Origin of the sequence: Halobellus salinus, from assembly GCF_014646875.1 — an archaeon.
Lineage (GTDB): Archaea > Halobacteriota > Halobacteria > Halobacteriales > Haloferacaceae > Haloquadratum > Haloquadratum salinum.
On sequence record NZ_BMOC01000004.1, the window covers coordinates 1 to 115,343 of the forward strand.

Sequence of the window (115,343 nt, forward strand, 5' to 3'; positions counted from 1 at the left end):
TCCGTGGGCGGGTAAGCGATACCCCCAGCGTGAGGAAACCCCGGCGTTCACGCTGGGGAGGATGTCATAGCGACTCTACGTCCTCACTCGTCACCGCTCGGTCGTCCGGCAGCCGGCCAATGCAGCCGTGACACAGGAAGTACTCCCCGCCGTCGTCGAGTTCCAGCGTCATCCCGCCGGAGGAGCCGGACTCGAACGACCAGAAGTCGCCGATCCCGCCGGCGATCCGGACCGACTCGCCGCAGCCCTCACAGGATTGACTCGTCATGCCTGTGGTAGGCGGTCGACCGACAAACGTCCTGCGGCGGTCGGCACCGAACGGCCCCGGCTCTCCCGGGAGAACGAGCCACAGACCTATTGCCCCCAACAGGACGTGCCCGTATGACAGCGGCCGAGGGAGAGCCGTCGGACGCCGGCGAAAATCGCGCGGGCGAGGCGCCGACGACCGTGGCGCCGCCGACCGCGACTGAGGAGACGACCACCACCGACGCCGGGAGCGAACTCGAACGCACCATCGGGCTCTCCGGCGGGATCACCATCGGCGTGGGCACGATGATCGGGGCGGGGATCTTCGTCTTTCCCGGACTCGCGGCCGGTCGGGCCGGCCCCGCCGCCGCGGGGTCGTTCGCGCTCGGTGCGGTGATCGCGCTCCTCGTTGCTCTACCGGCCTCCGAACTTGCGACCGCCATGCCGAAATCCGGCGGCGGCTACTACTTCATCTCCCGGGGGTTGGGAGCGCTCCCGGGCGCGATCGTCGGGATCAGCATCTGGCTGGGGCTGGTGTTCGCGACCGCGTTTTACCTCACGCTGCTCATCCTGTGGGACCTGTGTTACCGGATCGGGACGTCGTGGTGGGCCGCGGTCGTCGCGCTGTGGCGGTCGTGGCGCTACCCGTTCGACGCCGAGACCGTCCGGCACCTCCGGCGGCTCTACCTCCTGATACTGTCGGCTATAGTCGCGTGACGTATTTCGACACCCCGGGGTGTCGAAAATCTTCACGTAGTTATAGCCGACAGTATGAATCTGGGGTTCGGACTGCTCCTGTTCGCGATGGTACCGTTTCTGCTCGATCGCCCCGTGCTGCTCGTCGCGGTCGGGGGCCACATCGTCGCGGTCGCGGTCGCGGTCGTGTCGCTGGCGGCGATGGCGACGCTCCGCGTTCGGGAGGCGTCGCCGGAGGGCTCCCTCGGGCGGGACGCCACCGAACGGAACCGGTGAGCCCGAGCGGCCGACAACGCGTCGGCCGCGGGAGAGGGCTGGCGCATTCGAGGCTGAAGATCCGTCCGGTCGCGAGCGGCAGGACCGATCCGACCTACAGGATCAGCGCCGCCCCGTACGCCACCGACGACCCGATCATCAGCACGACGAGGATAATCGCGAGTATCTGCTGTCGGTCCATACGGCGCGCTATACGCCCGAGCGGTTCAATTCTTTCGACCGGCGGTCACTCGCGCGCGTCGGTGTCCGTTCGGCCGACGGCACCGCCCGGCAGGATTGACAGCCCAGCCCGACTCGACAACACCGGCACGGAGTCGGCGTCGGGGTCGACGTACGACGGCCGGGCGACCGTCTTCGACTCGTATGTGTCGGGGTCGAGCACCTGGATCGCGTACTCGTCTTCGACCGCGACGACGGTGGTGTCGACGGCGTCGTCGGCGGTCCCGAGCCGGCGGGCGTCGGGCGCCTCGCCCTCCTCGAAGGCGGCCTCGTAGGCGTCGCCGGTGGTCAGTCGGACCCCCTTGAGATTTCCCTGGACGCTCCGGACCAGCACCGGACCGTCGCCGTCGTCGGGATCGATCACGTCGCCGGGGCTGAACGCCGGGAGCCGGACTGCGTACGTCACCCGGTAGACCTCGTTGCCGTCGCCGTCCTCGGTCACCAGGGTGGGATACTCCTCGACCGCCCCCCCGAGTTCGCTCACGATCCGCTTTGCGACGCCGGCGCCCATCTGGTTGGTGGAGATCTTGATGTCCACGCCGTCGTCGGTGTCGAGGGTCTCGGTGATGAACGCGTTCCGGTCGCCGGTGGCCTCCCGGTCGGCGATGTACGACTCCGCGATCTCGACCGCGCGGGCCTCCTCCTCCGAGGTCGGGAGCCGCTCGCTCGCCCGGAGTTGGACGATACTGGAGTAGTAGCCGCCCGCGATCCGCCCGCACCGCTGGCAGGTCTGCTTGGCGATGTGGACCGGCACCGTCACGGCCTCTTCCCGGTGTGTGCCGCGGACGATCCCGCTGAACGTGCAGTGCATCCGGATGGTGTTTTCGTCGACCTGCTCGGGGTCGACCCCCCACCGGACGTCTTCGGCCTTGAGGTGGACGCCGAGCGATTCGGTCACCCGGTCGATTGCGACGTCGGTGTAGTCCTCGGCGTCGATATCGACCCACCGGTTGCCCTTGTGGACTGCGCCACACCGCGAACACACCCGGACTTCGATTCGCTCCGGGGCATCGACCAGATCGAAATCCTCGAAGTAACACTCATCACACAGCACGGCGTCCCGTTCGCGGGGCTCGCCCGGGCGCGGCTCCGCGCGGGCAGGGATCGGGTCGCCGCACCGCGGACAGAACGTTCCGGAGCTCATTGACGACTGTAGGCGGCAGGGGCGGTTAAGCGCGACGAAGCGCCGCACGCCAGCCGTGCCGCGCCGACGCCAACACCGTTTATACGTCGCGACCCGTAACTCCGAGTATGGAGTGGAAATCCGACTGGGGACTCAGAGGCCGGATGGTCCTCACAATGTTCCTGCTTTTCGCCCTCTATCTCGTCTTCGTGGGGGTGCTCGTACAGACCAACTCGGCGGTGTTCCTGCCGCTTATGGGCGTGTTCGTACTGGTACAGTTCTTTTTCAGTGACCGGATCGCGCTCTACAGTATGGGCGCGAAGGAGGTCTCAGCCGAGGAGCGCCCCGAGCTTCACGCGACGGTGTCGCGGCTCAGCCAGCAGGCCGACCTCCCGAAGCCCGCGGTTGCGGTCGCGGACTCTCGCGTCCCGAACGCGTTCGCAGCCGGGCGGTCGCAGAAGAGCGCCACGGTGTGTGTGACCACCGAACTCCTCCGCACGCTTGACCGCGACGAACTGGAGGGCGTGATCGCGCACGAACTCGCCCACGTCAAGAACCGCGACGTGATGGTGATGACCATCGCGTCGTTCCTCTCGACGGTGGCGTTTATGATCGTTCGCATGGGATTTTGGTTCGGCGGCGGCCGGGACCGGCAGGGCGGCGGCGTCATCGCCGCGATCGTGGCGTCGCTGGTCGTGTGGATCGTGTCGTTCTTCCTGATCCGGGCACTCTCGCGGTACCGGGAGTTCGCTGCGGATCGTGGCGGGGCGCTCATTACGGGCCGGCCCTCCGCGCTCGCGTCGGCGCTTTTGAAGATCGACGGCCGGATGGACCGGGTCCCACAGGATGATCTTCGGGAGCAATCGGAGATGAACGCGTTCTTTATTCTCCCGGCGAAGGGCGGCACCCTCACCAAGCTGTTCAGCACTCACCCCTCGACCGAGAACCGCGTCGACCGGCTGCGGGAGCTGGAACGCGACATGGAGACGCGGTGAGGGAGCCGATGGGCCTGTTCGACACGATCCGCGCGGCTTTGGGCACCAGCGCCGAGGCGGACGCGACCCGCGACGCCGACCCCGAGGATCTCTTCGGGATGAGCACCGCATACGTCACAATGGAGGCCGACCTCGACTACGAGTCGGTCGACACCGCGGCGCTGTGCTTCTCGGGGGTCGACAGCACTGATTTCGCGGAGACCGTCGACGATGTTGCGGCTATCTTGGGCGCCGGTGAGGAGGAGACCGGAACCGAGTTTCAGGTGCGAGAGGACAGCCACGGGTGGGAGTGGGTGGTGCTCCGCGACGACGACCCCGAAGACCTCGTCACCTCGATCCACTTCGCGGCCGACGAGTTCGGCGAACGGGGGTACGGCTCCCGGCTCTTGGTTGCGGTGTTCGGGTTCGAGTCCGGCGGCAACCGCGCCTACTGGATCTACTCGTTCCGCCGCGGGGCGTACTACCCCTTCGCGCCCCGGCGCGGGAACGAGCGGGCAAACGACGTGGAGTTCAAACTCCAGTCGGTGCTTGACGGCGAACTCGACGTCGAGGACGACGAGTCCTACTGGTACCCGATGTGGCCCGACACCGCCGGCGGCCACCCCTGGGAGTGAGTGCGGGGGCGCGAGCGGCCTCTCGCGGGCGGAGCGAACGGTCGTGTTCCGCTGCGGGTGGAACGTGGGACCCGGGAGTTCTCCGGTAGCCTCTGCCAGCGATCGCCCGCTTCGCCTGGGAACTGTGGAGCAACAGCGGACACCGAAATATTCAGCTCTCTCGTATACTTGTCATAGTTACCTACTGATCGTATTCATTATATATTCGGTGTCGAACGGATGTGACCCACCGCTCACAACCGAGTTCACAAGCCTGGTCTACACCCGGACGCGGGCCGAAGCACGGACCGCCGTCCGGTTGATGAGACCGTGATGCAACTCACCAACGAGCGGCACCAACTGTAGCCGTGGCGACCGAAAACGAACGAACTGTCCCACACAACTGCTTGTGACAACAGGACGACCGTCACTGCCAACTCGTTCTTCGGCGAACCACGCGGGGGCGATGACAGTGTGTCTCTCGCCGGTGGCGCGAAACCACTACGTACCGCCTGCCGTCACCGACTCCGGCTTCAGATGCGAACGCTATCGTCGCCGGAACGGATTAAATATGCTTGTTATTACATACCACCGGAATAGTTTGTTTTCTGATTGCTTTTGTACGTCGACGCGGGCAGTACAAACGAGCGTTCGAACTCTTCGCTTTCGCACGGCATCACCCCACCGCAACAGCACTCCGGGATCCGACGCCCCGAGTGTCAGACACCGTTCCCACGATCTAGAACCGAACCACCTCTCAGTTCATACCCACAGATGCAGTACGCGAAGTTGGGTCACACGAAAAGACCGAATCCACTCAGTAGTCGTGGATCGGATCGCTGTCGTCGGTAACCGCTTCGATATAGCCGATCTTGTCGTAGGCGATCCACTCTTCGACATATTTCCATTCGCCGTCGACCCGCTGAATGAGGCAGTTCGCGATACCCAAGTTGTCTTCCATCGTTTTGCCCGTCGGCGGGCCGTGCTCTGTCGGTCCGGTGTTCTCTGCAGTGATGGTACGCACCATCGAGGTGTAGTACCCGTCTTCGGGGGTGCCCTCCCAGAGGATCTTCTCAATGTTCATCTCTGTCTCGGGAAACGCGTTCAACCGAGCCAGCGTGTCCTCGACGAGCCCGTACTCCGGGAATCAGGTGGTGACACCGACGGCGACGATGAGCCGGACCGCTAAGTCGACGAGTGGCGCCACAGTCTCGTTGCCGACCCCGAGACCCCGGCGTCGGCGTCGGCGTTGACCGCGGACGTCGACGGCGTCGATCTCGGCGGTCCGTGACGACGTCGACGCGCTCGAGACCCGGTGGTCGCCCCCCGGTGAGGATCCGGCTCGCGCGGCGGTCGTCCACCGGGAGATCGAACGCGGACCGCGCGGAACTCCTGACCGACGCGCTCCTCACCGGGGTCGCCGGCACCATCGGGTGGATCGACGACCGATTCGACCGGGGTTCCGGAAGCGTCCGTATCGACTCGGGCGAAGCCGACGCGACGCGGTACGTCACCGTCGCATCGCTCCGCCGTGCGCTTCCGGACACGGCCGCCGAGGCGAACGGAGTGCTCCGGTCGTCGGAGTGACGCCCCGCAGCAGCGGGTGGATCCGGGCCGTCGTGTCTGTTCGTGTTTGAACCCTCGTCGGCCCGTTGCTGATCCGCTGCTGCCGTCCCGCGGTTTCACTTTCACCCTGCTGTTAACGAGGGTTTATGTACGGATGGGACCCAAGGTTGCATACGATGCCACAAGACGACCTAGAGAGCCTTCCCGGCGTCGGCCCAGCAACAGCGGACAAACTCACCGGCGCGGGGTTCGAGAGCTACCAGTCGATTGCGGTCGCGAGCCCGGGCGAGATGTCGAACACCGCCGACGTGGGTGAGTCGACCGCTGCGGACATCATCAACGCCGCCCGCGACGCCGCCGACATCGGTGGATTCGAAACCGGGTCCACGGTCTTAGAACGCCGCGAGGAGATCGGCAAACTCTCGTGGCTGATCCCCGAGGTCGACGACCTGTTGGGCGGCGGAATCGAGACGCAGTCGATCACCGAGGTCTACGGCGAGTTCGGGGCGGGAAAGTCACAGGTCACCCACCAGATGGCGGTCAACGTCCAGCTCCCGCCGGAGTACGGCGGCCTCGGCGGCGGCTGCATCTTCATTGACTCCGAAGACACGTTCCGTCCCGAACGGATCGACGACATGATCCGCGGGCTCGATGACGAGATCATCGAGGAGATGCTCCAGCGCCGCGAGATCGAGGGCACACCTGGCGACGACGAAACGATGGGCGCGCTGCTCGACAGCTTCCTCGAACACATCCACGTCGCGAAGGCGTTCAACTCCAACCACCAGATCCTGCTGGCCGAGAAGGCCAAAGAACTCGCCCAGGAAAACGAGGACGCGGAGTATCCGATTCGGCTGCTCTGCGTGGACTCGCTCACCGCTCACTTCCGCGCGGAGTACGTCGGTCGTGGGGAACTCGCCGAGCGCCAGCAGAAACTCAACAAACACCTCCACGACCTGATGCGGATTGGTGACCTCTACAACACCTCGGTTCTGGTGACCAACCAAGTTGCCTCTAACCCCGACTCGTATTTCGGCGACCCCACCCAGCCGATCGGCGGCAACATCCTCGGTCACACCTCCACGTTCCGGATGTACCTCCGGAAATCGAAGGGCAACAAGCGGATCGTCCGGCTGGTCGACGCCCCCAACCTCGCGGACGGCGAGGCCGTGATGCGAGTGCAGGACGAGGGACTGAAGCCGGAGTAACCCACGTTTTTTATTTCGTCGGGTGCGCCTGCGGCGCACCACCCCTTGCAAAAAGCCGGATCAACAACCGCCGCCGACGAACGGCCGGAGGCCGTGGGTCGGCGTGACCCGATCGCTCCGCTCGCGGACGCTCGGTCGTGTTAAGTTAAGCACGATTCCACCAGGCGGCGTGGGCTTGCAGCCACGTTTCCGCGGTCGGTGGATCAACGTGGCTGAAACAGTTTGAAAACAAAAAGGTCCGTCGTTCTACTTCTCTAAAGATATGTTCAACAAATTTCTGAAGCCGTGTTGTTCGACGCGGTAGCTGTAGTTTTCGCGGCGGAGACCACCGATCAGATCGTCTGCGTCATCGATAAGAAACAAAGCGTCCTCGACATCGTGTTTCTCAGCCAGTTCAGTGAGAAATTCTCGTGCGATCGGAATCGTATACGTCGGAAACAGCCGCGAGTGACGGATTCTGTTCGTCTGCGAATCGACGGCAGCGTACAGCTAGTGCTGCTCGTCGTCGATCCGGATCGATTTTTGATCGACTGCAACGCGATCCGGGTTCTCACCGTCGGTTGGCTGTAGATCGGCTTTCTGTGCCCAATTGTGAACAGCCACACGACTTCGATTGACACCAAAATTCCCAAGAAGAGTAACTGTATTCAAAAGTGATAGTTCAGCAAGATGGTGGCGAATACTCTTTCCAATGACCTCGCGGGGTGTCCGCTCTCGCTCCACAAAGTCCAAGTCAATCCACTCAGTAGACTCGGTGAGGTGGGCGATTTCTGGCATAGACACTAGAACATCGCTCTGTCTCATTCTTAATTTAATACCGCGCGGCGGCCCGTCCGTACATTTATATAATAGTTATTGGGTGGTACTATTGTGTCACCCGAAATCACTCGCATTGAGAGTAGAGAATTCACATATCAATTGTCAGATGTTGGAACGGACCACAACGGGTTCAATTTGGTGTACGCCCCCGGCGAGACAACAACACGGAAACTGTTCGGTGTACAGGTCTTCACCGATACAGGTATTACAGGAGAGTATGTAGGCGGGAACTCCCCCGGCGCTGCACAAATCAATATGTTCGCGGACTACCTGCTCGGAAAGGATCCGCTAGCGAGAGAGAAGCACTGGTCGGAGATCAAACGCGCACTCCGGAAGTACGACCGGATGGGGATCGGGCCGATCGACATCGCGCTGTGGGACTTCGCCGGCAAATATTACGACGCGCCCATCCACGAACTCCTCGGCACCTACCGAACGCGGCTGCCCGCTTACGCATCGACCTACCACGGGGACGACGCTGGGGGACTGGATTCCCCCGCGGCGTTCGCCGAGTTCGCCGAGACGTGTCGTGATCTCGGCTACGGCGGTTTCAAAATACACGGCTGGGGCGGCGACGATAGTGCCCGGGACTTGGACCGCGAGATCGAAGCAGTTCACGCGGTTGGGGAGGCCGTCGGTGACGAGATGGACCTAATGCACGATCCGGCGTGCGAACTGGAAACCTTCGCCGATGCGCTGACCCTCGGACGGGCGCTCGACGAGGAGGACTTCCTTTGGTACGAGGACCCCTACCGGGATGCGGGGACATCCCAGCACGCCCACCGGAAGTTGGGACAGCACCTCGACACCCCGCTGTTGCAGACGGAGCACGTCCGGGGGCTGGAAATGACAAGCGACTTTATCGCGAACGAGGCGACGGACTTCGTGCGCGCTGATCCGGAGTACGATGCCGGAATCACGGGCGCTATGAAGATTGCGCGGATGGCCGAGGGGTTCGGGCTAGACGTCGAGTACCACGCTCCAGGCCCGGCGCAGCGCCATTGTATCGCGGCGACGCGCAACACGAACTACTACGAGATGGCGCTCGTCCATCCGGACTGCGGGAACACCACACCGCCGATCTACGACGGCGATTACGACGACCAACTCGAGAGCGTCGACGAGGACGGGATGCTCCACGTTCCGGACGGCCCCGGACTCGGCGTCGAGTACGACTGGGACTACATCGAGGCGAACCAGACGGGGAGTATCCACGTGTACGAGTAGCAACGGACTCGTCTGGCACGGGACCCGACCACTCCATCGAATGGAACCGACCGTCCGGTGAATGGAAAGGGTTGAGTGGGAGCCGCCGCGATGAGAGGTATGCCATCGATTCAGAACTATATCGACGGCGAGTGGACGGACTCGGAGTCAGGCGACACGTTCGAGACTGTCAATCCGGCAGCCCCGAGTGAGGTCGTCGCCGCCTATCAAGAGTCGACGGCGAGTGACGCGGACGCTGCGGTCGCGGCCGCAGCCGACGCGGAAACGGGATGGGCGTCGGTTCCGGCACCGGAACGCGGTGCGATATTAAAAGCCGCGGGCGACGTTCTCGCCGAGCGGAAATCGGAGTTGACATCCCAGCTGACCCGAGAGGAGGGAAAGACGCACGCCGAAGCCGGCGGTGAAGTTCAGCGCGCGGTCGACATCTTCCACTACTACGCACAGAAGGCCCGTGACCTCGGTGGCACGGTGAAGTCCTCCTCCGGTCGCCGGACCAATCTTTATACACGAGAGGAGCCCGTCGGTGTGACGGCGCTCATCACACCGTGGAACTACCCGATCGCCATCCCGGCGTGGAAGATCGCGCCCGCGCTCGCTGCCGGAAACGTGGTTACGATCAAGCCAGCCAGTCTCGCCCCTGGTCCTGCCGTGTCCATCGTCGAGGCTCTCGACGAAGCCGGCATTCCCGACGGTGCGATCAATCTCGTAACCGGTCCGGGGAAGACCGTCGGGAACGCTGTGATCGGGCACGGCCGCGTCGACGCCGTCTCGTTCACCGGAAGCAGTGCTGTAGGGCACCAGGTGTATGATCTGGCGACGGACGACAGCAAACGGGTTCAGACGGAGATGGGCGGAAAGAATCCGACCATCGTCGCTGACTCCGCAGATGTTGAGGAGGCTGCGGACATCGTCGCTAGCGGGGCGTTCGGTGTGACCGGGCAGGCGTGCACCGCGGGATCGCGAGCGATCGTCTACGAGGACGTGTACGACGAGTTCGTCGATGCAATCGTCGACCGAGCAACGGCGATTGAGGTCGGTCCGGGCGACGAGTACGATATGGGACCGCAAGTGAGCGAAGACGAACTCGAAAGCACGCTCGGGTACATCGACGTCGCCAAGGAGGAAGGCGCGACGCTCGCGGCCGGGGGGTCGGCGCCCGACGGCGGCCGGTTCGGCGACGGCTACTTCGTCGAACCGACGGTCTTCAGCGACGTCAGTGTGGATCACCGCCTCGCTCAGGAGGAGGTTTTCGGTCCCGTCCTCGCGGTGCTCGAAGTCGACGGGTTCGAGGACGCCATCGACGTCGCGAACAACGTCAATTACGGCCTCTCCGCCAGCATTCTTACCCACGATCACACCGAGGCAAACTGCTTCGTTGAGGAGACCGAGGCCGGCGTGGCCAAGATCAACGAGAAGACGACCGGGCTTGAATTGCACGTTCCCTTCGGCGGGTTCAAAAGCTCCTCCTCGGAGACGTGGCGTGAACAGGGCGACGCCGGGTTGGACTTCTACACGATCGAAAAGACGGTTTATGAGAACTTCTGACGAACTCAGAGGAACGCGAACGCCCGGACCGACGAGCCGCTGGTGTCCTGGAAGTTCAGCGGGGGATAAAAGAAGTAAGCCCGTCGCGTCGCGGCGTCGCCGCGCACCGCATCGAGATTTCGCAGTTCCTCGATCGGAATGACGTCGTTCTCGAGCAGCGGGAGATGCGAGTCCGCTGGGTGAACGTCCGTGCTCGGGCCGTGTCCCGGGACCTCGCCGTACCACCCGCCGACACTCGGCGTGTCGATCCCGATTGCCTTGGCGCCACGGTCAGCAAGATACTCGGACGCCTCGCCCGAAAGGTGCGGGAACTCGAACATCCACTCGTCGGTGGTTCCGTAGTACTGATCCCAGCCGGTGTTGAGCATCACGACGTCACCCGACTGAATGTCGTCTCCGTACCTATCGATGTCGTCGACATCGATTGCAGCGGAGTTCCCGACGTCTGTCATATCTAGGACGATGCCCTCACCCATAAATTTCGAGATAGGGAACTCGTCTAGCGTCCGCCCCTCGGGGATGAAGTGCCGCGGCGAATCGATGTGAGTCGCCGTGTGCGTCCGCATAGTCACTTTTTCCATCGTGAAACCGTCCCGCGCCGCCAACGATTCGTGTTTCAGGTCGATCGGCGGGAAGGATGGCCACACCGGAATGTCATTGTCGATCGGGTTGCACAGGTCGATAATCTCGTCGGGACTGTCGAACATACGATCGGATGTCAATGCGTGATTATATTAATTTTTGCTCTCAGATTTGTATACGTCGGCCTGAAGTGTGGACACGCAGCGTGAGTCGTGGCGAGATACTCAGTCCTTACGCAGTCCGAATGCATCGAGCGTCGCCTGTTCGGTCTCGATGAACTCAGAGGATTCGTAACCCTCTCTGAGACTCGAAAGGCGCTCGTAGCCCGATGCCTGTTCGTCGGCCCACTCGTCGGCGAACTCGCCCGAGTCGATCGCCGCCAAACGTTCGCGCATAAACTCGCGGATCGGCTCGCGGTCGAATTCGCTCAGTCCGAGGAGCTGACCGTACTGGCTGGTTTGAGAGTGGAGATCCATCTGGGAGACGATCCCCTGAGTTGCACACTTCTCGAAGATGTGTGCCATCTCCCGGGAGAGGTACGACTCGAGCAGCGTCACCGCCGGGGGTACCCCGGCTTCGGTCTCGACCTCGAACCGGGCCAGCAGTGCGGAGGCGAAGACTGGAAAGAGACCCTGTTCGCTCATAAGGTCTGTGCGGGTTTCAGTCTCGAACTCGGTCTCAACGACGCCGGACCGAGTGGCTCCGACAGCGTGTGCGACCGCAAGCGCGCGGGACTGTGCCGCTCCTGACGCATCCTGCTCGACGGCAAGCAGCGCCGGTGCTCCCCGACCGTCCTCGTAGAGTTCGCGCACCACCGTACCGATCATCCGCGGTGCGACGAGCACCACGTCGATGCCGTCGGCGGGATCGATCCGCTCGTACGTCACGTTGTACCCCGATGCGAAGACGAGTGTGTCGCCGGCCTCCAAATTGGGACCGATGTCACGCTGGTAGATCTCAGGTTGTACTTCGTCGGGGATCAGTAGGAGCACCACGTCGGCTCGTGCCGTCGCGTCAGCGATCGAATACACCTCGAACCCGTCCGCAGTTGCCTGTTCGTGGGACCCGTCCTCGCGGTTGCCCACGATGACATCGACGCCGGAATCGCACATATTCCTGGCCTGTGCTCGCCCTTGGTTCCCGTATCCGACGACGGCGACGATCTTCTCGTCGAGGGGACCCAGGGTGGCGTCGGTCTCGTGATAGATTAGCGTCTCGATGGCGTCAGGTGCGGGCATATCAACTGCAACGGCAGGGGTTATTATAATATCCAGGGGTGGCTGGTCCCGCTGGACCGGTCACCGGTATCGATCCGTCACTCCGAGATCCCGTACACGTCGCGACCCCAGCCGTGCGCTGCCTGATCGTACACCGGTTCGTCCCGGTTGAGATCGTTGATGACGGAGAGATCCTCTTCGGGGAGGTCCCAGTTCCAGGCTGTGAGATTCGTCTCGATGTGTGCGGGGGAGGTGGACTTGGGCAGCACCACCGTATCACGAGCGATGGCCCACCGAAGGATCACCTCCGTCGACGAGCGTCCGTGAGCGTCTGCGATCTCCCGAATCGTGGGATTCTCGAAGATGTCCGTCCGACCGAGCGGTGCGGCGGCCTCAACGACAGTATCGGACTGGCGACAGTACTCCCGCACCTCGGGTTGCTGATACAACGGGTGGAGTTCGATCTGGTTGACAGCGATCGGAACCTCGCTGATGTACTTTGTGCAGGACAACTGATAGGCCGAGAAATTCGAGACACCAGCGTTGTCCACGAGTCCACGGTCGCATAGTGTCTTCATCGCAGTCAGGATTTCCCGCAGCGAAATCGCCGGATTCGGCCAATGGGTCAGGTATAGGTCGAGGTAGTCGGTATCGAGTCGACCCAGCGACCGCTCGCAGGCTCGGACCACACTCTTGTAATCGAGGTTCTTCGGCAACACCTTCGACGTGAGGAAAATATTCGAGCGGTCGTACTCGGCGAGGACGTCACCGATCTCAGTTTCATTTTTATTGCTCTATTGAAAATGGAAGACAGCGGGAGGATTATTCCGTAACGGTTTGAGGAAATGAGGTCGAGAAGGCGATTATGTGAGTCGCTTTGCTTGACCTCGTTGAGACAGCACTACGCTACGTGTAGCCAAACAAGCGTTGGGGAAGCGAGCGGGCAAGCCCGACTCGGGCGGGCTTGCCCGCGAGGCTCACATCGTCGCGCACTGTATTCGTAAGGGAGGAGGGTACAGCTACGCCGAACTCGTCGATCGGATCAGCCTTATGCCGGAAGTCTGCGACCGCCTCGGAGTCCACCCGGACGCACCGCCTGATCCATCTACGTTCTACCACTCGTTCGACCGTTACGCGATGTACATCTGGCGGGCGTTGCTGCGCATTTCCGCGCAGCAACACCCGCAATCAGGCTGCGTTGCCCTCGACAGCACGTTTTTCGAACGCGAGCAAGCGTCACAACACTACCTCCAGCGATGTGGGCGAAGCGTCAAAAGGGTCAAAGTGACGACGCTGACCGATACAGAGTCGTTAGCGGTACTTGACGTACACTGCTGTATCGAGCGTGAGCACGATACGAAGGCTGGCCCGCGGGTCGTCCGCCGGAACGCGGACGACCTGCGGGCCGTGGCTGCTGACAACGGGTTCCAGGACTGGAACAGCGAGTACGAGATTGCTGCATTAGGAATCGAGTACCTCGTTCATTACCGCGGCTCGTCGATGATGGCAACCGCGAATAACGCTCTCATCCGGTCGAAGGGCTACACACAGCGGTGTATGTCAGAAACGTCCTACTCGACGGTCAAGCGAACCCAGGACTCCGCCCTGCGTTCGCGGTTCTGGTACCGCCAGTTCCGCGAGATCGTTCTCCTGTTCGCGCTCAACAACATCAGTACCTCACAAAGCATCGTCAGCTAACCTGACTTGAGTCACCTGTTCTGTCGAAATGAACCGTCAGTAGCGATTGATCGACGCTGTTCGAAGCCGGAGCTGTCGCTGTCGGCGGCGCTCAGCCGCCGACGCGACAGCGTTGCCACTCACGAGAGGGCGTACTCGGCCAGTGACTACCGGTGGAACCGGTCGTCTGGTGGTCGATTTGCGGGGACGGCCCGACGCACCGCGAGGGCCGTCCACGCAGCCTGTCGGACCATATTGACGAATTCCTTGTACGGCCACCACCAGAGGCGACGCCCGCCACGGCGGGGCGTCGCCACATATTCGTAGTGGAGATACCGCCACGCGTTCTGTAACAACAAACTCACCACAACGAACAGCAGTCTCACCGTCGCATCTCGTGTCGTTGTCGTCGCTATCGCTTGCTCGGACAAGCGATAGCTCGACTCGATACCGAACCGTTTCGCGTAGTGGTATCGAGCGTCGCGTGGTCTCTCGATGAACGGCGCGTCAGCGGCGTAGCCGTGACGCACCACACCGTGGTCGTCATACTTCCCGTTCAGGTACGTACAATCGATGTAGACGGGAAACTCGACGGTCCAGCTGTGACCGTCGAGTTTCCCTGTCAGATCATGCTGAATGACACGACTCCACCCTTCCGAGAGCTCTTGCTGAATCGTCTTCCCCCACCGGATGATCGGGATTACGTACGCGTAGTTATGCGCTTGAAGCAGCGCGAGGCACTTGCTGTCGTAGAATCCACGATCAAGATAGACGGCCTTGACCTCGGTGTCAAGGCCGTCAAGGACACCGAAGAACTCAGCGAGGACGCTGCTGGTGGTGTCGCCGTCTTCGAGACGGCGCACCGCCAGCGTGTAGCGTTTGTTCTTCACACGCGCGTAGAGTGTGGCGTAGGCGTGGAACGCGGTGGTTCCACGCTTGGCTTCCGAGTGATAGAGGCTCTGTATGTCGTCTTCATCACCGTGGTAGGGCCGCAGGTGGAGGTCTGGATTGACGAGGAAATTAAGAAGTTGGTCTTCGTGGAGTTCACTGTCTGCTTGCTGCTTGTGTTTGGTCACATTCACAGCAAGCAGACGTTCTAACTAACCGGCTTTGTGAGGTACTGAACATCAAGAAGCTCTCCAAGACACTATGATCCGACTCCCGTACCGCATTTTCAATAGAGCAATTTTTATATCCTTCTGCCGTGTCGATGTGGGAGTATCCCGACTCAAGTGCCGCCCGAACTGATGATTTGACCGTCTCACCGGAGAGGTTCCACGTCCCAAAATCGATCATCGGAATATCGTCACCGCCCGGTAGGGTTCTTATTAGGGCTGAGCCCATAGATCAATGGATCGCCTCAATGTAATAAATTACTTGGGTGTGTCGTGTGGGCTTCCCGCGCAACGGATTATATTATTTTGTTGTCTGGGAGCTAATATGGCTGACATCAGAGTGCTGTTTATCGGGGTAGTCGTGGCAAACAATATGATTTCACGTGAGGGGGTTCGATATGTTCTCCAATGCGGAGTACACAGAAGCCGGAGATTATCTCCAAGCGGCTTTAGAGACCGACGGTATCGAAACAACATATCAACTATGCCACGTTGCGGCCTCGGAGTTCCCGGAGTCGCGCGAGGCGTTGGAATCCTACGATGTCGTAATACTCAGTGACATCGGATACAACACGATCGTGATCCCGCCGGAGACATTCAGCGAAGGGACCCGCCGAGCGAACAGGCTCCAGATACTGGACGAATTCGTACGCGAGGGTGGCTGATCCCTAATGGTGGGCGGGTATCTCTCGTTCCAGGGCATCAACGGCCGCGCGAACTACGCCGGAACGGCCGTTGAGGGGATACTCCCGAATACGATGGAAAGAGGGGACGACCGGGTTGAGCGACCCGACGGGGCCTACCCGGAGGTTGTCGTCGCAGACCACCCCGTCGTCTCGGAGATCGACGACGGCTGGCCGGACTTCCTCGGGTACAACCGGTTCGAGGTGGACGGCGACGCGGAGGAAGTTGTCCGGATCGACGAGGACCCCCTGTTGGCCGTCGGAACGCACGGCGACGGGCGGTCGGCAGCGTTCGCCAGCGACTGTGCGCCGCACTGGGGACCGATGGAGTTCGTCGAGTGGGACGGTTATCGGCGGCTGTGGGCGGACACGGTCACGTGGCTGGCCGGCGACCGCTGACGACCTGACTCGCTTTTCGTAAGCTGCGGGCCCTCCACGTCTTTGTCGGCCTCAGACGCCGGTAACGGGGTTGCGCAGGGTCCCAATGTTCTCGATATCAATGACGGCCGTGTCATCCGGCTGGAGCGAGAACTCATCGTCAGGGACAATCGAGGTGCCGGTGAGCAGCACCGTCAGTTCCGGAACCGCGTTGTGACGGGTGAGGTAGGAGACTAGTTCCTCACAGCTTCGCACCATTTCCGCCGTCGTGGTCCGTCCCTCGAACACGACCGTCTCGTCGCGGTAGATGGTGAGCGACATATCAAGATTATGAGGATCGTCGATGTCGGTCGTGACACACGGACCCAGCGAACAGCATCGATCGTAGATTTTTGCTTGCGGGAGGTACAACGGATTGGCACCCTCGATAGATCGGCTGGAGACGTCGTTTCCGATCGTGTAGCCGATGATATCCCCCCGGTAGAGGACGACCCCGAGTTCCGGTTCTGGGACGTTCCACTCGGAGTCGCCTCGGACGCCGATGGCCTGTCCGGGGCCGATGGTCCTGTCCGGAGTCGACTTGAGAAAGAGCTCCGGTCGGTCGGCGTCGTAGACGTCGACGTAGATCTCGGGCATCCCACTCTCTTCGGTTCGGGCTTCCTCGCTGATCTGATACGTGACACCCGCAGCCCACACCTCCTCGGCGACGAGGGGGACGATAGCCTCGCTTTCGACTTGTTGCAACGGGAGCGTCTCGGCCGTTTCGAGGAGCGGTTGCGCAACCTCGTCGAGCGTCCGGTCCATTACGTGTGCGGCCTCGGCCAACGCCCCGAACGAATCCACACCCGGCTTTGCAAACGTGAGATCGTACGCCGAGCCGTCCGCCACCGCGAGGAGTCGCGTGCCGCCGTCCAATCGCCGCTGGTAATACCGCATACCATCTGTGAACGTGAGACCGGATATGAAACTTGCTGTTGTCAGATCGACTAACCACTCTTCGGGAGCATACAGACACGGAGATATCCTATGCAAAAGAGAGCGACGAGCTGGGTATAGCTCCCCTTCACGTGGACGAAAACATTAGGTACGAATCCTGGGAACAATAGTGTATGCCAGTCAATCGCCCGTTCTCTGGGCCTCGTCCGTTGGACGGCTCACGACCGACTAGTGGGGGTTCGCGTTGATCGATTCAACCGTCGCCTCGACGAACAGGAGTCGGACGTAAAATGCCGGCGCTCGGGATCATCGCCGACGACCTCACTGGAGCGATGGACACAGCCAACGAGGTCGCAGGGTATGGCTACGAAACACTTGTGCTTGCGGTGCCCGACGCGTCGCCGCCAGACGCGTCGGTCGTCGCAGTCAACACCGAAAGCCGATACGCGACGCCGGCTGAAGCGGCGGAAGCGGTCCGGCGTGGCGTCGGCGCGGTCGCCGCCTCGATGGTGTACAAGAAGATCGACTCGACGCTCCGGGGCAACGTCGGCTCTGAGGTTGCAGCCGCGTTGCGAGCCGCGGAAGCCGAACTCGCCGTCGTCGCGCCGGCGTTCCCCGCCACCGACCGGGAAACGTGGGACGGGGTCCACACGGTCGACGGGACGCCCGTAGCCGAGACGGAGTTTGGTGCGGATCAGAACGGGCCAGCTTCGTCTGCAGTGGACGACCTCTTCGCAGCGCAGGAGTTCCCGGTCGAGCGACTCGACGGAGCGGACGTCTCCGGCGGCGTAGACCGGGTAGCAGCGTGCTTCAGCGCCGCCGTCGAGCGGCACGACCAGCCGCCGATCGTCGTCTGCGACGCGCGGACCGGAACACACCTGGATACCATCGCTACGGCCGGGGCCCGGTTCGACACCCTGTTCGTCGGCAGCGGTGGGCTTGCCGCCCACATTCGTGTGAACGCGCCTGCGAACTCCGCTGGAGAAGTCCCACAGCCGGGGCCCGGAACGCCACTCGCCGCCGTCGGGAGCGTCAGCGACACCACGTTAGCGCAGCTTGGCCGCGTCCCGGACGCACACCTGTTCCACCTCGATCCACTGGAGCTGTTGGAGGGGACGCCCGACGCCGGGGCCGACGTGGCCGGCCGATTGGATCGTAGCGTTCCGACAGTGCTCACCGCGGCTTCGGACCGCGCCACCGTTGAGGATACCATCGCGGCCGGCTGTGATCGTGGGCTCTCGGATACGGAGGTCGGCGGCCGAATTTCGACGGGACTGGCCGACGTCGCAGCCGAGGCCTGCCGGATCACGCGGCCGTCCGGACTCCTCTTGAGTGGTGGAGACGTGGCTGTGGCGGGGCTCCGCGCACTCGACGCGACGACAGTCTCGCTGACCGGGGCGACGGTCGCTACCGGGGTCCCTGTGGGCCGGCTAGTCGATGGCGTCGTGGCCGACACGATGGTGATCACCAAGGCCGGTGGATTCGGCGAAGAAACAACTATAATTAATTGTCTCGACATACTGGATGGTGAACGATGACTGACTCACAGCCGATCATCGGCGTGACGATGGGTGATCCTGCGGGTATCGGCCCCGAAGTGATCGTGAAAGCGTACCGACGGTTCCTTGACTCCGGCCGACCAATCGTGATCGGCGACGGGGACGTACTCGCCGCCGCGACCGAAGTCTGTGAGTCAGACCTCAGGGTGAAGCGGGTGGAAACCGTGACCGATGCACGGTTCGGTTCCGGCGCGATTCCCGTCGTCGACCTCGACAATGTCGGGAGGCTCGTCCGTGGAGAAGTCCGCGAGGAGTACGGGAACGCGAGCCTGGAGTACATCGAGCGGGCGATCGAGCTGGCACAGGCAGGAGAGATTAACGGGATCACGACCGCCCCGATCAACAAGCAAGCCACGAAACTCGCAGGGAGCACCTACGCCGGTCACACCGGGATGCTTGCCGACAGAACCGATACGAGCGAGTACGCGATGATGCTCATCGAGTCCGAGCTGCGCGTGACACACGTGAGTACACACGTCCCGCTGGTCGAGGCGTGTCAGCAGGTCACGACATCGAGCGTCCTGAGCACGATCCGACTGACTGCTGATGCGCTTGCGGATCTCGGTGACCAGGATCCGACCGTGGGGGTTGCCGGACTGAATCCCCACGCTAGCGACGGTGGGCTGTTAGGAGACACGGAAGCGACCGAAATCGAGCCGGCTGTTGAACAGGCGCGAGAGGCGGGGATCGATGCGGTCGGTCCGGAGTCACCGGACACGGTGTACGTCCGCGCGGCCCAGGGCGAGTTCGACTGCGTGGTGTCGATGTACCACGATCAGGGACACATTCCGATCAAGATGCTGGGATTCAATAGCGGGCAGGCCGTCTCCGGTGTCAACGTAACTATCGGACTGCCGATCATCCGCACCAGCGTCGACCACGGGACCGCCTTCGACATCGCGGGAGAGGGACTCGCTTCCGAACAGAGCCTCCTCGACGCGTTCGACGTGGCTGTAGAGATGGCTCACGCCAGGACTACCTGAGTAGCGACGCCGTTATATAATAAAGAACACTGCCGAAGCGAGTCACATAGACAACGAGCGGCCGATGTACTCGTAGTAGCGGGGTCAGTGCTCGTCTCGGGCTACCGTTCCGGTCCTGGCTGTCTCGTGCGTGGTCGGGTGTAAGTGGGTCCTGACAGGTGGCCTCCCCGATACTTTGCCGGTCCTGATATAACAAGCGTACACGTGGTATTTTAGCTCGGACTTGAGGCCGGTGGGGTTACCGCGTCGTGGCTGCGGGCCGATGTGTGTACTTGTTCTGTGTGAACGAACTTGCTCAGGAGTGGACGCTGTTCAGTTCAATCACGTTCGCGGCGCTGACGACCTTGTCCGGGACCGTCTGTTCCAGCCGGTCGCCCTTCAACCGGTTCGTTGGCGCGGAGACGCTGATCGCTCCCAGCACCTCCCCGTCCTGTCTGATCGGGGCCGACACACACCGAAGCCCCTCCAGCCGTTCCTCATCGTCGATGGCGTAGCCTCGTTCACGCGTCGCTGCCAGTTCCTCCCGCAGTGCCTCGGAGTCGGCGTACGAGTGTTCAGTTGCGGCCGGTAACGGCCCATCTTCGATGATCCGGTTGACTCGGTCGTCGTGCATATACGCTAGCATCGACTTCCCCAGGGCGGTGGTGTTCATCGCCGCGCGCTCACCGGCGTGGATGTCCAAGTGGACCGACTGCGCACCCCTGGAGCGGTAGAGATAGACGCACTGGCCGTGTTCCTCGGCAGCGATGTTGACCAGTTCTCCGGTTTCTTCGGCCAACGCGTCGACCTCGGGTTTCCCCATCCGGTAGAGTGTCATCTTGTTGCGACGATACCCGCCCATCTCGAGGAACCGAAGCCCGATGGAGTAGCCCTCCTCGCCCTTGACAACGTAATCGTGCTCTTCGAGCGTACTCAAATGATTGTGGACGACGCTTTTCGAGGTGTCGAGCCGTTCGGCCAACTCCGTGACGCCCGCCCAATTGAGCTGCTTGAGCGCCGCGATGATCTCAAGCGTGCGGGCGGTGGCTTTCACCGGATGTTTGGCTTCGTCTCCCATACCTATTGTGTATGATTGTACGTGTAAATAATTTTCTATCATATAGAACAAAATTGTGTGGCTTACGATACGTGATCCAACGGCTGAAGAGACGTATTTCGGGATTTAAATTCGTTATTTTATGTTTAGCCACAAAGAACACTATCGCAGACGTTGGGAGCGCAACACCCAAACGGAATCTCACTCGTTGGATCGTATCGGACCGATACTCATATTCCGACTGGCTCTGAGGTGCGTGTATGACCGAGGCCGACAGGAAAACGGTCAGCAGAATCGGCAAACAGCTGCTCAAGGAAGGACTGACGCGGGCGACTGGCGGCAATGTCAGTACCCGCACCGCCGACGAAACAGTCGCCATCAGTCCGTCCGGTATCCCGTATCCGGAGATCGAGCGCCAAGACGTTCCGGTGGTAACGATGGAGGGAGAGCAGGTGTCCGGGTCGGATCCGCCGTCGAGCGAAACCCCGATGCACACAGCGATTTACGAGAACCGGCCCGAGGTTGGTGGCATCGTACACAGCCACTCCCCGTACGCGAGCACCTTCGCCGTACTCGACGAACCAATAGAAGGAACACACTATTTGATTGCACAGGCCGGCACGGAGATTCCTGTCGCCGGCTACGCCCCGCCCGGGTCGGAGGATTTAGGACGCCTCGCGGCTGAGACACTCGGAACCGACTACGATGCGTGTCTGTTACGCAATCACGGCGTTGTCGCGGTCGGTGAGACGCTCCCGGCGGCACTCGAAGTCGCGATCGTCGTCGAATATGTGGCCCGGATTCACTACCAGGCGCTGAACATCGGGAATCCCGAACCGATGGCCGAGTCGGATCTGACGGAGCTTCGGGACATATTCGACGAGTACGGCCGGCATTGAGCCGCCGCGGTGGCGGGTGAGTCCGTCAGTTCAGCCGTTCCGCCTCTTCGTTGACCCCGTCGAACAGGTGGAGGTTGTCGGGGTCGAACACCAGATGACCTTCCATTCCCTCGGTGAGTGCCCCCGAGTCGACTTCTGCCGTCACGTCCTGGCCCTCGGGGGTTGTACACCGGACAATGTCTTCGGTCCCGATCTTCTCCACGACGTTGACCCTGGCGGGAACGGAGAATCCGTCCTCGGGTTCGGTCTCCGCCCAACTCAGCCGCTGTGGACGAATGCAGACCGCCAGCCGCGTTTCGGTCGCTCGCCGCAGCGGTTCGGCCACCTCCCCCAAGAGCTCGAAGACGAGTTCCCCCGAGTTGAGGACGGCTGTGTCACCGTTCCACGAGAGACCACAGTCGAAGCGGTTGATCTGTGGCGACCCGATGAACATCGCGACGAAAAGCGTCCGCGGTCGGCTGAACACCTCGTCGGGATTCCCGAACTGGACCACGTCCCCCTGGTTCATCACCACGAGATCGTCGCCCATCGTCATCGCCTCCTCCTGATCGTGCGTGACGTGGATCATCGTCACCCCGAACTCCTGTTGGAGCTGAACCACTTCTGCGCGGAGTTGGCGTTTGAGGAGTTCGTCGAGGTCGCTGAACGGCTCGTCCATCAGGAACACTTCGGGGCGGCGGACGAGCGCACGAGCCAGGGCAACGCGCTGCTGTTGGCCGCCAGAGAGGTCGGTGATTTTCTTGTCGATGAATCTGTCGCAGTCCGTGACTTCCGCCGCCTCTTGGACCGCCTCCTCGATCTCCGCCTCGCTGTACCCCTTTTCAGCCCGGAGCGGGAACGCCACGTTCTCCCGGCCGGTCATGTGAGGATACAGCGCCAGGTCCTGAAACACCATCGAGATGTCCCGTTCCTGTGGCGGTCGGTCCGTGATGTCCACGCCGTCGAAGGAGATCGACCCCTCGGTCGGGGTTTCGAGACCCGCGACCGAGCGTAACGTCGTCGTCTTCCCGCACCCCGACGGGCCGACGAGAACAGTCAGGTTCCCGTCCTCGATGTCCAGAGAGATGTCGTTCGTCGCGACGATCGAGCCGTATCGTTTGGTCAGGTTGTCGATTTCTACTCTCGCCATCGTTAGATGTCCGTCATGCCGAGGGTCATTCCTTCAATGATGTTGTCCCGGAACGCGATCAGGATCAGCGTCGGTGGCGTCGCCACCACCGCCGCCATCGCCATAATGTTGTTCCACTGGATCTGGTTCGATTCGATGAGCGTCGGAATGATCGTCGTGTACGTTGAGGTGTTGTTCCCGGTGATGATCCACGCGAAGAGGAACTCGTTCCACGCGAACACCCAGGCGAGCATCATCGTCGCCACCAGTCCCGGTCGGACCAGCGGGAAGATCACTTTCCGGAACGCCTGGAACCGGGAGTAGCCGTCGACGAACGCTGCCTCCTCGAACGAAATCGGGATCTTGTCGAAGAAGTCCCGCATCAGCCACGTCGTCAGCGGGAGGTTAAACGTCAGATACAGCAGTATCAGTCCGATCAGGGTGTCCTGCAGCCCGAGTTGACCGTAAATAAAGAAGATTGGCAGAACCACGGCCACCGGTGGGAACATCCGGGTCGAGAGCAGCCAGAACGACACGTGGCCGCCGGGGTCGACCCAGCTGAACCGGGAGAAGGCGTACCCGGCGAGCGCCCCTAGGATTACCGAGAGGATGGTCGTGCCGCTGGCGATAATGAGGCTGTTGAGGATCGCGTCGATCGCTCGGGAATTCGAGAGCACCCAAACGAACGCGTCGAGCTGGAACCCTTTGGGGTACAGCGTCGGTGGGAACGTCCCGATCTGACTCAGCGGTTTGAACGCCGTGTTCAGCGTCCAGTAGATGGGGAACGCCACGAATAGCGTGTACACGACGAGAAGCCCCCGCCCCGCCCATTTGAACCGGTTCGTTCGTGCGGTGCTCATACGGATCCCTCCGTGTTCATGAACCGCCAGAACAGTAACATCGTGAGGATCGAGCCGAGCCCGATTACCCAGGTGAGTGCCGCCGCGCGGCCGATGTTGAACTCGCTGAATCCGACGATGTACGTATAGAAGGTCGGCAGCTCGGTCTGTGTCCCCGGGCCGCCACGGGTTATAATGAACAGCTTGTCGAAGAATTTGTACGCGTCCATGAACCGGAGAATGAACGCAATCGCGATCAGGGTCTGCAACTGCGGCAACGTGATCCGTCGGAACTGCATCCACCGCGAGGCGCCGTTGACCTGAGCAGCTTCGTACATCGAATCGGGGATGCTTGCACGGCCACCGTAGATGATCAACAGGGGGAGTCCGACCCACTGCCACGTGTCGGCGATCATCAGCGCTGTCAACCCCAGCCACCGCGACTGGAGCCACGGAAGGCCACTGTTGCCGACCATTCCGAGGATGCCGTTGACAGCCCCGCCGCCTGGGAGGAGTAGGAGCTGCCAGATGCGACCCGCGACGAGCGGCGCGATCATCATCGGCACCGCAAACAGCGTGAGCAACCCGATCCGGACGCTCCGTCGTTCGACGTAATTGTACAGGGCAAGCGCCAGGGCTGTCCCGAGCAGCACCTGGACTGTGACGCCGACGCCGCCGTAGTACACGAAGTTAATCGCCGAATCCCAGAACCGGCCCTCGGTGAACAGCCACGCGAAGTTCCCAATCCCGTTGAATGTCGGTTCCTGATAGGTGATCGAAGAGGGGGTCCACCGGTTGAAGCTCAGCCACAGCGACCACAGCATCGGGCCGATGGTGACCAGAAACACCGTCACCAAGGCCGGGCCGACCAGCAGCAACGGCGTGAGCTTCTCCCGACGGATCGGAATATTAACCGCGATACGTTCTTGCAGCGAGTCTCGAGTTGTGCTCATATGAATCAGCTTGTTTGCTACCAATAAACACATCGAATAAGAAGTTTGCGCTGTGACGCGCGTCCCTCAGACGTAGTCGAGATCGCGGGCCGTCTCGAGGAAGTTCAGATACTGCTCGCGCTGCGACTCCCGGCCGAGCTCTTCGACCGTCGTCCGCCACTCCTCCGCCGCGTTATCCAGGGCTTCCTGCGGCGACTCCTCACCGGTGAGGGCCCGCTGGATGTGGATCGAGAGGGCGTTGGTGTACTGGGTCGCACCCGGCCACTGCGGCTGTGGGAATCCGTTTTCCATATTCGTCTGCCCAGCTTGGATGTGCTGCAGCGCCTGTTCCTGTGCGCTGATCCCGCCGACGTAGTCGGTGTCGGGTGAGAAGATCGGCGGATTGTCCGGGAACCCTTCGCCAGTCCCCCGGAGCGGATTGGACTGGGTGTAGAACTGCGCGGCCTCCTCAGTGTAGTGGTTCTCGTTCGACGGGTCGAGCCCGGTGAACGGGTCGGCAGTCGCCTGGCTCAATACAGGGTCGCGGGCCAACCGGAGGATTGCGTAGAAGGCGGCGTCCTTCCGTTCCTGCGGGAGACTCGCCGGGATCGAATATAACCGGTTGTACAGCATCATCGCGTTCCGGCGAATGCTCCCGTCGTCCTGCTCCCACCCGGGGACGGCCGCCGACCGCTGATCTCCCACGACCGGGAAGTCGCCACGGGCGGTGAACTCCGAGAGGTCGATCCACCACACCGACATCACGACGTTGCCCTGCTGCCACTGATTGACCGTTTCGGCGATGCCGAACTGGGCCGACCCTTCCGGGGCGTAGTCGATCGTTTCGACCATATTCTCGAGGGCTTCGACGGCCCCGTCGGAGTTGATCTGTGGCTCCATCTCCTCGTCAAAGTAGATAACGCCCTTCGACGCCGCACGGTCCATCCACCACCCGAAATTGAACGGTCGAGCACCGTACACCTGCGTCCCATAGACGCCGTCCTCGGTGTTCTCGGTGAAGTACTCGGCCACCTGGTTGAACTCGGGCCACGTCTGCGGCACCCGGAGTTCCTGTCCGTACTGGGCCTCGTACTCCTCTTGATGGGTCTCGTCTTGGAAGTACGAGGGCCGGTAGAACAGGTTGTGGATGTCGCCGTCGATCGGCAGCGCGACGGTGTCGCCGTCGAACTCCATATAGAACCGCTTGTAGGGTTCGATGATGCTGTCGAGGTACTCCTGCGTTCCTTCGTACTGTGCCAGATAATCGTCAAGTGGCTCGAAGAGCCCGCGGGCTTGGAAGTCACCCAGGTACAGCGGGATGTTCAGAACGATGTCGTAGGGAACGTCGCCGGAGATCAGATCGGAATTCAGCGACGAATAGTAGTTGTCTGCCGGGAGCGTCTGCCCGCTGTTGAACGTGATATTCGTCTCCTCCTCGATGAGCGGCCCGAACATCGCATACAGCGGACCGGCCGAGTTGTCCGTCGTCCACCGGAGTTCGACCTCCTCGAACGTCTCGGGGTCCTCAATTGGGAACGGCCGTGTCTCCGTATCGCCGCCGCCACCATCCCCACCGTCGTCACCACCGTCGCCGCTGTCGTCACCACCGCCGCCGCTGTCGCCGGTGTTACACCCCGCCAATCCGGCCATCCCGGCGCCTAACCCGCCGCCGAAATACTTCATCACCTGGCGCCGGTTCATACCGAACGGTAACTCCCCTTCAAGAGTATTGCCATCAAAGTCTGGCATAGGCTGGTAGTGCAGACCACAATATAAAAATATTGTGGGAATCTCGATGATCTTTCGGGCACAATGCCGGCCAGTGAATCGGGTGACACAGTCTCGGCTGGAACCGAAGTGTGTTTAGAGCCGTCCAGGGAGTCGGGCGGATAAATACGGACGAGCAGGTCAACCGGTTCTCTGTGCTGGGGGTCAGTCGTCGCCGATTGTCCGATCGCACAGGCCGCGCATCCGGTCACGCGCGGCCTCCGCCGACACGTCAGTAGGCGGTTTGTACTCCCTCAGCGGCAAGCCCTCGGCAACTAATCGACGACCCGCGGTAAGGTTGGAGACCGTCCCGGCTGCGACGGCTTGTAGCAGGATGTTCCCGACCGCAGTTGCGTCCGCCGCCCCGGCGTAGACCGGCAGGTCGACGGCAGCCGCGAGGTGGTGGCAGAACAGGTCGTTGCGGACGCCGCCACCGCCGAGATAGAGTCGGTCGATCGACGTCCCCGCGGCCGTGGTGAGGTCCGCAAGTTGGAGTGCCGCCTTCGTTGCGAGGCTGCGGACGATCACCCGGACGACGGCCCCGCGGGTTTCTGGAGCCGGTTGGTCGGTTTGGCGGCAGTACCGTCGGATGCGGTCCGGCATCGCGCCCTCGATCCCGAACAGCGGGTCGTCGGGGTTCACCACCGCGTCGGTCGTCGCCTCGGCCGCCGCCGCGAGCAACGTATCGTAATCGGGTCGGTCCCCGTCGGCAGCCCAGTGTTCGCGGCACTCTTCGAGCAGAAAGAAGCCGTTGATGTTCGAGAGGAACCGAACCGTGTCGTTGGCGCCGAGTTCGTTCGAGGCCCCGATTTCGAAGGCTTCCCGGGTCAGGACGGGGGAATCCAGTTCGAGTCCGACGATGAACCACGTTCCTGTCGAGAGGAACGCCGAACCGTCGTCGAGCGGTAAGCCGGCGACCGCGGAGGCCGTGTCGTGGCTGGCAGGCAGGACGATGTCGACGTCCGCGGTGGCCAAGGTTCCGATGGTCGTTCCGGCGGGTTTGAGGTCGGGCAGCGGCTCAGTCGGCAGTCCGAGCCGATCGAGGAGCTGTCGATCCCACTCTCGGGTTTGTGGGTCCAGCATCTGCGTGGTCGACGCGATCGTGGGCTCACCGGTCAACCGGGCGCCCAGTTGGGTGGCGATCAGTTGCGGCATCATCACGAGTCGGTCCGCTTGTGCGAGGAGGTCGGGCTGTTCGGTCGCGAGATGGTGATACTGCCAGAGCGTGTTCGGGAGATTCCAGTGGTTGATCCCGGTTCGGCGGAACAACTCGAACCGGCTCACCGCTTCGGTGATCTCGCCGATCGTCGCGTCGAGCTTCGGGTCGCGGTACGAGTACGGATCTGCGAGCGGCTCACCGTCGGCGAGGAGCCCGAAGTCAACGCCCCAAGTGTCGACTGCGATGGTGTCGACATCACGGGAGTCAAGAACGGTGTCGATCTCCTGACGGAGGTTTTCGAGCAACCGATCGAGATCCCACACGTAGCGGCCGCCCCGCTCAACGGGACGGTTCTCGAACCGACCGACTGGGTCGATAGTGATCCCGCCGTCGTTGACGGTCCCGATGTACACTTTGCCTCCGCTGGCCCCCAGGTCGACGGCAAGGTGCGACATACCGGGTGGATGCCGCGCCAACTGATCAAAGTTCGCCCCTATCGGCCAAGATTTATATTCTTCGTCCGGGATATGCCGCTATGGCGCCCGAGATAACGAAGATCGAGAGCACTGAGTTTTCGTTTCCGATCGAGGATGTCGGATACAGCCCGAACGGTTTCTGTCTCGTCTACGAACCCGGGACGACGACGTGTCGGAAACTGTTCGCGATCAAGATCCACACGGACACCGGCATCGCCGGTGAGTACGTGGGCGGGAACTCGCCGGGGGCGGCCCAAATCAATATGTTTGCGAACTACCTCGTTGGCAAGAACCCCCTGCACCGGGAGAAGCACTGGTCGGAGATCAAGCGTGCACTCCGGAAGTACGATCGAATGGGGATGGGCCCCATCGACATCGCGCTGTGGGACTTCGCCGGCAAATACCACGACGCCCCCATCCACGAACTGCTGGGCACCTACCGAAAACGCTTGCCTGCGTACGCGTCCACGTACGAAGCCGATCTGAACGGGGGGCTAGACTCGCCGGAGGCGTTCGCAGACTTTGCAGAGGAATGTTACGAACGTGGCTACGACGGGTTCAAACTCCACGTCTGGGAGAGCGACGAGTGGGGCGACATTGACCGGGAGGTCGAAACCGTCCACGCCGTCGGCGACCGCGTCGGCGACGAAATGGATCTGATGCTGGACCCGGCCTGCCAGTACGAGACGTGGGCCGACGCACTGCGCGTCGGCAAAGCGTGTGACGCGCACGACTTCTTCTGGTACGAGGATCCCTACCGCGACGCCGGAACATCACAGCATGGTCACCGCCGCCTGAAGGACAATATGGACACGCCGATCCTCCAGACCGAACACGTCCGGGGGCTGGAACTCCACACGGACTTCATCGCGAACGAGGCGACGGATTTCGTCCGTGCCGACCCCGAGTATGACGCGGGGATCACGGGCGCGACGAAGCTCGCGCACGTCGCAGAGGGGTTCGGTCTCGACGTCGAATACCACGCACCCGGTCCCGCACAGCGGCATCTGATGGCGGCGACCCGGAACTCCAACTACTACGAACTCGCGTTAGTGCACCCGAACGCACGCAACCCGATCCCGCCGGTGTACAAGGGCGACTACAACGATCAGATCGACGCTATCGACGACGAGGGAACAGTACCCGTCCCCGACGATCCGGGGCTCGGTGTCGACTACGACTGGGAGTTCATCGAGGAGAATGCAACTGGAAGCGTCCACGTCTACGAGTGAGGACCGACGTTCCGAACGCTGGGTCCGTCAGCTGTCGATCAGAACACCTGCCAGCCGCCGTCCACGAAGAGCAGTTCCCCGGTGACGTAGCTGGCTTGTTCGCTCGCTAGATAGAGGTACGCAGGCCCGACATCTTCGGGCGTACCGGCCCGCCCAAGCGGGACTCGCTTGACGAGTTCGTCGTTCGCTGCTTTCTGTGTCGCTTCCTCGGACCACCCTTCGTCTAGTTCGGTCGCTATCTGACCCGGTGCGACGGCGTTGACACGGATACCCGTCTCGGCAAGTTCCAGCGCCGCCCCGCGAGTGATCATCCTGACTGCTCCTTTCGTGGAGTCGTACTGGACCTGCTCGAACTGAGCGTAGTGTGAACTGATCGACGCGGTGTTGATGATCGCTCCTGGGTCCTCGCGCTTGAGCATATCGTTGGCGGCGACCTGAGTCCCGAAATAGATCCCCTTGGCGTTGACGCTGTGGATTCGCTCAAACTCCTCGGGCTCCAGATCGAGAATCGACCCGCCGATGAACATCCCGGCGTTGTTCACCATCACGTCGAGGCCGCCGTAATCGTGGGCTGCTTCGACGAGCGCGGCGATATCGTCGCGGTCGCTCACGTCCGTCTCGACGAACTCGGCCGTGCCGCCGTCTTCTTCGATAGCTTCGTGTGTCGGAGTGCCCCCGTTCTTCGGCTCCTCGCGAAGGTCGGCGACTAATACCGTCGCGCCCGCGCCGCCAAACTGCTGTGCTACCTCGCGGCCGATTCCCGAGGCACCCCCGGTTACGATGACAGTGTCGTCGGTGAACTGTGGGTTCAGTTGGCCCATAGCACAGAATACTAGCAGTCCGGTTTATAATTTGTTCCACAAGCGGCGGTATCGACGCCGGCGTAGCCATCACCTCCCCCAAAAGTTTATACTGAATACTGAAGTGTCGGAGCGTATGAGTTGGGAGTCCGAGGACTGGCAGTACGACCCGGAATCGATGTTCGATCTGTCTGGGCGGCGGGCTATCGTCACCGGGGCTGGTTCCGGGCTCGGGCGGGCGATCGCACTCGGCCTTGATGCACGTGGAGCGACGGTTGTCGTCGCGGACATCGACGGTGACGCTGCCTGGGAGGTTGCGGACGTCTGTACGAATGGCGTCGCGATGGAAGTTGACGTCACCGACGAATCGTCGCTGCGTTCCCTCCGTGACCGGGTGCGTCGCGACCACAGGGAGTATCAGATCCTCTGTAACGTACCCGGCATAAACACCCGCAAGCCCGTGTTCGACCTCTCGTTCGAGGAGTGGCGGGAGATCATCCAGTTGAATCTGAACGGGATGTTCAAAGCGGTCAAAATACTTGCCGAACCGATCGTCGACGCCGGCGACGGATCGGTGATCAATATGGCCTCCGTCCGCGGGATCGACGGCGGCGCCAACCAGTCAGCCTACTCCGCGAGCAAAAGCGGCGTGATCCAACTCACCAAAGTGCTGGCTGCGGAGTGGGCACCGGATGTCCGCGTCAACGCTCTTGCGCCAGGGTACATCAAAACGCCGCTGGTCCGCGAGGCGATGAGCGACCAGGAGTGGTACGAGCGAATGCGTGAGGGGCATCTCCTCAATCGGTTCGGAGAACCCGAAGAGGTCGCCGGCGCGGCCGTCTTCTTGGCCTCCGATGCCGCGTCGTTCGTCACAGGATCGATTCTCACCGTGGACGGCGGGTGGACTGCCCACTGATTACCTGTCGAGGATCCGGACCCGCTCCCGGAGCGCCGCCCACGTCGACTCGTTTTGTGGTTCGTACGTCGTGAGAGAGAACCGATCCGTGACCAGTTGTCGCCCCGTCTCGAAGTCGGGTATCTCACCGCCCGAACGGAGCTGATACAGGATGTTGCCGAGCGCAGTCGCCTCCGTCGGACCGGCTTTCACTGGCTTACCGACCGCCGACGCGAACATCGAACAGAACAGTTCGTTCCGCACGCCGCCGCCGCCTAGGTGGACCCGGTCGACCGTCTCGTTTGCGAGATCCGTGAGCTGATCGATCACGATCGCAGATCCGACTGCGAGGCTGACTAGCAAACACCGCGTCATTTCAAACTCGTCTTCAGGTGGCTCCTGATCGGTCCGTTTACAGTAGTCTCGGACTCGTTCCGCGACGTCGCCCTCGAACTGTGCTTCCACGAATATGTCGTCGCGGATGTCGACGATCGGGCCGTCAACCGGAAGTTCGGCGACCCGCTTCAAGAGCAGCTCGTACTCGTGGGGCGCGTCGGTCTCCCGCCACCGGTCGCGGCAGTGCTCCAGCAGGCTGAACCCGGGCAGGTTCCGCATAAACCGGACTGTCCCCTCAACGCCGACTTCGTTCGAGCCGCCGGCGTCGAACGCCTCATCGGTCACGGTCGGTTCCGGAAGCTCCAAGCCGGGGATGAACCACGACCCCGTACAGAGGAAGACGTTGTTTTCTGCCGTGAGCGGGAGTGCACCCACCGCGGAGGCGGTGTCGTGGCTCGCTGGCAGCACAATGTCCGGCTCCCCCGCGACGCCGGTGACCGATCCTACGGTAGTCCCCGGCGCTACTGGGTCTTGCAGGAGGTCCCGCGGAAACTCAATGGCCTTGATCAGATCATCCGCCCAGTCTCGCGTACGGATGTCGAGCAGGCGCAGGGTCATCGCGTACGAGGTTTCCGTTGCGGCTTCGCCCCCGAGCTGGTGGCTGAGTAACCCCGGAAGTGGCACGAGGGTATCGGCATCCACAAAGGTGTCGGGGGCCTCCTGGAGTTGATAGTACAGCGGCCCCGGCGGACCATTGTACCCGGTCAAGTGGAACGATTCCCGCGCCGAACACCGGTCAGTGACTGCATCCGTCGCGGTCCACAGCGACGGGTCGCGGTAGAAATACGGGTTTCGGAGGAGTTCGCCGTCGGCGAGCAGCCCGAAATCGAGGGCGGTCGCGTCGATCCCGACGGAGGCGACGGTGTCATACCCGTCGGCGGCACGCTCGATCTCTTCGCGCAACTGGTCGGTCAGCGTCTCGACGTCCCAGACGTGCCGGCCGTCCTGCCACCTGGTGCCGTTGTCCATCCGAGCGATCTGCTCGAAGTGTAGTTCGGCGTCGGCCAAACCCCCAGCGTACACCTTGACACCACTACTACCTACGTCGATCGCCAGCCGATGCGCCATACAGTCACGTAGTACGAGCCACATAAAAAATCTTCAGGGCTACGGGTCGCCAGATTCTCTGTAATGAGACCTCCTCGGTACAGATTATGATCGTTGATCGGCTGCGGCGACCGCGACCACAACCTCTCCCGTCAGAGGGATCCAATCTGTTCCGACCCCGACGCCTCAGAGGTCCTCGAACGCCTCGGCGATCGACCGGAGTCTGGCCTCCGGGTCGCCGGCGAGGGAGATGGCCGACGCCGCGCCGGCCGCGTCGGCGCCCTGTTCGAAGGCTCGACGAACATCGTCCACCGTCGAGATGCCGCCCCCAACTAATACCGCCGTCCGGGAGTTGACGTCGTTGATAGTCCGAACAAACTCCCGGACTCGGTCCGGATGCGTCTGCGTAATCGCCCTGTCGGTCGAGATATCTGATGGTTTCTCGAACACAAGGGAATCGGGATCGAACGCCGCTACTGCGCGCCCCATCTCGACGCTGTCGACGCAGACGATCGAGTCCATCCCGACCTGCTTACATCGTTCAATTTTCCGTTCGATCGATGAAAGCGTATCGCGTGCTTCCGCGTGATTGATGACAGCACCGAGGGCTCCTGCCGCTTCGATCGTCTCCGGCAGGATCTTTCCGATTCCCCGCCCCGCCTCGACCCCATCGACTATCGGGGTCGTCACGGCGAGGTCGGTTTCAGTCGCGATCCGCCGGAGGTCCGGGAGTTGCGGAGTGAACACGAACGTCGCGTCAGCCTCGTCCTGCACGCGTTCGACGATCCGAGCGAACCTGAGGCCCTCGTCGCCGCCAGTCCCTGGGTAGATCTTGCAGTTCACCTGGAAATGTGGGTACGGGACTGCGTGATCGTCCGTCATACACCCTCCAACGCAGCAGCCGCCTCATCGACGCTGGCCCCATCGTGGATAATTCGTCGGAACGCAGTGACCACGGCTTCGGGGTCTTCTCGCTGCCATACGTTACGACCGAACATCACGCCTAGGCCTCCAGCGTCGCGGGCACCTGCCACCATCTCCAGAACCTCCCAGTCGCTCTCGACGGCGGGCCCGCCAGCGATGTACACCGGGACTGGTGCGTTCTCGACCATCTGGGTGAACTCCTCCGCCCCCGGATACGGGGTCTTGAGAACGTCAGCCCCCAGTTCGAAAGCGATGCGGGCGGCGTCGGCGAGCATCTCGCCGTTAAATTCGTCATCGATCTCCTGGCCCCACAACATCGGTTCCACGACGAGCGGCAAGTTGACTTTGTTACAGACTTCGGCGGCGTCAGCAACAAAATCTAGATTGTCTGAGAGCACTGCTGGATCCGACCGCCCGTAGACGAGTGCCATCTTCGCTGCGTCGGCGCCAACCCCGACGGCGGTCTCCGGCGAGAACACTTGTGTGTGGATTTCGTTGCCGTCGTCTCCGCCAGGGATCGTCGAGTTGTGGAGCAGATCGAGCGTCGCGATCCGATGGACGTCGTAGTCGTCGACCAGCGACTGGAACCGTTGGAGGAACGGCACCCCAGCGAGCAATCCGTCGACGTTCGCTTCAAGGAGTGTTCGGAGGGTCGCTTCGCGGTCGGCGAAATCGTCGTAGCTTCCCCAGTGAAGTCCGTGGTCGATCGCGACGACGACGGCATCCTCATTCATCACTAGATGCCTCCGTTGGGAAGAGAGCGGATTGGGGGTCAATCGAGAACAACGACATCCACCTCCCGAGTGCGTGGACCGCACAGTTCGAAGAACATAATCTCCTCCCAGGTGCCGAGATCGAGTTCCCCGTCCTGCAAGAGAGTGAGAACTGGCCGCTTGATCATCGCCGACAGTAGATGTGCGTGGGCGTTGGGTTGTTCGCCGCGGTTGATGTGGTCGGTGTCGTGGTAGTACCCATCGTCCGGCGGAGCGAGTTCCATAAATCGACGTTTCATATCGAACAGGAGCTTCTCCTCGAACTCATTGGTCGATAGTGCCGCTGACGTGTGCGGTGTCGATACCCACGCGAGGCCGTCGTCGACTTCCATCTCCTCGATCGCGGCGGTGACCTCTGGCGAGACGTTCTGGATATCAAACCGGTCGGCCGTCTCGATCGAGAACGTTTTTTGACGGATGCGCATACGAGTGGATGCTTGATTCGATACTTATAGTTATTGTAAAATTTGAAACAAATCTCGGAATGTTTTTTATTTTGGATCGCCAGACGCTTCGTATGTCCGAGGGAGAACAGCCCTATCCGCGGACGATGGGGCACATCGGGTTGGCGGTCAGCGATATCGACGAGGCCTTCGAGTGGTATCAAGAAATCTTGGGGCTCACCCCCGTGATGGAGCCGGATACTGTCGAGGCGGGGGTTGGGCACTTTGGCAAGCTGGCTCAGGACGCCGTCGGCCAGGATTTCGGCGAAATGAAGATCGCACATATGGCGACGGGTAACCACGTCGGCCTCGAGTTGTTTGAGTTCGAGGGCGTCGGGCAGAATGATCCTGATCCGACGAGCCCGGGGCTCTCGCATCTGTGCTTGCAGGATCCGAACGTCCAAGCGACGGCCGATCGTATCGTAGAGCACGGTGGAGAGCAGCTCAGCTCGAAGGTGTGGAACATCTTCCCCGATACGCCCGACTACCAGATGTGTTACTGTGCGGACCCGTGGGGAAACATTGTCGAGTTGCACTCCCGCGGCTACGAGCATATGCACTGCAATATGGAGTACTGATCTTCAGCTCGAAGGAGAAACAATAATCACGCACCCACGAATTTGTCTGGTATGCGGCTAGGACGATTTCAGGCAGCAGGCGAGCAGCGCATCGGAGTCTTCGAAGACGGCAAAGTAAGGGACATCAGCGGTGGGGTGGAGGGGTTCACCGATGCCTTATGTCGGCCAGACGCCGTCGACGATGTCGGCGGGCGGAGCTTTGATATCGAGGAAATCAGACATTTCCCGCCTACAACGGACCGAAATACGATATTCTGTGCCGGGCTGAACTACGAGGCCCACGCCGAGGAAAGCGATATCGACGTGCCGGAGTGGCCGCTGATCTTTATGAAACCGCCGCGGGCAGTGGTGGGCCACGAAGCACCGATTTCGTATCACACAGAGGTCACGGAGGCAATCGATTATGAGGCGGAACTCGCGGCCGTTATCGGAACTCCAGGGCGTCATCTCGCGGCCGATGAGGCACTCGATTATGTTGCCGGGTATACAATCTTCAACGACACGACGGCGCGGGATCTCCAGTTCGGGCTACGGGTCGGCGACGATGAGATGCTCGATTGGTTCTCCGGGAAGACAATGCAGGCGACCACCCCGATGGGGCCGTACGTGGTGGTGGACGAGATTGACGATCCTCAGGATTTGGCGATTAAATCCCGCGTTGATGGGGAAACAATGCAGGACGATACTACTGAAATGATGGTTCGGTCGGTTGCTGAGCTCGTTTCTTTTGTCTCATCTCGGGTACGGTTGGAGCCGGGAGACGTGATCGCAACGGGAACGCCGGAAGGTGTTGGTGCATTTCAGGACATCATATTAGATGAGGGCCAAACGGTTGAGGTCGACATCGAGGGAATCGGGACGCTCCGGAACCGGGTGGAGGCGGTTTCGAAATAGCGTCACTTTTTTACGGGTGGTTCTCGCAGGCGGTGTTCAGATAAGGACGAAGAGTGAGGCGGTTCGTTTTTTGAGTGATCTATGACCGAAAACGACCGCCTCAACGGCTGTTTGAACGAGATTGAGTTAGAGTTTGTGGAGCGAGAGGCGACACCGAGATTACTGATGAAACTCGGTATTCAGCTCCATCTTGCTAGCCTATCACTTTCAAATACTATTTTTGTTCTTGAAATATTTGGTGTCAGTCGAGCTCGATCCACCGTTCACAATTGGGTTCACAAGGCAGATCTACAGCCCGAATCTGGTCGGAATCCGGATCACGTTGCGGTGGATGAGACTGTGATCCAACTGAATAGTAAGCAGTACTGGCTGTATATTGCTGTCGATCCTGAGACAAACGAATTACTACATAGAACACTTGAACCGACGACAAACAAGGTAATTGCTCACAGATTCTTTGCTGAACTCCGCGAGAAACACGATGTTGACGGCGCGATGTTGCTCATCGATGGCTCGCACTCACTGAAAAACGCCTGTCGCCGCCACAGCCTCGATTTCAGATATGAACGCTATGGAAATCGGAACAGCGTCGAACGTATCTTTCGAGAAATAAAACGAAGAACTACCAGTTCTTCAAACTGTTTCAGCAACGCCGAAGCAGACACCGCCGACGATTGGCTTCGATCCTCCGCCTTCGCATGGAATCAGCTTATCTGAACACTACCGCGCTTGGCTGTTGAGTACGACGTTTCGGCTATCCAGCGCTGTGAGTAGCTCTTTGCCCGGTTGAGTGTATTATTCAGAGCTGCCTTCGGTGATGATCCACGATAGTGAACGAGGTACTCAACGTCATATGCGGCAATCTCGTGCTCAGTATCGGTACTTCCCAACCGAGGAATCGGAAGCCGAGCTGAGTCGGTGTGAGTCGTTCGAACTCGGAGCGGCAGGTTACTGAACTGAAGCATCAGTCTCGGAGAAGCGGAAACTGTGACAAGAGCGGCTCGTTCAGATGGCCCCCGTGGAGTGCTGTTGCTGACGAGTCGCTGGCCCGAGGCGTGCGCGTCAGGCACGCCAACGCCGTTCATCTCGATCTCCCACTGTCGGGCTAACTCTGCTTCTAGTTCGTGACGAATCCAGTCACAACACATTGAGAACGTGAACTGCTCGGGCAGGTCGCGCCCGCCCCGTCGTGGGCGGGCGACGACCGTCCATCGCAGCACCAACCACAGATTCTCCAGCAAGAAGCTGACGATCACGAACGCAAACCTGACGAGTGGATCCTGTGTTGTCGTTGTTGCTCGCACTTGGCGAAACAGCCGGTAACTCGTCTCTATTGCCGAGCGTTTCCGATAACGGCGTTCGATCTGTGTGGGCGTGCGATCTCCGAGATCGCACGCCACGTACCCCCGGACGACCTCACCGTGCTTTCCTCAATCACCATCCTGATACGAGACAGAGACCGCGAGCGGGAATTGGAGTTCCCGCTCGCTGTCCTTGTACATACGGTAGGTGCTCATATACGAGCAGTGCGTATCGAGTTTGTCCTTCATTCGCTCACCCTTCTCCGTGACAGGGATCACTGTTGTCGCTAGGTCGCGTGCGCGACGAATTACCCGTTCGTTGTAGAAGCCGCGGTCAGCGAGCAAGAGGTCAACGTCGAAGGGATAGGTGCCGACGCGGTCGAGGACGCGCTCAACCGCGTCGGCTTCCTTCTCGTCGCTGCGGACGTAGGTGAGCGCCAGCGTCACCGGCTTTCCGTTTGACACGACGTACGCGGTACAGTAGCGGTGGCAAGTCGTGGTCCCGTCGGTTGGGTTGGTTGTGCAGAGTTCACTAGCATCCTCATCAGGAGAGCCGTGGTAGGGGTTATCGACGAAGTCGATGGAGACGATTCTCGACCCTGACCGGTCGAGAATCGTCAGAGCGAGGTGACGAAAGAGAATGCTGGCAGCCATTTCGAGGTGGTCACGCTGAAGAGTATGCAACCAGTTGAGAACAGTGTCGTCGCAGGGTGTGTCGTCCGTCTGGGAAGTCACGTCCCAGACGGACGACTGATTGACGCTGGCCAGTGTAACGATAGGCCAAATGTCATCGGAATCGAGGGGCGAGCCCTCGATTCCTTCCAGTGGGAGCTGTCCAATTATGTCAGCCGCTACTTCTTTGACATCCGCCGCCGAAAGAGCACCGTCTGGTTCGGGTAGTTCAAGCACACTTACCGAATCAGACATCTTCCTCAATCAGACCGACGCTTTAGCTCCGTCTCTCACGTCAGTTGGGAAGTACCGGATATGCGCGACCACAGGGAACGCGCCAAGGATTTGAGCGTCACGTTATAACCTCCGACAATGGTTCAACGGCGGGCGGGCAACGAGATCACGCTGCTGGATTCGTCGATCCGGACCGCGGGAGGAGCCGTGGTTTCAACACCGCTGTACGTTCTCAGTGGCGTTGTTTACGCGGTCGTGACGTCGCCGGCCGCTACGGGAACGTTCTTTTTTATTTCAATCGTGGCAGCGCTCGTGCTCCGGCCGGTGCGGGGGATCAGCCAGACGCTTCAGAAGGTCGGGAGCGAGCCCGACGAGCGTGTCGGCGTTTACCTTGGGTTGGCCATCCTGTTCGCGGTGGGCTATCTCGGTGCCGGCGGCGCGGTGGCAACCCTCCTAACCGGGAGCCTCACGCGCCGAACCGTCTTTACTGCGGATCTGCTCGCCCCCGCAGGGGTGTACGCTGCGTCGCTCTCGCTCTCGATGGTCGTCCTGAGCCTACTTGGCGCAATCGGGTATCCGAGCGCTCAGACCTGGCTCGGCGGTACACAAACCGGTGTGCGGCTGGCGGCGATTCTGCTGCTGGACTCGTTTGTGACCTCGGCGACCGAACTCCTCTTGATAAGTGCCGGGGTCCGGGTCGCGCTGTTCTTGCCGGTCGCCGTGTACCTCGGTGTGGTTCCGCGGCTCCCCGGCCGTCGTGAGCTCGAACGGGCTTGGGAGTTCGCCAGATGGAGCATTCCGGACCAGGTGCTCGACCGCTTCTCGTACAATATGCCCGTGTTGGTGCTCGGCGTCGTCGCCACGCCAACGGCAGTCGGTGTCTACGAGGCTGCGGATCGCTTTGCGGACTTCGGGGCGACCGTCTCCTGGCGGCTCTCGTCGCCGCTTCTCACGAAGGTCAGCGGCGACGCCGCGGCAGGGAACAACTACGCTGCCTACCTCGATGGGGCGATCACAGGTGGAACGGGAGTAACGTTCGTCGTGTTCGGGTACCTCATCGGTGCACACGACGTTGTGGCCCAGATTGCCTTCGCCAACGCACAGACAGCGTTCTCGACGACGGTGCTCGTCGTCGGCGGGGTCAACGTTCTTCGGGGGTTCTGGACGCTCACCTCTCACGCGATGGAGGGACTCGGCAAGCCGAGCGTGAGCTTCCGGACGAAGTTGTACGGCCTCGTATTCAGTGTGCCCGTACCAACGCTCCTCGGTGCGGAGTACGGTGCGATCGCGGGGGCAGCCGGCTACGGCGTTATGAACCTCGTGATCTTCGGGTACGTCTGTTACTACGCCCGCGACATATTCGGATACATCCCCGTTGATACGGTCACCGCAGCACACCTGACCGCCGGTGGTGTGGTTGCATCCCTCCTCGCTATCGGTGTCGTCTCTGTCGGAACTCCAACGTCACTGTCACCGTCCGCGGTGGCTGCCCTCGCCGCCATCGTCTGTCTCTTCGGATTCGCGGGGACACTCCTGTTACTGTCGTCGCCAACCCGTGTGGTCGCACGCCGGGTGGTAGAGTTGTCCCGCGGGACGCTGCGCGGGGTGGCCTGACTAACCCATCGGGTAGTGACGGACACGCCACGTTTCCGCTGAAAAACTGTCACGAATTCCATTCGAAGACTATGGTGCCGAAGCAACGAGCAGACCCTGACGGGGATACGGGGGACACACCGTGTTTCCGGTGCATCGAGAACAACCCTGCTCCGGAAGCGAAATAGAAATCAACACACCTCGTTTCCGGTGAACTAGTCCCGGTCAGTCCGACAGCGTCGCCGGTTCGACGTCAGCCTCCAAGACATTCTGAATCACCTCAGGATCCTCAAGCAGTTTGTGTTTCGTGTATGGGCCTTCTGCGCTCCCACCACTATACCGGGTTTATTCGATGACGTCGAGAAACGCGTGTTCTTTCAGCAGGTCACGAACACGGCGCAGCGACAGTGAGTCTGTAGCTTCCTGCCGACAGATCTGCTCGTGAATATCGTATATCGGTGTCGTGCGGAACCCATCGTCGGCAACTGTGGTGTCGTTTAGCGAAAGGAGCGTCAGCGCTTGGAGCACGTACCGGGGGTGTGGTGTCGAACCACGAATGAGCTCACGGAAGCGATCCGTTTCAGGTCGTTCCCGTGCTTGAATCAGCCGCGAGCGAGGCCGCAGGCCGAGCGGGTTCTTTTCGCTCCAGCTCTTTGCGGGGAGGCGGTCGCGCGAAGCGCGACCCGACGAAGTAACAAGATGGGTGTTCAGCCCTCGGTCGTCGTCCGGTCGATCGCTTCGCCCTGATGCATCGCAGCACCGTCCTGTGTGACCTGTCGGGCCAAGACGGCGCACTTGATCCGCATCGGGGAGATGTCGACGCCGAGCATTTCGGTGATGTCGTCGGTGTCCATCGCTTCGAGTTCCGGCAGCGTCGTTCCCGGCAATCGCTCGGAGAGCATACTCGCCGACGCCTGGCTGATCGCACACCCGTCGCCAGTAAAGCTGACGTACTCGATGGTCTCGCCGTCGTCCTCGAGGCTGACGTTCACGGTAATCGTATCGCCACACGAGGGGTTTTCGCCGCTGTGTGAGAAGTCCGGATCCGACATCTTCCCCTTGTTCCGCGGGTTCTTGTAGTGATCCAGGATCTGCTGCCGATACATATCCGAGCCCATTCCCATAGTTAGCTAAACTACGGTACTCCGTTGCAAAAGCGTTCCGCCGCGGGTGGGCGTAACCGCGTCGCCAGCGGCGCCGACCCGCGGCCGGCGTGGCTTGAGCTGTCACGGCCGACGACGACCACGCTGAGCGTCTGCGCGACTGTCTCGGTCAGGACTCGGACGGCTCTGATACTCTCCCCCGACTGACACGCGAGGCCCTCACCTCGGAAGTTCCGTAAGATACCAGCAAAATTATAGTTGGCGGCTGCGTGATGTTGTGTATGGGGTACACAACCGGAGAACGTGCCGCAGAGCTGATCAACGGGGTACTACAGGAAACGGACGACGACGAGCAGCGGTTCAAACTCCGGACAGCCCTCCAGTTGCTCGACATGATCCAGGAACAGCACGAGGTGGCCGGCCAGGCGCTCGCGGACAGCGAGTTGGACGAAGGCACGCGGGAGAACCTTCGAGGACTGGGTTACCTGGAGTGACCGCCTCGGGGGGTTGTCCGACCGCTGTCCGACCAGACAGGCTGTCGTCGGAGGAACGAATCGTTTTTGTGCGCGCTGGCGGATATTCCAGTATGGCGATCAAACCCAAATACGTCAAGCAGCTCGGAAAGGTGCTGCTCGAAACGTATCCGGAGGCGTTCAACACGGACTTTGAGACCAACAAAGAGAGTGTCGCGACGCTCACGAACGTGGACTCGAAGGGCGTGCGCAACCGGATTGCGGGCTACATCACCCGGAAGAACAGCGGCGGCGGCGAGCCCGCCGCGTAGTCGGAGGTTCTTGTACCCGGTGTCGACACCGCCCCGGTGAGCGGTAGCTGTCGGGTCCGACTCAGAACCGGTCTACGCGCCCCGCGGCCGTCCACTTGTCCGTCGGCGCGCCGGTGGGCACCCGGCGGATCCGTCGGGCGCCGGCCGACGCCACCCGCCCGGCGAATCCCCACTTCTCGCCGTCCCACGTCGGCTCCGACCTCCGAGCCGCTGCGGCGGCCGCGACGGCCCGCTCGGTGTCGCTCACGTGTGCCGCAATCGCCGCCGCGATCGCCGCGGCCTCCCCGTCGTCGGCGTTGTCGGGGATCGACAGCCGGTCCGTGAACTCCTCCGGCATGGCTCAGATCGGGAGGTTCCCGTGTTTCTTCTCGGGAAGCGACTGGCGCTTCGACCGGAGCATCTCCAGGTCGGAGACCAGCCGTGCCCGGGTCTCCGTCGGCTCGATCACGGCGTCGATAAACCCCCTGTCAGCGGCAGTGTAGGGGTTTGCGAACTCCTCGCGGTACTCCGCGATGAGCTCCTCGCGGCGGGCCTCGGGGTCCTCGGCGGCCGCGAGCTCCTCATCGTAGAGGATGTTGACCGCGCCTTTCGGCCCCATCACCGCGATCTCGGCGGTGGGCCACGCGTAGTTGACGTCGGCGCCGAGGTGTTTCGACGCCATCACGTCGTAGGCGCCCCCGTACGCTTTCCGCGTGATAACCGTCAAAAGCGGTACTGTGGCTTCGGAGTAGGCGTACAGCAGCTTCGCGCCGTGGCGGATGATCCCGCCGTGCTCCTGATCGGTGCCGGGGAGAAAGCCGGGCACGTCGACGAAGGTCACGATCGGGACGTTGAACGCGTCGCAGACGCGGACGAACCGCGAGGACTTTTCGGCGGCCTCGATGTCGAGCGTGCCGGCGTTGACCCGGGGTTGGTTGGCGACCACCCCGACGGAGTGGCCGTCGAGCCGGGCGAACCCCACGAGGACGTTCTTCGCGAACTCCGCGTGCACCTCGAAGAACGAGTCGGAGTCCAAGACCCCCTCGAAGACGTCGCGCATGTCGTACGGTTTCCGGGGTTGGTCGGGGACGACAGTGTTCAGCGACTCGTCGGCGCGGTCGGGGTCGTCCCACGGTTCGACGCGCGGGGGATCCTCGACGTTGTTCGGCGGGAGGTACGACAGCAGCCGTCGGATGTCGTCCAAGGCCGCCTCCTCGGAGTCGCACGCGAACTGTGCGGCGCCGGAGGTGGCGGCGTGGGTGATCGCGCCGCCGAGTTCCTCGAAGCTCACCTCCTCGCCCGTGACGGTCTCGATCACGTCGGGCCCGGTGATGAACATGTGGCTCGAATCCTTCACCATGAAGGTGAAATCCGTCAGCGCGGGCGAGTAGACCGCGCCGCCGGCACACGGCCCCATGATCGCCGATATCTGCGGGATCACGCCCGACGCCTCGGTGTTGCGCCGGAAGATCTCGCCGAACCCGCCGAGCGACTGGACGCCCTCCTGGATCCGGGCGCCCGCGGAGTCGTTGAGTCCGACGATCGGCGCGCCGACCTCCACCGCAGTGTCCATCACCTTCGCGATCTTCTCGGCGAACACCTCCCCGAGCGACCCGCCGAAGACGGTGAAGTCGTGGGCGAACACAAACGTCTTCCGCCCGTCGACCTCGCCGTAGCCCGCAACGACGCCGTCACCCGGAAGCTGTTTTTCCTCCATCCCGAAGTTGTGGTTGCGGTGGGTCCGGAGCTGGTCGAACTCGTAGAACGTCCCGTCGTCGAGGAAGTAGTCGATGCGCTCGCGGGCGGTCATCTTGTCCCTGTCGTGTTGGGCGTCGATGCGCTCTTGCCCACCGCCCTTGAGCGCGCGCTCCCGTTTCTCCCACAACTCCTCGATCCGGTCCTCCATCGTCACGTCGGACCACCTCCACTCATTGTCGTGGACGTGCCGACGGGGGGACAAAGCGTTTCCGCAATCCGACGAACTCGAGTTCGTCGAACGTCGATATCCGGTCGGTCTCGTGTGTCCGGAGCCCGGTGACGACGCCGAGGGTGCCGCTTGGGTTCGGTGCCTTCGCCTCCGGTTCGGTCCCGCCGCGGACGCCGACCAACAGTACGGTCCGGGGCACACCGACCGACAGTACGGTCCGGGGCACACCGACCAACAGTACGGTCCGGGGGACACTGAGAGAACGCGGTGCCGTCGTTGGCCGCGGGACCCCCCGGGCCCGCCGGATGGTCTGCTCCCGAGACCGACCGCAGACCCGCGGCCGTGAGGCCGGCCCCCGCCCGCGTCGGCTCTGTCTCCCGGTGTCTCACGCCGGGTCGACCGGCCCATCAGTTCGAGGTCGCTCGACGACGCTACGGCGTCAGCACCAACTTCCCGAGGAAGCTGTCTTCTAGCACCGCGCGCTGGGCCTCGTCAGCCTGGTCAAGCCCATAGGTCTCGTGGACGACCGGCTCGACCTCGCCGCGGGCAGCGAGGTCCGCGACGCCGCCGAGGACTGCGCCGAGGTCCCCGGCGTTGAACAGCGACATAAACTGGTACTGCACTTCCTTGCCCTTCGTGACGCCGATGTTTTCGAACCCGCCCTCAGCGGTGTCGTTGCCGATGCCGATCACACGCCCGCCCGTGTTCACCACGTCCGCGTTCAGTTGGAGGTACTGGTCCATGTGGAGGTCGACGACGACATCCGGCGGGGCGGTCTCAGCGATGGCGTCCGCGAGGTCGTCGCGGGCGTAGTCGAACGTCCGCTCGACGCCGAGGTCGGCGAGTGCGTCGGCGTCGTCGGGGGAGGCGGTGGCGGAGACGTGGGCGCCCATCGTCTCCGCGAGTTGGACGGCGACGTGGCCCACGCCGCCGGCACCGCCGTGAACCAGGACGTTCTCGGCGGGGTCGACGTCGGCGTGGTGAACCAGCGCCTGCCACGCGGTGCCGCCGACGGTGCCGAGCGCCGCGCCCGCCTCGAAGGAGACCGACTCGGGGAGGTGTGCGAGGGTGTCGGCGGGCGCGGCGACGGCCTCGGCGTAGGTTCCGGGGCGCCCGTTCCCGAGGCCGGTGCCAAGGACGCGGTCGCCGACCAGGAAGTCCTCGACACCCTCGCCGGTGTCGGCGATGACGCCCGCGAGGTCGCCGCCCCCGATGAACGGCAAGTGTGGGACGGGGTAGGCACCCTCCCGGAAGTAGGTGTCGACGGGGTTCACGCCCACGGCCTCGATGTCGACAATGACCTCGCCGTGGTCGGGGTCGGGCCGCTCGACCTCGTCGACTTGCAGTACCTCGGGACCGCCGTGCTCGTGGAATCTGACTGCGCGCATCGGCCGACGGTTCGGGCCAGTGTCGTATAAAAGACGGCGACAGCAGCACGAGGTGTGGAGAACAATCATCATTAAATATCTGGTATCGGTAGTACGCGACGTATGGTAACACCCAGCGAACTGAAGCAGATGTACCTCGACATGGCGACCGCACGCCACTACGAGGAGCGGTTACAGGAGGAGTATCTGGAGGGCAAACAGCCGGCGTTCGACATCTCCGCCGGGCCGATCCCGGGCGAGCTCCACCTCGCGGCGGGCCACGAAGCCGCGGGGGCCGGCGTGTGTCAGCACCTCCGCGACGACGACACCGTGACCGCGCCGCACCGCCCGCACCACGTCGCGATCGCGAAAGGCGTCGACCTCAAGCGCATGACCGCCGAGATCTTCGGTCGGGAGACCGGACTCGGAAAGGGGAAGGGCGGCCACATGCACCTGTTCGACCCCGAGGTCAGCTTCGCGTGCAGCGGGATCATCGCTGAGGGGTGTCCGCCGGCGGTGGGCGCCGGCCTCGCCGCGAAAAAGCGCAACACCGACAGCGTCGCGGTGGCGTACCTCGGGGAGGGCGCCATCGACCAGGGCGCGTTCCTCGAGTCGCTCAACTTCGCCGCGGTCCAGGATCTCCCCGTCGTGTTCGTGATCGAGGACAACGACTGGGCGATCAGTATGCCCAAAGACCGGGTGACAGACGTCGAGAACGGTTCGGACCGCGCCGGCGGGTTCGACATGCCCGGCCGTCGGGTCGACGTCGACGACGCGGTCGCAGTCTACGACGCCGCCCGCGAGGCCGTCGGCCGCGCCCGCGACCGCAACGGGCCGACGCTGCTCGAGATCCAGGTTCACCGCCGGATGGGCCACTTCATGGGCGACCCCGAGACCTACCGCCCAGAGGAGGACCAAGACGCCGCAGCGGGTCGGGATTCGATCGAGCGGCTCGTAGAGGACCTCCGCGCCGCCGGCGTCGACGACGCCGAGGTCGACGACCTCCGGGCGCAGGCCGAAGCCCGCGTCGAGGAGGCCATCCAGTGGGCCAAAGACCAACCGGAGCCGGATCCGGCGGCCGCCCACGACGACATGTGGATCAACCCGGGGAGCGGCGTGACCGACACGGAACCCGACTTCGACCTCGCGGGGGGTGACGACTGATGGCCGAGCAGATCGACCGCGAGCTGACGATGAGTCGGGCGATGGTCGAAGCCATCGCGACGGAGATGCGCGAGAACGACGAGGTGTTCTACATGGGCGAAGACGTCGCCGACTACGGCGGCATCTTCGACTCCACGGAGGGGCTCCGCGAGGAGTTCGGCTACGATCGCGTCATGGACGTGCCGATCAGCGAGACGGCGTACTTGGGCGCGGCGGTCGGCGCGGCCCAGGAGGGGATGCGGCCCATCGCGGAACTGATGTTCGTCGACTTCTTCGGCGTCGCGATGGACCAGATCTACAACCAGATGGCCAAGAACACGTACATGAGCGGGGCGAACGTGTCGGTGCCGATGGTCCTGACCGCCGCGGTCGGCGGCACCTACAACGACGCCGCCCAGCACTCCCAGACCCTCTACGGCACGTTCGCCCACGTGCCGGGCATGAAGGTCGTTGTCCCCTCGACCGCCTACGAGGCCAAGGGGCTGATGCACAACGCCATCCGTGACGACGACCCCGTGGCGTACATGTTCCACAAGCGGCTGATGGGGATCGGGTGGCTCCCCGCGCCCGACGGGCCGAAAACGCCCGTCCCGGAGGAGGAGTACACCATCCCGTTCGGCAGCGCCGACGTGAAGCGGGAGGGCGACGACGCCACGATCGTCACCCTCGGCCTCCACGTCCACCGGGCGCTCGACGCCGCGGAGTCGCTGGCCGACGACGGGATCGACGCCGAGGTGGTCGACCTCCGGTCGCTCGTCCCGCTGGACACCGACACCATCGTCGCGTCCATCGAGAAGACCGGCAACCTCGTGGTCGTCGACGAGGACTACCGCTCGTACGGTGTCACCGGCGAGATCGTCGCGAGCGTCGCCGACGAGGCGCTCGGCGCGCTCGAATCCGTCGAGCGGGTTGCGCTCCCGGACGTGCCGATCCCGTACGCCCGCCCGCTGGAGAACGAGGTCATCCCCGACGCGGGCGACATCGAGAACGCCGTGAAGCGGACCCAGTGAGATGCGCGGGGACACCGAGTGCGGGAGCCGGGTGCGATGACGGACGGGACCGACCGCGCCGCGGTGACGCTCGCGGAGTGGCCCGACGACGCCGACGCCGACGAGGGCGTGGTGGTGAACTGGTTCGCCCGCGAGGGCGCCCACGTCGACGCCGACGCCAGCCTGTGTGAGGTACAGATCGAGAAGGTCAGCGTCGACGTGCTCGCGCCCGTCGCCGGGACGCTCACGGAGGTCGTCGCGGCCGAGGACGCCGAGTTCGCCCGCGGGGACACCCTCGCGTGGATCTCCCCCGATGCCGGGTGACGACCCCGCCGAACGGACGGTCGCAAGCGAGCGGTCGCTGAGCCCGATGCGGCGGACGATCGCCTCGCGGCTCCAGGAGAGCTACCGGGAGGCGGTCCACGTCACCGTGAGCCGCGAGGTCTCGGCGACGGCCGCACTCGCCGCGTCGGACGTCGAGCTGGACGGCGACGGCTCCGTCTCGCCCTCGGTGACCGACGTCCTCCTCCGTGCGCTGTCGGATTCGCTGGCCGACCACCCGTCGTTCAACGCGACCTTCGAGGACGGAACGCATCGAATCTACGAGCAGCACAACATCGGTGTCGCGGTCGACATCGACGAGGGGCTGGTGACGCCGGTGCTCGAAGACGTCGGCTCGAAGTCGCTCGCCGAGATCACGCGGGAGCGCCGCCGACTGACCGACCGGGTGCGGGCGGGCGAGTACTCCATGAGCACGTTCGAGAACGGGACGTTCACCGTCTCGAACCTGGGGCCGCTTGGGAGCGACTTCTTCACGCCCGTTATCAACCCGCCGGAGGTGGCGATCCTGGGCGTCAACCGAATCAGGGAGGCGGTCGTGCCCGCGACGGCGGCCGAGGGGCGCGACGCCGGAAACGGTGCGAGCGGCGACGGAGGCCCCGCAGGCGACGCCGGAAACGGTGCGGGCGGCGACGGAGACCCCGCAGGCGACGCCGGAAACGGTGCGGGCGGCGACGGAGGCCCCGCAGGCGACGCCGGAAACGGTGCGAGCGGCGACGGAGGCCCCGCAGGCGACGCCGGAAACGGTGCGGGCGGCGACGGAGGCCCCGCCGACGGACGCTTCACGACCGACAAGCGCATGACGCTCGACCTGAGCTTCGACCACCGGGTGGTTGACGGCGCCGACGCGGCCCGGTTCTTGGGGACGCTTGCGGACCACCTGAACGACGCCGACGCGTACGTGGGGTGATCCGTGGCGGGCGATACGCACGCACGGCTCCTCGAGCGCGCGTCGACGGGGACGCCCGCGCTGGCGGTGTGGCGGCCGGGTCGGCAGCTCCGGTTCGGCTACCGCGACACCCGGCAGTCGGGGTACCGGGCCGCACGAACCCGGGCGCGGGAGGCGGGGTTCAAGCCCGTCGAGCGGCGCGTGGGCGGGCGCGCGGTCGCCACGACCGCGACGACGGCGCTCTTCGCGGTCGCGGAGCCCGTCGACGCCGACGACGCCCGGTCGGGGATCGGCGCGCGGTACGATCGGGCGGTGGCGGCGGTGCAGCGGGCGCTCGACGATCTCGGTATCGATGCCACCCGGGGCGAACCCGAGGCGGCGTACTGTCCCGGTGACCACAGCCTCCGGGCCGACGCCAAGCTCGCGGGGCTCGCACAGCGGGTGACCGCCTCCGGCGCGCTGGTCTCCGGCGTACTCCCCGTCGCCGACCGCGACGAACTCGCCGACGTGCTCGCGGCCGTGTACGACCGTCTCGACTACCCGTTCGATCCGGCGAGCGTCGGGACGGTCGCCGACGCCGGCGGCGACGACCGGTTCGATCGGGTCGCGGGGGCGCTCACGGACCGGCTCTCCGGGGTGCCGGAGACGTCCGACGAGTCGGTCGAGGTGCTTTGGCCGGAGTAAACGGAGGGGTGATGAGGGAGCACTCGACCGTCCCCAAAAGCAACGTATTGCCGGACGAATCTCCGAATATGTGGAAGCCGACACGGATCTCCGAGCATGGACGAGTCACTATTCCGAAAGAATTCCGCGATACGTACGACATCTCGGCCGGTGACGAAATCGTCTGGATGGACACCGACGACGGTATCCTTGCGACGAAGCGCACTCACACCGGCGGGCGCGGGATGCTCGTTCCGGACGATGCGACAGAGACAGAGCGTGAAGCGGTCGCGGCTGAACTGAAGCAGCGGCTCGATCGTCGACGCGATTCCAACTACAAAGACGGGTAATCCATCGGCGGCCGAGACCGATACCGGCGGGATTTATGCGGCCACCCGACCCTGGCTCGGACGATGCGCTTACACGAGTATCAGGCGAAGGAGGTCTTCGCCGACGCCGGGGTGCCGGTGCCCGACTCCCGACTCGCGACCACCGTCGAGGAGGTCCTCGATGCGGTCGGGGAGATCGGTTTCCCGGCGGCGATCAAGGCACAGGTGCACGTCGGCGGCCGCGGGAAGGCCGGCGGGATCAAGATCGCGACCGACGAGGCCGAGGCCCGGCAGTACGCCGAGGAGATCCTCGGAATGGACCTGAAAGGGTACGAGGTCGGGAAGGTCTTGGTCGAGGCCGGCGTCGACTTCGAGAACGAACTCTACGTGGGGATCACGATGGACCGCGGCGAGGGCGAACCCGTCGCGATGGTCTCGACCGAAGGTGGCGTCGACATCGAGTCGGTCGCCGAGGAGACGCCCGAGCGGATCGCCCGCGAACACATCGACCCCGCGTTCGGCCTCCACCCGTATCAGGCCCGGAAAGCCGTCTACGGCGCGGGCATCCCCCGCGACGTGGCGGGCGACGTGGCGTCGATCCTCTCGACGCTGTACGACCTCTACGAGTCGAAGGATGCGTCGGAGATCGAGATCAACCCCGTCATGATCACCGCGGATCGGGCGGTCGTCGCCGCGGACGGCGTGATGAACACCGACGAGGACGCGCTGTTCCGCCAGCCCGACCTCGCGGAGATGGAAGACGAGGCCGCAGGCGACGAGTTGGAGGCGAAAGCCAACGAGTACGGCTTCGACTACGTCCGACTCGACGGCAACGTCGGCATCATCGGCAACGGCGCGGGACTGGTGATGACGACGCTCGACCTCGTGGACCATTACGGAGGAGCGCCCGCGAACTTCCTCGACATCGGCGGTGGCGCGAAGGCCGAACGCGTCGCGAACGCCCTCGACATGGTGTTTGCCGACGAGAACGTCGACAGCGTGGTGTTCAACATCTTCGGCGGAATCACCCGGGGCGACGAGGTCGCGAAGGGGATCAACGAGGCCTTAGCACAGTTCGACGAGATCCCCAAGCGGGTGGTGGTCCGGCTCGCGGGCACCAACGCCGAGGCGGGGATGGAGATCCTGAACACCGACCTGGTCGACGTCGAGGCGACGCTCGGCGACGCGGTCCAGCGGGCGGTTGCGAACGCGGAGGACGCACAATGAGCATTTTCGTCGACAGCGACACGCGCGTAGTGGTACAGGGCATCACCGGTGGCGAGGGCAACTTCCACACCGAACAGATGATCGACTACGGCACCAACGTTGTCGCGGGCGCGGTGCCCGGGAAGGGCGGCCAGGAAGTGTCGGGCGTTCCGGTGTACGACACCGTCGACGGGGCCGTGGAGGCGGAGGACGCCGACGCCTCGGTGGTCTTCGTGCCGCCGGCGTTCGCGGGCGATGCGGTCTTCGAGGCGCTGGATACGGGTCTGGATCTCGTCGTCGCGATCACGGAGGGCATCCCAACCCAGGACATGGCGAAGGTAGACAAGCGGCTTTCCGAGGTCGATACGAGGCTGATCGGCCCGAACTGCCCCGGGATCATCACGCCCGGCGAGGCGAAACTCGGGATCCTCCCGGGCAACATCTTCGAGTCCGGAAACGTCGGGTTGGTTTCGCGATCCGGGACGCTGACCTACCAGGTCGTCTCGAATCTCACTGAGAAGGGGATCGGCCAGACCACCGCGATCGGGATCGGCGGCGACCCCATCATCGGGACTTCGTTCGTCGACGCGCTGGCGGCGTTCGAGGCCGACGTCGACACCCACGCCGTGGTGATGTGCGGCGAGATCGGCGGCGAGGACGAGGAACGCGCCGCGCGGTACATCGCGGCGAACATGGACACGCCCGTCGCGGGGTTTATCGCGGGGCGGACCGCGCCGCCGGGCAAGCGCATGGGCCACGCGGGCGCCATCGTGTCGGGGTCGGGCACCGGAACCGCGGAGTCGAAGATCACCGCGCTCAACGACGCGGGCGTCCCCGTCGGCGACACGCCGGGTGAGGTCGCCGACCACGTCGCGGAGTTCCTCTGAGTCGCCGCCCCGACCGACGCCGCGGTCCGACACCGGTCGGAACCGTCATCACCGTCGAACCCGAATTTCGTGCCGATGACTCCGCCGTCGACCACCAGACGCGCGTTCCTCGGGAGCGTCGCAGCCGGCGGTATCGCGGGGACTGCGGGGTGTCTGGGCACCCTCGGGTTCAGCCGGCAGTCCGCGTGGCGCGACCCGCCGCTGGTCGAGGACCGCCCGAACGCGGTGTACGTGCCCGCCGTGACCGAGGGGATGGGGATGTACGGCCGGACGACCGCGGGTCGGTACGGCGTGGCGCTCACGTACTCGTATCCCCACCGCTTCTGGACGCTGTCGGGGCGCGAGACCGCGAAGACGGTGGTCGAGGCCGACGACGACGTCCACCTGATGGTGTCGCTGTGGGACACCGAGACCGAGCGGGTGCTCCCGCTGGACTCCGGGGTGACGATCGAAATCCGGAACAGTGGGGGAGTCGTCACCCAGGAGGTGGCGTACCCGATGCTTTCGCAGACCATGGGGCTGCACTACGGGTCGAACTACGTCCTCGACGGCGAAGGCGAGTACGAGGCCCGGGTGCAGGTCGGCGGCGTGTCGCTCCGGCGGACCGGCGCGTACGCGGGGGCGTTCGAGTCGCCCGCGACCGCAACCTTGGCGTTCGCGTTCGACACCGACGACCTCCACGCGGTGTCGATCTCGCGTCCGGAGAGCGCGGGCGAGCGCGGCGCGGTCGCGCCGATGGAGATGGACGGCGTGCCGGTCGGCCGGGCGCTCGCTGTGGAGTCGCTGCCGGGGCGCCATCTCGGAAGTGAGAACGCGGGCGACGCGGTCTTCGAGGTGTTCGTCGTCGATTCCGGGGACGGGCGCTTCGGCGACGACCCCTACCTCTACGCCTCCGCGCGGACGCCCCACAATGGGATCATTATTCCGATGATGGGCCTGGAGGGGGTGGTGCGCCGCGACGGCGAGGTCGCGTGGGAATCGACGTTGCAGAGCGGGTTGGATCCCGACCTGGGGTATCATTACGGCGCGTCGGTGCCGGGCGTGCGCGAGGGCGACGAGGTGACGATCACGACGACGGTGCCACCGCAGGTGGCGCGCCACGACGGCTACGAGACGGCGTTCTTGGAGATAGGCGACGTATCTGTTCGGGTGTGAGTGGTCGTCCAGGAGACGGGTTTGAGTTACGAGTTGCTGTCGGTCGTGACCAGATCGGACACCCCGAATAGGAGCACGTCATTTTGTCCTGCTTTCCGGGGCAACTGCCCCAACCGCTCGGTCGGTCGCGTCTTCGACGCTGAAATCGCGGTCGAACTCGGCCGCGTCGTCCGCGAACTCGGTCAGCGAGTGCCCGCCGACGAGTCGTTCGAGCGCTTCCCCGAGCGTCTCGTCCGGCTTTTTCTCCGACTCTATGTGAGCGTACAGGTCCTCGCTCACGCGGATCTGTTTGGTTCCCAGACACGTTCGCCGACAGCGTTGACAGACAAGAATGGTGCCGCCGGCTGAGCCGCTACCGATTCGCTACGCCGCGCGCGCCGCGTCGCCGGCGACCGCCGGCTCACGCAGCGACTGCGTCTCGCTACCCGAGCCGTCCGCACTCGTCGAGTCGCCCGACCCGCCGTCGGTCGACCCGTCGCCGCCGGACCCGCCGCCGATCGTCAGCTCCTCCTCGTTGCGGTCGAGTTCGACGCCGATCTCGCCGTCCCCGTCGCCGTTGACCTCGCCTTCGGGCACCGAGAGGTTCGCCCGGTAGGAGACGATCGACCCGTTGTTTCCGAGCGTCGCGGGCGTCGACACCGTGTACGGGCCGGTCGCGCGAACGCTCACGTTCGTGTACCCGTTGTCGGGGCCGTAGTCGTCGTAGCCGGTGGTCGCGTACGGCAGCGTCATCTCGAAGTTGCCGTTGGCGTCGGTGTCGGCGCGCTGGGTGTAGGTGAACGTGGAGTTGGTGTTCGGGATCCGGAGTTCGGTGCTCGCGGTGACTGTCGTATTAGCGGGGGCGCCGCTGCCCTCGACGGTCGCGCCGGGCACCCGCTCGAAGGTCTTCACCCACGCGGGATCGGCGGGCACCGTCGCCTGCGGGTTCGCGCCCGCGATCTGTGCCTCACGCCCGACCGTCCGGAGAATCCGGTTGCTGGCGGAAGTGTCGCTCACCTGGACCAGCCGGTAGTGTTCCAGCGCCTCGACGCGCTCGCTCGGGAAGGAGCCGAGCCCGCCGACCTGGGCCGTCCCATCCTCCTCGACGTACTCGCGGGCTGCACTCATATTGTTGAACGTCCGGACGAAGGCCTCGCCGCGGGGATTCGAGTCGATCGTGACGGCCTCTCCGGATCCCGTCTCGACCTGGCGGGGCTCCCAGTCGACCACGATGGGCGAGGGCGACCGGGCGCTGCCGTGGTAGTAGTAGAGTTTCGTCATCGTGCTGTTGTAGAACCGCTGCGTGCGGAGCGTCGTGCCCACGAAGCGACCCTGATTCTGGTAGTCGAAGCGGTACAGCGTCCGGAGGAAGTCGGAGCGGGAGACGTTCTCCTCGGCGTCGTAGAACACCGTGGGCGCGCCGAACTTCGAGCCCGGCGTGGCCATCTGCCAGTCGACCATCACGTAGCGCGTCTGGTTGCCCTCGGTGCTCTGGGAAGTGAGCACGTCTTCGGATTGGGTCTCGTTGGGCGCGAGCAGGAAGTTCGCGGCCGTGTCGGCGCCCTGCTGGAACGGGTTGGCGTTGGGGATCCGCTCGCCGCGGAGGGTGATCCAGTGGCCGTAGTCCCACCACGACATCACGCCGTAGGCTCCGTCCGGGTACTCGAAGTCGTCGGTGTACTCGTACGTCCCGTAGTAGTCCATCTGATCGGCGTTGCCCGCGCCGCCGAGGTTCCCCTCTTCGGGGGTGTTCTCCTGCATCCATCCGAGTGGTCCGTCCCAGACCGTGACCGACCCGGGGCCGGTTTGTTCGGCGGCGTCCCACGCCGTCTGCGTAGTCGTGTTGCCGACGGAGATCGGGACGAAAAGCACCGGACCCAAAATCAGGAGGATGGCCGCGACGACAGCCAGCGCTTGGTAGCCGTCGATGTCCGAGACGGCCTCGATGTCGGGGATGCCGAGGTACTTCGAGTTGACGAGCTGGCCGACCAGGTAGGCGTTCATTACGGCGACACCGGGCGCGAGGTAGTAGTTGAACCGCACCTGGGTGAACGCCGCAGAGGTGATGAACGCGATCCAGACGAGCACGAAGAGTTTCTCGGGGTCGTAATCGGCCTGCAAGATCCCGCCGAGGATGAGTGCGGTGACGATCGTGAGGCTGACGAGCGACGATTCAGCGCCGAGTGCGCTTCCGAGGCCGTCCGGGATTGCGGGGACGAGGAAGATCAGCGCGACGACGCCGAGCGCGCCGACGAAGTACCCGAATTTTCGGGTATCACCGCTCTTGATCAGCGGCTTCGCCGCGAGCCAGATGGACGCGAGGAGCCCCGAAAAGAACGTGAACCCGTATTCGCTGACAATGCGTCCGGAAGCGGTAAGTCCCCGCTGTTGGAGGATCCCTGGATCCAGGAACGGCTGGGCTTCGCCGATGGTTCGGGTGCCCGCAGTGGCGCTGAATCCGACAGTATTGAGAAAGTTGGATATGATTCCGCCGAACACACCGGGGAGGGCGATCGAGAAGAGCCCCAGCGAGACCGCGACGAGACCGGCCACGGCGACGGGGTAGCCGTTCCGTTCAAGATCCTGTGACTCCCAAACCCGGGCGAGCCACGCGAGGAGGACGGCACCGCCACCGACGGCGAGCGGAAGCAACACTTGGAGAAGCGTGAATCCGGTGACTCCGAACCCAGGTTCGGAGATCCGGGCGGCCATCAGCACCGCGGCGATCGGCATCGACACCGCAGCGACGAACGCGATGTGTTCGGGGGAGTCGTCCCGCACGAAGGACGCCACCATCTGGACGAGGAAGTACACCCCCGTGATCCCGACGAGGAGGATTCCCGGTGGCCACACCCACATATAGAGCGCGATCGCCGCCCCCGCCAGCGCGGACCACTTCAGCGGGTCGCGGAGGGCGTCGATATCACGATCAGCGACCAACTCCCAGACTGGGCGTTCCCGGTCGGCCACGGTGAGCGCGATCATCGTCGCGAGAACGGCGATCAGCATGAACAGCGGTTCGGCGACGTTGTGGTCGGCGAATCCGACGAGTCCGCGTCGGAGGAACGTGCCGGGGAGAAGCATCAGGACGACCGCAGCAAAGATTCCGCCGAGGCGGCCGCCGAGACGCTTGCCGACGGCGTAGGTAGGCAGGGCGACCAAGGCGCCGAACACCGCTGGGGCGACGAGGAGGGTTTTCGCGATCAGTTCCTGGGAGGGGTCGCCTAGGCCGACGACGAGCGCCGCGGTGGCGATCAGTTGGTCGTAGAGCGTCCCGAACTGACCCGCAAGGTTCCCGTATGGGAATCCGGTCCACGGATCGTACGGCATCGTTCCCGGCCAGTTTTGGATGGTGTAATTTACCTGTCTGAGATGGTACCACGCGTCGTTACCCGATAGGTACACCTCGCCGTCACGAAGGAATGTGTCGTACGCCTGGAGGCGGATCCAGAGCATTGCCACGACGACTGCAGGGAGGGCGGCTTTCGGGTAGTGGGTACGGAGGATGTCCACGACGGAAGGCGAACGCTCTTCCTGCGACTCACTCATTGTCACGAACGACTGGGATTACTTTCATAAGCCTTGTGATGCGCTATTTCGGGGACTACGGAGTAATCACCGTCCTTCGAGTGTGTGATAGGCGCTCGTTCGTAACATCGCTCGTTAGATTGTTACGAAGTCTGACCCAGCGATTCCAGGCAGTCGGTAGTTTGGACATCGACTACGAAAAACAAAATACGATCCAACCACGGGACTGAAAGTGATCTTCTGCCTCTACCTACTTGATTCTGTGTCACCTTCGGAGTCTCACCCTTCCCCACTCCGCTTGTTCGGTCACACTACTCTGCCAGCCGCTCCGCAGCCCGGTCTCGGTCTTCAGGGTATCCGACATCAATCCGCCACCCATCGAGACGGATCGCATCGACAGTGCGCCCCGATTTGATCAGCAGGTCGATGGCGTCGGGTAGTTCGTACTCACCTCTGTCAGAGGGTTGAACAAGGTGACAGGCGTGGAATATTGCGGGGCTGAACGTGTAAAATCCGGTCATCACGAGGTTACTCGGTGGATCATCGGGCTTCTCGATAACCTCGACGACCTCGCCGTAGTCGTTCGTGTCCAAGACGCCGTACCGCGACGCCTCGCCGTAGGGGACTTCTTCGACGAGGAACGCGGCGTCCGTTCGCTCTTCCCGCTGACGGCGCGTAACGGCGTCTAGGTTCCCGCAAAAGACGTTGTCGCCCAGCATAAGCATAAAATCGTCGTCGACGTGCGGTTCAGCTTGGAGGATCGCGTGGGCGAGACCCAGTTGCTCACGCTGGTGTGTGTACGTTATCGGCACGTCTCGATAGGCGTCACCGTACCGCTCGATGATCTGTTCCTTCAGATATCCAACGACGACAACCAACTCCTCGGCACCGATGTCGACGAGCGAATCGAACGCGTACTCGATCAACGGTTTGTCGTCTACCTCGACGAGCACCTTCGGCTTGTCGTCGGTGAGTGGACGAAGCCGCGTTCCTTTCCCAGCAGCGAGGATGACTGCCTTCATACTCGGGAGGGACACCAGCGTGTCAAATAGTTTCCGTCCTACTGAGCACCGTTCGGTACTGGACAAGAGCATAAGCAGACAATAGCGATGATCGAGTCCTTCGAGTAGTGTATTATAAATGCGAGACCGATCATCGCTCACACAATGACCGATCCGGACCGTGACGTGGTACTACTCGGTGACTACGATTACGACTATCCACGGGAGAAGTTACTCAGGCGGGGGTTCGAGACAGCGGGAGCAACAGTTCACGAGTGCCGGTTCAGCGAAACTTCACGGTTCATCGGAGTCTGGAAACTGCTCCTGCTCCCACTGTTCTACGTCCGCATCGTCCGCCGGATGAACGAGATCGATGGATCGGGTGTGGAAATCGACGCCATCGTCCTGACGAAATTCAATCCGCTGCTTATTCCGATTGCGACGTACTACGCCCGGCGCTTCGAGTGTCCGCTCGTCTACGATCTGTTCGTCTCGTTGTATCGAACCGCCGAAATGCGGGATATCAACCCGGTTATCATCCGAGCGGTCGCTGCCCTCGAGCGGATGGTACTTCGGTTACCCGACTACCACCTCGTCGGTACCAACCAGTTCATCGATCTCTACAGCGATATGTACGGGATCCCGAGCGACCGGTTCGTGCGGTTGCCTCCCGGTGCGGACGGCGACTGGTTCTATCCGCGGGAAGGGATCGAGAAGCGGGAGCCGTTCACTATGTTGTACTGGGGAAACTTCCTTCCACACCACGGTGTCGGGACCATACTCGGCGCAGCAACCGAGCTCCGAGACAAGCCCTACGAGTTCGTCTTCCTCGGGAGCGGTCCCGAAACGGAGCGGTACCAGCGGATGGCCGACGAACTCGCGCTGCCGAACGTCCGGTTCGAGGGGTTCGTCCCGCGTGAGGAACAGCAGGAGTGGATCGCGTCGTCGCACGTCTGTCTGGGGATCTTTGCCGACGACCCTCGGTCACTTGCAAGTGTCACAAACAAAGTGAGTGAAGCCGTCGCGTCGAAGAAGGCGGTCATCACCGAGGAGTCGCCGGCGATCGACGAGTGGTTCGAACACGGTGAGAGCATCTACACCGTGCCGCCGGAGGATCCGGTGGGACTAGCGGACGCGATCGAGACCCTCGCAACGGAGCGAGAGCTGATCGAACGGCTCGAACCGGGCGGGTACGAGGTGTATCAACGGGAATTCGACGTGGATACGATCGGCGAGATCCTGTCCAGTCGGCTGTTCACCGACGAGTAACCCGTTCGCGAGTCGGAGAATATATTACACGTAGCCGACGAGTCACTGTATGGAACTTGCGGATTCAACCGTGCTGGTCACTGGCGGTGCCGGCTTCATCGGCAGCCACCTCGTCGACCGTCTCGTCGAGGAGGGATGTGATGTGGTTGTCGCGGACGACTTCTCTAGGGGCAGTCTCGAACACCTCGAACACGTGGCCGACGAGATCGATCTGGTCCCGGCAGATCTCACGACCCGGGAAGGGTGTATCCGTGCGACCGAGGGCGTCGATTATGTCTTCCACCTCGCCGCGAGAGTCGGTGGGATCCACTACATCCAGCGGGAGAACGTCGGCGGGCTGACGCCGAGCGTGCTGATGAACCAGCATATGCTCGAAGCCTCCCGGATCAACGGCGTCGACCGCTTCCTCTTCGCTTCCAGTGCCTGTATCTACCGGCAGCAACACGATGACCTCAACCGGTTTACCGAGGACCAGGCCATCCCCGCCGACCCGCACAGCACGTACGGGTGGGCCAAGGTACTCGGTGAGGTGGCCTGTCAGGCATACCACCAGGACTGTGACCTCGACTGTGCGATGGTTCGGATCTTCAACGCGTACGGGCCACGCGAGAACCTGGACCTCGAAAGTGCCCACGTCATCCCGTCGTTCATCCGAAAGGCGATCGAGTATCCGGAGCGGGAGTTCGAGATGTTCGGCGACGGGTCACAAGAACGGGGGTTTATTTACGTGACCGACCTCGTCGAAGGGATGATCCGCGCACTCGAACGGAAGGCGGACGGTGAGCCGATCAACCTCGGGAACGGCGAAGAGGTCGTGAGCATCAAGGAGCTGGCGGAGTTGGTGACCGAGATCAGCGGCAAGGACATCGAGATCCAGCACGATATGGACGCACCCGAAGGGACGTACAAGTACGCCGCGGACACGACAAAGATGGAAGCCGCGTTGGACTGGGCGCCTGAAGTGAGCCTCACCGAAGGATTGGCCGAGACGTACGCGTGGGCCGCCGAGGAACTCGGTGCCGAGGACGAACTCGACGCCGACGTAGTCAGGGCTGACGGGGGTGCACGATGAGCGCCGGCTTCGAGGGCGACACGGTTCTCGTCACCGGCGGTGCCTCTTTTATTGGAAGTCACCTCGCCGAGCAACTGGTGGCTCGCGGTGCCGACGTACGCGTCGCCGACGACCTCTCCAGCGGTGAGACGAACAATCTCGCGGCGGTCGAAGACGATGTCGAAGTCTACGAAGGGAACCTCAAACACTGGGATTTCGCGGACGAGGCGACCGAGGGTATCGATCGGCTGTTCCACCTCGCGGCCGACCACGGCGGGCGGGGCTACATCTCGAACTACCCCGCCAACTGCGCGACCAATATGGCCTTGGACAACATCGTCTTCGAGACAGCTGTCCAGAACGGTGTCGAGAAGATCACCTTCGCCTCCAGCGCCTGCACGTACCCGACCGACATCCAGCAGGAACGGCAGCGTCTCCAGGAGGATATGGTCAGCTTCGAGGAGCGTGGTGGCGCCTACGCCGACGAGTCCTACGGGTGGGCGAAGCTGATGGGGGAGTTGTCCCTGCAGTCGTTCCACGAACAGTACGGCGTCGACGCGAGTTCGGTTCGGATATTCACTGCGTACGGCCCCCGGGAGAACGAGACCCACGCCATCATCGCGCTGATCGCGAAGGCCTACGCCGGACAGGAACCGTTCCAGATCTGGGGCGACGGCGAGCAGACCCGGAACTTCACGTACGTCGACGACATCGTCAGCGCGCTGCTGTTGGCGAACGAGAACGTGACCGACGCGACGCCGGTCAATGCGGGGATTTCGGAGTATATTTCTATTAATGAGGTCGTGGAGGCGATCTTCGAATATATGGGGAAGGACCTGCCCGAGATGGACTATATGACCGACAAGCCGGTCGGGGTGCGGCATCGCGCGGCAGATACGTCGCGGGCAGAGAAGTTGCTCGGGTGGGAACCCGAATATACGTTGGAGGACGGGCTTGCGGAGACGATCGACTGGTACACGGAGCATCGGGACCCGGAGTACGTCCGAGAGAATCTGGAGACGCTGTTGCACGAACGGTAAGCGAGTATGGGCGGCATCAGTGTCACGGACTGGCTTTCGGAATCAGTCGACCGGATTCAGCAGAAAGGCACCCGTGGATTGCTTCAGAGCGCCTACTACGCCTATTCCGGGGCGCTATTGTCGGTGGCAACGCGGTACCCCATAGGTACGAACGTCTTCGAACGCGATTGGGATCTACTGGTCGTCCTCGACGCCTGCCGTGTCGATGCGCTTCAGGAGGTAGCCGACGAGTACGACTTCCTCCCCGAGGTCGACTCAATCTGGTCGGTCGGCAGCACGTCCATCGAGTGGATGGCACTCACGTTCCGAGAACGGTACGCCGCCGAGATCGCTCGGACGGCGTACGTCAACGGTAACGCCCAGTTCGACAAGGTGTTTCGGGAGCGTCGAACACCGCCACACATCGCCGCCGCACCCGTCGGCCCGTCGATGGACGCCTACGGTGTCGTCACGCCCGACGACTTCGGCCACGTCGACAACGTCTACGAGTACGGCTACGACGACGACCACGGGGTTGTGCTACCGCGGACGATGACTGACCGCGCTATCGCCGTCGGACGGGAGCGGAACCCGGAGCGGTGTATTGTCCACTATATGCAGCCCCACGCCCCGTATATCGGTGCTGATGGATCGCCAAATCATGTATTCGACGACCTCAGGAGCGGATCGCTCTCCCACGAGGAAGCGTGGGAAGCGTACATCGACACGTTGCGTGCGGTCTTGGATGAGGTTGAAGTACTGTTGGAGAACTACGACGTCAATAAGGTTGCTATCACGGCCGATCACGGCGAAGGGTTCGGCGAATGGACGTTCTACTCGCACAACATCGGCTGTCCACACCCAGCGGTCCGCCGGGTACCGTGGGTAGAGACGACGGCTGAGGATGGGGGAACCTTCGAGACGAGTATTGAACGTGTCGACGGTGTAAGTACAGACGTGGAGAATCAATTAGCACAGCTCGGCTACCGATAAGTACCGACTGTAGGATTCCGTCGACCGCTGCATATACGAACCGCTGGAGGGAAAGGAGTGACCGGACAAACCGTGCGTTTAATATTTCGCTCCCGAGAGCGCTAACACGGAGATGGAGCAGGCACCGAACGTTCTATTGATCGTACTCGATGCGACCCGGAAAGATCATCTCTCGTGTTATGGCTACGATCGTCCCACAACTCCAACAATCGACAGTATCGCCGCAGATGGGACCCGTTTCGAGCAGGCAATCGCCACATCGGCCTGGACACCACCTACCCACGCTTCGATGTTCACCGGGTGTTACCCGTCGCGACACGGTGTGTTCAATTCACAACTCTCGTTGACCTACGACGGGCCGACGATCGCCGAACTGCTGTCGGAGAACGGATACAGGACGCTCGGGTTTAGTAACTCCTATCATACCAGTACGGAGCGGAACTTCCATCGTGGATTTGACTACTATCACGATGTATTCGAGCTTCCCCGGTTTCTTGGGAAAATGTACGATCCAAGCCTCGATTTCCTTCGGTTTCTTCCCAACTACTTCCTGAAGAACTACGATATCTCTGATCTACAGCTGCGGAGGTTGAAGACACAGCTCACACAAACCGAGGAACCGTTCTTCGGGTTCATCAATCTTAACGCGGCGCACTCACCGTACGATCCGCCGTCCAAATTCAGGAAGCAATTCGAGGCGTACTTCGACCAATGGGACACCGTGGATAAGGAAACTGCTAAACATATCGCCACAGGAAATGGTCGTGACTATACATTAGGTGATAACAAAGTAACTGAAACGGAGTGGAACCTCGTCAAATGCTGGTACGACGGTGAGATCAGGTACACGGATTATCTACTGTCCAAGTTCATCGATTTCTTCAAAAACGAGGGTCTATATGACGATACGCTGCTGATCGTGGCCGCTGATCACGGAGAACACTTCGGGGAACACAACCTGGTCTACCACGCGTATTCCCTGTTCGAGGAGCTGGTGAACGTGCCGCTGATCGTCAAGTGGCCCGACGGCCACCACGGCCATAATCGGGCGCTTCCAAGCGAGATCTCGAATAACCTCGTCTCGTTGACAGATATCGCCCCGACGATCTGTGAGTGGGCCGGCATAGAGACTCCCTCCGGAATGCAGGGTCGGGACCTCACGATAGGATCAGGCCGGGACGCCGTATTTGCGGAGTACGATCGGCCACAGCCACCGAAACGGGATCAGATGCTTGAGACATATAATGGCTTCGAAGAGTACGATAGAGGGCTACAGGCAATCCGAACTACCGAGTATAAGCTTATTCGGACGACAACGGGCGAGGAGACACTCTACCGAATCCAAAACGGAGACGAAACAGCCGTCGAGAATGAAAAGGTACAGCACCAGCTCTCTCAACGGATGAATGAAAGGCTTGACGAGATTCCGGACGGTGAACACGACGAGGATCTTGATGACCACGTTAAGGACCATCTAGAAAAAATGGGATATATATAATTATATTTCATATAAAAAGTTGGTTATTTACCCCATTGATGATCAAGAGCGCTTATTATCCAGTGAAAGGGATGGAAAGTAACGTGCGGCATTTGTCGGAGAGTCCCACCACAGCGGTGGTAAAAGCACTAATGAGATCCGTTCGGGGAGTTGGATCATAGTGGGATCGCTTCGTCTCGGCCAGACCTCCGTCGTATATTTTGTTTCCAAGTTACTCGCATCTGCCCTCGGGTTTATCGCAACGATATACGTCGCTCGGCTGCTCGGTTCGGGAGCGCTCGGAATCTACTCCGTGGCAACGGCTGTCGTCTCTTGGCTCGTGCTGTTCGGGACGATGGGAGTCACCAGCGGTATGACGAAACGGGTCAGTGAGCGCGACGAGTCAAGTGCGTACGCAATCGCTGGCGTCAGTATCGTATCGGTGTTCGCCGTCGGCTTAGCTACAGCTATTCTGTTGTTTCGCGGAGAAGTCAACGATTACATTGGGTTTTCGGCGGCAGTCTTTATTGCGGCTATGGTGGTCGTCACGCTTGCACAAAGTACAGTTATGTCACTACTCAACGGTCGGAAGCTTGTCCATATCGCAGGCGTATTCTCTCCGGTCAAAACAGGGAGCCGAGCGGGATCCCAGATCGTCGCGCTCTCTCTGGGACTAGGGATCGTCGGCCTGTTCGGCGGCTACATCATCGGGTATGTCGTCGTTGTACTTGGGGGATTTTACGTCCTCATACGTAGCTTCGACGAGATTACGATGCCGCGAGCCCGCCACTTCCGGGGTATACTCTCGTTCGCGAAATACGCTTGGCTCGGGGGACTTCGATCAAAGGCTTTTAATTGGGTGGACATCGCCCTACTCGGGTTCTTTGTCTCAAACGCATTCATCGGATACTACACCGCCGCGTGGAACATCGCGCAGTTCCTAGTCGTCTTCGGGACCGCGATCAGTCGGACGCTGTTCCCCGAGATGAGCGAGAGTGCAGTCGCTGACGACTCGGAAGCTGTCTCGGACCTGCTAAACACGGCGCTGTCGTTTGCGGGGCTCATTATGATTCCGGGTCTCGTTGGCGGGACGCTGATTGGCGAGCAACTGCTCCGGATATACGGCCCGGACTTCACGCAGGCCGGGTTGGTACTGTCTGTGTTGATTTTCGCCACACTATTGCAATCATATCAAAAACAGTTTACAACGACGCTTAACGCACTTGACCGGCCCGATATTGCATTTAAGATCAATTTAGTGTTCATTCTCTCTAACGTCGTCCTCAACGTTGTGCTGATCGTTGTCTACGGGTGGGTCGGGGCTGCGGTCGCAACCGCACTCTCCATCGTTATTAGCCTTGTCGTTGCGTACAAATATATCGGTTCAATACTTGATTTCACTATCCCTGTAGAAGAGATCAGCAAGCAGTGGATAGCAGCCGGTCTTATGGCCTGCTTCTTGATTGCTCTTATCAGGGTTGAGACAAGGCATATCACAATCAACAGTAATATATTGTTCGTTTTATTGGCGGTACTATCCGGTGCCGGAATATATTTGGGTTCGTTACTGGGGCTCTCGAAACGGCTTCGAAAGACCGTCCGAGACAATCTCCCCGAGAGACTATATCCGGCGTAAGCAGAGTGTATGTATCCGAGATCACCGATCACTGGCTAAGAGGCTGTGGGGAACGGTAACAATATTGCTCTGGATTTACTGTGCCTGTTACAAGACGTAAATAATAGTATCAACTAACTGCTTATGGATCACGCGACAAGGTATATTCAGTCAAACGTAATTGCCTATGCAGATGTAAGCGTTACAATTCGTATGACGGAGCGGTTATAAATCAAAACCAACTACCTGGAGATAATAATATGCAACACGACCTAAATTGGGAAAACATCAAGACCGGGATCAAGAACCCATTTCTGGCGTTCGACCAGCTAGTTCTTGAACACGTGTACCGGGTCCCGGTCGTATTATTGGAAGATCGGCTCTCCATCGGGACGAATGTATTTGAGAAAGGGTGGGATCTACTAATTCTCCTCGATACTTGCCGTGTTGACGCGCTCCGCGAGGTGGCCGACGAGTACGACTTCTTAGCGGATATCGGAGATCTTGTCTCTGTCGGTGCCAGTTCACCCGAATGGATTGCCCGCACGTTTACTGAAAATCATATTGAAGAAATCAACCAAACAGCGTATTTGAGCAGTAATGGAAACGCTGAAGCGGTACTTGAACGAAACAAACCGGCAACTGATCCGTCATACCTTACACACCGCTTGCTGAGACGATTCAATTACGTCGATTCCAGTCAGCTTGGCCGGCTGGAGAAATTGTGGTTCTACGAACCTACTGGGAAAAAAGGTCCACGCGGACATGTGGACGGGGCGACGCCACCACGTTACCTTACCGAACGAGCGATAGATGTCGGTCGAAAACATTCTTTCGACCGAATGATTCTTCATTATCACCAACCACACAACCCTTACGCTGCGAAGGCGATGGCAGAAGAAAGAGAATTGTTTGAGTACGAAACCCATTTCCGTCTTGACCCCGAGAAAGCTTGGGAGTCGTATCTAGCCGACCTCCGCTACGTGCTGGACGACGTGAAGCTGCTGCTTGACAACATCGACGCCGACAGGGTCGTCATATCTTCGGACCATGGCGAAGCTTTCGGAGAGTACGGGATTTACGGCCACCCTATTGGAAGCCTCCATCCCCACGTTCGGACGGTGCCGTGGGCAGTTACGACGGCTAGCGACAACGGAACGTGCACTCCGGAAACTCCCCGACCGTCGGAATCCGAAGAAGCATCGAATCAGGACGTCGATGAGACACTGGAGGCGCTGGGGTACAAATTTTGATTCGGGAGTCGACTGGAACGACACTGGGTACTGGAGGAACGTGACAGTATGGGGCTACCAAGACGACTGTACCGCCGGGCCAGACCGTCGATAGCCACCATCGCCCAGCAAACACTCGATACTCGCATTGTGACGCGGACCCGACTCTTCGACAACCCGCCCGACGACTATACCGTCTACTCATTTGGAACGGACGAGCGTTACGAGTTCGAGCGTCCGAGACACGTCGGAGACCTACCTGCGGTCATTGAGTCGAAGGTAGGCGAGTGTACCGTTCCCGCTCCGTTCGTCGTCGAAATTGAGGACACAACGATAATCGGGCCGTCAGCGCTGGTCGCCGCCGACGGGCGAATAATCCTTGAGTCAGCCCTTGGCGGATACGAACGACTGATAGACGCATCGGTTCGAGCACTGTTGGCCGGTCAACTTCCGTTCGAGACGCGATTCCAGCGTCCTGAGGATTGGTATGAGGGCCCTTTGTTCCCCCTTGTCGGACCGTGGACGACTGACTACTACCACTGGCTTACCGACTATCTTGTACAAGTGTTCGCCCTCGAAGCCTATCGGGAGCAGACCGGTACCGATCCGACGGTATTGATTCCGGCGAATCCGCCCGGTTGGCTACAAGATTCGTTGTCGCTTGCGGGGGTCGATCCGGACCAGACGAGGGAGTGGCCAGGAAACCGGGTGCATTGCTCGCGGCTCGTAGTCGGTGCACTGCGGCGCCACACTTTTTCCACGAGCGATGGCTATATTCACTCTCCGGCAGCGATGGCCCGACTTGGAGACCGGATCCGAGACGTGGTTCTGGATGACGGATACGATACCGATGCTGTCACTTGCTCGTCCCGCATATACGTCTCGCGAGCAGATGCACAGGACCGTCGCATTCGTAACGAAGACGCATTGATGTCGATGCTCAACGACTATGGATTTGAGCGTATCGTCCCCGGGGAGCACACGTTTGAGGAACAAGTTCGCCAGTTTTCGGATGCCGAAATCGTCCTTGGCCCCCACGGAGCGGGGCTGACGAACGCCATCTTCGCCACAGAGACGACTCTGGTCGAACTGTTCGGCTCGTACCAAAATGCCTGTTTCTTTACATTAGCAAACGGCTTAGGTCACGGGTATGTCAGTGTAATGTGTAACTCACAAGGTAACGATATTGTAGCCGACGTTTCGGGAATAGAATCACTTCTGCAGGATTTCTGATATATGAATTAATTCGATCTAGAAACATTTGTCGAGCTATTTCATTCAATAAACCTTTATTATATACCTATATGATGGTTGAATGACTATAATTTGGTAAGATAACCCACATATGATGTCGAAATAGAAAAATTAAGTAATAACCACATTCAATGAGGGCTATGCCGGGGAGAGACACTCAGTCTAAAAGTGAACAGCCGCTCGTTCTCAGGGTATACCGCAAGTTTCCAGAGGATATAAAGTCAATAACTCGTAAAGTATTAAAATACAGTAATATCCGTCCTTATACTGATATACTATTTGATAGTCCCATTCGGGACCGGGGATGGTTCAACTGTTACTCAGCTCCTCCAACGGATCAATGTGGAAACCCGATACCGTGGATGCCTTACTCGTTGATTGATTTTATATCTGACCGTCTTCATTCCGGATTAAATGTATTTGAGTACGGTAGTGGTAATTCTACGGAATGGTTTGCTACTTATGTAAGTCAAGTTTTCTCTGTAGAACACAACAAGGATTGGTATGAGAAAATCAATGGTTCTCTACCGTCAAATGCAAAGATATTGTATCGGACCGGAAAAAAGTATATAACCGCTATTGACGAGTATGATGGCTTTGATATCGTCGTTATTGATGGAAAGTATAGGAATGAATGTGTAAAAAAAGCGGTGCAGAATCTCAACTCAGAGGGAATCATACTACTGGATGATACATATAGAGATCAGAACAAAAAGATTGTTGATGATTTGACTGGGGGAGAATTTAAGGAGATATTTTTTCAGGGCATAGGCCCAGTCACAAGTAATATTCAGAAGACTTCAATAATATATCGCAGAAACAATTGTCTTGACATATAGATAACAAATATCGATGATACCGTTTTAGCTAAACAGGCTTATGAGATATCTAACCTCTCATCAGAGAATTTTTATTTCGGAGAGAGCAACTAAGGATATGAACTGGCAGCTGAAGCGATTTATTGAGGTAATGTCTGAGGAAGGGCTTCTTACTGGTCTACGAAAGTCGTATCAGTATGTGAAATTGGACGTATTTAAAATGAATAGGGCTCTAAGATATGAGGTCCCAGATATGTTCTATCGACCATTGTTTGAGCGAAAATACGGAACTGGTATAGATGTGCTTGATCGTGACTGGGATAATCTAATTGTATTAGACGCCTACCGATATGATTATTTTAAAAGACACTCAAGATTTGAGGGGGAACTATTCCGTGAACTGACTAAGGGAAATTGGAGTTTGGAATGGGTACTCGGAAATTTTAGGGGTAGAGATTTAACCGATACAGTTTGTGTGTCAGGAAACGTATTTTACGAGCGATTGGAGCCAGATACTCTGTTCTTATTAAAATCACTTGGCCGAGATCCACAAGAGATAACGCAGACTGCACTGCGGATGAATGAGAAGTATCCAAATAAGCGACTCATAGTTCACTATATGACGCCACACACTCCGCATCGAGGACAGATAGCGAAGGACCTTGCGGGGCCAGACGAAGAGTTTGCAGATATTTTTCAGTTGTATTTAAATGGAGATATTTCCAAAGAAAAAATGAGACAATCGTACGTTGAGAATGTGAATATAGCTGAATCGTACGTTGAATCACTACTTGAAGAATTAGAAGGGAAGACTGTACTCACCTCTGATCACGGAGAAAACTTAGGGGAAGTACAATTCGGCCTCCCACGAGTAAATCACGGCCACGAAACGGTTGAGTGTCGGTTCGTCCCGTGGCTACAACTGCCTTCTGGGGAGAGAAAAGAGATTAAAAAAGAGGAATCGAAGGGATTTGATTATTCTGATGATGGAGTAATGCGGGAAAGATTGGAGGCGCTAGGATATATGTGATGTTAGTAACTGAATTCGCGGTAGGTGCTTACCAACCGTATATTACGTTTTCTCACTCGACGCAGTCTCAGTACATTAGTGATTTTTATAATACACGAAAAGTACGTAGCTCATATGTCTGGTGAGTTCACGTTGTCAACCCCGGTAGCCTTCTTTGTATATAATAGACCAGAGCATACAGCTAAGGTGTTTTCTCGAATATCCGATGTCCAACCACGAAAGCTATTCATAATCGCTGATGGTCCAAAGGAAAAGAATAATGACAAGAGAACAACACGGGCTCGGAGGATCGTTAATCAAGTCACGTGGGACTGTAATGTTGTGCGTTTATATTCCGATACGAATCTAGGTATAAAAGAGCGGTTCGTAACTGGTCTAAATAGAGTCTTTGATACTGTTGATGAAGCTATTATACTTGAGGATGACACATTACCTGACCCGTCTTTTTTCAGATTTTGCCAAGTTTTGCTAAACAGGTATCGTGACGATAGCCGAATTATGGAGATTACCGGACGTAATCAACTGGGGACATGGCGCGCAGACAAACAGGACTACCACTTTTCTTATAATGGGGGAATCTGGGGCTGGGCAACGTGGAGCGATTGCTGGGAAATGTACGATCCAGATATGAAGCTTTGGGAGGATCGCATTGTCCGAGACCGACTGAAGGACCTGTTCGGGGATGAGTGGCAATACAACCATATGCACAGAGTGTATGAGGAAGCTTACAATGAGCGTGACGAGAGTTGGAGCTATCCTTGGACGTTTGCTAGGCAGATCAACTCGGGCCTGTCGGTAGTCCCATCGCGAAATCTCGTATCAAATATTGGATTCGGACCAGAAGCCACGAATACGACTCAATCCAGTTCTCCTTGGTCTGGTATCGATACCTATTCGGCAAGTTTTCCACTTTCTGCACCGCCATATACTATTGTTGATGGGGATTACGATCAAGCGTTTCATAAAATCCGACCTGGTCGGTGGAAGGAACACCCGATTGTGTACCCGTTCTGGAAGCTGATTTCATCCTTCGCTCACTAAACTTGGGGACAGGTATCAAAATTTGAGTGGATACTCTTGTGGAGCACACTGTCGGTATTCAGAGGGTGGTGTTAGGGCAATATTTGACTGCTTTGGTGCTGGTTTCTTGTAGAGTTCCGGGCGGAGCTGGAATACTCTGAGATACGGTATTAGGTTGTTTTTCGGCACTTCTCAAGGAGAGAATGGCTACCATCGCTGATGTGACGCGTGGCTTCGCAGGCATAGATTGTGAAGTGCCACTGTTTCGGGGAGAACTTCAAATGAGCCAAGCTTGTGCCATTTCCGTTGTTGAACGTTCGACCGCAATTCGCACATAAATACCGTTGATACACCTGACACTATTATCTTTGATCGCTGGGTCGGAACGGTAGCGGGAGTGTTCAACGCCATCCGACAGCGAACCTTTTGCAGCAGGTCCACTAGGCTAATTCCGACGCGAACCGACTTGCTGGGAGTATATTGCACCACACTAGCGCAGTACGTTGTTTTCTCCGATGTTTATCTGAAGTTTGCTGTCGTAAGCCACCTCGCAGGAGTCAAAAACCATTTGATTGTCTCTCCGCACTGTTCCGACTCGCCGCTATCGCACACTGGGAGTAGGGAACCCAATACGGTTTTCAAAACCTATATTACTTGTCTACTTAATCCAACGTTATGAGTCAACACGTTCTTTGTTTCAAGCCCACTCTTGATCTATACGGTGGACACGATCCCAGTGCGGCGATATTCGTCGATGGAGAGTTGGTATTCGCCATTGAAGAGGAACGCCTCAATAGACGGAAGCACGCTGTCGATGACTTTCCGCATAAGTCGATCAATGCCTGCCTCAACTATTGCGACATCTCTCTTTCCGATGTCGACAAAATCGTTCTACCCTACGTACCGAGCCTGGAATCCAAAATCTGGTTACCCGAATTGAAGCGACGGTTATTCTCTTCAAAGTCTACACCGGAACGACTGCGTTGGATCGAACGCTATCTCGAACACCGTGCTCAAGCACACATTCTCCCCACCTCGAAAGTCAAGTCGGAACTCCGCCAAATCGGAGATTCGCTCCCACCGATCGACAATCAACCACATCATCGTTGTCACGCGGCCAGCGCGTTTCATCCATCGGGATTCGATGAAGCACTAGTATTCACAGTAGACGGTAAGGGCGAGCACGACTCGACAGTCGTCTGGCACGGAGACGAGCAAGGGCTGGAACGACTTCGAACATACACTTTCCCGAACAGTCTCGGTCATTTTTACGGAGCAGTGACCGAGTATCTCGGATATCGGGCCTTCAACGGTGAGGGGAAAATTATGGGTCTCGCACCCTACGGTGAACTAAATGAAAAGATTGAGACGAGTCTACGTAGTGCCATTGAGACTGGCGTCGATTACGACGTAACCTCAATTACGGAACACGGTATCGAAGATGGTGTCGCACAACTTGAACGACTTCTCGGTAGACCACGGAACACATCTCGTGGAGAGTTCACCGACTGGCAGAAGGATTTAGCACGGGTAACTCAGCATCTATTAGAGGAAATCGTAACAGGTATTATTAAACAGTATGTCAATGAAACCGGGATTCGGACGGTCACTCTTTCTGGGGGGGTCGCATTGAACTGTAAGATGAACAAGGAGATTCGGGAACTTGATGCTGTAAACGACGTGTTCGTCCAACCGGTCTCTCACGATGCCGGATTAGCGCTCGGGGCAGGATTCCTCGAATCGTCCCCTGAAACTGTCTATCAAATAACAGATGTATATTACGGGCAAGCACATAACACCGAGGTTATCAAGTCTATTCTGGAAACGAACAAGATTGACTACACAAGGCCGACACAGTTGACCCAACGAGTCGCCGAGGAAATCGCAAACGGACAATTGGTTGGATGGTTCCAAGGGCGAACGGAACTTGGTCCTCGAGCACTCGGAAATCGTAGTATTCTGGCAGATCCCCGGACTAAGGCGTCGCGTGACAGAGTCAACCGGTTCGTCAAACACCGTGAGGAGTGGCGACCGTTTGCACCGTCAATACTGGCAGACGCGGCCGAATCGTACTTTGAAAACCCAGCTCCGTCTCCATTTATGATCGACACATTCCAAGTGCGTCCAGAACGGGCAAGCGAAATCGAAGCTGTGCTCCACCCTGCCGACGGTACCACGCGTCCACAAACGGTATCAAAACAGCAGAATCCAAAATATTACCAGTTGATTTCCGACTTCGCGGATATCACCGGCGTCCCCGTACTCCTGAACACCTCGTTCAACGATCATGGGGAACCGATTGTGAACACCCCTACAGAGGCTTTGAAGGACTTTTTCGGGATGGGGCTGGATGTGCTCGTACTAGACGAATACTTGGTAACAAAATCATAATCCGTAGGTAGAAAAGTCAGAGTCCGATTCCGTTTTAATCGATCAAGTGACATCGTCGTATAACTCCGCGTACGTTTTGGCCACGGTTGACTGAAGATACGACGAAACTGCCTGAGCACGCGCGACATCTCCCACCACCTCCCGATCGGCCGTCTCCAGAACCCACTCGATCCCCTCAGCTAACTCCTCCGCTTCGTATGCCTCCGCCAACCACCCAGTCTCCTTGTGATCCACAATATCACTCGGTCCCGTCGCATCGAACGCAACCACAGGCGTCCCACACGCCAACGACTCCGACACAGTTTGCCCGAACCCTTCGTACCGCGACGGGACGACCATCACGTCGGCCGCCGAGTACAGCAACACGAGACTCGGATCGTCGTGAAGGTATCCCACATAATGCGTCGGGAACCCGAAGTCCGGCGGATCTGCTGGCTCCGTCGCGCCGAACACGACCAACTCCACATCTTCTATCTCTCCCGACAGCGACTGCAACGCCTCCTGCAACAGATCCGCACCCTTCCGGTAGTCCCCCATCGGATCGACCGCCCCGAACAACACCAGCCGCTTGTCCTCGGGCAAGTCGAAGAACTCCCGACCTAGCTTCGGATCTCGCGGCCGGTAGGTCTCCGTATCCAGCGCGTTCGGAATGACCTCGATCCGCTTGTCGCCGAAGAGCGAACTCCGCCGAGCCTGCTCTGCCAACCAACTCGAGGGCGTGACGATCGTGAGATCCAGATCATCCCAGTGATGGGATTTCCGATGCCACGTCAGCCGCGACAGGTCAAGATCAGCCCCACTATCCAATTGCGGACACGACCCGCAGCGGTCCTCAAAGCGGTCGCAGCCGTACGCGTAGTGACACCCGCCGGTAAGTGCCGCCATATCGGGGAGCCGCCAGACCACCGGTCGGTCGAGGCGGCCGATCGTCCGGACCGAGAGCGCGCCGCGCCACACCCAGTTCAGGTGCACCACGTCCGGGTCGATCTCCCGGATCCGTTCGAGTTTCCGTTCCGGTAGCCAGTTGACCGCGAAGCCGTCGGATCGACCGTAGAATCGAAGCGGGAGCATATCCACGTGCGGGCGAGCGAGACTCCACGCGCGGCCGACCGTCGACTCGGGGCCGACGATGGTCGGGTCGTCCGTCGACTTCTGTTGGACGAGCATCCGGGAGTCGACACCGATCCGACGAAGCCCGTAGTGAATCCGCTTTGTCGCCGTTGCCGATCCACCGGTGTCCGACGCGTTTACGAGAAGCGGGCGGATGTCGCTGTCAGTTATATCACTCATAACATCGGGATCGTTCCGGACTTCGTCGTCCACAAATACATTCAAACACGCCGAACTCAGCCCGAGCGATCAAAAACGTTCCTCATCACTCGACCCCCCGGACTCCGGTGTCGCTTTCAAAGTAGGTAATGCTGGCCCGGTCAGCGAACCGATCAACTACCGCTACGGTCCTCTCTCCCGCGTGAAACCACTCAGACTTCCGCCTCGAAGAACTCCACCGACCGCTCAAGTCCCTCCCGTAGCGACACCTGAGGCTCCCAGCCCAACTCCGATCGCGCCTTCGAGATGTCGGGCCGCCGAACCTGCGGATCCTGTGGTGGCAACGCCTCGTAAGTGATCCCGCTGTCACTTCCCGTCACCTCCAACACGACTTCCGCCAGCTCGTTGATCGTCCGCTCGTCCGGATTCCCGATGTTCACCGGTTCCTCGACATCGGACTCCAGCAACGCGACTAGCCCATCAACCATATCCGAGACGTAGCAGAAGCTCCGTGTCTGATCCCCATCCCCGTACACGGTCAGATCACGTCCAGTCAGTGCTTGTTTCATAAAGTTCGGGATCACCCGGCCGTCGTCGAGACGCATCCGCGGGCCGTACGTGTTGAAGATTCGTGCGACGCGCACGTCTAAGTCGTGCTTGTCACGGTACCCCCGTACCAGCGCTTCCCCGTATCGTTTCGACTCGTCGTAACACGACCGCGGACCGTAGGGGTCGACGTTGCCGCGATAGGACTCCGGCTGCGGGTTCACCTCGGGGTCGCCATACACTTCGCTCGTCGAGGTGAACAGGTACGTCGCGTCCTTCTCTTTGGCCAAGCCGAGCGTTTTGTGTGTCCCCAAGGCGCCGACTTTCAAAGTCTTGATCGGATAGTCCCGATAGTACACCGGTGAGGCCAGGCTCGCCAGGTGTAATACAGCATCCAACTCCCCCGAAATATGGATAAACTCCGTGACATCGTGCTCGTAGAGGGAGAATCGGTCGTGATAGAACGCCTCGTCCAGATTTTCGGTCTGACCGCTCACGCGGTTGTCCATCCCGATAACCTCGTGACCCTCCTCTAATAAGCGGTCACAGACGAATGAGCCTAGAAAGCCTGCTGCACCCGTGACAAGAATGCGACTCACGCGAAGTGAGCCTCCAAGAGCTCCTCGACAGCGTCGTTCATTTCGCCGTCGTCGTGGTTGAGCGCCATCTCCACGTTCGCCCGCAGCCAACTCGGGATGTTCCCGATGTCGTATCGGTCGCCGTCGAGTTCGACGCCTCGGACCGTTTCGAGTTTCCGGATCGCGTCCGTCAGCTGAAGTTCGCCGCCGACGCCTTTCTCCGTCGTTTCGAGCAGCTCGAAGATTTCGGGGGTGAGCACGTATCGACCAGTGATCGCCAAGTTCGATGGGGCCTCCTCCCGCGGTGGCTTCTCAACGAAGTCCGCGACCGGGAAACTCTCACCGACCGACTCGCTATCGCCGACGTCGGCAACCCCATACGAGGGAACGTCCGCCCAGGGGACCCGTTCCAGCGAGAGCACCGACGCCTCGTGGGCTTCCGCAGCGTCGATGAGGTTCGCCGTACACGGCGTGTCGCTTTCGATGATCGTATCCCCGAGCAGCAGCGCGAAGGGCTCGTCGCCGACGTGCTTGCGGGCGTACCGAACCGCATCTCCCAGTCCGTCCCGCTCCTTCTGTCGGACGTAATGGATGTCCGCGAGGTCGGCGATCTCCCGCACACGGTCGAGCCGGTCGAGTTTCTCGTCGGCTTTCAGCGCGTCTTCCAGTTCGTAGGACTTGTCGAAGTGACGTTCGATCGCCTGCTTGCCGCGCCCGGTGATGATGAGGATGTCGTCGATCCCGGCTTCGACGGCTTCCTCGACGACGTACTGGATCGTGGGCTTGTCCAATACGGGCATCATCTCTTTGGGCTGAGCCTTCGTGACCGGGAGAAATCGCGTCCCGAAACCGGCTGCCGGAATGACTGCCTTCGTTACGTCCATACGTCGTCTGTCTTTCCACATTAAAAAAGGATATCCTTTCTTATCCAGTTATTGACCGCGGTTAGAGAGACCACCAGCCAGTCCCACTGGGTCCTACGTATTGGCCTTCTCCACGACATCGGGCATCGCGATCGCGTACAGATACCCCAACCCGACGGCTCCGGTGAATGCGAAGATAGAAACCAACTGCAATAGCCCCGAAACCGAGGGTGACCGAACCAATGCACTCAGCCGCTTCGGCACGAAGTGGGTCAACAACTGCTTCAGGTACGCACTCTTGTCGTCGGGGGCATCCGGATACAATAAATCCATCACGCGCTTCGAGTAGCCTTGCCAGAACGACCGGGACACCAGCCAGGAGAACTCCCCGCGGTAGTCGAACAGTTTGTGATGGACCACCGCGTCCTCAGAATATACCATCCCTTGTCCGTACTCGTCAAGTAGCCGAACCCCCACGGGCGCCTCGTGCGCCTGTAGGTGTTTGTCGCCCTTCCGTCCCGTGTTGGGATCGTACCCGCCGACGTTCAAGAATTCCTCACGACGGTACGAGATGTTCGAGCCGTAGGTGTTCCGGACCTCCTCGCCATCGTCGGCGAATCCTGGCTCCACACAGCCGACGAGCCAGTAGAACTCCTCTGGAAAAAAGTCGGGCTTGTCGGTCTGCCAGTCGGGCTTCACATCCCCACCCACCGCGATCGCGTCGGTCTCCTCGTAGATGTCGACCAGCTGCTGCACCCAGTCGGGTTCGGCGGTCGCGTCGTCGTCGATGAACGCGACGACCTCTCCGGACGCCAACTCGGCGCCTTTCGTCCGACTGTAAGATATTCCCCGATTCTCGTCGTTGTTGTGGACGATCACATCCTCCTCGCGTCCGAAGTCCCTTTGCACGCGCTCGTAGACTTCCTCGTTGCCATCGACGACGAGAACGACCTCCAGCGGGTCGTACTCCTGACCGAGGACGCTCTCGACGCACTCCGAAAACGACCCGTAGCGCTCCATCGAGTACGTACAGACGACGACGGAGACTTTCATTGTCGGAGATTCGACAAAGTCGCGAATAAGAATTGTGTTTCTCACTCCGGAGCATCTGGACAATAGTAACATAGGGAAATGTAACTCACAATCCGGAGGACCGTTACCGGAGAAGTGACGGGCACTGTCTCGTGTGCAGGGCCATCCTTTCTTGCGTAACTGGTCAGAAGTCCCCCAGACGGCCGAACCGGCCGACGATGTCCTCGACAGGTAGTGGAACACCCCACCGTGTCGAGTGTTCTGTGAATCACTACTCCCCCCACACCCCACCGTGTCGAGTGTTCTACGAATCGCTACTCTCCCACACCCCACTGTGTCGAGTGTTCTGCGAATCACTACTCCCCCACACCCCACCGTGTCGAGTGTTCTGCGAATCCGATACTCCCCCACACCCCACTATGTCGAGTGTTCCGTGAATCACTACTCTCCCACACCCCACCGTGTCGAGTGTTCCGTGAATCACTACTCTCCCACACCCCACCGTGTCGAGTGTTCCGTGATCGCTACTCTCCCACACCCCACCGTGTCGAGTGTTCCGTGATCGCTACTCTCCCACACCCCACTGTGTCGAGTGTTCCCGCTATCGCCGGGCGCGGACGGACTGGGCCACGGTCCGCGGGAGCGCGAGCGTTCGAGCTCGGCGAGACGGTTATACATCAGTTGTCAAAGGACCACATCTCGTGGAATACGCTACACACCCACCCCGGTACCTCAAGCAGCACTGAGTGGCCTTATCGATAGATGTGTACGGATGCGAGGGCTCTGTGGGCTATCTTCTGCAAACAATAACCCGGCTGATCTAGACTGAGAGAGTACGTTTCGTGTGCTTTCGGCCGTTGATGCTGGGGACAAGCGCTGCAGAGTGCATTCCGTGTGGCACTACGTCCGGTAGTAACAAGACAGCCAACCCCAGAGAGAGTACGTTTCGTGTGCTTTCGACCGTTACTGCTGGGTACAAGCGCTGCAGAGTACATTCCGTGTGCCACTACGGCCGGTAGTAACGAAGCGTCGACCCACAGTAAGAGAGTACGTTTCGTGTGCTTTCTCCGGAGTCATACGGTAGCCCCACTGCTGTATGGCGATTTAGCATAGGAGGTCGACCGAACAAAAGCATACGAATCATACGAACCTTGGTTTTATAAATAAATAGCTAGGAGAATCAGATAGCTATGAGTGGGCCGTTCGACGATATTGCTAACACCGTGTTTGCGGACAAGGCAGTACTGACGGAGAGCTATCACCCGGAGACGATCCTCGAACGTGACGAGGAGATCGAAGCGTACAGCCACGCGCTGCAGGACGTCCTGTTCGGGCGAGAACCCGAGAACATCTTCGTGTACGGGAAAGCTGGACTCGGGAAGACCGCAGTCACGAGGTACATAATCGACGAACTCCAGAAAGAAACGGAGACACGGCCGGACGCCGACGACCTCCACATCCACACGATCAACTGTAACGGACGAACGTTGTTCGTGATCCTTCGTACTCTCGTCAACGACCTCCTCCCGGAACACGCCAGCCGGTTCCCGAAACGAGGGCTCGGGACGGGAGACGCGTTCGACGAACTGTACCGACAGTTCGACCGGATCGGTGGAACGCACCTGGCTGTGTTCGACGAGATCGACCACCTCGAAGACGCGGACACACTGTTGTACGAACTCCCGCGTGCGCGCTCGAACGGGCACGTCTCGAACGCGAAACTCGGTGTGATCGGCATCAGCAACGACTACACCTTCCGGCGGACGCTGTCGCCGAAAGTCAAGGACACGCTGATGGAAACCGAGATATCCTTCGGCCCGTACGACGCCAAGGAGTTGCGGACGATCCTCGGACACCGGGCGGAGAGCGCTTTCGTCGAGGGCGCTTGCGACGAGTCGGCGATCGCGAAGGCGGCCGCGCTGGCAGCGCAGGATATGGGAAACGCACGGCAGGCGCTCGACCTCCTCCGCGTCGGCGCGGAACTGGCGGAGCGGAACGGTGAGATGCCGGTCACAGACGGACACGTCGAGACCGCACGGGAACAGGTGCAGCGCGGTCGGTTGGAGAACAAGATACGGGACCAGACAGAGCACGGGCAGTACATCCTCGAGGCGATCGCGAACCTCCAGAGCCGCGGGGCGGTGCCCGCGCGCTCGAAGGAGATACAACGGACGTACGAGGAAGTCGCCGACGCACACGCTGCCTCGCCGTTGTCGACGCTGAAGAGCATCCAGGATCACCTTTCGGACCTCCACATGCTGGGATTTCTTCGACGCCACGGGCGAAACGAGGGCCTGAGCGGCGGGCAGTACTACGAGTACGAACTGGATCTCGACCCCACGATCGTGCTTGAGACCCGAGCTGAGATCACTGCACACACTGAGTGACAGCACACGAACTGTACTCTCTTGTTGTAACGATGGCCCTCCCGTAGACGGTAGAAAGCACACGAAACGTACTCTCTTACTCCGGAGGTACCCCCCGATGGACGATAGAAAGCATACGAAACGTACTCTCTCACTCCAGTGGTGGCCCCCGCTGGACGATAGAAAGCACACGAAATGTACTCTCTCACTCCAGTGGTGGCCCCCGCTGGACGATAGAAAGCACACGAAACGTACTCTCTCACTCCAGTGGCACCCCCCGGCGAACAGTGGAAAGCACACGAAATGTACTCTCTCAGTGTCCTCGAAACGATCGGATACCGTACCTGCGGACCCACGTATGAAACTGTAAGCTGTTATCTTGAGGGTGTCGTCGATACCGGGGGTACGAGGCCGATCGGGTCGCACCGGCGCCATCATTTCCCGGATGGCTGTACCGGCCGCTCGTCCCGATGGCACCCACGACACAATCAGGTGGGCCTCGCGTCCGGATGTGTCGATGACTATCGACAGAGATGTCTCGGGCGCGCAATAGGAACAAGCGAAGACATACGCTCCGTGCCGGGCGGCGACTCCGACAGTCGTGGGTTCGACCGGCGTCCACAGTCGAGACCGACGGTCACAACTCGGTTCCGGCCGCTGTGACACGCCTGGCATCGGTGGATATTCCAGCCAGACCGCGTCGGCTCGTCGCTGTAGTAGGGAGCACTCGCAGAAGTGACTTCTCTCGAAGGCCTCGGCTTCGACCCTCCCGCAACGAGCAGTTCTCGTTTTTATTCGATCCCACTACTCGCCGTTGTAGACCAACCACCATCAGACGCCCGTCAGACGCCGTGTGAGACGGGCACACGGACGTAAACTACACAAAGCATTTAATGGGGGAGACTGTTCGTTGGTACGTACCCCTACCCAGTGGCAGCACACGAGTACCCGAGGGCTACGACGGTGCCCCCCGACCGCGGGGCGTCCGGTGGTCAAGAGAAAGTTGCTGTCGCGATCGATGCGATCCAACCAAACTATGACAGGAAACACAAACAAGACCCGCGCGGTGTTCCTCGCGATGCTTATGGTCCTCAGCGTCTTCGCTGGGACTGTGGCGTTCTCGGGGAGTGCTGCTGCGACGGCACCATCTTACGATGGTAATGCCGTCCACTACGTAAACAGTAGTGGCGTCCCGGTAATTGAAGTACCGTTCACAGGAAACGTCAGCGAAGCCAGTGCCGATACGGACAATTTCACCGTACTTGACGACGGTGATAATAATAACGGCACTGATTATACGATCACCGATATTAAGACATCTCCGAATTCCACGGTTGAAATCGTGCTTGACTCGGTGATCTCCTCGGAAGATATTGAAGTCGACATCTCCGAAAATGTTGAATCTGCTGGGAATGAACCTATCGGTAACGACGGTGAAAAGTCGGTAGTCTTCGCCGGTCAGACTCTCGAACACGATACCGCTGAGAATGGTAGCTCTGACGGCGGGGCAGACTCGCAGGCCAATAAGCCAGAAAACGTCACCGCCTACCAAGGTGTGACGCTCGCTGTCAACGCATCGAACGTCACGAATCAGGAGGCGCAGAGCGGCGACTTCTCGTTCGGTGACGTTGATGTAGTCGTTGAAGGCGAGGACAACAACTACTTCCAAGAAGGTAGTACCGGAACGAACAGCACGGTCTTCACCTTCGACACGTCCGACCGTGAGCTCGGGCAGTACAAGATCTATCTTAACCGAAGCGACAACGAAGCGAACCGTACGTACGTCGACGTCCGTAACCTAGGACTCGACATCTCGGTCGATGACGCGAACGTCACGACCGACGATACGATCGAGACAGACGTGTCTGCTGTGGCTGGCGGACGTGACATCCAAGCAGAACTTCTCGATAGCAACGGCGACGAAGTGAACACCAGCGGCGTAACGACGCTTGACGGTCAGGGCGAGGCTGATGTTGACTTCGAGACGAGCTCCGCCGATGGTGGCGATGAACTCGACACCGGTACGTACACGGTTGAGGTGACCGATGACGCGACCGGTATCGTCGTCGAGTCGACCGAGATCCAAGTCTCGGAAGCCGACGACGAGGAGGCTGAGTTCACTCAGAACACTATCAGTGAAGAGCGCGGTGATATCCTCGAAGTGACGGTCGAGATGACCGAAACAGACGAGGCGACGATCAACTTCGGCTCGGCCGACGACGGTGTTGAGGCGAATGCGACTGTCGAGGACGACAATGACGACGACCAGGTGACCGTCTACATCAACACCTACCGGATGAGCGCCTCTGGTGACCTTCCGAACAGCGGGGGGGATGTGTTCAACCTGGACTCTGACAGCGACGATACCCTTGTTGATCAGGATATAACTACCGAGACCGGTGACCTGATCGATGCCGGCGACTACGACCTCGAAGTTCAAGCCGGTGATCAGGACTTCGGTGACGGTTCCAACAACGTCGGGATCGAACCAGACAGCTCCGACGATGTCGCCACAGTGACGCTCAACGAGCGTAGCACTGACGGTATCGTGATGCACACCGGAAGCGCCGAGGAGATCGGAAGCTTCAGCGACCTCGAAGATGTGAATGACGCTCTCGACGAGAGTACACTCACGGAGTCTTCGGAGGTTGCCGTCGGTGACCTGGCAGTTCACGCAGTGCAGGCATCGGGCCTAGAGGGTGCACTCAACGCGCGTGAAAACGAGCAGGTGACGACTGAGTTCACTGACCTGGACACGGATGGTCCCCTCAATCTGACCATCGAGGAAGCGGATGCAGGTGCGAACCAGGATGCACAGGAACTGAACCTCACCCCGAACAACCTCACCGTCATCGCTGACGGGCCAAACGACACGTACTTCGTGGTCGTTGACACCAGCGATGTTACTCTCGACGACGGTGACGGGAGCAACTCGGCTCCGCTCCCAGACGACGATGACACGGCGCTGGAGACGAACTTCACCGTACTTCAAGATGATGCTGGTGACTTCGACTTCACGCCTGACGGCGAGTTCGACGACGACGAGAACTCCGAAACGTTCGTCGAGTTTGACGCGAACGAACCGGATATCAACGTCGACGAACCGTTCAATGTCTCCCAAGCAGAGGGGCAGACAGTGAGCGGCGACACGAACATTGCACCGGGCACTGAGCTTTCGCTCCGCATCCGCAGTGACAGCGACGTAAGCCCGAGCTTCCTGAAGACGGCGTCGCCCGTGGTCCAGTCCGACGGGACCTACAGCGCGACGTTCGACTTCAGCGAGCAGAGTGTTGGTGACACGTACGACATCGAAGTGAACTCCAACACGCTGCCGGATGGACCGGTTGAGGAGGAAGGCACGGTCGTCGAGGCTGTCGCAACCGATACTACGACGCCCGAACCGACTGATACGGACACGGCTACGGCAACGCCTGAACCGACTGACACGGCCACGGCAACGCCCGAACCGACTGACACGGCCACGGCAGAGCCGACCGAAGAGCCGACCGACGAGCCGACCTCCACACCGACCAGCACGCCTGGCTTCGGCATTGTGGTCGCGCTGACGGCCCTGCTCGCCGCGGCGCTGCTGGCAGTCCGTCGCAACAACTAAACTGAACCACCGGATCTAATCCGGCCCTTCGACTTCCACCTTCTTTCGCGCGCTACACCGAGTAGCGACAGCGTTAGTCACTCATTTTAGCGGATACTATCGGCACCGACAACTGAGGCGCACGATTTATGTACTCCCCCTATACAAAGTGAATTGGACTGTATCAGCCGATATCACGAGGTTCCACGTGGATGATCAAAACCGGGGCGAGAGGAGGGTTTCCACTGGTGACATCGTGATCCCCAGATCAATTTATGGCAACAGACAAAGATAGACATCGAGCGATGTTCCTCGCAGTACTGATGATCCTCAGTATCTTCGCGGGGACCCTCGCGTTTTCCGGGAGCGCAGTGGCAGCCTCCGATCCGGAAGTGGATGGAGCGAACATTACGAATACGACAGTCGTGGAGACGAGTAACAACACCCACTCGATCGAACTCAACTCCACGATCAACGCGAGCAACAGTACGAGTATAGATTACAACCTGTCGCTATCGGACGGGGGAAACAATTTCGACCTCTCGAACGCTGACAACAGCACGATCCAGGTTAACGACGATCAAAACATCAGCAGCATCACGACCTCAATCGACAACACGACGGATAATTTCACTGCGACGGTTACTCCAGACGGAAACGGACTCGACGACGAGCAGATCAACCTCAGTTTCGATCTGACCGGCGTGGTTGCACCATCGGTCAGCAGCGATGAGGACTACCAGGTTCGGTTCACGGTGGACAACAACACCGATGGGATTATCGAAAACTCGACACAAGTCGACCAGATCACCGTCCAGAATACGGCCTCCGGTAGCCCCGAACTCGTCGACGTCGTCCACTACCAGGACACCGGTGACGAGGGCGCCGGCGTCGAGCTGTCGTTCAGCGAACCGGTGAAGATCCCGAGTTCCAGCGACGTCACGCTGGTCGACGACGACGGCAACACCGTCGCCGCGACGCTGAACCCCGCGCCGTCCACCGGAACGCTTGACGGGCGGTACTTCCTCGACACCAGTGGACAGGTGCTGACCGGCGATGTCGAGGTCGACCTCACGAGTGACATCGAGGACGCGGACGGGAACGCGCTCGTGACCGGCGACACGGAGGACAACGTCTCCGTGACGGTCGCGCCGCAGACGGTCCAACTGAACGACGACAAGACCGTCTACGAAGGTGGCAACCTCGCGATCGTCAGCAGCAACACCAACGTCGATGTCGATACCGAGGGCCCGAACAACTTCTTCTTCGAGGGGTCGACGGACACGAACAGCGAGGTGTTCGTGCTGAACACGAGCGACCGTGACCTCGGCGAGTACAACGTGAGTATCGACGGGAGTAACATCGACAACACGCAGTTCACGCTCCGCGATCTGCAACTGGATATCGCAGCCGACGACACGAACGTCTCGACCGACGACACAATCGAGACCGACGTCAGCGCGGTCGCCGGTAATCGCGACATCGAAGCGACGCTCCTGGACAGCAGCGACGACGAGATCAACACCAGTAGCGTAACCAGGCTGGACGGCCAGGGCGAAGCCGACGTCGACTTCACCACTGCCACCGCCGACGACGGTAGCGAACTCGACACAGGCACGTACACGGTTGAAGTGATTGACAACGCCACCGGTGTGACGGTTGAATCCTCGGAGATCACTGTGAGCCAAGCCGACGATGAAGAAGCCAATTTCGCTACCAACGTCATCACCGAACAACGTGGTGACATCCTCGAAGCCACCGTCGAGATGACCGAAACCTCCGAAGCGACGCTCACCTTCGGCTCCGCTGACGACGGCGTGGTCGCGAACGCCACCGTCGAGGACGACGATGGCGACGACGAAGTGACCGTCTACATCAACACCTATCGGCTCGACAGCAGTGTCAGCGGTGACGTGTTCAACGTCGACTCCGATAGCGACGATAACGTTCTCGCAGAGAACCTCGAAGACGGAACCGACGACCTCGTCGACGCGGGTGACTACGACCTCGAAGTCCAGTCCGGCAACCAGGGTGTCAGCACCGGGCAGGGTGTCACCGACGCCGACGACGTCGCCACGGTCACACTCGAAGAGCGCAGCACGGACGCGCTCCGAATGTGGACCGGCAGCTCCGGCGAACTCAGCCCGTCTGACCTCGAAGACGTGAACGACGCGATCGAGAACGGCGAGATCACCCAATCGAACGATGTCGCGGTGGGTGACCTCGCGGTCCACCAACTCGAAGCGTCCGGCTTCGAAGGTGCGCTCGACGCACGCGCCAACGAGGACGTGACCTCGCAGTTCGAGACGCTCGTCCGGAACGGCCCGATTAACCTCACCATCGAAGAAGCAAGCCCGGGCGCGAACCAGGACGCCTCGGAGCTCAACCTCAGTTACGGTGACAACGTGACCGTCATCGCGGACGGTCCGAACGACACGTACTTTGTCGTCGTGGACACGAGCGTAGTCGACTTCGACGCGCCGCGTGACGAGCAGCTTCCGTCCGACGACGACACCGAACTGGAGACGAACTTCACCGTCTTGCAGGACGACGCCGGATTCGACTTCACGCCCGATGACGAGTTCGACGACGACGAGAACGCCGAGACGTTCGTCGAGTTCACCGCCGAAGAGCCCGAGGCGAGCGTCGACGAGCCGTTCAACGTCTCCCAAGCAGACGGCCAGACGGTCAGCGGCACGACGAACATCGCACCGGGCACGGAACTCCGGCTCCGCGTCCGCAGCCAGAGCGGCGTGAGCCCGAGCTTCCTGAAGACGGCATCGCCCGTGGTCCAGTCTGACGGGACCTTCGGTGCGACGTTCGACTTCAGCGGGCAGAACATCGGAGACGAGTACGACATCGTCGTCGCCAACACGCTCCTCGCCAGCGACGAAGAGGAGAGCGGCGAGGTCGTCGAGGCAGTCGAGACCGCCACTGCGACGCCTGAACCCGACACGGACACAGCAACGGCCGGGCCTGACACCGACACGGCGACGCCGGACGAGCAGGATACGGCCACGCCCGACGAGCAGGACACCCAGACCTCGATGAGCACCGAGGAGCCGACGTCCACCCCGACCAGCACGCCTGGCTTCGGTGTGATCGTCGCGCTGACGGCCCTGCTCGCCGCTGCGCTGCTCGCCATCCGGCGGGACTGACGGCTAAACTACCGGACTCCGCCCGGCCCTTCGGCTTCCACTTTTTTTCGCGCGCGACACCGAGTAGCGACAGGCCCCGACCGTAGGGGGATACAGCCAGGACACTGCAGTGGTCGAGGATAGAACCCGTGTGTACACGGTCGGAACGACCCGATATTCGTGTCCGAACGCGTCGATCACCTCGCCCGGTAGCCGACCGCGACGGCGGACGCCTCACGACAATATGTTCGAGGAGCGCACGATCGTCCGCGGACACGACGGTTTGGGTCTCTAACGGCCGCGTGCTCCATCGCGTGGCGCCGACGACCCTGTGTAGATCTGTCCCGACGACAGATCGGCATCGGAGGGTGGTAGTCCCGAGCGGTGTGACATAGCTCGTAGTATGTTTTACTGAATAGAAATGTTTACGCAGAACCAGACTGAGTTTCAACCATGACGACGGCGGTGAAAGTCGATGACGACGCGAAGTCCCGACTCGAAGAACTCCAGGCCGAAATCCGTCTCCAAACGGGGCGAAAGGTCACGCAACAGGAACTCCTGACACGACTGATCGACAACGCATACGAGTCACGCGAGGAGGTCATCGACTCCTTCCGGGAGTCGTCCGTGCCGCTCTCGGAGGCGGAGAAGGAGGCGATGCGCGAGGCCCGTTTCAATTCCGGCGTCGAAACCGACGAGGACGACATCGACGACATCCTCTACGGATGACAGTCATCGTGGACACGGGCGTCCTCTACGCCGAGCACGACACGGACGCGACGAGACACGAGGCTGCTACAACAGCACTGGATTCGGTCTACGATGGCGAGTTCGGACAGCCGTACATCAGCGACTTCATTTTCGACGAAACGATCACACTAGCCCGTACGCGGACGGGATCGTTCGACATAGCCAGGCGGCTGAGTGACCGGCTAATAGGGCACGAAGGGTTTCCGCAGGTATTCGAGCTACTACGGGTCTCTGCGGGCCCGTTTTCGGACGCAGTAGACGTGTTCGAGCGGTACAACGATCAGGAACTGAGCTTCACCGATGCGACGACCGTCGCGCTGGCCGAGCGACACGGCATCGACCGCGTGTTGAGTTTCGACGACGACTTCGACGGCATCGTTCGCCGACTCGATCCCGCAACCGTCGCGTAGCGTCGTGGTCACACTCACTCAAGCGTCGCCCGGCCGGAAAACTACCGACGGGTGGGAATGGAAGGGGCCGCGGGGGCTTCCAAGCCCGTCTCCCCACTGTTCTTACGTATTTCACTCTTAACGAGTACCAGCGTCGTTCCGGAACCACTTTGATGCGCCCCCGACGCACTCCAAGCAATGCCTCCCTTCGACGACGTCTGCGTCCTCGTGCCCACCTACAACGAGGCCGAGACCATCGGCGGTGTCGTCGCCGAGTTCCGCGACGCGGGCTTCGACGACGTCCTCGTCGTCGACGGCGGCTCCGAGGACGACACCCCAGCTGTCGCCGAGGCCGAGGGCGCACGCGTCGTCTACCAGTCGGGGTCCGGCAAGGGCCAAGCCGTCCGCGAGGCCGTTCGCGAGCACGTCGACCGCGACTACATACTGATGCTCGACGGCGACGCGACCTACAGCGTCGACGACGCCGACAATATGCTCGACCCCCTCATCGCGGGCGACGCCGAACACGTCATCGGCAACCGCTTTGCGGACCTCCGCGAGGGCGCGATGACGGGGTTCAACCAGTTCGGCAACCGGCTCATCAACAAGGGGTTCGCGCTCGTCCACGGCGAGACCTTCGCCGACATCCTCTCGGGGTACCGCGCGTTCACCCGCGAGTCGTTCCTGAAGATGACGCTCTCGGCCGACGGGTTCGGCATCGAGACCGAGATGGCCGTCGAGTGCGCGAAGCGGAACATCCAGACGACGGTCGTCCCGATCACGTACTACCCGCGGCCCTCCGGCTCGGACACGAACCTCCGGCCGGTCCGAGATGGAGGAATCATCTTCCTCGAGCTCTACCGCCGCGCGAAGACCAACAACCCCCTCTTTTATTTCGGCAGCCTGGGCGTGCTCTCGACGGTCTCCGGGCTCGTGATCGCGGCGTACGTCCTCGTGGAGTGGATCACCCGAAATATCTCCCACGAGGTGATGGCGGTCGTCTCCGGGTTCGGGATCATCGTCGGCGTCCAACTGCTGATGTTCGGGGTGCTCGCGGATCTGGTGTTGACGCTGCATCGCGACACGCTGCAGAAGATCGACGAGGAGGCCGGGTCGGAGTAAGAAATGCCACGAGATCAGGGATCAGTGACCGACCAAGAGCTCGAAGCGCTTCGCGACGGGATGGCGAAACAAGGGGAAGCACTCCGTGAAGCGCTCGCTGAAGATCTCGGTGGCGATCCCGACGACTACTGACAGCGTCCGGTCACCGACGGCGAGTGAACCGCTGTGGTGAGTTTTCGTACAGTATTTTCAAACCTTTCACGCCTAACACTCTTTACAGAACGTACCGTATCCCAATCCATCGATGTCTATCGACCGAGACACCTTCGAGAATGCGAGCGAGGACGAACTCGCAGACCTTTCAGCTCCGGATCGGGTACTCGGGTTCCTCGCGGCCCACGCGGATCACGCGTTCAAAGCTCGTGAGATTGCGTCCCGGATCGATGTCGACGAAGGGGCAGTCAGCACTGCCCTCTCACGATTGAAGGATCGTGACCTGGTCGAACACAAGGCTACGTACTGGGCGGTGACTGACGACGCCGAGCGCCTCGAAGGGTACAGCGGCTACGAGCGAGCGACTGAACTGTTCAACGACCGTCTCGGTACCGAAGACGAGGAGGCGTGGCGCGAGCACGCCCCCCAGAGACTACACCCGAGCGTCGAGGAAGAACAGTGACCGACGACGCAGCTCCGATCTTCGAACGGGGCGATGTCGTCTACGGTGACGACCCGTTCAAAGGTGACGAGGACGCTCGACCCTGGCTCGTTCTCTCGAACCACGAGGGACGACCGTTCCACGGCGAACAGTACATCCCAGTCACGCTCACGACGAGATCCTGGATGGATGGCCTCATCGATATCCCCGAGGAGAGTTGACTTCGCGGCGGGACCCCGGACGAGAGTCGGATCGTTCCGTGGGGCGTCCAGTCGATCGACCGCGAGGATATTGACTTCTGGCAGGGGCGTCTCGCCGAGACCCTCGTCGACGAGGCGGTTGCAGCACTCGTCGAGGAACTCGAATAACGGTACGGTCAGTGAGGCGGTCGTAGTGTTGTACAAAACATAGCAGTCCAGCAGTAGTACCGCGAGGCGAGCGAACGCGAGTCTCGCGGCATTTTTTGATCCACCGTGAGGCGCAAGCGCCTCACGAGCCTCGCTTCGCTCCGCTCAGCGAGACAGATTTTTTGCAGGGGTTCGAGGCCGCGCTTCGCGCGGCCGAGGGCCCCCGGTAAAAAAGTGGGTTTTAGAAGCTGTTCTTGATCTTCTCGAAGAACCCTTCGGAAACGTCCACGTCCTCGCCGCCGGCCTCCGCGAATGCCTCAAGCGCCTCCTTCTGTTCCTGGTTGAGGCTGTCGGGCGTCACCACCTGCACCTGGACGTAGAGGTCACCGTGGCCCCGCCCACGGAGGTGTGGCATCCCCTCCCCGCGGATCCGGAACTCCTCGCCGCTCTGGGTCCCCGCAGGCACGTCGAGTTCGGTCGACCCCGTTACGGTCGGCACCTCCACAGAAGCCCCGAAGACCGCCTTCGGGAACGACATCGGGTGCCGGTGGTAGAGGTCGTCGCCGTCGCGCTCGAAGTCGGGGTGGTCCCGGACCGCGATGTCGATCAGGAGGTCGCCCTTCGGGCCGCCGTTCTCACCGGGCGCGCCCTCGCGTTCCATCCGGAGGGTCTGGCCGTCGCGGATCCCCGCGGGGATGTCGACCGGCAGCGTGGCCTCCTCGCGGGTGACGCCATCGCCGCCGCAGACAGAACACGACTCGCTGTAGGTCTCGCCCGCGCCGTTGCACCGCGGACACGTCTGGGTCTGCTGGACCCGCCCCAAGCGAGTATCACGGACGGTCGTGGTCTGGCCCTGGCCGTTACACTGCGGGCAGGTCCGCACGTCGGCGTCGGCCGGGTGGCCGCGGCCGCCGCACTCCGGGCACTCCTCGGGCCGGGTGAGCGTGAACTGTTTCTCGACGCCCTCGTGGACCTCCTCGAGGTCGAGCGTGACCTGCGTCCGGATGTCGCTGCCCTGCCGGGGGCGGTTCCGGCCGCCGCCGCGACCCTGGCCGCCGCCGAAGAACTGGTTGAAGATGTCCTCGAAGGGGCTGCCCTGGCCGCCGCCGCCCATCCCGCCGAAGGGGTTGCCTTGGCCGCGGCCGCCGCCCCCGCCGCCGCCGTTGTCGAACCCGCCGCGTTTTTCGGCCTGCTCGAAGCGGTCGTGGCCCACCTGGTCGTACACCCGGCGTTTCTCGTCGTCGGTGAGGACTTCCTTGGCCTTCTTGATCCGCTTGAACCGCTCTTCGGCGTCCTCGGCGTCGGAAACGTCGGGGTGATACTTCGCGGCCTTCTTGCGGTACGCTTGCTCGATCTCCTCGTCGGTGGCGTCCCGGGAGACACCGAGCACGTCGTAGAAGTCCTCGCTCATTCGTTGTCTGACCAGTAATCGGTTGAACCACTTCAACCGAACGGGTCTCGTGTTCGAGCCACGGGCCCGATTCACGCCGAGTGTGTCGGCCGGACCGGGCCGGTTCGGGGACCGAGTGCCGTCGTGTCCCCCCGAATCCCGACTTCACCACCCGAACGCCGCGCTCAGAACCCGTCGTCGGGGACCGTGAGGGCTTTGTCGCGGTAGCCGTAATGGAAGTCAGTGAGTTCAGACGACGACCGCGGCTACGTCCACCGCCCCGGCGACGCCGACAGCCGACCCTCGACCGGCGACGACGCCACGGGAGCCGCGGCCGCGACAGGTGAAGATCCCACGACGAGTGAAGCCACCGCGACCGCCCCTGGGTTCGGCTCCCGCGGGTGGGTGCTCGTGGGCGTGCTCGTGGGGTGTACCCTCGTGGTACCCGGAATCATCTACCTCCGGCCCGGGATCCTCGCGGCGGTCGGCATCCCGTACATCGCCTCCCTGCTCGTGCTCCCGCTTCTGCCGGCGGCCGCGCTGGGGCTGACCGCGGTCTGGGCGATGACCGCGGCCACGCGCGGCGAGGAGTGAACTCGACTGCGGGTTGCTCGTCCGAGAACGCGTCGCGGACGGCCCGACCGGTGACCGACGGCGGACGGACACGGGCCACCCAGGTCGACGTGCTCCCGGAAAGGCTTATTACGGTGTGTGATTGTGACACATTCACACGGATGTTCGAAACGTTCTCCACGAGCTACTACCTGGGACGCCTCTACGTCGAGCCGTCGGACCGGGACGTGCCCGCGATCCGACAGGCCGATCACGAGCAGGTGAACGAGCGGCTCTACGGCGACGAGGGGGTGTTCCGGGTCGACGCACCGCTCGTGATGAAACTCGACACCGGTCACATCCCCGTGCTTGGCGACGAGGACGTGGCGTCGGGCACGCTCGCGGTCCCCGACTCGGTCGACGACCGCGACCTCCCGGGCGAGCGCGACGTCCTCCTCGCGAAGTCCGAACGCGCCGCCGAGCTCCTGAAGTACTCCGGCTACCGGTTCGGCGACGACGGGGCGGTGGCGTAAGCGACGTCGTACGCGTCGGCCGACAACCCCGTCCGGATCCATCCGGGCGAGACCACCAACCGGCCGTCGTCGCTCCGGTCGTGTCTCGTTACACGAATGCTGGTCAGAATCCACCCTCGGGTGGGACTGGAAGGGGCCGCGGTCTCGACGAAGTTGACGAGAGCAAGCTCTCGTCAGCCAACCAGAACGCAAGCGTTCTGGTGAAGGCGGCCGACGTAAGCACCGCAGGCCGTAGGCCGAGGAGCGCAACGAGGCCCCCGAGTCGAGACCGCGGGGGCTTCCGAGGTCGTCATTATCCTGTTCCCGACGATCTCACACCTAGCTACGCAGTCCCGTCCCGAGTAGCACGACTTTTGAGTCTCGGGCCGGTAGAAGGCACAGAAAATGATCTCGAAGGGCTGTGAGCAGTGCGCCAAGGGCGGCAAAATGGTGCTCTTCGTCTACGGGTACTGCGACCAGCGCGACTGTTTCTACTGCCCGCTCGGCGAGAACCGAAAGAACGTCACCGACGTCTACGCCAACGAGCGCCTCGTCGAGTCCGACGGCGACGTCATCGAGGAGGCCCATCGGATGGACGCCTTGGGAACCTCAATCACCGGCGGCGAGCCCCAGGAGGCGATGGCGAAGACGACGCGCTATCTCGAACTCCTGAAAGACGAGTTCGGCGCCGAGCACCACACCCACCTCTACACCGGGATCACTGGAGGGAGAGAGAACATGCGCCGTCTCTCGGAGGCCGGCCTCGACGAGATCCGGTTTCACCCGCCGTACGAACTGTGGGGTGAGCTTCACGGCACCGAGTGGGAAGAGATCCTCTACATCGCCCGCGAGGAGGGGCTCACGCCCGCCTTCGAGATCCCCGGCATCCGCGCCGAAGAGGAGTTTCTCGAGTTTCTCGACGAGGGCGCCGCCGAGTTCTGTAACGTCAACGAGTTCGAGATGAGCGACGGCAACTACCGCCGGATGCAAGAGCAGGGGTACGAACTCCAGGAGGGCCACATGTCCGCGGTCGAGGGGTCGAAATCCGAGATCCTCGAATCGATGGGCGACCACGAGCGGGTCTACTTCTGCACCTCGGTGTTCAAAGACGCCGCCCAGCACCGCAACCGGCTCAAGCGGATGGCGCGTACCATCCGCCGTCCCTTCGACGAGGTGACCGACGACGGCACGCTCGTCTACGGCAAAACGTGGGTCTCCCCCGGGACACTTGACGCTCTCGGCGTCCCCGAGGACTTCTACACGGTCAAGCCAGACCACGTCGAGGTCGCGTGGTGGCTCCTCGAAGAGATGGTCGACGAGGGCGACGTGCCCGAGGGCGAACTCGTCGAGCAGTACCCCACCGCCGACGGCACCGTTGTCGAGCGCACGCCGTTGGCCTGAGCGGGACGGGGTCCGCCTGAGTCGCACGCGCCGACCTGAATCGCGCGTGTCGGCCTGAGTCGGACGCGGTCGGCCTGAGTGAGACGCGGTCTGTCACTACCGCGACCGGCGGGGCCGCCGGGATCCACCGGAGCGCGCCCGCGTCAACGCCGCGTAGAGGCTCGGCACCACCGCGGCCGCGATGCCGACCAGCAGCCACGGCCCGAGCGGACCGCCGCGGGCGACCCCCACGCCGACGATCCCGATCCCGACGACCCCACCCCCCGCGGCGACCAGCCGCTTCGTCCGCGCGTCAACGTCGACGCCGCGTTCAGTTCCGTAGAGCGCCGCCCCGAGCCCCGCGAGCACGCTCGCGGCGGCGCCGACGAGTGGCCGCCCGGTCGCGAGTCCGGCGACGAGCAGGGCCAGTCCAGCCGCTCCCCCGGCGAGAACGGTTATTCGGGGCGCCACGGGGTTGAGGTCCGCGCCGAACCGCGTTGCGTAGGCGGCGGCGGGCGCACCCAGGAGTGCGGCGACGAGCACCGCCGACAGGACGCCGCCGGGCGTGGGGTCGCCGACCACCACCCCGACCCCGCCGGCGACCGCGACGACCGCGCCGGCCGCGAGCAGCCACCGCGGCGGGATCGTCGCCGCGGGGTCGTTGTCGCGGACGATCCCGAACGCGACGAACGGGTACGAGACCACGGCGCCGACGACCACGGTGGCGTAGAGCCCCCACGCGAGGACGGCGCCGGACACCAGGGTGGAGACACCGAGGAACACGCCGGTGAGGACGGCGAACTCGGGGACACGCCGGCTCATACCGGCTTCTCGGGTCGACGCGGGCGAAAGCGTTGCGGTCCCGCGTGCGCCCCGGTCGAGCCCACCGCAAAACCCACAAGCGTTTAGACACGCCGCGGAGTACTCACCGCTATGTCCGACTGTCCGCTTGCCGACGACTGCCCCAGGTATTCGGAGCGAATCAACGGGATGGGGTGTCAGTACTACGGCGACCGCGGGGGTGCCGAGTGGTGTAACTCCTACGACCAGCCGATCCGGGACCTCAAGGCCCAGCCGGTCAAGCCCGGCGAGGAGATCCTCGTCGAGGTCGACGACATCCACGAGAGCGGGGCGGGGGTCGGTCGGACCGACGACGGGTTCATCGTGCTCATCGACGGCCTGCTGCCGACGACACGGGCGGTCGTCCGGATCGACCGGGTGAAGTCGAACCACGCGACCGCGAAGAAGGTGGTCGAACGCCTCCCGATGGAGGACGACGAGGAGGGTGACGACGAGAGCGATGGCTCCACGGCAGAGGACGACGGGAACGGACGCGGACGCGATCGCGGCGGACGCGGCGGCCGGGACCGGTCCACGGCGCTCGGCAGCCGCGACAACTTCTGGGGCGGGTAGCCGTCGGAACCGGAAGCGGGGGAGAACGGACAGTCGGTCTGTGGCACCTTTTTTGCCGGCGCGTGCGTACGACGCGGTATGACAAACGCCGAACGGGGCAACCACGAGGCGTCAACACCTGAGCGCACCGACTCCGGCGACCCGTCGGCGACCGACGGCGGACCGACCGAGGACGCCTCCGACGGCGGACCGACCGAGGACGCCTCCGACCCCGACGACGCACTCTCCGCGGCGGGGTTCGACGCCGAGGCGAGCGTGTTGACTCGGCGGCAGGCAGAGGTGTTGGTCCTCAGAGAGCGGGGGATCCGCCAATCCGAGATTGCGTCGACGCTGGGGACCTCCCGCGCGAACGTCTCGAGCGTCGAGTCCAGCGCCCGCCGGAACGTCGAAAAAGCCAGAGAGACCGTGGCGTTCGCTGAGGCGCTGACCGCGCCGGTCCGGATCCCGGTCGCGGAGGGCACGGACCTCTATGACGTCCCGAAGGCGGTGTACGACGCCTGCGACGACGCGGGCGTGAAGGTGAACCGCACCGCTCCGGAGCTCATGAAGGCGGTGTCGGACGCCGCCGGCGACGCCATCCAGGGCCGGGAGGTCCGAGAGTCGCTGCTCGTGGGTGTGACCACCAACGGTCGGGTGCAGGTGCGGCGCTCCACTGAGTGACAGGTGTCACGGCCGCCCGGACGTCCGGGCCCGATCCGGTTAGAACTCCCCGCGATCCTCCAGCCGCCGGACCACCCGTTTGACGTCCTGGGCGCGGTTTTTCGGCACCACCAGCACCCGATCGTCCCGCGCCACCACCGCGAGGTCGTCGACGCCGACCAGTGAGACGTGGGCGTCGTCGGCGGCGACGACGTTGTCCGCGGCGTCGAGCGCTCGCACCGTCGCACCCTCGGTCACGGCGTTGCCGTCCGTGTCGGTGTCGAGCACCCGGTCTAAGGCGTCCCACGACCCGATGTCGTCCCACGGGAACGCCGCGGGCACGACGGCGACGTTGGCGGCGGACTCCAAGACCGCGTAGTCGACGCTCACGGGCTCGGCGGACTCGAACGCCGCCCGTACCGCCGCGTCGTCGCCCGTCCGGAGCGCGTCGAGGAGGGGCGCAAGCGGCGGCGTGTCGGCCGCGGCCAGGAACACCTCGGGGCGCCACGCGAACAACCCGGCGTTCCAGTAGTGGCCCGCCTCGACGTACGACTCGGCCGTTTCGGTGGTGGGCTTCTCGTGGAACGACGCAACGGGGTACCACTCCACATCGGCCGCGACGGGGCCGATCGACGGGTCGCCCCCAACGGCGTCCGCGCCGTCCGCGACGGGGTCGGTCGCCGGACCGCCCGCAGCGGCGTCCGCCACCGGCTCGGCAGCTTCGATGTACCCATAGCCGGTCTCCGGCCGCGTGGGTTCCACGCCGAACGTGACCAGTCGGTCGGTCGCCGCGGCGACTCCGACGCTCCGCCGGACCGCGGGCGCGAACCCCTCATCGCCCCCGCCGTCGCCGATCAGGTGATCGCTCGGGAGCACGAGAGCGACGGCGTCGTCGTACCGCTTTGCGACCTGGTGGGTCGCGTACAGCAGCGCCGGCCCGGTGTCGCGGCCCGCGGGTTCGACGAGCACTTCGGCGTCGGGGACGCGTTCGGCCACGCCCTCGGCGTACGACTCGCGGGTCAGTACGATCACCGCCTCGGCGACCGTCCGGGCGCGGGCGACGGTGCGCTCGAGGAACGACGCCTCGCCGAGAAGCGACAGGAACTGCTTCGGTCTGTCGGATCGGCTGGCTGGGTAGAGCCGCGACCCCGTACCGCCCGCAAGCACCACGGCGACGACGGTGGGATCGGAACTCAACTCGGAGTCGGAACTCAACTCGGAGTCGGAACTCAACCCGGAGTCGGAACTCAACTCGGAGTCGGAACTCAACTCGGAGTCGGAACTCAACCCGGAGTCGGAACTCAACTCGGAGTCGGAACTCAACCCGGAGTCGGGGCCGGAGCCACCCCCGGCCATCACCACGTCTCCACGATCCCGTCGCGCACGTCCTCGGCGCACCCCTCGCAGTCGGGGTGGCCCGCGTCGAAACACGCCGGACGGCCGTCGTCGTCGATCGCGACCGCCCGCCGATCGGCGTGGCGGCGGCAGACCACCCGCGCCCGTCCCTCGTCGTCGCGGGGAAGCGACGGCACGCGGTCGTCCCCGGCGTCGGTGTCGCTGCCGTCGCGGCCCTCGTTGTACGCCTCACGGGCGCGGGCGTACTGCCGGCCCGCCGCCCGGAACTTCCGCCTGAGCAGGCCTTCGAGACGGTCGTCCATCGGCCCGATATGCGGTGGCGATCGGTATAGGTCCGTTGGTGAGGGCGACAGGTGGCGTTCAGAGAAGCCATTGAACCGGGGATCACCCCGAAAGCCCCTTTCAGTCTCACCCGTATCGGCTGGTCGGTAAGCCACCGTCGGGTGGGACTGAAAGGGGCGGCTCGCTGGAGGAAGGCGGGCGAGGTAAGCACGCGACCGGAGGGAGCGCGCGCAACGAGCCCCCCGACTCCAGCGAGCCGGGGCTTTCGAGCTATCTGCAGTCTCACCTCCCTCGTCTGCACAGCACCGCGACGCGGCGCCGTCGGATCGGGGTCGACCCCGACCCGCGGATTCACTTCCACCCCGCTTGCGATAGTTTATTACTCATCGCGAACCAATCTGCGTGTGCCTCCCAATGAAAACCAAGGCGGAGGCGAGCCCACCATGACAGACCTGCGAACCCACGCAGCGGAGATAACCGAACAGTTCTCGGACCACATCGACGTGACGGACGACGAGGTCGAAGAGCGACTTCGCACCCTCGTCGAGGAGTACCGCGTGCCCGTCGAGGAGGCGCGGCGCTCGGTCACGAACAGCTACCTCGACGAGGCCGACCTCGAACGCGAGGAGCTCGGCCGCGGCGGCAACGACGAGGTCCGCCTCGCCGACATCGACCAGGACGAACAGTGGATCGACGCCACCGCGAAAGTCGTCGAACTCTGGGAGCCCCGCAGCGACTCCATCGCACAGGTGGGGCTGCTCGGCGACGAGTCCGGGCGCACCAAGTTCGTCGCGTTCGAGACCTCTGAGCTCCCCGAACTCGAGGAGGGCGCGGTCTACCGGCTCGGCAACCTGGTCACCGACGAGTACCAGGGCGACTTCTCGGTGAAGCTCAACCGCACGACCACCATCGAAGCGGTCGACGAGGAGATCGAGGTCGGCGACGACGCGGTCACCGTTGAGGGCGCGCTGGTCGACATCCAGTCGGGTAGCGGCCTGATCAAACGGTGCCCCGAGGAGGGCTGCACCCGCGTGCTCCAGAACGGCCGGTGTTCCGAACACGGCGACGTCGACGGCGAGTTCGACCTCCGGATCAAGGGGGTGCTCGACGACGGCACGACCGTCCACGAGACCATCTTCGGCCGGGAGACCACCGAGGACCTCACCGGGATCGGGTTGGAGACCGCCCAGCAGATGGCGAAAGACGCCCTCGACACCACGGTCGTCGTCGAGGAGATGCGCGAGGACCTCCTCGGGACGTACTACCGGATTTCGGGCCCCGAACTCGGTCGGTACGTCCTCGCCGACGACGTCGAACGGCTCACCGAACCGGCGGATCCCGAAGCGGTGCTGATCAAAGCGAGGTCGATCTGAGATGAGTTCAAACGAGATCCCGACCCGAGAGGTCGCACGGCGTGTGTTCGCAGACGAGTTCAACGACGCGACGTTCAGCTTCAAGGAGTCCGACGACGACCGCGCGCCCGTCTACGCGCTGCTTCCCACCGGGGAGAAAGTCAACCGCGTGTTCTTCATCGGGACCCTGACCGAGAAAGAGGACGTCGGCGAGGACAACGAGTACTGGCGCGGCCGGATCGTCGACCCCACGGGCACGTTCTTCGTGTACGCCGGCCAGTACCAGCCCGAAGCGACGAGCACGCTCCGGGATCTGGAGCCGCCGGCGTACGTCGCAGTGGTGGGCAAGCCCCGCACGTACGAGACCGACGACGGCACGGTCAACGTCTCGGTCCGTCCGGAGTCGATCCAGGTCGTCGACGCCACCACCCGCGACCGATGGGTGGTCGAGGCCGCCGAGCGCACCATCGACCGGGTCGGCGCCTTCGAGGACGAGGGCAACGAGTACGGCCGGATGGCCCGCGAGGAGTACGACATCCCGGTCGACCGGTACCTCGAGTCGACGGTGTCGGCGTTAGAGAGCGTCGAGGAGTCCGACGGCGACGAACTCGGCGTCGGCGGGTCGGCGCCGAGCGCGGATCTCCAGCCCGAGCCCTGAGGCGCCTGCCGGTCCCGGGTTGATGGTGAGTTCGATCTTTTTTGAGTCATCGCCGGTCTGATGTCGGTTTTCGCCGTATCCGTCGGGTGCGTATGTTGCAGACCCTCCGCCCGGCGGGCACACGCCTCCGACAGCCGGCCCCGCTGACGTTCAGAAGCATCGCGGTGACGACGCTCGTGATACTCGCACTCGTCGCCGCGGTCGCGCTCGCCGTCCAGACTGGCGTGGTCGTGTTTAGTTAAGCAACGACCGACCAGAGAACCACCGACGGGTGGGACTGGAAGGGGCCGCGGGCTTCCAAGCTCGTCTCTCTCCCGTTCTCACCGATTTCACTCCTAACTAAACAGTACCACTGGCGTCTGACGAACTACTAAGTGCGCACGTCGACGATACGTACGCGATACGATGGGGAACAAAAACAAGACGATCTCGTTCCGTGTCAACGAGGACGCGTTCGAGACGCTCCGAGAGATCGCCGAAGAGCGCGACATCTCCCTGTCGGCGGTGTTCCGCGACTACGTCGACACCCTGGTTGCCCACGACGGCCAAGTCCAGGCCATCCCCGAGCACGAACTCGAACGGCTCCGCAGCGATGACGGCGACGACGCCGAACCGTTCCCCCCCACGGTGGAGGTGCCCAAGAGCTTCGTCCGGGAGCACGAGCGCCTCGAACTCGAAGCCGACCACCTCCGGGAGCAACTCGAGGAGCACAAACAGTACATCGACTACCTCCAGGAACAACTCGAAGCCGACGAGGAGGTCGTCCACCTGGAGGATCTGGACCGCGACGACTCGTCCGTCGGGGTGGAGTCGACCGAGGGCGTTCCGTACCGGTAACCGACACCGACCCGCGAGACGGCAGTCTGCCAGCCCGCTGCCGGCGCTACCCGGTGTTTTTCATGCCGGCGGCGATGCCTTTCACCGTCAGCCGGAGGGTCTGTTCCTCCTCGTCGGTCCGGTGGGCCTGCGCCAGCAGCTTCGTCTGGAGCAGGTTCAGCGGGTCGACGTACGGGTTCCGACGGCGGAGGCTCTCGTCGAGCCACTCGCGTTTGAGCAACGACTCCCGGCCGGTGATGTCGAGGACAACGTCGCGGGCGCGTTCGTACTCGGCCTGGAGTTCCGGGAAGAACGCCTCTCGGAGCTCCGGATCCGCCAACTCCGCGTAGTGGCTCGCGATCTCGAAGTCGGTCCGGGCCAGCGCCTGCGCGGCGTTATCCAGGGTCGTCCGGAAGAACGGCCACTCCACGTACATTTCACGCAGGGTTTCGATGTCGCCGCCGTCGTCGAGATACGCCTGGATGCCGGTCCCCAGCGCGTACCACCCGGTGATGATACACCGCGATTGGGTCCACGAGAACACCCACGGGATCGCCCGGAGGTCCTCGACGGTGCGCTCGCCCGACCGCGACGCCGGCCGCGACCCCAGGTTGAGGTTCTCGATCACGCCGATCGGGGTGGCCTGCCCGAAGTAGGTCACGAACCCCTCCGACTCTAAGAGTCCGAGGTAGGCCTCACGGGCGGCGGGCGCCATCGCGTTCATCGCGTCGACCCACGCGTCGGCGACCTCCTCTTCGGGCTCGCGGATCGCTCGGAGCCGGGCGCGGATCTGTGCGTTCACCATCTGTTCGAGGTTGCGCTCGGCGATGACGGGGTTGGCGTACTTCTCGGCGATCGCTTCGCCCTGCTCTGTGAACTTGATCTGGCCGGAGACGGTCTCGTTCGGCAGCGCGAGCATGGCCTCGTTCATCGGGCCGCCACCGCGAGAGATCGACCCGCCGCGACCGTGGAACAGCCGCATCCGCACGTCGAAATCCCGGCAGATGGTGGCCAGCCGGCGCTGGTTCTTGTAGAGGTCCCAGTTGGCGGCGAGAAAGCCGTTCTCCTTGTTGGAGTCGGAATACCCCAGCATGATCTCCTGGACGTTGTCCCGGGCGGCAAGCGCCTGGTGGTAGGCCTCGTTCTCGAACAGCGTGCCCATGATCCGGCGGGCGCCGTTGAGCGCGGACTCGGTTTCGAGCAGTGGAACGACGTCGATCCCGCAGTGGTCCGGCAGCGACACCGCCCCGGCCTGGTCGGCGAGGAACAGCACCTCGAGCACGTGGCTGGGCTCTTCGGTCATGGAGATGCAGTAGGTGTCGATGGCGCCGACACCGAACTCGCTCTGCCACTCGCCGAGCATCCCGAACCGCCGGAGCACCCGTTCGGCGAGCTCGGAGACGTCGCCGGGGTCGTCGAGGTCGACGACCGGCTCCGACTGGAGAATCGATTCGGTCAACACCTCGATCCGACCGTCCTCGTCGAGGCCGCGGTAGTCGATGCCCGCCCCGGCGAGCGCCTCGTGGACCGCCTCGGTGTGGTTCTGTTGGTGGTCGCGGAGGTCGAGGCTCGCGAGCGTGAACCCGAACGTGTCGACCTGCCGGATCAGCGGCTCGACGTACTCGTCGGCCACAACCTCAGCGCCGGTCGCCCGGAGGCTCCGATCGATCGTGGTGAGGTCATCGAGCAGTTCCGCCTTGTCGGCGTACCCGCCGGGCCGGACGTCCTCGATCCGGTGGAGCCGCTCCCGCATCAGCTTCAGTTTCTGCCGGTACGGCTCGCTCGGGTACCGGTCTCCGGCCTCGGCCGCGACAGTGGGGAGCCGCGACGCGTCGGCGTTCAGCGACCGTTCAAGCTCGGCGCCGGCGTCGACCCGCCGACCGTCCTGGCTCAGGAACCCCGAGAGCCGCTTGAGTGCGGTTCGGTACTTCTCCAAGACAACCGCGCGCTGTCGTTCCAGGGTGTCGGTGGTGACCTCCGGGGTGACAAAGGGGTTGCCGTCGCGGTCCGACCCCGCCCACGACCGGAACTCGAAGAGCTTCGGCACGTCGACGTCGGGATACTCCTCGCCGAGGAGACCCTCGAGTTCGGCGTACACCTCGCCGACGACGTCGAAGAGAATGGATTCGAGGTACCACTGCACGTTCCGGGCCTCGTCCTGCGGCTCCGGCCGGCGCTCCCGGACCTGTGAGGTCTGCCAGAGGCTGGTGACCTCGGCGTCGACCTTCCGCCACAGTTGGTCGTGTTCGCGGTCGGTGAGTCGGTGCTCGTCGAGTTCTTCCAGCCGGCTCGCGATCGACCGGAGTTTGGCTTTCACCGTCTTCCGCCGGGCCTCGGTGGGGTGGGCGGTGAACGTCGGCTCGATGAGCACGTCGTCGAGCACCTGCTGGACGGTCTCGGGGTCGGCGTCGGATTCGACGAGCGTCTCGACGGTCGCGACCAACCCGTCCTCGAGGTCGCCGGACTGGGAGCCTTCCCGGACGACGCGGGCGCGCTCCCGCTCCTCGGCGAGGTTTATCAACTCGAAATACGTGGTGAACGCGCGCGAAACAACGCTTTCGCCGTCGGGCGAGAGGCCTTCGAGCCGTCGGTCGAGCTCCGCGCGTGAGTCGTGTTCTCCCTCCCGGTAGGAGATCGCGGCGTTCCGGATGTCTTCGACGGTCTCGAACGATCCTTCCGACGTCTGGTCGGCCAACACGTCGCCGAGGAGGGCCCCGAGTTCCCGGACGTCCTGGTTGACGTCCCTGCCGTGGAGATCCATACCAGGCCGTATACTATCGCCCGGGTAAAAACTACCGAGTTCGGTGGTCTCGACCACCCCGTGTCGAGCCCGAACCGCCGGAGGCAGGCGTGTGGCGCCTCCGGGGTGCGGTGGGTCGCTCGGCCCGCGGCCGGGGGAGACACCACAGTCGGTCGACGACGCCCAGGTCGTCATCCTTTTTACCGGCGGGCCGAAGACTCAGGTATGAGTGAGAGCGACAAGTACCCGGCGGAATCGGGCCGCCGCCGGTTCGTCAAGGGCGTCGTTGGGGGCGCAGCGCTCGCGGGCGTCGGCGCGACGGGTGCGGCCGCGATCAACTCCGCGACGCAGGCCAGCGGCGCCGGTGGCGGGTCCACCCAGGCGTTTGCCATCGAGAACACTGACGGACCGGCCCCCCGTGGAATGCCGCAGATCCCGGTCGAGATCGACGACGAGGGATACCTCAAGGGCGCCTGGCCCGAAGTCACCACCGAACAGCAGGGCGGGGTCTCGGTCAAGGTCGCCGAGGCCGAGGATTTCAAAGGCTCCGGTCAGACCTACTCCACGGAGTGGTTCCAGTACTGCGGCGTGGAGTCCTACGCCGGGGTCCAGCCCGACTACGACTCGGACAACTACTTCCGGGTCGGATCGAACCCCGGCTACGAGTGGCAGAGCGAGGCCTACTCCGAGGGTGACCGCCTCCACGTCGACGACTTCTCCGACTACCAGGAGTGGTCCAACGGCGTCGGCGACCCCGGTATCGGGAAGGGCGCCACCGGGCGGTGGCGCTCGGAGGACGCCGAAGACGTCATTCCGATCCAGGTTATCAAATCCGACCGGGTTGAGGACCTCGCCCAACAGGACCCGTGGCTCGAGGCCTCCACGCAGGAGGGGTTCGTTGCGTGGCTCAACAAATGCACGCACTTCTGTTGCGTGCCGAAGTACAAAAGCGAGGGATCGGCCAAGTTCGGTGGCGAAAACGAAGTCTACTGCCAGTGCCACCAGTCAATCTACGACCCCTTCAGCATCGTGCAGACGCTGTTCGTCGCGCGCCCCCGTCCCGAGTGACCGCGCCGCTGTCGGCGGACGCCGGGGCGGTTTGTCCCTCCCACGCCGTCAGCGGCGACCCCCGGCGCCGCGACCCGGCCCCGGCGCCGGCGCCGGCGCCGGCGCCGGCGCCGGCCCGTGTCAGATACCTTCATGTAGGCCGGGCTACGAGATACAGGTAGCATGACCGGACCCGGAGCACCGGAAGCCACTACGATCGGCGAGCTATCGGCGTCGGAGATCCACGACGTGCTCCGGAACGACCGGCGTCGCCTGGTCCTAGAGCGACTCCGGACCGCGCGAGACGCAGAGACGGTCTCGGACCTGGCCGAACACATCGGCGGCGTGGAGGCGGGGGAGTCGCCACCGCCCCGGAACGTCCGACAGAGCGTCTACGTCTCGCTTCACCAGACGCACCTCCCCAAGCTCGACGAACTCGGGGTCGTCGACTACGACCCCGACGGGAAGACGGTCGAACTGGCGGCCAACGCCCGCGAACTCCGGGCGTATCTGGAGCCCGCAACGGGTGAGACCGGGGTTTCGCCGGTCTGCTACGCCGGTGTCGGCCTCCTGGGTGGTGTGGCCCTGCTCGGCGCTGCCGCGGGCGTCCCCGGCCTCCGCACGGTGGGCCCGACAGCGGTCGGGTTCGTGCTCTCGGCGGCGGTCGTCGCCGCCGGGGTTTACGACCGCCGTCTCCGGGCGTGACCCGCCGCGATCGGGTGTGGCTGCGCCGGCCGCGTTCGCCCACCGCGGGGTGGCACCACCGATTCCGGTCGAAACCGCGCGCCGTGCCGGCTTCGAGCGCCGCGGGAGGAAAGACTTAACATCGTTTCACAACCCCTCTCCTCTTGAGGATAGTTATCAATGGGGATCGCTGAGACATACACTCGCGGGCGGCAGGCCGCGGTCGCGCGCCCGGGGTCCATCATCCTGGGGCTCGTCGTCGCCGTCCTGCTGTTCGACTTGGGCGTCGGGTTAGCGACCGGCGACAACTCGTTCAGCGGCGTCGGGTCTCTCATGTGGGACGGGCTGATGCGCGGGCTTGTGATCGGGCTCGCGGGCATCGGGTTGTCGATGACGTACAGCATCCTGAACTTCGCAAACTTCGCCCACGGCGACTACATCACCGCCGGCGCGTTCTCCGGGTGGGCGACGACGTACGTGGTCGCCGGACTCGGGCGGGCCGACATCGGGGCGCTGTTTCTGGTCGGCGCGAGCGGGTCGGTCTTCGGCGGGACGCTCGGCATCGGCGTCACCGGTACCCCGCTCGCGGTCGTCGCCGGAGCCCTCGTCGCGGGGGGATTCACCGTCGCGCTCGCGGTGGTTATCGATCGGACGGTGTTCAAACCCATTCGCGACGAGAGCGGGATCACGCTGCTCATCACAAGCATCGGGGTGGCGTTCGCGCTCCGGTACATCATGCAGTTCGTTTTCAGTTCGAGCGTTCGCGGCACCACCGCACAGCCCCCGTCGGTCTCGCTGTACTTCGTCGACGGGGTCGTCCGAATCAACGCCCACGACATCGCGCTGGTGGTCGTTGCGGGCGGGCTGATGCTCGGCGTTCACCTCCTGTTGCAGCTCACCACCCTCGGGAAGGCGATGCGGGCGATGGCGGACAACGAGGATCTCGCACAGATCACCGGGATCCCGACCGAACGGGTGGTCCGGGCGGTGTGGATCATCGGCGGCGGGCTCACCGGCGTCGCGGGGTACATGTTCGTGCTCTGGAAGGGGACCCTCGGGTTCAACGACGGGTGGCTCCTGCTGTTGCTCATCTTCGCTGCGGTCATTCTCGGCGGGATCGGCTCGGTCTACGGCGCTATTGTCGGCGGGCTCGCGATCGGGCTGACCGCGTCGATGTCGGTGATTTGGATCCCCTCGGCGTTCTCCCGTGCGGCGGCGTTTTTCGTGATGATCGTCATCCTACTGGTGAAACCTGAAGGGATCTTCTCCGGGAGGTCGACGGCGTGAGCGTGCGCGACGACGTGGTCGCCCGGATCCCCGGCGGCGACACGGGGGCCATCGTGGCAGTCCTGCTCGTGATCTACGCCGCGTACGTACTCGCGGGTGTCGGGCTCGGATTCTCCCTCCGCGGGCAGCTCAACACCGTTGCGACGCTGACCTTCTTCATCGGCGTCTTCGCCATGCTGTCGCTCGCGTTGAACCTCCACTGGGGGTACACCGGGCTGTTCAACATCGGTATTGTCGGATTTATGGCGGTCGGGATCTACGTCATGGCGCTGGTCTCGAAGCCACTGTACGAGGCCGGCGGCGCGTCGCAGGTCGGCGGGCTCGGACTCCCCATCGTCGTGGGGATGCTCGCGGGGATGGCGGCGGCTGCGCTCCTCGGGTTGGTGGTTGCGTTACCCGCGCTCCGCCTCCGCGCGGACTACCTCGCGATCGTCACGATCGCGATGTCGGAGATCGTCCGCTTTTCGTTTCTATCCGGGGATTTCCAGCAGTTCCAACTCTTCGGCGAGCGCGTCGGGTTCGGTGGCGGGTCGGGGCTCATCCTGGACTACACCGACCCGATCGAGGCGTTCTTCTCGGTCGTTGGGCTCTGGGACGCCTACCTCGGGGTGGTGGACGCGTTCGGGGTTCTCATCCCCACCAACCCGAAGCCGATCGTCGACGGGTTAGTCTACGGCGCACTCCTTTTGGGGTTCGTCGCGGCGTACTTCTGGCTGCTGAAACGCACCGGGGAGTCGCCGTTCGGTCGCGTGCTCAAGGCGATCCGCGAGGACGAGGACGTGGCGAACTCCCTCGGGAAGAACACGAACCGGTTCAAAATCAAGGCGTTCATGCTCGGGTGTGCACTGATGGGGCTCGCGGGCGTTCTCTGGTTCATGCGGAGCGGTGCGGTCACTCCCAACACCTTCCGCCCCCGGATCACCTTTTTCATCTGGATCGCGCTGATTATCGGTGGCGCCGGGTCGAACACCGGGAGTGTTCTCGGCGGCGCAGTTTTCGCTGCCCTGCTGTATCAGGGGCCGCGCACGCTGAAGAACCTCATCGACGCCGTGCTCCCGAGCACGAACGCGCCGTCGGGGTTCGGGCCGGCGGTCGCGCCGCTGTTCTCGACTCTCGACCCCGCACCACTACTCTTCTACACCCTCGACAGCGTCCGACAGCTCCAGTTGGTGTTCATGGGACTCGTGCTCATCTGGCTGATGCACAACCGTCCGGAGGGGATGCTCGGCCACCGCAAGGAGACCGCCGCCGGGATTCCGCTGACCGCACAGCGGGCACAGAAGCGACAGGCGGCCGACGGCGGGGGTGGCGACGATGAGTGACGCCGCGGAGTCGGGTGGGTTGACCCTCGGCTCCGGCGGGCCGGGCATCGACGAGGAGTACCCGCTACAGGCCGAGGGGCTCCGGAAGGCGTTCGGCGGGATCACCGCGGTTGAAGACGCGTCCTTCCGCGTTGAGCGCGGGAGTGTGACCGGGCTCATCGGTCCAAACGGCGCCGGGAAATCGACCACGTTCAACCTCATCACCGGGATGCTCGACCCCGACGCCGGCACGGTGACGTTCGACGGCGAGGACATCACCGGACTGGAGCCGCACGCCATCGCGAACCGCGGGCTGGTTCGGACGTTCCAGATCGCCCGGGAGCTGCAGGACATGACCGTCCTCGAGAACATGATGTTGGCGCCGAAGGGCCAGCGCGGCGAGTCGCTGTGGCGGTCGGTGACGCCGGGGGTTCGCCGCGAGGTGATCGATCAGGAGTCGGAGCTCCTAGAGCGGGTCTGGGAGGTGCTCGAGTTCTTCGACATCGACCACCTCGCCGAGGAGTACGCCGGCAACCTCTCCGGCGGGCAGCGGAAGCTGCTCGAACTCTCGCGTGCGCTGCTCACCGATCCCGACGTGTTGCTCTTAGACGAGCCGTTTGCGGGGGTGAACCCCTCCCTGGAGAAGCGGCTGCTGGAGCACATCCACGAACTCCGCGAACAGGGGTATACCTTCCTCCTCGTGGAACACGACATGGACCTGATCATGGAGAACTGCGGGCGCGTCATCGTCCTCCACCAGGGGCAGATCCTCACGGAAGGCGCTCCCGCGGAGATCCAAGCGAACGAGGAGGTCATCGAGGCCTACCTGGGGGGGAACGTATGAGCGCCGAGGACGCGGCGGGTGATGCGGATGCAGCGGTCCCCGAGGAGACGGTTCCGGACCGCGAGAGCGAGGCGCTGCTCGAAGTCCGCGAGGTCGATGCGGGCTACGGCGACCTCCAGATCCTGACCGATGTTGACCTCAACGTCGCAGACCGGGAGTACGTCACCATCGTCGGCCCCAACGGCGCCGGGAAGTCGACTGTCATGAAATCCGTGTTCGGGCTCACGAACCTGATGGGCGGTACGGTGACGTTCGAGGGTGCAGACATCACCGGACTCCGGCCGGAGGAGATCATCCGCGAGGGGATCGGCTACGTCCCACAGAACGACAACGTCTTCGCGTCACTCACGGTCCGCGAGAACCTCGAGATGGGCGCGTACATCCTGGACGATTTCCCTGAGGACGCTCTTGAAGCGGTTTTCGAGCGGTTCCCCATTCTCGAGGAGCGGGCGTCACAGAAGGCGGGCACGATGTCGGGTGGCCAACAGCAGATGCTCGCGATGGGCCGGGCGCTGATGTTGGAGCCGTCGCTGCTCCTCCTCGATGAGCCCTCCGCGGGGCTGGCGCCGGACCTCGTCGACGAGATGTTCGACCGGATCGACGCGATCAACGACGCCGGAACCGCCGTGCTGATGGTCGAACAGAACGCCAAAGAGGCGTTGCGGCGGTGCGATCGGGGGTACGTCCTCGCGAACGGCCAGAACCGGTATATGGATGACGGCGACGTGCTGCTGAACGACGAGCAGGTCCGCCAGGAGTTTCTCGGCGGGTAGCCGGCGGCGGGTGCCGTCTCCTCCGAGTGGGTTCGGAGCGGAACGCGCAACGCGGTGTCCCGTGGAACGACACCGGTCGCTCGGGGAGCAGACCGGGTGTGGCGATCCCCACGTCGACGTGTCGAGCGACCGCGGCCCGACGCGAAGCGGCGCCGACGTCACACGGGGCGGAGTCCCGCCGACAGACACCGCCGCAGCGGCTGTCTGCCGACCGCCTCGGCGTTGGGACGACCACCACCGACCAGTCACGCGGGGTCTCACGCGGCCTTTCGGTGTCCGATCGGTGGTCGATACCCCACCCTCGGGTGTGGGGGTCCGGGGTCACCGCCTCACAGCCGCCCGTTTTCGAGCGTTCGTGCCGATTCGACACGGGTTTACCCCGCCGTCACCCAGCCCAGGTATGTCGATGCGCGTGACGTTTCTCGGGACTGGCGGGGCCGTCCCGACAACCGAGCGGGGGCCGAGCGCGCTGCTTGTCGAGCGCGACGGCGAGCGGCTGCTGTTCGACTGCGGCGAGGGGACCCAACGCCAGATGATGCGGTTCGGCACCGGGTTTGCGGTCTCACACGTGTTCGTCACCCACCTCCACGGCGACCACGTCCTCGGGATCCCCGGGCTGATCCAGACGCTCGATTTCAACGGCCGCGAGGAGCCGCTCGCGCTCTACGGTCCGCCGGGGTCGAAACCGCACCTCCGGAGCCTGATCGAAGCCGGCGGCTACCGCCCGGAGTTCCCGATCACGATCAACGAACTCCGGCCGGACACCGTCGCGCTCGACGCCGCGGCGTATGAGGTCCGGACGTTCGAGACCGACCACCGGAACGCCTCCTCCGTTGGGTATGCCCTGATCGAGGCCGATCGACGGGGGCGGTTCGACCGCGAGCGCGCGGAAGAACTCGGCGTCCCGGTCGGCCCGAAGTTCGGCACGCTCCACGACGGCGAGGCCGTCGAACTCGACGATGGGACGGTGGTCCGCCCCGAGGACGTTGTCGGCGACCCCCGACCCGGCCGGCGGTTCGTCTACACCGGCGACACCCGACCGGCGGATGCGACCGTGACGGTCGCTGAAGAGCCCGACCTGCTCGTTCACGACGCCACCTTCGACAACGAGTGGGCCGAGCGGGCGCGACGAACCGGCCACGCCACCGGGCGGGAGGCCGCCGAGATCGCGGCCCGCGCCGGGGCGAAGCGGTTGGGGCTGGTGCACGCCTCCTCGCGGTACGCTGGCGACGCCTCGCCGATCGAACGCGACGCCGCGTCGGCGGCCGCCGGGGGAACCGAGGTGTTCCTCCCCGACGACGGCCACACGGTGGAGGTTCCGTACCCTGACGAGGCGTAGCTGTCGGCCAGCGAGGCTGGCGGACCCCCGCGCCGTGGCATATATATCCACACACGCCCAACCCATAGTGTGAACGACCGGACGAGCGCGCTCGACACCCTCGTCTTCGGCGTGGACATCCAGAGCGGCGACGTCCGCGGCGATTCGCCCTCCTACGCCGTGGTGGCGTTCGACGGTGAGAACATTGATCGTGACGTGGTCTCTCACCGGAAGCTGCGCCGGTTGCTCGACCGTGAGGAACCGGGGATGCTCGCGACCGACAACATGTACGAGCTCGCCGCCGACAAGAACGGGTTGGTCCGCTTTCTCGAGGCCCTCCCGGAGCCGACCACCCTGGTGCAGGTGACGGGCGCCGAACGCCCCGAGCCGCTGTCGCGGGTCGCCTCCAGACACGGCGTCCCCTACGGCAAGAAGCCGATGGAGGAGGCGGAGGCTGCCGCGCGGCTCGCGGCGGCGAACGTCGGGAGTGTGGTGACCGCGTTCGGCGACACGACCGAAGTGAAGGTCTCACGCGGCCGCTCGACGGGCAGCGGCGGGTGGAGTCAAGACCGGTTCACCCGCCGGATTCACGGGTCGGTGAAGCGCCGGACCCGCGAGGTGAAAGGCCGCCTAAAGAAGGCGAACCTGGAGTTCGAGGTCGACATCACCGAAAAGTACGGGGGGTACGCAAACGCCGTCTTCACCGTGGCGGCGCCACCCTCGGAGATCCCGGTGTCGAGCGGGCGGTCCGGCGACACGCGCGTCGAGATCGAGCGGGAGCGCCGAGACGGCATCGAGTTCGAGCCCGTGGTCAAACGGCGTGACCGCGTGGTGGTCGGCATCGACCCCGGAACCACCACCGCTGCGGCGGTGGTCGGTCTCGACGGCTCGGTTCTGGACGTGTACTCCACCCGGACCGCCGACACCGCCGACGTGATCGAGTGGCTGATCGAACGGGGCCGGCCGGTGATCGTCGCCGCCGACGTGACGCCGATCCCGGAGACGGTCGAGCAGTTCCGCCGCAGCTTCGACGCCGCGGAGTGGACCCCAGACTCCGATCTCCCGGTCGACGAGAAGCTCCACCGGACCCGCGAGGAGCCCTACGAGAACGACCACGAGCGCGACGCCCTGGCGGCGGCGCTTTTCGCCGTCGACGACCACGCCGACCAGTTCGAGCGCATCTCCCGGAAGGTGCCGCCGGACGTCGAGCGGGGTGAGGTCATCTCCAGGGTCGTCGCGAGCGAGGCGTCTGTCGAGGCCGCCCTGCGGGAGCTCCGGGACGAAGAGGACGACGAGACCGACGAGTCCGACCACGAAGAGCGGGAACTCACCGACGACGAAAAGGAGATCCGTCGGCTTCGCGACCGAGTCGACCGCCTGGAGTCCCACGTTGCGGACCTCAACGACACCATCGCAGAGAGAGACGAGACGATCGAGGAGTACGAACACGAACTCACCGAGGCAAAACGCGAAGAGCGCCGGGAGGCCCGCGAGCGACGCGAGGTCAAGCGGTTGGAACGCGAAAACGGCCGGCTGGAGCGGCGCGTCGAGGAACTGGAGGCCGAAAACGACGCCCTCGACGACAAGCTCGAACGCCTGAAAGCGCTTTGGAAGCTGGATCACTCCAACTTCTCGGACGTCGACACCGACGGTGACCTCGTCCCGGTGAAGGTGATCGAGCAGTTCACCGGGGGCGCGATCGAGGCCGCTGACACGGAGTTCGGGTTGGCCGCGGGCGATGTGGTCTACCTCCGGGACGCCTCCGGCGCGGGCCGTTCGACCGCCCAGCGGCTGGCCGATGTCGACCCACGGATCGTGCTCCGGTCGGGCAGCGGACTCTCGGAGGTGGCGGACCGAATCCTGTTTGAGGCGGGGATCCCGGTCGCGCCCGCCGCCGACATCACGATTCAAGAAGTCGACGAACTCGCGGTCGCCCGCGAGTCCGAGATCGAAGCCGCACTCGGCGACTGGGAGCGCCGCGCCGCGGAACGCCGTCGGGAGCGGAAGGCGTCGATGGTTGATCAGATCATCTCCGAGCACCGTGCAGAAACGAGAAGCGAGAGCCGGTAGGGGCGGACGAAGCCGCGCGTGGGCGTCGCACGCAGCGGCTGTTCACGCTGTTCACTCCTCGGATCGGGTGTCGATCTCGATCGGCGACGTCGGCTCCTGCTCGCCGAAGCCCGCCGACAACACCCGTGTCAGCGCCTCCTCGACGGTCTCGTCGGTTTCGGTCACGTCACCGGGGTCGACCTCCATCACGAATCCGGTAGTGATGTTCGGCGCGGTGGGCATGAACAGCACAATCCGGCCGTCGTCGGTGGTCTTGCCTGTTTTGAACGCGGTCGTGCGCATCCCGCTCCAGGGCTCGATCTTCACGGGTTTCTGGAGGTCGTCGGTGCCTGAGACCGCGGTCTCGACCGCCAGCTTCGAGGCGTTGTACAGCACTCGGATCAACGGCACCCGGTTCATCGCGGCGTCGAGGTACGTCTCGAACAGCCGCCCGACCGTGGTCCGCATGAGGTAGCCGACCGACAGTACCAGCATCGTGAAGACGATCACGGCGACGAAAAAGCCGAACGGCTCCCGGAGCCCGCGGATGACGGGGAGGTCGACGATCTGGGTGTACAGGTAGTTCAACACGAGCAGGATGACGAGGATCGGTGCCAACACGATCAGCCCGCTCGCGAAGTCGCGCCTCCAGGAAGACATCTGCCGCAACCTACACACGCCCCCGGATTAAAATGACCGACCCCGCGGTCCGCGCCGCCGTCCGCACCCACCTCAGCCTGAACCGGGGAGCCTTTGTCGTCGCCGGTGGAGCCCCCACGTATGCTCCACGCGCTCGTCGCCGTCGCGTTCTGGGCGATGCTGCCGGCGTACGTACCGAACAACGCGGCCGTTCTTGCCGGCGGCGGTGCGCCCATCGACGGCGGCTGGACGGTCAACGGCCGCCGGCTTCTGGGCGACGGCAAGACCTGGCGCGGGACCGCGGTCGGCACCGCCGCGGGCATCGCGCTCGCGCTCGCGCTGAATCGGGCCGCTCCGGCCGCCGCCGCGGCGACGGGCGTCTCGCTCCCCACCTTCCCGCCACTCGCCGCGGTCGGGCTCGCGTTCGGCGCGATGGTCGGCGACATCTCCGCGTCGTTCCTGAAGCGACGCACCGGCCGCGAGCGCGGCGCGGCGTTCCCCATTGTCGACCAACTCGACTTCGTCGCTGGCGCCCTGGTGTGTGCTGCGCTCCCGGAGTTCGGGTGGGTCACCGACACGTTCACACTCCCCGTGCTGGGGGTCGTGATCGTTCTGACACCCATTCTTCACGTCGTGACCAACGGGGTCGCGTACCTGCTGGGGCTCAAAGACGAGCCCTACTAATCCACCTTTTTTATCCAGCGGGTTTCCTCGCTCGGCTCGCTGCGGGAACCCGCCGGACAAAAAATCCGGATCAAAAAATCCCGCGAGGCTCGCGTTCGCTCGCCTCGCGGTGCTGGTGCTGGCGGCGACCGCCCCGCACCGCCACGGCTCCCGATACTGCACACTATTCTGCGTTTGTCACCATACCCCTCACCCCGAACCGTCCGGTTTAAGCGGGTTGCCGCCGCCTACTCCACCAATGACGAACGACGAACTCGTCGCGGCGCTCCGGGAGGCCGACGCGGTCAGGTTCGGGGAGTTCGAGCTCTCCCACGGCGGCACCTCCGACTACTACGTCGACAAATACCTCTTCGAGACTGATCCGGGGTGCCTCCGGTCGATTGCGTCGGCGTTCGCCGACCGGCTCGGCGGCAACACGCTCGCGGGTGTCGCCCTGGGTGCGGTGCCGCTCGTGGCGGTCACGAGCGCCGAAACTGACGCGCCCTACGTCATCGTTCGGAAGGAGGCCAAGGAGTACGGCACCGGCAACCGGATCGAAGGACAACTCGCCGACGGCGAGTCGGTTGTGGTGTTGGAGGACATCGCTACCACCGGTCGGAGCGCGCTTGAAGCGGTTGAGGCGCTCCGGGAGGCCGGCGCGACGGTCGAGCGGGTGCTCGTCGTTGTCGACCGCAACGAGGGTGCGCGGGGTCTGCTGGCCGACGCCGGCGTGGAACTCGAATCACTGGTGACCGCCGAAGACCTCCTCGCAGACGGACGAGACTGAGCGTCCCCCGGACGAAAACGCACGTTCGTGGTGTTTCAGCCCTCATTTCGGATCGGTATATTCATACATACGAATCGTCCCAGGATGACGTATGAACAGAGCGGAGAAGGCGGCGCTCCAACTCCAGGCGGTCGCGATCCTGCGGATGCTCAAACAGACCCGGACTTACGACGAACTCGCCGACTTCACGGGCCTCCCCGCCGGCGACCTCAACCGGTACGTCAACGGCCACGTCCTCCCGGGGACCCAGCGCGCCCACGACCTCGTCGCGCGCACCGGCCGCGACGCCCTGACCGCCGAACTCGAAGCCCGAATCGAGTCCGACGACGGGGGGTACGTCGACAACTCAGCGGTGGTGTTCGACCAGACCTTCCTCGATCTGGTCGCGCCTGTCGCCGCCAACACCCTTGAGTTCGACCGGCCGGACGTGGTCCTGACCGCCGCCACCGACGGCATCACCCTCGGTGCCGCGATGGCGAGTCACTTCGACGCCCGCGTCGCCTACGCAAAAAAGACAAAGGAAACAGCCGTCGAGGAGTTCATCGAATCCCGTCAGCGCGTCTCCCCGGGGATGGAACTCACATACTACCTTCCGGCCCGGGCGTTGTCCCCGACCGACACCGTCCTGGTGGTCGACGACCTCATCCGGTCGGGGGAGACCCAAACCCTGCTTCTCGACATCGCTGACCAGGCCGAGACGACGGTGGCGGGCGTCCTCGCGCTCATCGCGGTCGGGGGGGACGGCCTCGATCGCGTGCGTGGACTCACCGACGCCCCTGTCGGTGCGCTCTCGACGTTCGCTCCCGAGTGACCACGTAGCGCCGCGGCGCGACCGACCGCCACGAGGACCGATGGAAACGTTTATCGACCTGATGTCGGCTATGCTCAGACGTGTATTATGGGCCTGGCTGATTCCCTCTCAGACCGTTTCGGTATCCAAGATCATGGATCATCCGTCCGGACCGAACTCCTCGCAGGCGCGACGACATTCCTGACGATGTCATACATCGTCGTGGTTAACCCCGCGATCCTCTCGGGCGCGATCACGCCACAGGGGGTCCCCCAGGGAGAGGTGCAGTCGATGCTCGCTGTCGTGACGATCATCGCGGCGGCGACAGCGACGCTCGTGATGGCGCTGTACGCCAACCGCCCGTTCGCCCAGGCGCCCGGGTTGGGACTGAACGCCTTCTTCGCGTTCACCGTTGTGGGCGCACTCGGCGTCCCGTGGCAGACCGCCCTCGCTGCGGTCGTGGTTGAGGGGCTCCTCTTCGTCGCGCTCACAGCGATCGGCGCACGAGAGTACGTGATCGGGCTGTTCCCGAACCCGGTGAAGTTCGCGGTCGGGACGGGTATCGGACTGTTTCTCGCCATCATTGGGTTGCAGGCGATGGGGATCGTTGTCGCCGACGAGGCGACGCTCATCACCCTCGGGTCGGTCGCGTCGAACCCCGTGGCGATTCTGTCGGTGCTCGGGCTGTTCCTCACGCTGGGGCTCTACGCCCGCGACGTTCCCGGATCGATCATCATCGGGATCGCCGCGACCACCGTGGCCGGGTGGGCTCTCACGCGGTTCGGCCCCGTTGCCCCCGATGCCGGGCTGGTCGCAGGCACCACCACGGTCACCTACGACATCACCCCGCTCGCGGGCGCGTTCGTCTCCGGGCTCGCGAACGTCGAGGCGTTCACCTTCGCCCTGGTGGTGTTCACGTTCTTCTTCGTCGACTTCTTCGACACCGCCGGGACGCTGGTCGGCGTCGGCCAGGCCGGGGGGTTCCTCGACGAGACCGGCGAACTCCCCGACATCGACCGGCCGCTCATGGCCGACGCGATCGGGACGACCGTCGGCGGGGCGCTGGGCACCTCGACGGTGACCACCTACATCGAGTCCGCCTCCGGGGTTGAGGAGGGCGGCCGGACCGGGCTGACCGCGCTCACGGTCGCGGGTCTGTTCGTCGCCTCGTTGGCCTTGGTCCCGCTCGCGGCCGCGATCCCGCTGTATGCCTCCCACATCGCGCTTGTCGTGATCGGGGTCGTCATGCTCCGGAACGTCATCGACATCGAGTGGAACGACCTCACTCACTCCATTCCCGCAGGGATGACGATCCTGATCATGCCCTTTACGTACTCTATCGCCTACGGGATCGCGGCGGGAGTCGTGTCGTACCCGCTTGTCAAA

At 62.3% G+C, this 115,343-nt stretch carries 103 protein-coding genes and 10 pseudogenes (1 of these 113 running past the window's edge); 71 read left to right on the forward strand and 42 right to left on the reverse strand.

What is annotated here, in order from left to right; translation table 11 throughout:
• Positions 1–64 precede the first annotated feature (64 nt).
• Positions 65–268 carry a DUF7561 family protein gene (locus IEX72_RS04535; protein ID WP_188786206.1) on the reverse strand — a complete coding sequence of 68 codons (204 nt, stop codon included), beginning with the start codon at positions 266–268 and terminating at the stop codon, positions 65–67.
• A 113-nt stretch (positions 269–381) separates the two neighbouring features.
• Here IEX72_RS04535 and IEX72_RS15625 point away from each other — a divergent pair.
• Positions 382–1,218 (forward strand): annotated as a pseudogene (locus IEX72_RS15625) (DUF7530 family protein).
• A gap of 226 nt (positions 1,219–1,444) precedes the next feature.
• Here the strand turns inward: IEX72_RS15625 and IEX72_RS04550 are convergent.
• On the reverse strand, positions 1,445–2,581 hold the full coding sequence (locus IEX72_RS04550) for a 60S ribosomal export protein NMD3 (protein ID WP_188786207.1): 1,137 nt from the start codon (positions 2,579–2,581) through the stop codon (positions 1,445–1,447).
• Positions 2,582–2,688: 107 nt separating this feature from the next.
• Between IEX72_RS04550 and htpX the strand changes: the two genes are divergently transcribed.
• Together htpX and pspAB are read left to right on the forward strand one after the other, a co-directional pair.
• On the forward strand, positions 2,689–3,555 hold the full coding sequence (gene htpX, locus IEX72_RS04555) for a zinc metalloprotease HtpX (RefSeq protein ID WP_188786208.1): 867 nt from the start codon (positions 2,689–2,691) through the stop codon (positions 3,553–3,555).
• Between the two features lie 8 nt (positions 3,556–3,563).
• Complete coding sequence (gene pspAB, locus IEX72_RS04560) at positions 3,564–4,169, forward strand: PspA-associated protein PspAB (protein WP_188786209.1); 606 nt, start codon at positions 3,564–3,566, stop codon at positions 4,167–4,169.
• Between the two features lie 796 nt (positions 4,170–4,965).
• Here the strand turns inward: pspAB and IEX72_RS04565 are convergent.
• Positions 4,966–5,232, reverse strand: a complete 267-nt coding sequence (locus IEX72_RS04565) for a nuclear transport factor 2 family protein (RefSeq protein WP_188786210.1) — start codon at positions 5,230–5,232, stop codon at positions 4,966–4,968.
• A gap of 245 nt (positions 5,233–5,477) precedes the next feature.
• On the opposite strand from IEX72_RS04565, the gene IEX72_RS04570 reads away from it, so the two are divergent.
• Positions 5,478–5,735 (forward strand): hypothetical protein, encoded by a 258-nt coding sequence (locus IEX72_RS04570; protein WP_188786211.1) that lies wholly within the window; start codon positions 5,478–5,480, stop codon positions 5,733–5,735.
• A gap of 155 nt (positions 5,736–5,890) precedes the next feature.
• Entirely contained in the window at positions 5,891–6,922 is a 1,032-nt protein-coding gene (gene radA, locus IEX72_RS04575; RefSeq protein WP_188786212.1) for a DNA repair and recombination protein RadA, read from the forward strand.
• A gap of 145 nt (positions 6,923–7,067) precedes the next feature.
• Here the strand turns inward: radA and IEX72_RS04580 are convergent.
• Positions 7,068–7,699, reverse strand: a pseudogene (locus IEX72_RS04580) (IS6 family transposase).
• Between the two features lie 93 nt (positions 7,700–7,792).
• Here IEX72_RS04580 and IEX72_RS04585 point away from each other — a divergent pair.
• Both IEX72_RS04585 and xacF read left to right on the forward strand, forming a co-directional pair.
• On the forward strand, positions 7,793–8,968 hold the full coding sequence (locus IEX72_RS04585; protein ID WP_188786213.1) for a mandelate racemase family protein: 1,176 nt from the start codon (positions 7,793–7,795) through the stop codon (positions 8,966–8,968).
• Positions 8,969–9,067: 99 nt separating this feature from the next.
• On the forward strand, positions 9,068–10,513 hold the full coding sequence (gene xacF, locus IEX72_RS04590; protein ID WP_188786214.1) for a 2,5-dioxovalerate dehydrogenase: 1,446 nt from the start codon (positions 9,068–9,070) through the stop codon (positions 10,511–10,513).
• Positions 10,514–10,518: 5 nt separating this feature from the next.
• Here xacF and IEX72_RS04595 read toward each other — a convergent pair whose 3' ends face one another.
• The 3 genes and pseudogenes from IEX72_RS04595 to IEX72_RS04605 form a co-directional block, all read right to left on the reverse strand.
• Entirely contained in the window at positions 10,519–11,220 is a 702-nt protein-coding gene (locus IEX72_RS04595) for a cyclase family protein (RefSeq protein ID WP_188786215.1), read from the reverse strand.
• A 99-nt stretch (positions 11,221–11,319) separates the two neighbouring features.
• Positions 11,320–12,333: a ketol-acid reductoisomerase gene (gene ilvC / locus IEX72_RS04600; protein ID WP_188786216.1), complete on the reverse strand. Its 1,014-nt coding sequence runs from the start codon at positions 12,331–12,333 to the stop codon at positions 11,320–11,322.
• 77 nt (positions 12,334–12,410) lie between these two features.
• Positions 12,411–13,091 (reverse strand): annotated as a pseudogene (locus tag IEX72_RS04605) (aldo/keto reductase); the annotation flags it as partial.
• A gap of 148 nt (positions 13,092–13,239) precedes the next feature.
• On the opposite strand from IEX72_RS04605, the gene IEX72_RS04610 reads away from it, so the two are divergent.
• Positions 13,240–14,010: a transposase gene (locus IEX72_RS04610; RefSeq protein WP_394354592.1), complete on the forward strand. Its 771-nt coding sequence runs from the start codon at positions 13,240–13,242 to the stop codon at positions 14,008–14,010.
• A gap of 146 nt (positions 14,011–14,156) precedes the next feature.
• On the opposite strand, the pseudogene IEX72_RS04615 reads toward IEX72_RS04610, so the two are convergent.
• Positions 14,157–14,993: pseudogene (locus IEX72_RS04615) on the reverse strand (ISH3 family transposase); the annotation flags it as partial.
• Positions 14,994–15,487: 494 nt separating this feature from the next.
• Between IEX72_RS04615 and IEX72_RS15165 the strand changes: the two are divergent.
• Positions 15,488–16,186: pseudogene (locus IEX72_RS15165) on the forward strand (glutamine amidotransferase).
• Between the two features lie 51 nt (positions 16,187–16,237).
• Here the strand turns inward: IEX72_RS15165 and IEX72_RS04635 are convergent.
• A complete protein-coding gene (locus IEX72_RS04635) occupies positions 16,238–17,101 on the reverse strand; it encodes a fumarylacetoacetate hydrolase family protein (protein WP_188786221.1) in 864 nt (287 codons plus the stop codon).
• Between the two features lie 290 nt (positions 17,102–17,391).
• On the opposite strand from IEX72_RS04635, the gene IEX72_RS04640 reads away from it, so the two are divergent.
• Together IEX72_RS04640 and pdxA are read left to right on the forward strand one after the other, a co-directional pair.
• Positions 17,392–18,639 carry a four-carbon acid sugar kinase family protein gene (locus tag IEX72_RS04640; protein WP_188786222.1) on the forward strand — a complete coding sequence of 416 codons (1,248 nt, stop codon included), beginning with the start codon at positions 17,392–17,394 and terminating at the stop codon, positions 18,637–18,639.
• The gene (pdxA, locus tag IEX72_RS04645) at positions 18,636–19,643 is read left to right on the forward strand and encodes a 4-hydroxythreonine-4-phosphate dehydrogenase PdxA (protein WP_188786223.1); all 1,008 of its coding nucleotides are present in this window, start codon (positions 18,636–18,638) and stop codon (positions 19,641–19,643) included. Before IEX72_RS04640 ends, pdxA begins: the two co-directional genes overlap by 4 nt.
• A 295-nt stretch (positions 19,644–19,938) precedes the next feature.
• Here pdxA and IEX72_RS04650 read toward each other — a convergent pair whose 3' ends face one another.
• On the reverse strand, positions 19,939–20,700 hold the full coding sequence (locus tag IEX72_RS04650) for an IclR family transcriptional regulator (RefSeq protein ID WP_188786224.1): 762 nt from the start codon (positions 20,698–20,700) through the stop codon (positions 19,939–19,941).
• A gap of 239 nt (positions 20,701–20,939) precedes the next feature.
• Here IEX72_RS04650 and IEX72_RS04655 point away from each other — a divergent pair, with 239 nt between their 5' ends.
• Positions 20,940–21,578 carry a class II aldolase/adducin family protein gene (locus tag IEX72_RS04655; RefSeq protein ID WP_188786225.1) on the forward strand — a complete coding sequence of 213 codons (639 nt, stop codon included), beginning with the start codon at positions 20,940–20,942 and terminating at the stop codon, positions 21,576–21,578.
• A 25-nt stretch (positions 21,579–21,603) separates the two neighbouring features.
• On the opposite strand, the gene IEX72_RS04660 is transcribed toward IEX72_RS04655, so the two are convergent.
• From IEX72_RS04660 to IEX72_RS04680, 5 genes are all read right to left on the reverse strand, one after another.
• Positions 21,604–22,707, reverse strand: a complete 1,104-nt coding sequence (locus IEX72_RS04660; protein ID WP_188786226.1) for an ABC transporter ATP-binding protein — start codon at positions 22,705–22,707, stop codon at positions 21,604–21,606.
• 2 nt (positions 22,708–22,709) lie between these two features.
• Entirely contained in the window at positions 22,710–23,546 is an 837-nt protein-coding gene (locus tag IEX72_RS04665; protein WP_188786227.1) for a carbohydrate ABC transporter permease, read from the reverse strand.
• Positions 23,543–24,478 (reverse strand): carbohydrate ABC transporter permease, encoded by a 936-nt coding sequence (locus tag IEX72_RS04670; RefSeq protein ID WP_188786228.1) that lies wholly within the window; start codon positions 24,476–24,478, stop codon positions 23,543–23,545. The genes IEX72_RS04665 and IEX72_RS04670 overlap by 4 nt, the downstream gene beginning before the upstream one ends.
• Positions 24,479–24,544: 66 nt before the next feature.
• Complete coding sequence (locus IEX72_RS04675) at positions 24,545–26,206, reverse strand: ABC transporter substrate-binding protein (RefSeq protein ID WP_188786229.1); 1,662 nt, start codon at positions 26,204–26,206, stop codon at positions 24,545–24,547.
• A gap of 183 nt (positions 26,207–26,389) precedes the next feature.
• Positions 26,390–27,838 (reverse strand): rhamnulokinase, encoded by a 1,449-nt coding sequence (locus IEX72_RS04680; RefSeq protein ID WP_188786230.1) that lies wholly within the window; start codon positions 27,836–27,838, stop codon positions 26,390–26,392.
• Positions 27,839–27,918: 80 nt separating this feature from the next.
• Here IEX72_RS04680 and IEX72_RS04685 point away from each other — a divergent pair, with 80 nt between their 5' ends.
• Positions 27,919–29,091, forward strand: a complete 1,173-nt coding sequence (locus IEX72_RS04685; RefSeq protein ID WP_188786231.1) for an enolase C-terminal domain-like protein — start codon at positions 27,919–27,921, stop codon at positions 29,089–29,091.
• A gap of 38 nt (positions 29,092–29,129) precedes the next feature.
• Here the strand turns inward: IEX72_RS04685 and IEX72_RS04690 are convergent, their stop codons facing one another.
• On the reverse strand, positions 29,130–29,912 hold the full coding sequence (locus IEX72_RS04690; protein ID WP_188786232.1) for an SDR family NAD(P)-dependent oxidoreductase: 783 nt from the start codon (positions 29,910–29,912) through the stop codon (positions 29,130–29,132).
• Positions 29,913–30,027: 115 nt separating this feature from the next.
• Between IEX72_RS04690 and IEX72_RS04695 the strand changes: the two genes are divergently transcribed.
• Positions 30,028–30,807, forward strand: a complete 780-nt coding sequence (locus IEX72_RS04695) for an SDR family NAD(P)-dependent oxidoreductase (RefSeq protein WP_188786233.1) — start codon at positions 30,028–30,030, stop codon at positions 30,805–30,807.
• Here the strand turns inward: IEX72_RS04695 and IEX72_RS04700 are convergent, their stop codons facing one another.
• The 4 genes from IEX72_RS04700 to IEX72_RS04715 form a co-directional block, all read right to left on the reverse strand.
• Complete coding sequence (locus IEX72_RS04700) at positions 30,808–32,250, reverse strand: rhamnulokinase (protein WP_188786234.1); 1,443 nt, start codon at positions 32,248–32,250, stop codon at positions 30,808–30,810.
• A gap of 165 nt (positions 32,251–32,415) precedes the next feature.
• The gene (locus tag IEX72_RS04705) at positions 32,416–33,111 is read right to left on the reverse strand and encodes a triose-phosphate isomerase (RefSeq protein ID WP_188786235.1); all 696 of its coding nucleotides are present in this window, start codon (positions 33,109–33,111) and stop codon (positions 32,416–32,418) included.
• Entirely contained in the window at positions 33,108–33,887 is a 780-nt protein-coding gene (locus IEX72_RS04710; protein WP_188786236.1) for a class I fructose-bisphosphate aldolase, read from the reverse strand. The genes IEX72_RS04705 and IEX72_RS04710 overlap by 4 nt, the downstream gene beginning before the upstream one ends.
• A gap of 38 nt (positions 33,888–33,925) precedes the next feature.
• On the reverse strand, positions 33,926–34,351 hold the full coding sequence (locus IEX72_RS04715) for a secondary thiamine-phosphate synthase enzyme YjbQ (protein ID WP_188786237.1): 426 nt from the start codon (positions 34,349–34,351) through the stop codon (positions 33,926–33,928).
• A gap of 92 nt (positions 34,352–34,443) precedes the next feature.
• On the opposite strand from IEX72_RS04715, the gene IEX72_RS04720 reads away from it, so the two are divergent.
• The 3 genes from IEX72_RS04720 to IEX72_RS04730 all read left to right on the forward strand — a co-directional run bounded on the left by IEX72_RS04720 (position 34,444) and on the right by IEX72_RS04730 (position 36,558).
• The gene (locus IEX72_RS04720; RefSeq protein ID WP_188786238.1) at positions 34,444–34,947 is read left to right on the forward strand and encodes a VOC family protein; all 504 of its coding nucleotides are present in this window, start codon (positions 34,444–34,446) and stop codon (positions 34,945–34,947) included.
• Between the two features lie 51 nt (positions 34,948–34,998).
• Positions 34,999–35,841, forward strand: coding sequence for a fumarylacetoacetate hydrolase family protein (locus tag IEX72_RS04725; RefSeq protein ID WP_188786239.1), 843 nt, complete (start codon positions 34,999–35,001; stop codon positions 35,839–35,841).
• A gap of 81 nt (positions 35,842–35,922) precedes the next feature.
• On the forward strand, positions 35,923–36,558 hold the full coding sequence (locus IEX72_RS04730; RefSeq protein WP_188786240.1) for an IS6 family transposase: 636 nt from the start codon (positions 35,923–35,925) through the stop codon (positions 36,556–36,558).
• Between the two features lie 8 nt (positions 36,559–36,566).
• On the opposite strand, the pseudogene IEX72_RS15445 reads toward IEX72_RS04730, so the two are convergent.
• Both IEX72_RS15445 and IEX72_RS04735 read right to left on the reverse strand, forming a co-directional pair.
• A pseudogene (locus IEX72_RS15445) lies at positions 36,567–36,716 on the reverse strand (IS5/IS1182 family transposase); the annotation flags it as partial.
• 174 nt (positions 36,717–36,890) lie between these two features.
• Positions 36,891–38,051 (reverse strand): annotated as a pseudogene (locus IEX72_RS04735) (ISH3 family transposase); the annotation flags it as partial.
• Positions 38,052–38,186: 135 nt separating this feature from the next.
• Here IEX72_RS04735 and IEX72_RS04740 point away from each other — a divergent pair.
• Positions 38,187–39,662, forward strand: coding sequence for a transporter (locus IEX72_RS04740; RefSeq protein WP_188786241.1), 1,476 nt, complete (start codon positions 38,187–38,189; stop codon positions 39,660–39,662).
• A 204-nt stretch (positions 39,663–39,866) separates the two neighbouring features.
• Here IEX72_RS04740 and IEX72_RS04745 read toward each other — a convergent pair.
• Together IEX72_RS04745 and sufU are read right to left on the reverse strand one after the other, a co-directional pair.
• Positions 39,867–40,247, reverse strand: a pseudogene (locus tag IEX72_RS04745) (cell division control protein Cdc6); the annotation flags it as partial.
• A gap of 101 nt (positions 40,248–40,348) precedes the next feature.
• On the reverse strand, positions 40,349–40,765 hold the full coding sequence (gene sufU, locus IEX72_RS04750; RefSeq protein WP_188786242.1) for a Fe-S cluster assembly sulfur transfer protein SufU: 417 nt from the start codon (positions 40,763–40,765) through the stop codon (positions 40,349–40,351).
• A gap of 260 nt (positions 40,766–41,025) precedes the next feature.
• Between sufU and IEX72_RS04755 the strand changes: the two genes are divergently transcribed.
• Together IEX72_RS04755 and IEX72_RS04760 are read left to right on the forward strand one after the other, a co-directional pair.
• Positions 41,026–41,238 carry a hypothetical protein gene (locus tag IEX72_RS04755; protein ID WP_188786243.1) on the forward strand — a complete coding sequence of 71 codons (213 nt, stop codon included), beginning with the start codon at positions 41,026–41,028 and terminating at the stop codon, positions 41,236–41,238.
• A 92-nt stretch (positions 41,239–41,330) separates the two neighbouring features.
• Positions 41,331–41,528: a 30S ribosomal protein S17e gene (locus IEX72_RS04760; RefSeq protein WP_188786244.1), complete on the forward strand. Its 198-nt coding sequence runs from the start codon at positions 41,331–41,333 to the stop codon at positions 41,526–41,528.
• A 61-nt stretch (positions 41,529–41,589) separates the two neighbouring features.
• Here IEX72_RS04760 and IEX72_RS04765 read toward each other — a convergent pair whose 3' ends face one another.
• The 4 genes from IEX72_RS04765 to IEX72_RS04780 form a co-directional block, all read right to left on the reverse strand.
• Positions 41,590–41,865, reverse strand: a complete 276-nt coding sequence (locus tag IEX72_RS04765; RefSeq protein WP_188786245.1) for an acc operon protein — start codon at positions 41,863–41,865, stop codon at positions 41,590–41,592.
• Positions 41,866–41,868: 3 nt separating this feature from the next.
• The gene (locus tag IEX72_RS04770) at positions 41,869–43,413 is read right to left on the reverse strand and encodes an acyl-CoA carboxylase subunit beta (protein ID WP_188786366.1); all 1,545 of its coding nucleotides are present in this window, start codon (positions 43,411–43,413) and stop codon (positions 41,869–41,871) included.
• A gap of 22 nt (positions 43,414–43,435) precedes the next feature.
• Positions 43,436–43,660, reverse strand: a complete 225-nt coding sequence (locus tag IEX72_RS04775) for a hypothetical protein (RefSeq protein ID WP_229663742.1) — start codon at positions 43,658–43,660, stop codon at positions 43,436–43,438.
• A 205-nt stretch (positions 43,661–43,865) separates the two neighbouring features.
• Positions 43,866–44,822 carry an NADPH:quinone reductase gene (locus IEX72_RS04780; RefSeq protein WP_188786247.1) on the reverse strand — a complete coding sequence of 319 codons (957 nt, stop codon included), beginning with the start codon at positions 44,820–44,822 and terminating at the stop codon, positions 43,866–43,868.
• Positions 44,823–44,951: 129 nt separating this feature from the next.
• Between IEX72_RS04780 and IEX72_RS04785 the strand changes: the two genes are divergently transcribed.
• The 9 genes from IEX72_RS04785 (at position 44,952) to IEX72_RS04830 (ending at position 52,422) form a co-directional block, all read left to right on the forward strand.
• Positions 44,952–45,965: a thiamine pyrophosphate-dependent dehydrogenase E1 component subunit alpha gene (locus tag IEX72_RS04785; RefSeq protein WP_188786367.1), complete on the forward strand. Its 1,014-nt coding sequence runs from the start codon at positions 44,952–44,954 to the stop codon at positions 45,963–45,965.
• A complete protein-coding gene (locus IEX72_RS04790; RefSeq protein ID WP_188786248.1) occupies positions 45,965–46,975 on the forward strand; it encodes an alpha-ketoacid dehydrogenase subunit beta in 1,011 nt (336 codons plus the stop codon). Before IEX72_RS04785 ends, IEX72_RS04790 begins: the two co-directional genes overlap by 1 nt.
• Positions 46,976–47,011: 36 nt before the next feature.
• Positions 47,012–47,278 carry a lipoyl domain-containing protein gene (locus IEX72_RS04795; RefSeq protein ID WP_188786249.1) on the forward strand — a complete coding sequence of 89 codons (267 nt, stop codon included), beginning with the start codon at positions 47,012–47,014 and terminating at the stop codon, positions 47,276–47,278.
• Complete coding sequence (locus IEX72_RS15170; RefSeq protein WP_229663744.1) at positions 47,268–48,203, forward strand: 2-oxo acid dehydrogenase subunit E2; 936 nt, start codon at positions 47,268–47,270, stop codon at positions 48,201–48,203. Before IEX72_RS04795 ends, IEX72_RS15170 begins: the two co-directional genes overlap by 11 nt.
• A 3-nt stretch (positions 48,204–48,206) precedes the next feature.
• Entirely contained in the window at positions 48,207–48,866 is a 660-nt protein-coding gene (locus IEX72_RS04810; protein ID WP_188786250.1) for a lipoyl protein ligase domain-containing protein, read from the forward strand.
• 68 nt (positions 48,867–48,934) lie between these two features.
• A complete protein-coding gene (locus IEX72_RS04815; RefSeq protein WP_188786251.1) occupies positions 48,935–49,195 on the forward strand; it encodes an AbrB/MazE/SpoVT family DNA-binding domain-containing protein in 261 nt (86 codons plus the stop codon).
• A gap of 63 nt (positions 49,196–49,258) precedes the next feature.
• Positions 49,259–50,401, forward strand: coding sequence for an ADP-forming succinate--CoA ligase subunit beta (sucC, locus tag IEX72_RS04820; RefSeq protein WP_188786252.1), 1,143 nt, complete (start codon positions 49,259–49,261; stop codon positions 50,399–50,401).
• Complete coding sequence (gene sucD, locus IEX72_RS04825; protein ID WP_188786253.1) at positions 50,398–51,267, forward strand: succinate--CoA ligase subunit alpha; 870 nt, start codon at positions 50,398–50,400, stop codon at positions 51,265–51,267. The genes sucC and sucD overlap by 4 nt, the downstream gene beginning before the upstream one ends.
• 75 nt (positions 51,268–51,342) lie before the next feature.
• Entirely contained in the window at positions 51,343–52,422 is a 1,080-nt protein-coding gene (locus IEX72_RS04830) for a DUF7350 domain-containing protein (RefSeq protein ID WP_188786254.1), read from the forward strand.
• A 78-nt stretch (positions 52,423–52,500) separates the two neighbouring features.
• Here IEX72_RS04830 and IEX72_RS04835 read toward each other — a convergent pair whose 3' ends face one another.
• The 3 genes from IEX72_RS04835 to aglF all read right to left on the reverse strand — a co-directional run bounded on the left by IEX72_RS04835 (position 52,501) and on the right by aglF (position 56,951).
• Positions 52,501–52,701, reverse strand: coding sequence for a hypothetical protein (locus IEX72_RS04835; protein ID WP_188786255.1), 201 nt, complete (start codon positions 52,699–52,701; stop codon positions 52,501–52,503).
• Between the two features lie 84 nt (positions 52,702–52,785).
• Positions 52,786–55,950: an oligosaccharyl transferase, archaeosortase A system-associated gene (locus IEX72_RS04840; RefSeq protein ID WP_188786256.1), complete on the reverse strand. Its 3,165-nt coding sequence runs from the start codon at positions 55,948–55,950 to the stop codon at positions 52,786–52,788.
• Between the two features lie 290 nt (positions 55,951–56,240).
• Positions 56,241–56,951 (reverse strand): UTP--glucose-1-phosphate uridylyltransferase AglF, encoded by a 711-nt coding sequence (gene aglF / locus IEX72_RS04845; protein ID WP_188786257.1) that lies wholly within the window; start codon positions 56,949–56,951, stop codon positions 56,241–56,243.
• Between the two features lie 144 nt (positions 56,952–57,095).
• On the opposite strand from aglF, the gene IEX72_RS04850 reads away from it, so the two are divergent.
• The 11 genes from IEX72_RS04850 (at position 57,096) to IEX72_RS04900 (ending at position 69,729) form a co-directional block, all read left to right on the forward strand.
• On the forward strand, positions 57,096–58,199 hold the full coding sequence (locus IEX72_RS04850) for a glycosyltransferase (RefSeq protein WP_188786258.1): 1,104 nt from the start codon (positions 57,096–57,098) through the stop codon (positions 58,197–58,199).
• 49 nt (positions 58,200–58,248) lie between these two features.
• The gene (locus tag IEX72_RS04855; RefSeq protein ID WP_188786259.1) at positions 58,249–59,271 is read left to right on the forward strand and encodes an SDR family NAD(P)-dependent oxidoreductase; all 1,023 of its coding nucleotides are present in this window, start codon (positions 58,249–58,251) and stop codon (positions 59,269–59,271) included.
• On the forward strand, positions 59,268–60,290 hold the full coding sequence (locus IEX72_RS04860; protein ID WP_188786260.1) for an NAD-dependent epimerase/dehydratase family protein: 1,023 nt from the start codon (positions 59,268–59,270) through the stop codon (positions 60,288–60,290). Before IEX72_RS04855 ends, IEX72_RS04860 begins: the two co-directional genes overlap by 4 nt.
• A 6-nt stretch (positions 60,291–60,296) precedes the next feature.
• Entirely contained in the window at positions 60,297–61,262 is a 966-nt protein-coding gene (locus IEX72_RS04865; RefSeq protein ID WP_229663745.1) for an alkaline phosphatase family protein, read from the forward strand.
• 112 nt (positions 61,263–61,374) lie between these two features.
• Positions 61,375–62,760 (forward strand): sulfatase, encoded by a 1,386-nt coding sequence (locus IEX72_RS04870; RefSeq protein ID WP_188786261.1) that lies wholly within the window; start codon positions 61,375–61,377, stop codon positions 62,758–62,760.
• A 160-nt stretch (positions 62,761–62,920) separates the two neighbouring features.
• The gene (locus IEX72_RS04875) at positions 62,921–64,375 is read left to right on the forward strand and encodes a flippase (protein WP_188786262.1); all 1,455 of its coding nucleotides are present in this window, start codon (positions 62,921–62,923) and stop codon (positions 64,373–64,375) included.
• A gap of 239 nt (positions 64,376–64,614) precedes the next feature.
• Entirely contained in the window at positions 64,615–65,607 is a 993-nt protein-coding gene (locus IEX72_RS04880) for an alkaline phosphatase family protein (RefSeq protein ID WP_188786263.1), read from the forward strand.
• Positions 65,608–65,655: 48 nt separating this feature from the next.
• Complete coding sequence (locus IEX72_RS04885; RefSeq protein WP_188786264.1) at positions 65,656–66,819, forward strand: glycosyltransferase family 61 protein; 1,164 nt, start codon at positions 65,656–65,658, stop codon at positions 66,817–66,819.
• Positions 66,820–66,980: 161 nt separating this feature from the next.
• Complete coding sequence (locus tag IEX72_RS04890) at positions 66,981–67,679, forward strand: O-methyltransferase (protein WP_188786265.1); 699 nt, start codon at positions 66,981–66,983, stop codon at positions 67,677–67,679.
• 97 nt (positions 67,680–67,776) lie between these two features.
• Entirely contained in the window at positions 67,777–68,688 is a 912-nt protein-coding gene (locus tag IEX72_RS04895) for an alkaline phosphatase family protein (RefSeq protein ID WP_188786266.1), read from the forward strand.
• A gap of 114 nt (positions 68,689–68,802) precedes the next feature.
• The gene (locus IEX72_RS04900) at positions 68,803–69,729 is read left to right on the forward strand and encodes a glycosyltransferase family 2 protein (protein WP_188786267.1); all 927 of its coding nucleotides are present in this window, start codon (positions 68,803–68,805) and stop codon (positions 69,727–69,729) included.
• Between the two features lie 221 nt (positions 69,730–69,950).
• Here IEX72_RS04900 and IEX72_RS15175 read toward each other — a convergent pair.
• A pseudogene (locus IEX72_RS15175) lies at positions 69,951–70,187 on the reverse strand (IS1595 family transposase); the annotation flags it as partial.
• A 196-nt stretch (positions 70,188–70,383) separates the two neighbouring features.
• Here IEX72_RS15175 and IEX72_RS04905 point away from each other — a divergent pair.
• Positions 70,384–72,099, forward strand: a complete 1,716-nt coding sequence (locus IEX72_RS04905; RefSeq protein ID WP_188786268.1) for a carbamoyltransferase family protein — start codon at positions 70,384–70,386, stop codon at positions 72,097–72,099.
• Positions 72,100–72,141: 42 nt separating this feature from the next.
• Here the strand turns inward: IEX72_RS04905 and IEX72_RS04910 are convergent, their stop codons facing one another.
• From IEX72_RS04910 to aglG, 4 genes are all read right to left on the reverse strand, one after another.
• The gene (locus tag IEX72_RS04910) at positions 72,142–73,434 is read right to left on the reverse strand and encodes a glycosyltransferase (protein WP_188786269.1); all 1,293 of its coding nucleotides are present in this window, start codon (positions 73,432–73,434) and stop codon (positions 72,142–72,144) included.
• 146 nt (positions 73,435–73,580) lie between these two features.
• Positions 73,581–74,513, reverse strand: a complete 933-nt coding sequence (locus IEX72_RS04915; RefSeq protein WP_188786270.1) for a UDP-glucuronic acid decarboxylase family protein — start codon at positions 74,511–74,513, stop codon at positions 73,581–73,583.
• Positions 74,510–75,376 (reverse strand): UTP--glucose-1-phosphate uridylyltransferase GalU, encoded by an 867-nt coding sequence (galU, locus tag IEX72_RS04920; RefSeq protein ID WP_188786271.1) that lies wholly within the window; start codon positions 75,374–75,376, stop codon positions 74,510–74,512. The genes IEX72_RS04915 and galU overlap by 4 nt, the downstream gene beginning before the upstream one ends.
• A 93-nt stretch (positions 75,377–75,469) precedes the next feature.
• The gene (gene aglG, locus IEX72_RS04925; RefSeq protein WP_188786272.1) at positions 75,470–76,408 is read right to left on the reverse strand and encodes a glucosyl-dolichyl phosphate glucuronosyltransferase; all 939 of its coding nucleotides are present in this window, start codon (positions 76,406–76,408) and stop codon (positions 75,470–75,472) included.
• A 1,169-nt stretch (positions 76,409–77,577) separates the two neighbouring features.
• Between aglG and IEX72_RS04930 the strand changes: the two genes are divergently transcribed.
• The 9 genes and pseudogenes from IEX72_RS04930 (at position 77,578) to IEX72_RS04965 (ending at position 88,706) form a co-directional block, all read left to right on the forward strand.
• Positions 77,578–78,774 carry an orc1/cdc6 family replication initiation protein gene (locus IEX72_RS04930; RefSeq protein WP_188786273.1) on the forward strand — a complete coding sequence of 399 codons (1,197 nt, stop codon included), beginning with the start codon at positions 77,578–77,580 and terminating at the stop codon, positions 78,772–78,774.
• A gap of 1,015 nt (positions 78,775–79,789) precedes the next feature.
• Entirely contained in the window at positions 79,790–82,366 is a 2,577-nt protein-coding gene (locus tag IEX72_RS04935; protein WP_188786274.1) for a DUF7827 domain-containing protein, read from the forward strand.
• 254 nt (positions 82,367–82,620) lie between these two features.
• A complete protein-coding gene (locus IEX72_RS04940; protein ID WP_188786275.1) occupies positions 82,621–85,503 on the forward strand; it encodes a DUF7827 domain-containing protein in 2,883 nt (960 codons plus the stop codon).
• Positions 85,504–85,935: 432 nt separating this feature from the next.
• The gene (locus tag IEX72_RS04945) at positions 85,936–86,211 is read left to right on the forward strand and encodes a hypothetical protein (RefSeq protein ID WP_188786276.1); all 276 of its coding nucleotides are present in this window, start codon (positions 85,936–85,938) and stop codon (positions 86,209–86,211) included.
• Positions 86,208–86,642, forward strand: coding sequence for a type II toxin-antitoxin system VapC family toxin (locus IEX72_RS04950; RefSeq protein WP_188786277.1), 435 nt, complete (start codon positions 86,208–86,210; stop codon positions 86,640–86,642). The genes IEX72_RS04945 and IEX72_RS04950 overlap by 4 nt, the downstream gene beginning before the upstream one ends.
• Positions 86,643–86,819: 177 nt before the next feature.
• Complete coding sequence (gene aglJ / locus IEX72_RS04955) at positions 86,820–87,743, forward strand: S-layer glycoprotein N-glycosyltransferase AglJ (RefSeq protein WP_188786278.1); 924 nt, start codon at positions 86,820–86,822, stop codon at positions 87,741–87,743.
• Positions 87,744–87,746: 3 nt separating this feature from the next.
• Positions 87,747–87,875, forward strand: coding sequence for a hypothetical protein (locus IEX72_RS15350; RefSeq protein ID WP_268238875.1), 129 nt, complete (start codon positions 87,747–87,749; stop codon positions 87,873–87,875).
• Positions 87,876–87,987: 112 nt separating this feature from the next.
• Positions 87,988–88,359, forward strand: a complete 372-nt coding sequence (locus IEX72_RS04960; protein ID WP_188786279.1) for a MarR family transcriptional regulator — start codon at positions 87,988–87,990, stop codon at positions 88,357–88,359.
• Positions 88,356–88,706, forward strand: a pseudogene (locus tag IEX72_RS04965) (type II toxin-antitoxin system PemK/MazF family toxin). Before IEX72_RS04960 ends, IEX72_RS04965 begins: the two are co-directional and overlap by 4 nt.
• A 220-nt stretch (positions 88,707–88,926) precedes the next feature.
• Here IEX72_RS04965 and dnaJ read toward each other — a convergent pair.
• Complete coding sequence (gene dnaJ / locus IEX72_RS04970; RefSeq protein ID WP_188786280.1) at positions 88,927–90,096, reverse strand: molecular chaperone DnaJ; 1,170 nt, start codon at positions 90,094–90,096, stop codon at positions 88,927–88,929.
• A gap of 222 nt (positions 90,097–90,318) precedes the next feature.
• Between dnaJ and IEX72_RS04975 the strand changes: the two genes are divergently transcribed.
• The 3 genes from IEX72_RS04975 (at position 90,319) to IEX72_RS04985 (ending at position 92,540) form a co-directional block, all read left to right on the forward strand.
• Positions 90,319–90,669 (forward strand): hypothetical protein, encoded by a 351-nt coding sequence (locus IEX72_RS04975; protein ID WP_188786281.1) that lies wholly within the window; start codon positions 90,319–90,321, stop codon positions 90,667–90,669.
• A gap of 140 nt (positions 90,670–90,809) precedes the next feature.
• Positions 90,810–91,160, forward strand: a complete 351-nt coding sequence (locus IEX72_RS04980; protein WP_188786282.1) for a DUF5802 family protein — start codon at positions 90,810–90,812, stop codon at positions 91,158–91,160.
• A gap of 384 nt (positions 91,161–91,544) precedes the next feature.
• Positions 91,545–92,540 carry a radical SAM protein gene (locus tag IEX72_RS04985; RefSeq protein WP_188786283.1) on the forward strand — a complete coding sequence of 332 codons (996 nt, stop codon included), beginning with the start codon at positions 91,545–91,547 and terminating at the stop codon, positions 92,538–92,540.
• Positions 92,541–92,636: 96 nt separating this feature from the next.
• Here the strand turns inward: IEX72_RS04985 and IEX72_RS04990 are convergent, their stop codons facing one another.
• A complete protein-coding gene (locus IEX72_RS04990; RefSeq protein ID WP_188786284.1) occupies positions 92,637–93,341 on the reverse strand; it encodes a hypothetical protein in 705 nt (234 codons plus the stop codon).
• A 111-nt stretch (positions 93,342–93,452) separates the two neighbouring features.
• Between IEX72_RS04990 and IEX72_RS04995 the strand changes: the two genes are divergently transcribed.
• Positions 93,453–93,932 (forward strand): TRAM domain-containing protein, encoded by a 480-nt coding sequence (locus tag IEX72_RS04995; RefSeq protein WP_188786285.1) that lies wholly within the window; start codon positions 93,453–93,455, stop codon positions 93,930–93,932.
• Positions 93,933–94,010: 78 nt separating this feature from the next.
• Entirely contained in the window at positions 94,011–94,592 is a 582-nt protein-coding gene (locus IEX72_RS05000; RefSeq protein WP_188786286.1) for a Tfx family DNA-binding protein, read from the forward strand.
• Between the two features lie 39 nt (positions 94,593–94,631).
• Here IEX72_RS05000 and IEX72_RS05005 read toward each other — a convergent pair whose 3' ends face one another.
• Positions 94,632–95,927: a mannose-1-phosphate guanylyltransferase gene (locus IEX72_RS05005; RefSeq protein ID WP_229663746.1), complete on the reverse strand. Its 1,296-nt coding sequence runs from the start codon at positions 95,925–95,927 to the stop codon at positions 94,632–94,634.
• Complete coding sequence (locus IEX72_RS05010; RefSeq protein ID WP_188786287.1) at positions 95,927–96,229, reverse strand: DUF7091 family protein; 303 nt, start codon at positions 96,227–96,229, stop codon at positions 95,927–95,929. The genes IEX72_RS05005 and IEX72_RS05010 overlap by 1 nt, the downstream gene beginning before the upstream one ends.
• Positions 96,230–96,652: 423 nt before the next feature.
• Here IEX72_RS05010 and IEX72_RS05015 point away from each other — a divergent pair, with 423 nt between their 5' ends.
• The 4 genes from IEX72_RS05015 (at position 96,653) to IEX72_RS05030 (ending at position 99,056) form a co-directional block, all read left to right on the forward strand.
• On the forward strand, positions 96,653–97,582 hold the full coding sequence (locus tag IEX72_RS05015; RefSeq protein ID WP_188786288.1) for a replication factor A: 930 nt from the start codon (positions 96,653–96,655) through the stop codon (positions 97,580–97,582).
• 1 nt (position 97,583) lies between these two features.
• On the forward strand, positions 97,584–98,219 hold the full coding sequence (locus IEX72_RS05020; RefSeq protein WP_188786289.1) for an RPA family protein: 636 nt from the start codon (positions 97,584–97,586) through the stop codon (positions 98,217–98,219).
• A 92-nt stretch (positions 98,220–98,311) separates the two neighbouring features.
• Positions 98,312–98,461, forward strand: coding sequence for a hypothetical protein (locus IEX72_RS05025; protein WP_188786290.1), 150 nt, complete (start codon positions 98,312–98,314; stop codon positions 98,459–98,461).
• 163 nt (positions 98,462–98,624) lie between these two features.
• A complete protein-coding gene (locus tag IEX72_RS05030) occupies positions 98,625–99,056 on the forward strand; it encodes a ribbon-helix-helix protein, CopG family (RefSeq protein ID WP_188786291.1) in 432 nt (143 codons plus the stop codon).
• Between the two features lie 46 nt (positions 99,057–99,102).
• Here IEX72_RS05030 and ppc read toward each other — a convergent pair whose 3' ends face one another.
• Entirely contained in the window at positions 99,103–101,796 is a 2,694-nt protein-coding gene (gene ppc / locus IEX72_RS05035) for a phosphoenolpyruvate carboxylase (protein ID WP_188786292.1), read from the reverse strand.
• Positions 101,797–102,000: 204 nt separating this feature from the next.
• On the opposite strand from ppc, the gene IEX72_RS05040 reads away from it, so the two are divergent.
• The 8 genes from IEX72_RS05040 (at position 102,001) to IEX72_RS05075 (ending at position 111,099) form a co-directional block, all read left to right on the forward strand.
• Positions 102,001–102,843, forward strand: a complete 843-nt coding sequence (locus IEX72_RS05040) for a ubiquinol-cytochrome c reductase iron-sulfur subunit (protein ID WP_188786293.1) — start codon at positions 102,001–102,003, stop codon at positions 102,841–102,843.
• A 162-nt stretch (positions 102,844–103,005) separates the two neighbouring features.
• On the forward strand, positions 103,006–103,527 hold the full coding sequence (locus IEX72_RS05045) for a DUF7344 domain-containing protein (RefSeq protein ID WP_188786294.1): 522 nt from the start codon (positions 103,006–103,008) through the stop codon (positions 103,525–103,527).
• A gap of 327 nt (positions 103,528–103,854) precedes the next feature.
• Entirely contained in the window at positions 103,855–104,793 is a 939-nt protein-coding gene (locus tag IEX72_RS05050; protein WP_229663752.1) for a branched-chain amino acid ABC transporter permease, read from the forward strand.
• Positions 104,790–106,115 (forward strand): branched-chain amino acid ABC transporter permease, encoded by a 1,326-nt coding sequence (locus IEX72_RS05055; protein WP_188786296.1) that lies wholly within the window; start codon positions 104,790–104,792, stop codon positions 106,113–106,115. The genes IEX72_RS05050 and IEX72_RS05055 overlap by 4 nt, the downstream gene beginning before the upstream one ends.
• Positions 106,108–106,938: an ABC transporter ATP-binding protein gene (locus IEX72_RS05060; protein ID WP_188786297.1), complete on the forward strand. Its 831-nt coding sequence runs from the start codon at positions 106,108–106,110 to the stop codon at positions 106,936–106,938. Before IEX72_RS05055 ends, IEX72_RS05060 begins: the two co-directional genes overlap by 8 nt.
• Positions 106,935–107,711 carry an ABC transporter ATP-binding protein gene (locus tag IEX72_RS05065; protein WP_188786298.1) on the forward strand — a complete coding sequence of 259 codons (777 nt, stop codon included), beginning with the start codon at positions 106,935–106,937 and terminating at the stop codon, positions 107,709–107,711. The genes IEX72_RS05060 and IEX72_RS05065 overlap by 4 nt, the downstream gene beginning before the upstream one ends.
• Before the next feature lie 400 nt (positions 107,712–108,111).
• Entirely contained in the window at positions 108,112–109,050 is a 939-nt protein-coding gene (gene rnz / locus IEX72_RS05070; RefSeq protein WP_188786299.1) for a ribonuclease Z, read from the forward strand.
• A 69-nt stretch (positions 109,051–109,119) separates the two neighbouring features.
• Complete coding sequence (locus IEX72_RS05075; RefSeq protein WP_188786300.1) at positions 109,120–111,099, forward strand: DUF460 domain-containing protein; 1,980 nt, start codon at positions 109,120–109,122, stop codon at positions 111,097–111,099.
• 51 nt (positions 111,100–111,150) lie between these two features.
• Here IEX72_RS05075 and IEX72_RS05080 read toward each other — a convergent pair whose 3' ends face one another.
• Positions 111,151–111,738, reverse strand: a complete 588-nt coding sequence (locus tag IEX72_RS05080) for a DUF502 domain-containing protein (protein WP_188786301.1) — start codon at positions 111,736–111,738, stop codon at positions 111,151–111,153.
• Between the two features lie 120 nt (positions 111,739–111,858).
• On the opposite strand from IEX72_RS05080, the gene IEX72_RS05085 reads away from it, so the two are divergent.
• The 4 genes from IEX72_RS05085 to IEX72_RS05100 form a co-directional block, all read left to right on the forward strand.
• On the forward strand, positions 111,859–112,401 hold the full coding sequence (locus tag IEX72_RS05085; RefSeq protein ID WP_188786302.1) for a CDP-2,3-bis-(O-geranylgeranyl)-sn-glycerol synthase: 543 nt from the start codon (positions 111,859–111,861) through the stop codon (positions 112,399–112,401).
• 238 nt (positions 112,402–112,639) lie between these two features.
• Positions 112,640–113,167 carry an orotate phosphoribosyltransferase gene (gene pyrE / locus IEX72_RS05090; RefSeq protein ID WP_188786303.1) on the forward strand — a complete coding sequence of 176 codons (528 nt, stop codon included), beginning with the start codon at positions 112,640–112,642 and terminating at the stop codon, positions 113,165–113,167.
• Positions 113,168–113,258: 91 nt separating this feature from the next.
• Positions 113,259–113,978 (forward strand): phosphoribosyltransferase family protein, encoded by a 720-nt coding sequence (locus IEX72_RS05095; RefSeq protein ID WP_188786304.1) that lies wholly within the window; start codon positions 113,259–113,261, stop codon positions 113,976–113,978.
• Between the two features lie 87 nt (positions 113,979–114,065).
• Positions 114,066–115,343, forward strand: partial view of an NCS2 family permease gene (locus IEX72_RS05100; RefSeq protein ID WP_188786305.1) — the 5' portion only. It continues 111 nt past the right edge of the window; the window shows 1,278 of its 1,389 coding nt (coding positions 1–1,278); its start codon is at positions 114,066–114,068; its stop codon lies beyond the right edge, outside the window.

Bases quoted from the DNA above. Each gene is read 5' to 3' on its own strand.
- IEX72_RS04695 (WP_188786233.1), top strand. From the start codon at position 30,028: ATGAGTTGGGAGTCCGAGGACTGGCAGTACGACCCGGAATCGATGTTC.
- IEX72_RS04950 (WP_188786277.1), top strand. From the start codon at position 86,208: ATGACAGTCATCGTGGACACGGGCGTCCTCTACGCCGAGCACGACACG.
- IEX72_RS05000 (WP_188786286.1), top strand. From the start codon at position 94,011: ATGACAAACGCCGAACGGGGCAACCACGAGGCGTCAACACCTGAGCGC.
- IEX72_RS05025 (WP_188786290.1), top strand. From the start codon at position 98,312: ATGTTGCAGACCCTCCGCCCGGCGGGCACACGCCTCCGACAGCCGGCC.
- ilvC (WP_188786216.1), bottom strand. From the start codon at position 12,333: ATGCCCGCACCTGACGCCATCGAGACGCTAATCTATCACGAGACCGAC.
- IEX72_RS05095 (WP_188786304.1), top strand. From the start codon at position 113,259: ATGAACAGAGCGGAGAAGGCGGCGCTCCAACTCCAGGCGGTCGCGATC.
- sucD (WP_188786253.1), top strand. From the start codon at position 50,398: ATGAGCATTTTCGTCGACAGCGACACGCGCGTAGTGGTACAGGGCATC.
- IEX72_RS04990 (WP_188786284.1), bottom strand. From the start codon at position 93,341: ATGAGCCGGCGTGTCCCCGAGTTCGCCGTCCTCACCGGCGTGTTCCTC.
- IEX72_RS04565 (WP_188786210.1), bottom strand. From the start codon at position 5,232: ATGAACATTGAGAAGATCCTCTGGGAGGGCACCCCCGAAGACGGGTAC.
- IEX72_RS04945 (WP_188786276.1), top strand. From the start codon at position 85,936: ATGACGACGGCGGTGAAAGTCGATGACGACGCGAAGTCCCGACTCGAA.
- pspAB (WP_188786209.1), top strand. From the start codon at position 3,564: ATGGGCCTGTTCGACACGATCCGCGCGGCTTTGGGCACCAGCGCCGAG.
- IEX72_RS15350 (WP_268238875.1), top strand. From the start codon at position 87,747: ATGCCACGAGATCAGGGATCAGTGACCGACCAAGAGCTCGAAGCGCTT.
- IEX72_RS04715 (WP_188786237.1), bottom strand. From the start codon at position 34,351: ATGCGCATCCGTCAAAAAACGTTCTCGATCGAGACGGCCGACCGGTTT.
- IEX72_RS15170 (WP_229663744.1), top strand. From the start codon at position 47,268: ATGCCGGGTGACGACCCCGCCGAACGGACGGTCGCAAGCGAGCGGTCG.
- IEX72_RS05020 (WP_188786289.1), top strand. From the start codon at position 97,584: ATGAGTTCAAACGAGATCCCGACCCGAGAGGTCGCACGGCGTGTGTTC.
- sucC (WP_188786252.1), top strand. From the start codon at position 49,259: ATGCGCTTACACGAGTATCAGGCGAAGGAGGTCTTCGCCGACGCCGGG.
- IEX72_RS04705 (WP_188786235.1), bottom strand. From the start codon at position 33,111: ATGACGGACGATCACGCAGTCCCGTACCCACATTTCCAGGTGAACTGC.
- IEX72_RS05015 (WP_188786288.1), top strand. From the start codon at position 96,653: ATGACAGACCTGCGAACCCACGCAGCGGAGATAACCGAACAGTTCTCG.
- IEX72_RS04635 (WP_188786221.1), bottom strand. From the start codon at position 17,101: ATGCGGTATTACCAGCGGCGATTGGACGGCGGCACGCGACTCCTCGCG.
- IEX72_RS04765 (WP_188786245.1), bottom strand. From the start codon at position 41,865: ATGCCGGAGGAGTTCACGGACCGGCTGTCGATCCCCGACAACGCCGAC.
- IEX72_RS04840 (WP_188786256.1), bottom strand. From the start codon at position 55,950: ATGAGTGAGTCGCAGGAAGAGCGTTCGCCTTCCGTCGTGGACATCCTC.
- pdxA (WP_188786223.1), top strand. From the start codon at position 18,636: ATGACTGACTCACAGCCGATCATCGGCGTGACGATGGGTGATCCTGCG.
- IEX72_RS04960 (WP_188786279.1), top strand. From the start codon at position 87,988: ATGTCTATCGACCGAGACACCTTCGAGAATGCGAGCGAGGACGAACTC.
- IEX72_RS04815 (WP_188786251.1), top strand. From the start codon at position 48,935: ATGTGGAAGCCGACACGGATCTCCGAGCATGGACGAGTCACTATTCCG.
- IEX72_RS04660 (WP_188786226.1), bottom strand. From the start codon at position 22,707: ATGGCGAGAGTAGAAATCGACAACCTGACCAAACGATACGGCTCGATC.
- IEX72_RS04595 (WP_188786215.1), bottom strand. From the start codon at position 11,220: ATGTTCGACAGTCCCGACGAGATTATCGACCTGTGCAACCCGATCGAC.
- IEX72_RS04550 (WP_188786207.1), bottom strand. From the start codon at position 2,581: ATGAGCTCCGGAACGTTCTGTCCGCGGTGCGGCGACCCGATCCCTGCC.
- IEX72_RS04725 (WP_188786239.1), top strand. From the start codon at position 34,999: ATGCGGCTAGGACGATTTCAGGCAGCAGGCGAGCAGCGCATCGGAGTC.
- IEX72_RS04675 (WP_188786229.1), bottom strand. From the start codon at position 26,206: ATGCCAGACTTTGATGGCAATACTCTTGAAGGGGAGTTACCGTTCGGT.
- pyrE (WP_188786303.1), top strand. From the start codon at position 112,640: ATGACGAACGACGAACTCGTCGCGGCGCTCCGGGAGGCCGACGCGGTC.
- IEX72_RS04730 (WP_188786240.1), top strand. From the start codon at position 35,923: ATGACCGAAAACGACCGCCTCAACGGCTGTTTGAACGAGATTGAGTTA.
- IEX72_RS04655 (WP_188786225.1), top strand. From the start codon at position 20,940: ATGACCGAGGCCGACAGGAAAACGGTCAGCAGAATCGGCAAACAGCTG.
- IEX72_RS04865 (WP_229663745.1), top strand. From the start codon at position 60,297: ATGGGCGGCATCAGTGTCACGGACTGGCTTTCGGAATCAGTCGACCGG.
- aglG (WP_188786272.1), bottom strand. From the start codon at position 76,408: ATGAAAGTCTCCGTCGTCGTCTGTACGTACTCGATGGAGCGCTACGGG.
- IEX72_RS04880 (WP_188786263.1), top strand. From the start codon at position 64,615: ATGCAACACGACCTAAATTGGGAAAACATCAAGACCGGGATCAAGAAC.
- IEX72_RS04895 (WP_188786266.1), top strand. From the start codon at position 67,777: ATGAACTGGCAGCTGAAGCGATTTATTGAGGTAATGTCTGAGGAAGGG.
- IEX72_RS04860 (WP_188786260.1), top strand. From the start codon at position 59,268: ATGAGCGCCGGCTTCGAGGGCGACACGGTTCTCGTCACCGGCGGTGCC.
- IEX72_RS04670 (WP_188786228.1), bottom strand. From the start codon at position 24,478: ATGAGCACAACTCGAGACTCGCTGCAAGAACGTATCGCGGTTAATATT.
- IEX72_RS05005 (WP_229663746.1), bottom strand. From the start codon at position 95,927: ATGGCCGGGGGTGGCTCCGGCCCCGACTCCGGGTTGAGTTCCGACTCC.
- IEX72_RS04890 (WP_188786265.1), top strand. From the start codon at position 66,981: ATGCCGGGGAGAGACACTCAGTCTAAAAGTGAACAGCCGCTCGTTCTC.
- IEX72_RS04850 (WP_188786258.1), top strand. From the start codon at position 57,096: ATGACCGATCCGGACCGTGACGTGGTACTACTCGGTGACTACGATTAC.
- IEX72_RS05030 (WP_188786291.1), top strand. From the start codon at position 98,625: ATGGGGAACAAAAACAAGACGATCTCGTTCCGTGTCAACGAGGACGCG.
- ppc (WP_188786292.1), bottom strand. From the start codon at position 101,796: ATGGATCTCCACGGCAGGGACGTCAACCAGGACGTCCGGGAACTCGGG.
- IEX72_RS04640 (WP_188786222.1), top strand. From the start codon at position 17,392: ATGCCGGCGCTCGGGATCATCGCCGACGACCTCACTGGAGCGATGGAC.
- IEX72_RS04870 (WP_188786261.1), top strand. From the start codon at position 61,375: ATGGAGCAGGCACCGAACGTTCTATTGATCGTACTCGATGCGACCCGG.
- IEX72_RS04980 (WP_188786282.1), top strand. From the start codon at position 90,810: ATGTTCGAAACGTTCTCCACGAGCTACTACCTGGGACGCCTCTACGTC.
- xacF (WP_188786214.1), top strand. From the start codon at position 9,068: ATGCCATCGATTCAGAACTATATCGACGGCGAGTGGACGGACTCGGAG.
- IEX72_RS04905 (WP_188786268.1), top strand. From the start codon at position 70,384: ATGAGTCAACACGTTCTTTGTTTCAAGCCCACTCTTGATCTATACGGT.
- IEX72_RS04885 (WP_188786264.1), top strand. From the start codon at position 65,656: ATGGGGCTACCAAGACGACTGTACCGCCGGGCCAGACCGTCGATAGCC.
- IEX72_RS04710 (WP_188786236.1), bottom strand. From the start codon at position 33,887: ATGAATGAGGATGCCGTCGTCGTCGCGATCGACCACGGACTTCACTGG.
- IEX72_RS04685 (WP_188786231.1), top strand. From the start codon at position 27,919: ATGGCGCCCGAGATAACGAAGATCGAGAGCACTGAGTTTTCGTTTCCG.
- IEX72_RS04985 (WP_188786283.1), top strand. From the start codon at position 91,545: ATGATCTCGAAGGGCTGTGAGCAGTGCGCCAAGGGCGGCAAAATGGTG.
- rnz (WP_188786299.1), top strand. From the start codon at position 108,112: ATGTCGATGCGCGTGACGTTTCTCGGGACTGGCGGGGCCGTCCCGACA.
- IEX72_RS05065 (WP_188786298.1), top strand. From the start codon at position 106,935: ATGAGCGCCGAGGACGCGGCGGGTGATGCGGATGCAGCGGTCCCCGAG.
- IEX72_RS04740 (WP_188786241.1), top strand. From the start codon at position 38,187: ATGGTTCAACGGCGGGCGGGCAACGAGATCACGCTGCTGGATTCGTCG.
- IEX72_RS04690 (WP_188786232.1), bottom strand. From the start codon at position 29,912: ATGGGCCAACTGAACCCACAGTTCACCGACGACACTGTCATCGTAACC.
- IEX72_RS04900 (WP_188786267.1), top strand. From the start codon at position 68,803: ATGTCTGGTGAGTTCACGTTGTCAACCCCGGTAGCCTTCTTTGTATAT.
- IEX72_RS04760 (WP_188786244.1), top strand. From the start codon at position 41,331: ATGGCGATCAAACCCAAATACGTCAAGCAGCTCGGAAAGGTGCTGCTC.
- dnaJ (WP_188786280.1), bottom strand. From the start codon at position 90,096: ATGAGCGAGGACTTCTACGACGTGCTCGGTGTCTCCCGGGACGCCACC.
- IEX72_RS04830 (WP_188786254.1), top strand. From the start codon at position 51,343: ATGACTCCGCCGTCGACCACCAGACGCGCGTTCCTCGGGAGCGTCGCA.
- IEX72_RS05045 (WP_188786294.1), top strand. From the start codon at position 103,006: ATGACCGGACCCGGAGCACCGGAAGCCACTACGATCGGCGAGCTATCG.
- IEX72_RS05010 (WP_188786287.1), bottom strand. From the start codon at position 96,229: ATGGACGACCGTCTCGAAGGCCTGCTCAGGCGGAAGTTCCGGGCGGCG.
- htpX (WP_188786208.1), top strand. From the start codon at position 2,689: ATGGAGTGGAAATCCGACTGGGGACTCAGAGGCCGGATGGTCCTCACA.
- IEX72_RS04930 (WP_188786273.1), top strand. From the start codon at position 77,578: ATGAGTGGGCCGTTCGACGATATTGCTAACACCGTGTTTGCGGACAAG.
- IEX72_RS04785 (WP_188786367.1), top strand. From the start codon at position 44,952: ATGTACCTCGACATGGCGACCGCACGCCACTACGAGGAGCGGTTACAG.
- IEX72_RS04855 (WP_188786259.1), top strand. From the start codon at position 58,249: ATGGAACTTGCGGATTCAACCGTGCTGGTCACTGGCGGTGCCGGCTTC.
- aglF (WP_188786257.1), bottom strand. From the start codon at position 56,951: ATGAAGGCAGTCATCCTCGCTGCTGGGAAAGGAACGCGGCTTCGTCCA.
- IEX72_RS04935 (WP_188786274.1), top strand. From the start codon at position 79,790: ATGACAGGAAACACAAACAAGACCCGCGCGGTGTTCCTCGCGATGCTT.
- IEX72_RS04720 (WP_188786238.1), top strand. From the start codon at position 34,444: ATGTCCGAGGGAGAACAGCCCTATCCGCGGACGATGGGGCACATCGGG.
- IEX72_RS04790 (WP_188786248.1), top strand. From the start codon at position 45,965: ATGGCCGAGCAGATCGACCGCGAGCTGACGATGAGTCGGGCGATGGTC.
- IEX72_RS04650 (WP_188786224.1), bottom strand. From the start codon at position 20,700: ATGGGAGACGAAGCCAAACATCCGGTGAAAGCCACCGCCCGCACGCTT.
- IEX72_RS04755 (WP_188786243.1), top strand. From the start codon at position 41,026: ATGGGGTACACAACCGGAGAACGTGCCGCAGAGCTGATCAACGGGGTA.
- IEX72_RS05050 (WP_229663752.1), top strand. From the start codon at position 103,855: ATGCGCGGGCTTGTGATCGGGCTCGCGGGCATCGGGTTGTCGATGACG.
- IEX72_RS04995 (WP_188786285.1), top strand. From the start codon at position 93,453: ATGTCCGACTGTCCGCTTGCCGACGACTGCCCCAGGTATTCGGAGCGA.
- IEX72_RS05085 (WP_188786302.1), top strand. From the start codon at position 111,859: ATGCTCCACGCGCTCGTCGCCGTCGCGTTCTGGGCGATGCTGCCGGCG.
- IEX72_RS05040 (WP_188786293.1), top strand. From the start codon at position 102,001: ATGAGTGAGAGCGACAAGTACCCGGCGGAATCGGGCCGCCGCCGGTTC.
- IEX72_RS04770 (WP_188786366.1), bottom strand. From the start codon at position 43,413: ATGGAGGACCGGATCGAGGAGTTGTGGGAGAAACGGGAGCGCGCGCTC.
- IEX72_RS05060 (WP_188786297.1), top strand. From the start codon at position 106,108: ATGAGTGACGCCGCGGAGTCGGGTGGGTTGACCCTCGGCTCCGGCGGG.
- IEX72_RS04795 (WP_188786249.1), top strand. From the start codon at position 47,012: ATGACGGACGGGACCGACCGCGCCGCGGTGACGCTCGCGGAGTGGCCC.
- IEX72_RS04665 (WP_188786227.1), bottom strand. From the start codon at position 23,546: ATGAGCACCGCACGAACGAACCGGTTCAAATGGGCGGGGCGGGGGCTT.
- IEX72_RS04700 (WP_188786234.1), bottom strand. From the start codon at position 32,250: ATGGCGCATCGGCTGGCGATCGACGTAGGTAGTAGTGGTGTCAAGGTG.
- sufU (WP_188786242.1), bottom strand. From the start codon at position 40,765: ATGGGAATGGGCTCGGATATGTATCGGCAGCAGATCCTGGATCACTAC.
- radA (WP_188786212.1), top strand. From the start codon at position 5,891: ATGCCACAAGACGACCTAGAGAGCCTTCCCGGCGTCGGCCCAGCAACA.
- galU (WP_188786271.1), bottom strand. From the start codon at position 75,376: ATGGACGTAACGAAGGCAGTCATTCCGGCAGCCGGTTTCGGGACGCGA.
- IEX72_RS04680 (WP_188786230.1), bottom strand. From the start codon at position 27,838: ATGTCGCACCTTGCCGTCGACCTGGGGGCCAGCGGAGGCAAAGTGTAC.
- IEX72_RS04940 (WP_188786275.1), top strand. From the start codon at position 82,621: ATGGCAACAGACAAAGATAGACATCGAGCGATGTTCCTCGCAGTACTG.
- aglJ (WP_188786278.1), top strand. From the start codon at position 86,820: ATGCCTCCCTTCGACGACGTCTGCGTCCTCGTGCCCACCTACAACGAG.
- IEX72_RS04535 (WP_188786206.1), bottom strand. From the start codon at position 268: ATGACGAGTCAATCCTGTGAGGGCTGCGGCGAGTCGGTCCGGATCGCC.
- IEX72_RS05080 (WP_188786301.1), bottom strand. From the start codon at position 111,738: ATGTCTTCCTGGAGGCGCGACTTCGCGAGCGGGCTGATCGTGTTGGCA.
- IEX72_RS04780 (WP_188786247.1), bottom strand. From the start codon at position 44,822: ATGCGCGCAGTCAGATTCCACGAGCACGGCGGTCCCGAGGTACTGCAA.